This is a genomic window from Natronorubrum marinum (assembly GCF_052040125.1).
GTDB lineage: Archaea > Halobacteriota > Halobacteria > Halobacteriales > Natrialbaceae > Natronorubrum.
On the sequence record NZ_JBPPFV010000001.1, the window covers coordinates 1,681,614 to 1,793,527 of the forward strand.

Below are 111,914 nucleotides of genomic sequence, written 5' to 3' on the forward strand. Positions count from 1 at the left end.
CGGATCGACGCGCACCGGGGAGAACGGAAACGTGACGCCGCGGACGTTGAACCGGCCGGCGCGCCGAATGGCGCGTCGAAGTTTCCGCGGCGTCGGCTCCTCGCCAGGCCGGGGATCCGGCGGCAACAGCCGAACTGCGGCCACACAACTCAGGCCGGCACAGCCGGCACAGGCGAGCAGAAACCCCTGCTGGGCGGCGAGCGGATCGAAAACCAGTTCCGCGCCGGCCGTCCAGACGGCACCCGCGAGGAGGCCGAGCGCCCAGCCTACCCCCTGAAAAGTGTTGAGACGGGCGATCTGTGTACTCCACTGGGAGTCGGGGACGTCCGTAACCGCGAGGAGAGTCAGGATCGGTAACGCCGCCGCGGAAGCGAACCAGATGACGGCGTTCGCGCCGACGACGATCGGAATCGACCCCGTAAGTGGGACGAGAGCGGCCATCAGGGCGACGAGTCCGAGCGCCGCGACGACGAAGCCGCGGCGTTTTCCCGTGCGATCCGCTAGTCCGCCGAACGCCAGCGCACCGGGGACCCCGGCGAACGCGGCTGCTGCGGCGAGCACGCCGAGTGTGAACGGATCGCCGCCGAGCGAGACGACGTAGAGCGGAACGATCAACGAGACGCCACCGAACGCGACGGAGCCGAGCGCCCACGCGTACAGCCAACGGTCGGACATAGCGGTGACACTCGAGCGCCGCCTCATAAATGGTCGATTTCGGCCGGCGCGTTCGATAGTGATTCTCTCGCTCGAAGGCGATCACACTGTCAGTTGTAGGTCGACCCGTAATCCGTTCCGAAGCGGACCAGCAACACTTAGCACGGCTGGGACGGAATCGTGAGGTATGGCTGCGGACGACGACGGAGACGGAACCGCGACGGACGCGACGACCGGGCCAGGTGCCGACTCGAGCGGCGCGCCGACCTGTCCCCACTGCGGAGAACCGCTTTTTAAACGCCACTGCAAGTACGTCTGTCCGCAACACGGCCCTATTATCGATTGCTCGGACCCCTTCCGATAATCGCGACTCAGCACCCGACTCAGGGCGTGAGTTGCGCAGTACTGATACAAGGCGACGGCCTGTAGTCTCGAACAAGCGACCGATATGTCTACACAACCGACGATCCTCGTCGTCGACGACGAGCGCGAACTCGCCGACCTCTACGCGATGTGGGTCGACGGCGAGTACGAAGTGGTGACCACCTACGACGGCCGATCGGCGCTCGAGGCGATGAGTCCGGCGGTCGACGTCGTCCTGCTCGACCGCCACATGCCGGATCTCACCGGTGACGAAGTCCTGAACCGAATCCGGGCCGCGGGCCACGACTGCTGGGTCATCATGGTTACGGCGGTCGATCCCGGTCTCGACATCGTCGAGTTGGATATCGACGACTACGTGACCAAACCGGTGACGCGAACCCAGCTAACCCGAATCATCGAGAACCTCCGCGTGCAGGCCAAGTTCAGCAACGACGGTCGGCGCGAACTCGCCGCGCTCTCGAACAAGATGGAGACGCTCGAGGACGAGCAGTCGGTGGACGAGTTAGAAGAGACCGAGGCCTATCGACAACTCGAGTCCGATCTGAAGCAACTGAGCGACTCGCTAGTCGAGAAGTGAAGCGGGAAGCGATGGAGCGCGTTCGCGGACCGGTTTCGAGTTAGCGCTCCGCCGACCGGCCGGCAGTCTCCGTCCGTCTGTACGTTCGAACGAGGCGATACGCCGGGCCGGCGAGCAGGACCGACGCGGCGAGGAGGCAGGCGACCGTAAGCGTAATGCCGAGTTCGCCGAGCCCGTTCGCGGTGACGGTGGCGGCCGACGCGCCGACGACGACGCCGGCAACCGTCCACGGGAGTTCACCGACGACCGTCCCGAGGACGAACTGTCGGAGTCGCACGCCGCTGACCGCCGCCGCACTCGTCGAGACGTCCGAGGGGATCGGCGCTAATCGAGAGACGACGACGCCGCGCGTCGGTCCCGCCGTATCGTAATATCGGGCGACGACACTCCCCGCCCGCTCGAGGAGGGAGCCGAACGCGCCTTCGATCGACGCCGACGCGGAGTCGTCGCATGCATTACTCGAAGGGCTCGCGTCAGTGTCGGTGAACCAGCGAGCGACGAGGAAGACGGGGATCACGGTTACCACGACGCCGACGAGCGCGATCGGAATCCCGAGCGTGACGCCGTAACCGTAGCCGACGACGACGGCCAGCGGCGTCGTCGGAAGCACGAGCAGCGGCCGCACGAGATAGAGCCCGACGACGAGGAGGCCGAACAGGTAGGGATCGGCCGAGACCGATTCGACGGTCCCGAGGGCCGTCGACGGCGAGACGAGCACGCCCATCGCGACGATCGCACCGATCACGACCGTCCCAACGAGCGCGCGGCGGTCCGCCGACGACAGCGTCATCGACTCCAGTTTTTCATCGAGTGTTGAAACGTTTGTGTCTCGAGCGGGTGGGGATCATCGCCGTCGATGGGTGACGACGCAACGTTTATTCGCTCGCGGCCGACAGCACTCATCGATGGATCGCGATGAGACCGAACCCGACACGGCCGCCGACGTCAGCGACGACCGGGTCGCGCTCGGCCTGGCACTGCTCGAGCGACTCGAGCACGAGTCGCTTCCCCTGCCCGGGGTCGTCGACCGGATCGAGACGGTGACGACCGATCCGACGGTGACGCGGACGATCCTCGACGAGGCGGAACTCCGCGGCATCGTCGAGCGCGAGGACGGCATCATCCGCCCGAAGAGCCGTCAGTACGTCCGATTCGGGCAGGACGTGATCACGAAGGAGGGCGACTTCTCCTGCCAGCGCTGCGGGACCGGCGTCTCGACGGGCTACTTCATCGATCTCGACGCCGGCGAACTGGGACCCTTCGGCTCCTCGTGTATTCGAAAGGTGACCGGGCGAGAAGACTGAGTACGTTACCGGCTGAGAGAATTGCGTGTGCTCTTATCGCTGCTTGCGGAGTTCGGCGATCAGTTGTTCGATCGTTCCCTGCTGGCGTTCGATAACCTCGGTCTGTCGCTCGACGGCGACCTCGAGTGCCTCGACACGCTCGAGTAGTTCGTCGGTGAGGTCGTCGGGTTCGGGCCCGGTGTCGGTCCCGAGCAATGGCGTCGAGTCCGTGCTGGCTCCGCTGTCGTCCTGAGTCAGGATCGTATCGATCTCGGCAGGCTCCGTGTCGATTTCGGTCGGCTCGGTTCCCTCGAGATCGGAGTCGTGTTCGCTCACGCTGTCGGCCGACATTTCGAAGGTTTCGGCCTCGCTCGCCGCTGGGGCGGTCTCCTGTCCTTTGGCCGGATCGGTCTCGGCTGGCGCCTGCGTCGCCGACTTCGCCTCGGTCTGCTCTCGGTTCGTGGACGCCTGTGCGGTGTCCGGCTTGGCCTGTGGCTCACTCGTCGCCCTCGAGTCCGCCGCGGGCTGTGTCTCGTTCGCGTTCGAGCCAGCGGCCGGCGGCTCGTCCGTCAGCGGATCGGGAGTTGTTGCGGGTTCTTGGACGCTACCGGCCGTCTCGTCGACGGGTTCGTGATCGTCCAGCGACGGCGGGTCAGCGTCGAGAGGATCGACTCCCTCGCCGAAGTCGACCGACGCGCTCCGCTGGCGCTGCTCGGCCTCGTCGTCGCCGCCGACTTTCTCGTTGAGCTCCTCGAGCGAGCCGACGTCGTGGTACTCGAAGAGGGCTCGTTGGAGCCGTTCCCGGAGATCGTTCGCCTGCTCGTTGGGGGCTTTGATCCGCTGCGGGCGACCGTCGACGGTGAGCACGATCTGCGTGGCGACGCTGCCGTCCTCGAACGCGAGGCTCGTGACGTCCCCGAAATGGTACTCCTCGTAGTCGCCGTCCCAGACCGCCGCGCCGATGTGTTTGACGAGTCTGTCGCTGGTGATGATCAGCGTCAGTTCGCTGAAACGGTAGGTCTTGGCGACCGTCTCGCCGGGGTCGGTGATCCCATTGCCGTTCAGGACGCCGGCCAGCACCGGGTGCAAGACGTCGTCAGTTTTGCCGCCGGGGACGCTGAACGATTTCGTTCCCTCGAGGGGGTACTCGAGGGTGAACTTCGTCTTCCGCCGGCCTTCCGAGAGGGTGAGTCGGTCGGCCTCGTGAGGGTACTCGTCGATCGACTCGTCGCTCAGCAGGCCTTCGGAGCTGTAGACGAGCGTACTCGAGGGCGTGATGAAGAGTTCGTCTTCGCCGCCAAGAGAGACGCGCGCCGCGATTTCCTCGCCATTGAGAGTAGACTGGACGATTCCGGGAACGCTCATGCGCGGGTAGTTGGGAAGGCCGTGTGATAAATCCGTGGGTCGGCGTTGCACGCCGGACCCGAATGAGAAGGTTAAAGAAACAGACGGGGCTATCTGAGAGTGAGCCCGGGTGGCTTAGCTGGACATAGCGCCGCACTCATAGGGTTCAGAGATTCGGTGCGGTTTCGCCTTGGAAGCCTCCGTGTCCCCACGAGGACTCATGCCGAGCCTCGGACCTGGGACATGCGGAGATCGAGGGTTCGGAGCCCTCCCCGGGCACTGGCTTTCTACACGACGTCACGACCGTAGTGAGTGACGAGTCTGAAAGCCAGTGCCTGAACGGGGCGACGAACCCGTAGGTCCTCGAGAGTGAACGCAGTGAACGATCGAGGGCACGGAAGAGCGAAGCTCTTCCGGGGGTTCGGAGCCCTCCCCGGGCATGCTTCTCAACACATCACGAGTCGAATACGAGTGATAACACTGAAAAGCATGCCTGGTTCGCTCCGAATCCGGTGGTCTTCGCGAGTAAGTGAAACGAACGAGCGAAGGCTCGAGAGAGCTTTGCTCTCTCGTAGGTTCGGAGCCCTCCCTGGACATTTTTCCAAGAAGCCAGGAACGAAGTGAGCGTCGGGTCCGAGAAAATTCCCTCCCTCGAATCCGACTAGAAGTCGTCGTACGCTACCGGCTTCTCAGTGTCGCGCTGACTCCGATACGGCCTCAAGCTCGACTTCGATCTCGTTCGTTCGCATGAACGGCGGCGTCCACGGATCGTTGTACTGGAGGAGCGTCGGCTCGTCGCGTCTCTCGATAGCTCGCCGAGAGAGGCCCTCGAGCAGACGGGTTCGCTCTCGGTCGACGCGTTCGTCGGTCGCGTACCACGAAAAACGCCGTACCGCCACCGTACGCGGCGGATCGACGACGAGCCGAACGTCGGGATCGGTCGGTTCCGGGGCAGTTTCGGCCGTGTACGCCCGTGGAAGGGAGAAGGCCATCGTCACGTCATCGCCGTCTGACCCCGTTCGCACGGGAGCGGTCATCGGAATCGACGTCCCGCGGACTGTAACCGGTGCGGTCATCGCCATGTCCTCGCTTCGCGTGTTATCGCCCGAGATGTAGCGAAAGAGTCGCCTGAACGCCGTCGCCGCGTCCGGAGCCGTCGTCTCGGCACGGACCGTGCGCGGGTAGCGGCGGATCTCGATGTCGTCGAAGGTCTCCAGCGTTTCCGAGGGGACGCGTTCGGTCGTACGGGTGACGTACGCACCCCACCCGATCCACAACCCGACCAGTGCGGCGATCCCGAGTAGTAGCGTTCGTACGGATCGCATAGGTATCGAACGACTCGCATCCCAATAGATCCGAGGGGGTCCGCGGCCGTGCGTCGATCGGCGGATATGTTGGTTCGTCCGGCTCGCCGAGACAGTCGATCGGTGACAAGTTCCGCCACGATCCTGTCGAACATCGGGCACGGGTATTGCACGGAGGATATTTCGTTCCTAACACTACACCTCCACTGGTGCGCTGACGGTGAAGTTCTCGTCGACAAACGGGATAGTCCCCGTCTCGGACGATTCGAAACGAGCGGTGACGAAACTGCCCTCACGAGGACCGTTCGACGACCAGGACGGGAATATCGTCCATCCGTAGGACGCTCGAGGTCACGCTTCCGAGCAACTGTCGCGCAAGATTCGACCGGCCGAGTGACCCGATGATGATGGCGTCGACGTCGTGATCGGAGACGTGCTCGTGGGTGACAGCAGCGACGCCCGTTCGGCAGTTTGTGGACGCCTACCCGAGGAGGTTCTGAAGCACTAGAACGATGAAGAGGGCAATCACCGCCTCGGAGATGATCCACGAGTTGTCGTCCATCCAGTCGCGAAGTGTTGGGAGTGCGGCTTCTGCTCGCTCACCGAGCACGAACACGCTGAGTAATGGAATCGCCAATATGAAGAGCGTCAGTAGGACGAATCCTGCCGCGTGCGTGATCGGATCACCGTTGGCTGCGAGGTAGGTGCCGACGCTAATCGACGTGACGATGTCGGTCGGGAAGAATCCAAGCAGGAGAAATCCCAATCGAAACGAGAACCGCGGTGTCGCGGTGGTCAACTTCCCCATCCACTTCGGTGGCTCCGATACGTTCCGCTTTCGGTAGGTCTCCACCGCCGCATAGAGGAGGAGAACGAAAACGGCGCCGTAGAGGATTTGTTGTCCGGTCGGCCCCAACAGGCCGCCACCACCACCGCCAAATCTGTTTCCGAGCAGGTACGCGATGGCGACGACGAGACTGATAGCGAGAGCCGCACCGAAGACGTACGCGGTCGAGTTCGCTCGCCAGTTTTCGCTCGTGGCGAGAAAGATGGGCGCGAGTATCTGTGGCCCTGCGATCATCACGACGGCCAGTGGGAGAACCTCCACGAGGCTCATCGCTCAGACCCGCTGTGACTCGAGTTGTGGCACCGATCGAACCATCCACGTTGGGAACTGTTTACAACGAGTATCATAATCGTGGTTCTCTAGCTGAGAGTAGAGGCCGGCGACGGTAATTAGTATTATTACAATCACACAACGGAGTAATTCGTCGGTTCTGGCGGGTGCACCGTTCGTCTACGTCGTGTCGTCGAATAGTAACTCGAAAGAGATTAGAACGGAAGCGTCGAAAAGCCGGATTTCCCGATACAGCGTATCTACAGCGTCTCGAGCTATCGTCTAGATAGCCAGCAAGTCCGACCAGCCGTACTCTCCTCCCACCCTGAAAACGACGTTATTACCTCCGAGAGCGTACTACATCATTGATCATGAGTGTGAATTGGACAGCTGTAGTAATTGGGTTCGTCGTGGCGCTCGTCCTCGCGTTCATCAACGGGCTCGTGTACGCGGGAACGGATGCGACAGTTCTGGCGCTCTCGTGGGCGATGATCGGCGTACTCGGCGGTCTCACCGCCGGTCTCATCGCAGGCGGAACGGTGGAAAACGGCGCCCTCAACGGCGGCCTGGCGACCGTCTTCGGATCGCTCATCGTGCTGGTGGTCGTCTCGTTCACCACGCTGCTCTTCGGCGGACTTGTCGCGTCGTTCGGGATCCTCGGCATCGGCCTGCTCCTGCTGGCGTTCTACGCCATCCCCGGCGCGATCGGCGGCGCGATCGGATCGTGGGCCAAGGGGCGACGGGCCTCCCGGGAGATGGCCGGCACACGGGCGTGAGAGAGGGCAACACCGACACCGGGAAACGATTGTTTTTTGCCGTCCTATCTATCCGTTTCACTTTTACCAACACGCTTATCCGGCTCTTCGAGTGATCCGTGATCGATCATTTAGAGTAACCGACCCTCACCTCGCCAGCTAGCGTATTCGTGGTTTTGAACGCGGATCATCGGTGGACGGTTACGGTTCATCGGTGAACGATTCGTTGTGACTCCCAGCCGATCAGTCCGGAGCAGCGTCGATCGTCGATGACTGTGCCCGCTTCGCTCTGGTACTCCCGAACGATCGCGCGCCGATGAATCTCTTCAGCCTCGCGTACTCCTTTCTTCTCGTTTCGGGTATTGGTGATTTCCCAATGCACAAGTGCCAACGCATCGGAAAGCCGAACGACCGGGGTTCGATACTCGTGCCGTAGGTGCGCCACAGATGAGTACGCGATCCAAAAGATCCAGGACGTTCTTCGTCGTCGTCGGCGTTCTCGTCGGACTGCTCTCGTTACTGATCGTCCTCCCGTTTCTCAGTTGGATTCTCATTGCGGTGATCCTCGCCTACGTCCTCCGTCCGATCGACCAGCGGCTTTCGCGTCGACTCGGCTCGAGCCTCTCGGCCGTCCTGTCGATACTGGTCGGACTCGCGTTCGTCGTCTTCCCGATCGTCCTCATCCTCGCCGTCGCGGCGAACCAGGCCAGCCAGCTATTCGCACAATTTGACCCCCAGGACATCTCCCAGATCGACGACGTCGTCGCGGAGCGTTTTGGCGTCCAAGTCGATACGGCGGCCTTGCACGACGCGTTCACCGGCGCGGTGAAGACGGGAGCTCGGGGCCTCGCCGGCAACCTCTTCAGTATCATCGGTGGGCTCCCCGAACTCTTCATCGGGTTTACCGTCCTATTCTTCGTCCTGTTTTATCTACTCAAAGACGGCGATAGCGCGGTCGAATGGTTCCGAACGGTAGTTCCGCTCGAGCCGGACGTTCGGGAGGAACTGTTCGAAGAGACGGGTCTCCTCTTGCACAATTCGCTCGTCGGAACCGCCGCCGTCGCAGCGACACAGGCGGTCCTCATCGGCACGGCGTTCCTCGTCCTCGGGTTCTCGAATATCGTGTTTTGGGTCGTCACGACGTTCGTCGCGGCGATGATTCCGCTCGTCGGCGCAACTATCGTCTGGATCCCGGCGTCGGGGTATCTGCTTCTCACCGGCGACCTCGTTCCCGCCATCGCGTTGTTCGCCTTCGGTGCAGTAGTGATCAGTTCGGTCGACAACATTCTTCGGCCGCTCGTCATGCGACGCGGAGCAGAACTCAGTCCGGCACTCACGATCGTCGGTATTTTCGGCGGTATCGCGCTCTTCCGCTTCATCGGGCTTTTCGTCGGTCCAATAGTCCTTGGAATGATGGAGCTGATCATCGATATCTGGGTTCGAGAGTATTCCGAGTCAGCACCGACCTAGTAGGGTGAGCGGAGTAGTCGAGAGACGCAACTGCGCAATCGACTACCGAATATACGATCCACCAGCACTCGACTCATTCACTGAACTCTTCTTTCTCTTCTCGACCGATTATGTACAGTACGAGAACGAATAACACGAACGCGGCAAACAGTGCGAGGCCGACGTATCCCATTTCGTGCTCCCACGCGAACAACAATCCGAGACCGCTGAGACCGATCGCCGTGGCGAGTAGTACCCAAAAGAGTCGATCACGAGTGTGCAATTTTCGATCGCTCATTCGTCGGTATTCTCCTCGTTTGCAACGGTTGGAAGTCGATCCATGAGAACCACGATCTCCCCGCAGACGACCGGTACGCCGTCCTCGTCGTACTCGACCGCCTCGAGCCGAAATCGGTCGGGTCCGAGATAGATACCAAGTCCGGGAAGTTGTGCCGACGCGGCGTTAATGACGCTCGAGGCGAGTGCACCGTGAACGAGTCGGTGGCCGAACCGCGTTCGTTTCGCAAACTGGTCGTCCAGGTGTAACGGATTTTTGTCGCCGCTCACTTCGGCGAACAGCTCGATGTCGCTTTCGGTGATCGGTTTCGCGAACGTGACGATATCACCGACACTGACGCCCGGTTCGTCTTCGTCGTCGTACTCGTAGTTCCACTTGCGTTCTTCCCTCGTGATCGACTCGAGCGACGGCGTCGACACGCCATCGATCATCGTCGCGTTCGTCACGAAATGTGAGAGATCGATCACGGTAACGAGTCCGACGAGCCTCCCATCGCCCACAACCAGGAGCTGGTTGATCCGGTGCTCGTAGAGCACCGCCGCTGCGTCGTGAACGGACGTCGACGGTTCGATAGAGACGAGCGGCTCCGACATGAACTCGCGCGTCGTCTGCGCCATCGGCTCGTTCGACGCGATTAGCGACACGAAATCGGAGCGCGTAACCGTACCGATCGGATCGCCGTCGTCGACGATCACGATCGATTCGTGTCCGGACTCGGCAAAGCGTCTGGCGACCGCATCGGCAGTATCGTCCCGTGGTGCCGTCGCGACGGCACCCGTGACTTCTTCTACGGATACTGGAACGACCATGGGGTACTGACGACGTCGAGATTCATAACTACCTGACGCCACCCAAAGCGTCTTTTTCCTCAACGATGTCCGTTCCCTGCCCATGATCCCGAACGGGGACGTCGACGCGGAGTGGTTTCGGTCGAGAGGCTGGTGGTGGGCGTTCGCGTTTGCGCTCGCGATCGTATTGATCGCTGCCTTGAGCGACTACCTCGGCTGGATCGTCTTCGGGGTCTTCCTCTACTACGTCGCTCGGCCCGTTTCGAGGCGGCTCCATCAACGAGGTCTCTCTTCGGGAACGAGTGCGATCGTGACGCTCGTGCTCGTCGTCCTCCCGTTCGTCGGTGTTCTGTTCGTCGTCGCGTCGCTGGCGATCGTTCAGATCGCGACCCTGGAGCTAACCGATTTCGACGCCGTTCTCGAACGGCTCTTGCCGGACGGAGATACCGACGAACTCCCGACGACCGATACGGAACTGTATCCGGTCGCGGAGGACCTCGCGACTGACCCGCGACTCGCTACCGTCGGACAGTGGCTCAGCGGGCTCGTCGGCCGGTTTCTCACTGCGTCGTATTTGTTATTCGTCACGTTTCTGTTCGCGTTCTTCCTGGTCCGCGACGAACGCCGTCTCGGACGCTGGCTTCGAACCGAAATCGTCGGGGAGAGACCCAACGTAACGACGTATCTACGGAACGTTGACGCGGGATTACAGTCCGTCTTTTTCGGGTATACGCTGACGATTCTCGCGATCGTACTGTTAGCCGGCGTCGTATACGCAGGGCTCAACGCGATCGCACCGGCGGGGCTCGAGATACCACAGATCCTTTTGCTGGCGATCGTGACCGGGCTCGCGTCGGTGATTCCACTCGTCGGCCGAAATATCGTGTACGCGAGTATCGTCGGCTACCTCGCGCTGACAGCGATTCGAACGGACCCCACCGGCCTCTGGTTTCCCGTCGCGTTCTACGTCGTCATGGGCGTCTTTTTCGACGGTATCATCCGAACCTACGTGCGACCGACGCTTTCGGGACGAATGTTTTCGACTGGGCTGATCCTCTTTGCGTATATTCTGGGCCCGCCGGTCTTCGGCTGGTACGGAATTTTTCTCGGTCCGATCATCATGGTCGTTACGGTCGTGTTCGTTCAACGTCAACTACCGCGACTGCTCCACACAGGTCAACGTACGTCCGGGACCGGTGATAGGGATTAGCAACGCAATTCGTAGTTTTGTGTTATTTCTCTTCGGTAGCTGAGAGAGGATCTACCGAATACAAGCACGATTGCTACCGATGGCTGGTGTCGAGCGACCGTACACAACCGTTATACTTCGCTCGAATTAACCGGGGAGCGGTCCTCCTGCTCGTACCGTACCCCGTTTGGATAGAGGGTGCAACGTACTCAATTTCGAGATTTAGCACCGAAACCGGTCGCTCGAACGATTTCCCGCTCTCATCAGCGACCTCGTGGGCCGATCGGAGCGTACCCATTCGAGACGCACTCAGACGTCGTCAGCATCGCGGCCGAGCGCCGCGGCGGCGGCCGTTCTCGCGAGTGATGCCTTCGGGTCGATCGTCACGTCCGGGTCGAACTCCGCCACGTCCGCCGCATCTCCCGTCGTCGCCACTGCGACGATCGAGACGTCGGGGTCGGCTCGTCTCACTGCGACTACGGCGTACGGAACGGTTTGGGAGTCCACTGCGATCACCACAGCCGTCAGGTCCTCGAGAGCCAGTTCCTCGAGCGCCTCTTCGTCGGTCGGGTCGCCACTGCGGACGTCGATCCCTCGATCCGAGAGGCTGTGTTTCCAGTCTTCTTCAGCCGTCAGCACCGTCAAGGACACCCGCTCCGCTAAGCTTTCGACCACCGCTTCATCGAGACTCGAATCACCCAGCAGGACGACGCTGTCGCTCGTCGTGGGGTTCGACCGCCGGACACGAGCGTGCGTTCGTTCGAAGCGTGATTTGAGAAAGGGAGAGAAGAGGCTCCCGACGGCGGCGGCGACGGTAGCCGGGCCGAGAGTGACGAGTGAGATGGCGAACAACCGTCCGTTTTCGGTCGTCGGGTGAATATCTCCATAGCCGACGGTGCTTGCCGTGACGAGGGTGTAGTATAGCGCGTCGACGAGGGTATCTACTTGATCGAAATTAGTTCGGAGAACGTACGTACCGACGGTCCCGTACGCGACGAAAGCACCGATGGCGAACAGCGTTCCGGCCTGCGTCGGGGTGAGCGAAACCGACCGCGTAAACACCCGGCGTTGGCGGACGAGCAACGCGACTCCAGCGAGCGAGACGACGACCAGCGGAATCGAGACGAGTCGCGTTTGCACGACGCCGTGGACCGTCGAGAGAACGAGCAGTAGTGCGGCGGCGGCGTACCCGAGCCAGTAGTCACGGCGCATCCCCCACGCGGCGGCCAACAATCCGAAGCCGACGAGAACGCCGCTAAATCCAGACGCGATCTGCAGGGCAGCGAACACCCCGTCCGCTTCGAGCATCGGTTCGGTTACCATCGCCAGTAATCCCGTTGCAATCGAGAGGAGGCCGACCACGGTGATTAGTGTCGTCACAGACCAATCGGATCCGAATCGGGTGGTGAAACCGGGCATATCTGTCTCACCACGGTGACAGAGTTAAGACGAAGGGGGCGGGGGATCTCGAAGACAGGATCGGTACGGACCGGTTGCGAACTCGGCGCGAATCGATTGCTGTCTCGACTCAGGCTGGCCAACGCGACGACTCAACGCCTTCGCCAACTCCAGAACCCGAGCACGAGAAGCGTGAGCGCGGGAACAACGAGTAGCGCCCACTCACCAATCTCACCGACGGTCAGATTTTGAGAGGCGACGAGTTCGGTTTCCTCGAGCAAGAACAACACGAGCAGTAGGAGCCCGAACAACGACGTGGTCGCGACGCCAATCCCCTCCCGAATCGCCCGTTCGAAGGCCTCAGCGTCAGCCCGGGACGTTTCAGTCGCCTCTTCGGGCGGATTGCTCGTCGGCTCCGGCATCGGGTATGCGGTGTCCGCCCGGGACAGTCCGAGATACCCGATCCCGTACGAGAGCGTGATCCCCGCGATCATCACCACACCGAACGACAGCGCGGTCGCAGTTGCGGTCGACGGTGCGAGGAGGATCGTTACGACAGCTGCAGCAACGACGGATCCTCCGAGCACGAATCCTCTGGGTGGTGAGGCCATTGCGGTTCGTATTCCACACCGGATCATAACGCCAACACACGGTCCGTTGACAGTCACTTTGACGGACTGGATCGAGCGCGATCCTCCCACTGAGCTCCGACAGTACCCGATCGACGTTGGTAGTTCGACACGCGTCTATCACAGAAATATCTGATTCGTAACTGAACCCTAGCCATCGTACGAGCGATCGGACTCCCCACAGCACCACAATACGACGCTGATTTTACCGGCGCGGAGAGAGACACGTACCCATAGCCGTTCGAAAGACGCTGGCCGATAGCCAGCGTGATCGTACCCCATCCGCCGTGGTGTGTCAGTGGACAGGCCAATCTTCGATCGGCCGTCAGTCGTCTCGAGCGACGGCAAATCGATCTCAATCACTGGCGAGGTCCGGCCGTCTCGAGCGGCCGGATACCATCGGCAACGACAGTATTCCTCCCTTCGCCGGATGGATATTCGACCATCGTCGATTAAAGCTACTGGCCGCTCGACGTTGGATCCGATCGAGTCGCCATCGCAATACCGTCTACAACTGTCCGTTCCCCGCCGAGCACGCCGTTTTTCGACTGTTAGAGTGACTCGTAACCCGATTGAGACCCGCGCGCGGCAACTAATTCTTTCGCGAGTGCTTCGCTAGTTTTATGCGATACACCATAGCATGGCGTGGTATGGGGACGGGGGTCCCACCGAGCCACAAAGTACTGACGCAGGTTGCATCGTCCGAGGGCGTTTCACCGACGGACCTCGAGCCACCGCTTCACGACGTCGTCGATCCGGACGCGCTCGATCGGCTGGTCGAGTCGTGCGGATGCGCCGCGAGCGACCGCGTCGTGACGATCGAGTTTCCCTATCGAGGATACATGGTTCGGGTCGACAGCACGGGCGCCGTCGATTTGACCGTGGGAGATCAGCTCCCGGATTCGACCGGCGATTCGACGGAAGAGTCCCACGGCGACTGATATCGACGAGAGCTGCGCGCCAATTCGACCGTCGTGAGCCCCGCCGATCCGGCGAGCGATGCGTCGAACGCTGGCATACCGAGACGGCTGCTCGTGAGGACAGTTATAGCGACCGTATTTTCGACGCTCCGAAGGCTGACGCTCCTGACGATGGATCGGAGAAAAACCGACGGAACGGAAGTCGAGAGTAGAGACAGTTCGATTCCGGCCCGCGAGTCGAAGCGTCGTGATGTCGAACGCGCTACGCCGTTTCGACCCGAATTTCGCCGTCGGCATCGACCGTTACCTGACAGTCGTTGTACTCAAACGTTACCGAGCCGCCGGATCGGAGTCCGTCCGCCCGCGGTTCGAACAGCCGTTCGAGCGCGTCGGCGTTGATCGTATAGTGAAGCGGCTCGAGTTCGGTTACGTCGTCGTTGCAAAACGTCGCAACCGCATCGACGACGGCGACGCTCAGTGGTTCGTTGTCGAGTCTATCGTACTGCACAGCGTACTGTTCCTCCGTTGGAACGGACGGTGATTGTGAAGTCATCTCGGTCATATAGTTCTGCGCACCCCCAGTGCGGTCTGTGGGAAGACAACTTTCCGTTCACGAGTTGCACTGAAGAGCCTGACCGTTAACTGTGTAGCCCCACCGGCAAAAGAGGGGTTAAGCAATTAACCCTCCAACAGCGTCTCGTCGAAGAGGGTCCTGAAGAGCTTCCGCTCGACGGCTCTCACGTGCTTGTGGAAAGCCGGCGAGGAGATGTCGAGCGAGTCCGCGATCTCTTCGCCGTTCGTTTGTCGAGGCCACTCGAAGAACCCGCCGTGATACGCCGTCTGGACGACTTCCCGTTGCCGATCGGTGAGTTGTTCGAGCAGCGAGGTGCGCGCGCCGGCGTCGATCGTCGACCGATCGGCGGTCGTCTGTTCGCGGCGCGCGACCATCGTGACCGAAAAGCCGCGACGGTTGAGCCCCGACAGGAGGTCCCTGATTTCGATCGATTCCGGAACGTCGACGATGGCTCGGGTCGTCGACTCGTCGGTGACGAACGACCGGAGCGTTCCGCCGTGAGAGTCGACGACAGTGCCGAAAAACGGCTCCGAACACTGAAGTTGTAACAGCGTTTCGTCCTCGGTTTCGCCGATGACCGTGACGCCGTGGATCCCGTCGAGATCCGAGAGCTCGGCCGCCCGCTCGGGCGCGACCGGCGCGTCCGTCACGACGAAGACGGTCTGTGGTCCGTCCTCTCGTATCGTCGCGCCCTCGAACGCAACGCGGGTGCCCAGTCGGCCGGCAAGGCGGGAGAGCAGCGACTCGTCGGTGAGTTCGAGCTCGAGTTCGGCGGTCGCGACGTCGTCGTCGCGCAGGGCGGCCTTCCGCTTGACCGCGTCGATCGCGTATCCGATCGTTTCGCCGAGTTCGGCGAGCGTCTCGCGAAGGGATCCGTCGAACGCGTCGCGGTCGTCGCCGTAGATCGACAGCACGCCGTAGAGGAACCCGTCGTAGACGAGCGGCACGGCGTAGACCGACTGGTAGTTTCGCGAGAGGGCTTCGACCCGCCACGTTCCGTCGCGGATCGAGTCGGCAGCGTTTTCGACGTACGTCGGCTCCCGCGTCCGCGCCGACCGTCCCGTCGGCTCGGCCGCAGAATCGTCGACGGTCGTCACCGAGACGGCGTCGAGATACCCCCGTTCGCGTCCGGCGCGGGCCTGCGTCTCGAGTCGATTACCGCTCGGATCGGGCTCGCCGATCCAGGCGAACGAGCAGGCCTCGAGCGCCGCGAGGCGGTCACAGATTCCGCGTTCGATCTCGGTTCGAGAGTCGGCCATCAGGAGTAACTGCTCGATGTCCTGGCGGATTCGATTGGCGGCGTGCAACTGCTCGAGATGCGTGTTCTGACGCGTGAGTTCCCGCTCGCGTCCGTGGAGTCGACGCGTCCGGGAGATCCGGTCGAACGCAGCCTCGGCCGTCGTGGCGAACAGTTGGGCGAGTTCGAACGTGTCGTCGTCGTACTGCGCCGGTTCGGGATCGAGAGCGACGAGTGTCCCGTGTTCGCCGATCGGAACGTAGAGGCCACTGCAAGCGGTGACGGTCGCCTCACAGCATCGATCCGCTTCCGGCGTGTCGTGAAGGCGTGAAGGGGCTCCGTTAACGAACGTCTGCCAGACGGAACTCTGGTCGGGGCGGACGCGAGGTGGCCGGCCGAACGTCGATTCGAACGCCTGTGAGTAGGCCGCCGGGATCAGTTCGTTGTGCTGATCGTCGAATCGGTAGACGACGCTCTCGAGGTCGAGAACGTCCGCCGCGACGTCGACGATGTACTCGCAGGCGGCCTGTTTGGATTCGACGGTCAACAGGTGACTCGTCGCCTCGTGCAGGGCGTTCAGTGCCTCCTGATACTGGGCGCGCTCGGTAACGTCGGCAGCGATAGCGATGACGCGGTCGGTCGACCCATCGTCGACGATCGGCCGGTACCACGATTCGAAGACTCGATCCTTGACTCGGACCGAAGAGTGGGCTGTCTCCCCGTCCAACGCTGTCGTGGCGTCGGCGACAATTTGCGAGTGGCCCTCGAAGACATCGAACAGCGATTCGCCGACGATATCGTCCGACCGGCGATCGAATCGCTCGAGGGCACGGCCCTCTGCGAGTGTGATCGTCCCGTCGGCGTCGAGCACGAAGAGCACGACGGGAACGTTCTGGACGAGGGTTTCCAGTCGCTCCGTTCGCTCCCGAAGTTCACCCTCGCGTTCGATCCGGTCGGAAACGTCCGTGAAGTAGATCGAGATACCGGTCGGGGAGGGGAACAGTCGCACGTTGTACCAGCAGTCGGTAGGTTCGTAGTACCGTTCGAAGGAGACGGGTTCTTGCGTCTCTATCGCTTCGATCGCCGACGTCTGAAAGGCGGTATCTCGAAGTTCCGGGAACTGATGGTGTATCTTTCGTCCGAGAATCTCCCCCGGTTCGGTGTCGAGTAGGGTCGCTGCTCGATCGTTGACGTACGTAAATCGCCAGTCAGCGTCGAGCGCACAGAACGCATCGGTCACGCGCTCGAGCGCGTCGTCCAGTTCCCGTTCGACCTGCTGGTGCTCCGTAATGTCCCGGATCGAGGCGACGATCCCGCCGATATCGTCGTCCGCGAGCCGGTTTGTGAGATCGGCCTCGTGGACGTACCAGGAGCTGTCGGCGTGCTGGCACCGGTAGGTGATCGAGACCGACGCCCCGGGGCCCTGCTCCCGGAGTTCATCGAACGCGGTGCGGACCGTCGAGGTGTCCTCGGGGTGGACGGTCTCTGTCACGTGATTGCCGACCAACGACTCGGGATCGTAGCCGCCGACTGCTTCGACCGACGGGCCGACGTAGGTGATCGTCCCGTCGGCCTCGGTGACGACGACCAGGTCCGACGACTGCTCGAGCAACGCCCGACACCACGTTTCCTGCCGCGAGGCCGTTCGACGGACGGCGGCGAGTTCGGCCGCCTGCCGAAGCCGATGGCCGAGAACGGCAGGCTCGCACTCGGATTCGCCGGCCCGCCGTTTGACGACCACGTCGGTCGCACCGTCGGATCGAACCCGTTCGATCGACACGCACCCCGCCGAATCGATGGCGTAGACGACCGGGTGCGTCTCGCCGAGCGACGTGAGAACCGCGTCGTCGTCAGTGAGGACACAGTCCGCCGCGTCCAGTCGCGCTGCGTCGAGTTCGGACACGGCTTCGACCGGTCCGTCGACGGCGAGATCGCCGTCTTCCAGCCCGCTCGTCGCAGCTCGCAACCACGGCGACGAACCGACTGCAAGCACTCGAACCTGAGCCGTCTCGGGGACCTCGAGACCGCGAGTCATATCTCCGATGGGACCGGCGCGCGTAAAAAGGTCGTGTTACCCCTATGGGACCCGTTCGCGAGCGAACACTCGAGCGAGCGGTCGGGCGCGTCGACCGGCTCGAACGCGGTGATCGACTCGAGCGCACCACCCGACTCAGAAACCGATCGCGACGCCATCCTTTCGGGGCTCGGTCGCGCCGGAAAGCGTCCCGTCGCGGCGACGAACGAGCTGTGCGCCTCCGAACATGACCGGCGGCAGGACGCCGACGTCGTGGCCCTTCCGAGCCAGTTTGGCCGCGTTCGGGAGCCGCTCCTCGATCCCGAGCGAGCCGCTCTCCCGGTAGCGCCAGCGCGGCGCGTCGAGCGCGGCCTGCGGACTCATCCCGTAATCGACGAGGTTCGAGAGCACCTGGACGTGGCCCTGGGGTTGCATGTAGCCGCCCATGACGCCGAAGGCCAGCCAGTCGTCCTCGTCCAGTTTCGCGATCGCCGGAATCAGCGTGTGGAACGGCCGTTTACCCGGTTCGAGACGGTTCGGGTGATCGGAATCGAGCGAGAACGACGCGCCGCGGTTCTGCAGCGCGATGCCGGTGTCGCCCGCGACCAGCCCGCTGCCGAAGCCGGCGAAGCGGGAGTTGATGTACGAGACCAGGTTGCCCTCCTCGTCGCCGACGGTCAACAGGACGGTGTCGGCGTCCTCCGCGTTGGCGTTCGGGACGCCGACCGCGGGGTTCTGGATCGGACTGTCGCCGATCGCCGTCGCGCGTTCGCGCGCGTAGGATTTCGATGCGAGCGGCGGAACCGCCTCGAATTCGGGATCCGTAATGTAGTGGTGGCCGTCGACGAACGCGAGTTTCATCGCCTCGGTGAAAGCGTGGATCCGTTCCGGCGAGTCGTACGCGTGCTCCCCGGCACCGATCTCCTCGGCGACGTTCAGCGCCTCGAGTGCGACGAGCCCCTGATTGTTCGGCGGCAGTTCGTAGACCTCGGCCCCGTTGTAGGTCGTGCTGACGGGGTCGACGAACTCGGGTTCGAAGTCGGCGAGGTCCTCGTGAGTCATGAAACCGCCCGCGGACTGTATCTCGTCGACGATCGCGTCCGCGATCGATCCTTCGTAGACCTCGTCGGCCCCGTTCTCGGCGATCGCCCGCAGGGACTCGCCCAGCCGCGGCATGGTAACCGTCTGGCCGGGGTCCGGGCTCTCGCCGTCGAAGAGGTACGCCTCGCGCGCGTGCTCGTCCGTAAAGAGTCGCTCCGCCCCCTCCCAGTGGTGGGCGATGATCGGCGAGACGGGATACCCCTCCGTCGCGAAGTGGATCGCCGGCTCGAGGACCTCCGAGAGCGATCGTCGGCCCAGTTCCTGCACCGTCGTCTCCCAGCCGCGGGCCGTGCCGGGAACCGTGACGGCGTGGGGACCGAGGAACGGCATTTCCAACTCGTCGGCGCTCGCCCCGCTGTCGACGGCGTAGCCCCGCGACTCGGGGTAGTAGCTCTCGAGCGTCTCCTCGTCGGTCTCCTCGAGCGCGTTCGTCACGTTCTCGATCGTCGCGTCGGCCGGCGCGGGGCCACAGGATCGCATGGCTCCGACGTCGCCGTCGGCGGTTCGATAGAGCGCGAACACGTCGCCGCCCAGTCCGGTCGAGGTCGGTTCGACGACGTTGAGCGCGGCGGCCGTGGCGACGGCCGCGTCGAAGGCGTTCCCGCCGTCGCGAAGGATCGAGAGACCGGCCTCCGCGGCGAGCGGCTGGCTCGTCGCGACCATCCCCCGGTTTCCGTAGACGGTCGACCGTCTGGAGTCGAATCGGTCGAGATCGATAGCGTCGTTCACACCCGATCTACGCGGGCTACCACTAAATCACGACGGAAGCGGCGGACGCAGTCAAGAATCACGACGGCAACGGACAGAGGCTCGCCGTGAACACGACCGTCTCGTCGGTCTCGTTTCGCGCGCCGTGGACCGCGCCGCGCTCGTGGTGGACGACGCCGGGGGCGTCGATCGCCTCGCTCTCGTCGCCCCGGACGACCGTCACCGTCCCTTCGAGCACGTGAAAGACGTTCGTGCTGTCGGGATGGTCGTGAGCCTCGAGTTCCGCGTCAGGGCCGAGCGCGAACGCCTTGACCAGCACGTCGTCGGTGACGACCAGTTCGGTCGTTTCGATCTCGCCCTCGCTCGGCTCGAGGGCCGAAACTGCCGTCGCGTATTCGTCGAGCGTCATAGCCGCTCGTTCGGCCTCCGACGTAAAAAAGCGTGGCCGTTACCATCTACCGAGCGTCGTCACTGAGGCCCAGCGGCACGTGTTCGGCCCGATAGCCGTACTCGTCGTCGCCATCGTTGCCGTCGTCGCCCTCACCGTCGTCGGTATCGTCATCGAGCGCCTCGATCGCATCGACTTCGCGCAGTCGAATTCCTCGCTCCATCTTGGTCACGACCGGCGTGTCGTAGTGTTCGGCCTCGTACTCGAACCCCTTTCCGTCCTCGCGACGGCTCGCGACGAACTCGCGGTGGCGCTCGAGGCGCGTCCGCCCGATCGACCGAGACAGGGCCGGGATGTCGGGCACGCGGTCGTCGAACCGTTCGACGAAGGCCGCCTCGAGCTCTGAACCGAGTGAGTGGCGGCCGGCACACATGGCCGCGAACGTCGTGGTTCCAGTCCCCCAGAACGGATCGAGGACGGTGTCGCCGTAGGCCGAGTACATACAGATCAGACGATAGGGGATCTCGAGCGGGTAGGCGGCCGACCGATCGCGGAGATCCTCCACCCCGTCGCCGCCGTCGAGAGCCTGCAGTTCGCCCTGCACGTCGGTCCAGACGTCCGTGAACCAGCGGTTGCGCTCCTCCCAGAAGTAGGCGGCCTCGTAGCGCCGGTCGGCCCCCGGCTCGAAGCCGCGGCTCTCGCCGCCCTTCCGGAAGAGCAGCACGTACTCGTGTTCTAAGGTAACGTACGCGTTCGGCGGGATCATCCCGCTGCCCATGAACTTGGCCGCGCTGTTGGCCGGCTTGCGCCAGAGCACGTCCGGCAGGGGATCGAAGCCGCGGGACTCGAAGGCCTCGAGCACGCGGGCGTGGTTCGGATAGACGCGAAAGCTCCCGTCGATCGTCCGCGTCGCGTCGCCGACGTTGACACAGGCGATGCCGCCGTCGACGAGCACGCGCTCGAGTTCCGCCCAGACGCGGTCGAGCTGGGCGTGCATCGCGTCGAACGCCGCGCGGCCGTCGCCGGACTCGAGCGCGTCGCCGATCGCCGGATCGAGCGCCGTAAACAGCTCGTCCCACATCTCGATCATGGGGTACGGCGGGGACGTGACGACGAGTTCGACGGAGGCGTCGTCGATCGCGGCGAGATCCCGAGAGTCACCGACGAAGACGCGGTGGGTCGTCTCCATTGGGTTCACACTGTCGGCGTCGCCCTCTTAGCTCCTTCGTCAGCCGCCGGCCAGCCGCCACCCGCCGGATTTCGATCTCCGTGGCCGTTCTCCAGTGGCTGTCCTGCGGGTTGCAGTCGTCGTCGCGAAAACGAACGCATCGGTCGTCTGCCGCTCGAGGGCACTCGGCACCGAGTTCCGCGACTTACTCCTCTTCCTCTTCTTCCATCTCGTCCGACTCGTCGCCGTCGACGTCGGCTTCCAGTTCGTCCTCGTCGTCGAACTCCTCCGACTCGGCACTCGTCGCGGGTTCGAACTCCTCGATCGGCTCCCACTCGTCTTCCTCGTCGCCGGAGAGTCGACGGCGAATGAGCGCGACACCGGCGAGAAGACCGACGACGAGCAGCATCCGCGGCAGTCGACTCGAGCCGCTCTCGGCTTCCGTCTCCGCTCCGGAATCGTCGTCGCTCATCGTCTCCTCGGCGCTCGCTTTCGTCTCTTCGGCGGTCGACGTCGTCCCCTCGACCACGTCTTCGATGATCTCCGGCTCCTGCAGATCCTCGAGCGAAGTGTCCTCGAGTTCGGGAGATTGTCGACCCGCAAGAAAGCCGAGCGCAGCACCGGCACCGAAGAGGGCGCCCGCCAGCGGCAGACTCGTCTTCCCGCCCGTCGATCCGTCCGCCTCCTCGACGGCCTCGAGGATGGAATCGCGCAGCGGCGACTCCATTCCCATTCCGACTGCTTCTCTGACGACGGTCTCGGCCAGCGTCTTGTCCTGTTGCTCGGTTTCGGGCATAATTAGTGCCGACCACATCCCCCTAAATAGTTCTGTCCAACGTTTCGGCCGCGCGAATCGTTTTCCCGAACAGTACACGTCGACTACCGCAGCGCGTTCGTCCGAGTAACCGGCCCCTACTCGATCGAACGGTCGCTCGAGCGACTCTCAAGGCTCCTTCAAGCGACCAGTCGCCGACCGAGAGCGGCCGGGTGCAGGCGAGACTACAAGCAGTGGTCGGTCCATCGCTACTGTGCCGCGCGCTATCCTCCACACCGACTCGACGACGTCGAGCGCAGTCGTTCGCTCGCGCGGACACCGGCTCGCGCGACCTATTAGTAAAACGATCCGTTACCCTCGTATAAATTCGACACCGGCAACGACGCGATTACGCCCGCATTACCGTGCGATATAATGGCTCACATAACGAAAGGGGCGGACTGAGTGGAACGGGGTATGAGCGTCATCCGTCAGCCTGGCGTCCTCGGCCGAACGACCCGCCGGCGGGTCGTCGGGCTGACCGCGGCGCTTTCGGCGGCCACCGTGGAAGCGATCGCCGTCGGTTTCTGGTTCACCCTCGTCGTCGACTCGCGGACGACGTCGACTGCACTCGCTGGACTGGGAATCCTCTTCTGCGGCGCGCTCCTCAGAGCCGGCGTTTTCGGCGCGACCATCAGCGAACTGGGGGACCTCCTCGAGCCGATGCGACTCGCCGCCGCGTTGCTGTTGACCGGTGGCTGGGTTGGCTGGCTGTTCGTCGCCGAACAGATCGGCGGCGTCGGCGGGATTCTCGTCGCGACGGCACTGCTCGCCGGCGTGCTCGTCGGACAGTTCTCCCTCGAGCGACACGTCTTCCGCCATCGGTCGCCGTCCCGAACGGCGCGGACGCCGCTCGTCCCCGGCCTACTGCTCGCCGTCGGCGCGTCGTTGCTGCTCGCGTCGGCCTGGTTCACCGAGTGGGCGATCGCGACGCCGCCGCTGGCGCTCGAGATCACCACGATCGTCATTCGCATCGAGGCGCTGCAGGTCGGCGTGGTCGTCTTCGCGCTGTTCGCCTTCCTCGCCCACCAGCGGCGCTTCGAGCAGTTGCTCGAGCCCTGATTACTTCCCCTCCGCACCGACGTTCTGGTCGCCCTGGAACGAGTCCGGATCCGGCTCGATCGTGGCGTACTGTACGGCACGCCGCCCCAGCGTCGCGACCCGTTCCTCGAGTTTTTCCTCGACGAACTCGCCGTCCTCGAACGCTGAGTGGGAGTTCGCGATCGCGGCCTCGTGGGGGATCACCCAGGCGTTCAGCGCCCGACAGACCGAGCGCATGTGCTCTAAGGCCGTCACGGGAAACGCACCGCCAGAAACGGCGAGTAATCCGACGGTCTTCCCCCTGAACTCGTCGAAGCCGCAGTAGTCGAGGGCCGTCTTCAGCGGCGACGCGTACGATCCGTGATACATGGGCGAGCCGAGAACGATCGCGTCGGCCTCGCGCAAGCTGGCCGCGAGTTCCGCCGCGTCGCCCGCGTCCTTCCGATCCTGATCCGCGTCGAAAACGGGCAGTTCGTACTTCCGGAGATCGATTAGTTCCGTGCTCGCGCCGCCCGCTTCGGCCGCTCCGAGGACGCGCTCGAGGGCGATTCGGGTGGTACTCGCGTCGCGAAGGCTCCCACAGACTGCGGTGACGTGGACGTCTGCCATGGGTGGTTTTCGGGGACCCGGTTGAAATATGCGAGCCAAGCGACACGGCTTCGACCGGTCGCGTCGGTGAGTCCCGGCAACTGGGTCGATCCGACGGCCATATCTTTCGGCGATTCGAACGGATCGGCGTGGAGTCGCTCCTCTCCGTCCTGTTGACCGAAGCCCTCCCGCGGGTCCTGACGATTTCGGTGCTCATCGGTATCGGCGTCGGATTAGCGAACCTAGCCGTCGAGTACGGGATCGTCGACGTGATCGCCCGCGTGGGACGGTACCTGACGGAGCCGGCGAACCTCCCCGACGAGGTCGGGGCCGCCGTCCTGACGAACACGGTCTCGGTCACCGCCGGCTACGGGATGCTCGCGGAGTTTCGCGAGTCCGGGCTGCTCGACGACCGGGCCACGCTGATCGCCGTCGTCATCAACACCTTCTTCGGCTTCGTCCAGCACATCTTCACCTACTACGGACCCGTCCTGATTCCGATTCTCGGGCTCCACGCCGGTCTCATGTACGTCGGCGCGCGGGCCGGCATCTCGCTGGCCATCTCGATCGTCGGCCTCCTCGCCGGTGCGCTCTTGCTCCGGGGCTACGAGTACGACGGGAGTGTCGTCGACCCCGAGGTCCCCGAGGACGGCGAGGGTGACGGCGGGGGTCGAACGCACCGGGACAAACTCCGACAGGCCGGAGAGAAAACGCTCGAGCGGCTTCGATCGATCGTCCCGCGGCTGGCGCTCGTCTACTCGCTGGTCTTCGTGGCCCTCGAGTACAGCGAGCAACTCGTCGGCGCGCTCGCCTACGTCGGCATACAGGAGCCCGCTGCGGTCGTCGATCCGGTTGCCGGCGTCCTCGGGCTCCCGGCCGCGGCGGTGCCGGTGATCCTCGTCTCATTGGTCGATCCGACGACGGGGGCGATCACGGTCGCCCCCATGATCGGCGACGTACTCACGCCGACCGAGGCGGTGATCACGCTACTCGTCGGAAGTCTGTTCTCGCTGACCATCGGCACGGTCAAGCGATCGATCCCGTTTCAGTACGGCATCTGGGGCTCGGAGTTCGGCACGAAGGTGATCGTCGTCAACACGGGCCTGAAGGCCGTTTTCATTATCGTCGCGATTCTGGTCTTTCTCGTGATTTGATCGTCAATAGGGGGCTCGAGTTGGGAATTAGCGCTGCAGTCGCGCGACGAGTTCGGCGTCGGAGTCGCTCCGCTCGAGGTCGACCAGCCCGTCGGACTCGAGGTCCGAAAGCAGCCCCGTCAGCCACTCGCGGCCGTATTCGCCCTCCGGCACGTAGTCGACGCGGATTCGATGACCGAGCGTGTCCAACTCGAGTTCGTCGTACTCCCGTAAGGTCCCAATCACGCGCCCGCGGAACTGCCGACGGCTCCCCTCGAAGGAGGGCTGGGTGGGGACGTCGGGCGCGGTGAAGTCGCCGCTCGCGTAGGCATCACACCACTCGCGCCACGGACAGCCCACCTCGTCGCAGCGGGGGGTCTGCGTGCAGGCGACGCCGCCGAGTTCCATGATCGCGTTGTTCCAGACCCGCGACTCGCCCTCGGGCATGAGGTCGTTCGCGCCCGCCTCGAAGGCCGAATCGTCGTCCGGAATCGAGAAGGCGCGGTAGGTGACTCGCTTGACATTCGTGTCGACCACGGCGTCGCCGTTGTTGAACGCGAAACTCGCGACGGCGTTGGCGGTGTAGGGACCGACGCCCATCAGCTCCTGCAGTTCGTCGGGCGTTTCGGGGAAGGTGCCGTCGTACTCCGACTCGATCTGGCCGGCCGACTCGTGGAGGTACTTCGCCCGGTTGTTGTACCCGAGGCTGTGACTCGTCCAGAAGCCCACGACGTCAGCTCGATCCGCGGCGGCGAGATCGGCCGTCGTCGGCCACCGCTCGAGAAATTCCTCCCAGGCTTCGACCACGCGATCCAGCTGGGTCTGCTGGCTCATCACCTCGCTGACGAGGATCGCGTAGGGATCGTCCGTCCGCCGCCACGGAAAGTCGCGGTGGTCGCCCTCGTACCACTCGATCAGGGCCGCCTGAACGGCCTCGAGATCCTCGGGCAGCGACCAGTCGTTGACCCCGTCCGCGTCGCCGGCACCGTCGCGCTCGCTCATTGGTCGGGCTAGCGACCGGGCCGTCTTACTGGTGGCGGTTCTCGGTCGGTCGTATTGACTCGGGAAGGGACGTGTTTCTCCAGTCTAACTGAACCAGGCGCGGTGGCGCGCGCTGTGGCCGCGGTGAGCGGAAAGCGAACCGCGGCACAACTTCGTGCGAGGGATGAGTGAGTGACTGGAAGGAGCGAACGAATCGGTTGGGGAGGAAGTGGCACTCACCGCCGCCAGCGTCAGCAGAGTGCTCGTCTTCGTAGACGTCCGTTTCCAAATGTAATACCACAGCACACTGATCGTCACAGCCGCTGTGTTCTAACTCGGACACCCATAGCACGAAAGCCCTATCCCGTCGGCTCGAGTCTCCACCCGTATGAGCCTCGACGATCTCAACGACGACGTACAGGAGTCCTACACCGCCTTCGACGACGACCTCAGCGTCTCGCTCGACCGAGAAACGAAAAACGAACTCGCCCTGCTCGAGGCCGCCTTAGAACCCGACGAGACGGACGAACTCGTCCGGCGGGCGATCCACATGCTGTTCCAGTCGACCGTCGAAACGGGTAAACTCGACTTCCAGCTTCGGTCGGCCTACGACGTTACCTACGACGAGTACCTCTCGGGGATGACCTTCGAGGAGATGACCGGCGCGGACCAGTATCCGACGATGGACGACGAGCGACGGTACCAGTTCTAGTCGACGGAAGTTCGATCCGACGGACGGCCTCGAGCTATCGTCGAAACTGGATACTCGAGTGACCACTCACCAGCAAACACAGTCATATATACGCATTGTATTGTCACAGAATACTTCTACCTCGATAATAGGCGAGCTTATATGCATCGACTGCTCCGGTCCGGACATGGCAACCAGTCAGTCCGCAACTCACGACTACCGCTGTCCCGAATGTACCGGCTCCCTCCAGTCCCACCACGACTCCCTCGAGTGCGTCGACTGTGGCTACACGCCACGTCACGGGTCGGATTAAAACCGAGTCGACAACAACTCTCGCACGGAGTCACACCGCAGTCCTCGATTTAGCCACCACGATCCGGCGCGCCGCTGCACGAGATCCGCTCAGTTCCGAACGAAAACCGAATCCAGCCGTCGCTCCGTCTCAAAACGGATCGCAGACGAAGGTGAAACCGACCGATGGATAGGCGCTCAGTCGTCGATCGGCGCGGCGCTCGAGAGCGCTTCGTCGATCTCCGCGTCTTCCATCTTGTCGACTAAGGCGTCGATCACTTCTTCGCGTTTGCCCTTGACGAACTTGATCGAGCCGACGACGAGGTGGCCGCCGCCGGAGACGCCGCCGCCCGAAATTTCTTCCTCGAGTTCGGTGACCATGTTGGGGATGTCCAGTCGAACGCCGTCGGATCGAAGGACGGCGAAGTCGGGACCGTAGCCGACCGTGATCACGGGATCGCCGGTCTCCTCGATCTTGCGGTCGTGAATCTCGCCAGTGGTCTTCCCCGGCGCGGGGTACGTAAAGCGGTGGGCGTAGTTCTCGACGTCGATCCGGTAGAGGTGAGCGCCGTTGTCGAGGTCCTCGTGCTCGAGGTGGGGCATCGCCGCGTCGAGTTGGACGTCGACATCGTTGCGAGCGCGGTCCGCGAGGAAGGAAACGAGTTCGCGGTGGCGCTCCTCGTCGTTCGCGTCGATCTGGAGCAGGTCCTGAATCAGCTGATCGCCGGAGTTATAGCGCAGCCAGAAGGCCGCGTAGTCAAGCGCCTCGCTGAGATCCTGCAGCCGCTCCTCGTCGTAGCCCTCCGCAGCGGCGAGTTCGAGGTAGTCGCCCATCGCGTCGGCCTTCGAGCGATCCGAGAGGCCGGCGACGGCGGGGACGTGGCGAAGTTCGTCGGTAATCTCGGGGTCGATCATCCGCGCGAGTTCCACACAGAGCATCCCCGTCGTGATCCGGTAGTCCTCGTCGTGGAGGTAGGGATTGACGTGTGCGTCGAGGAGGTCCTCGACGGCCTCGGGGTCGGGGTGGTGGTGATCGACCGCGACGATCGGGATATCGTAGTGGGCCAGCGTCTCGTAGGCCGGGACGTCCTCGGCCGTCGAGCCGTTGTCGAGCATAAGCAACAGGGGCAGCTGCTGGCCGTGCTTTTCGCGGTCCTCGAGCGCGAAGTTCAGGTCCCGCGTGGCGTCTTCCATCTCGTAGAAGGGGGCCTTCGCGGGGAGGCGCTTGATCAGGTGTCGCGGCGCGTTCTCGTCTTCGTGGACCTCCGCGATGAATCGCTGGAGCGCGATCTGGACGGGCACGGCAGCGCACATCCCGTCGCCGTCGGCGTGGTGACGAACGCGGATCGGACGGCCCTCGAGAACGGTCCGGCGGAGCAGTTTCGCGACCTCCTGGAGGTTCGGTCGGAGCTTCTCGAACGCGGGCCAGTCGATCAGCGGCTCGACGTCGTGGGGTTCCGCGCGGACCTCGAGGGCCTCCGCGAGTCGATCGCGGGCGTCCTCGGCGTCTTCGCCCTCGAGTTTCGAGAGGCCGTCGACCTCGATCTGGACCGATCCCTCACGGTGTTCGGGGGTGCCGGTGACGCGGACGACGTCGCCGACTTCGACGGCGGGGAAGGCGCGGACGCCTGCCTCCTCGAAGGCCGCACACGGGACGACGCCGTACTCGTCTGCGACGTGGAAGATCGTCGGGCCGGCGGTCTGTTTGACCTGCACGACCTCGCCTTCGAGGTGAATCTGGTCGCCGATGGTGGCCTCGAGGCGGTCGGTGCCGGTGAGGCTGTAGTCGTGGGCGACGGCGTCGACCGCGTAGTCGTCGCCGACGTCGGCGGGCTCGAACGCCATATCGCCGTTGTCTCGGACGGCCTCGAGTTCGACGACGAGTTCGTCGCCGACGCCGTAGGTGCCCTCGAGGACGGATTCGTGGACGAGTCCGGAGACGGAGTCAGAGAGATCGACGAAGACGCCGTAGTCGACGATGCCGTTGATTTCGGCGAGGTAAGCCTGGCCGTGTTCGACGTCGTCTGCAGTACACTCGGCAGCGAGATCGTAGACGACGGAATCCCCGTCGTCTGCGCCGGGTTCCCCGGCGGACGCTCGTGTCATCTTGGCCCGTAGTTTGGGACGGTCGCGTATAACCCTTGTCAAGAAGAAGCGACGCTGTCGCCGGGGGCTGTCGGTGAAGACACAGTTCGGCCCGCGAGCGGTGCTGTCGTTCGCCGCAGGTCGTCACCACCGCTCGTCGTCACCGACCGTCTCGTGTCCTCGAGACCGACCGCGAGACCGGCGGGAGTGGCTCTGTCGAATCACTCATCACTGAGTATCTGTCCCGCACCCAGAACAAGAAGGACGGCAATCAACGGCCCCAACAACCGTCCGTGGAGAAGAGGATCAATATCAGCCGCTATAACGGCGATGTATGCTGGGGTAACAAGCATTGCAAGTACTATCAGAACGGCACCGGTCTTCGACGAATCACCCATTCATACACTCCCTAGTATCGATCAAGGGAGATAGAATCCTGAATGTTACGTTCACGTGGAACGAGCGTGCGTTTCACGCTAAATACCGCTGAAGAATGGGGCTCAACGGAGCCGTGAGAGCAGCTACTCGTCCTGCGCGTCGACGGTCGCGACGGCGGCCAGGTTCACGATATCCGTGACCTCGTCGTCGCGCTGGAGGACGTGAACCGGCTCGCCCATGCCGACGAGCATCGGCCCGATCGCCTCGGCGCCGCCGAGTCGCTGGAGCAGTTTGTAGCAGATGTTCCCCGCCTCGAGATTGGGGAGGACGAGCACGTTCGCGGGCTCGTCGAGGTCGGTGAACTCGTAGCTGCCCTCGAGCAGTTCCTCGACGACGGCGGTGTCGGCCTGCATCTCCCCGTCGACCGGGAAGTCGACGCTCGGATCCTCGCGAAGCCGCTCGGCGGCCTGTCGGGGCTTTCGCGTCCCCTCGTTGTCGACGCTGCCGAAGTCCGAATACGACAGCAACGCGGCACGCGGTTCGACGTTGAACCGTCGGGCGAGATCGGCGGTGTGGCGCGTGATCTCGGCCAGCACCTCCTCGTCGGGATCCTGATTGACGGTCGTATCCGCGAGGAAGACGACGCGGTTCTTGAACGTGAGCATGTAGACGCCGGCGGCGTAGTCGGTGTCGGGAGCCGTCCCGATCACCTGCAGCGGCGGTCGAAGCGCCGACGGATAGTGGTTCGTCAGTCCGGTCAGCATCGCGTCGGCGTCGCCCTGATCGACCATCACGGACGCGAAGTAGTTGCTGTCCCGGATCAGATCAACTGCCTCAGTGCGCGTCACGCCCTTTCGCTGTCGGCGCTCGTAGAGCGCGTCGGTGTATTCCCCGTAGTCGCCCGCGCTCGGATCGACGACCTCGGGCTGAAACTCGAGTCCCAGATTCGCGACGGTCGTCTTGATCTCGTCTTCGTCGCCGATCAGGACCGGCTGGGCGATCTCTCGCTCTTCGATCTGGGCCGCGGCCCGGATGATCTTCTCGTTGCCACCCTCGGCTAGCGCGAGGCGCTTCGGATCGCTCTTGGCCTTGTTGAACACGGTCCGCATCATCTCCCGGGACTTGCCGAGACGGGCCTCGAGGCGTTCGACGTACGCCTCGGGATCGAGCTCCGCTCGCGCGGCGCCGGACTCCATCGCGGCGCGAGCGACGGCGGGGGCTACCTCGAACAGCACCCGGGGATCGAGCGGTTTCGGGATGATGTACTCGGAACCGAACTGCAGCGGTTGCTCGCCGTAGGCCTTGCGGACGGCGTCGGGGACGTCCTTTTTCGCGAGGTCGGCGATGGCCTCCGCGGCCGCGACCTTCATCGCCTCGTTGATTTCGGCCGCGCGGACGTCGAGCGCCCCGCGGAAGATGAAGGGGAAGCCGAGGACGTTGTTGACCTGGTTCGGGTAGTCCGAGCGCCCGGTCGCCATGATGACGGTGTCGTCCCGGGCCGTTTTCGCCGTCTCGTAGTCGATCTCGGGGTTAGGGTTGGCCATCGCGAACAGGATCGGCTCCTCGGCCATCGACTGGACCATCTCCGCGCTCACGATGCCGCCGACGGAGAGCCCGACGAAGACGTCCGCGTCGACCATCGCGTCTTCCAACTCGCCGTCGGGGACGTCGCGAGCGAACTCGCGGCTGTAGGGGTCGAGATCGTCGGCCTCCGCTCGAGCGGTCGTCAAAATGCCGTCGATATCGACCATCGTGATGTTCTCCTTCCGGACCCCGAGCGAGACGAAGAATCGAGCGGTCGCGAGCGCCGCAGCGCCCGCGCCAGCGAAGGTGACGGAGAGCGTCTCGAGATCCTTTCCGGCGATTTCGGTGGCGTTCAGCAGTGCGGCCCCGGAGATGATCGCGGTTCCGTGCTGGTCGTCGTGAAAGACCGGAACGTCCATGCGCTCTCTGAGTCGTTCCTCGATCCGAAAGCAGTCGGGCGCGCCGATGTCCTCTAGGTTGACCCCGCCGAAGGTCGGCTCCATCGCCGCGACCGACTCGACGAAGGCGTCGACGTCGTCGTGGTCGAGTTCGATGTCGAAGACGTCGATATCCGCGAAGCGCTTGAACAGGACGCCCTTCCCCTCCATGACGGGTTTCGACGCCTGCGCGCCGATGTCGCCGAGACCAAGGACGGCAGAGCCGTTCGAGACGACGCCGACGAGGTTCCCCTTGGCCGTGTAGGTGTACGCCTCGTTCTCGTCCGCGTCGATCTCCAGACACGGCGCGGCGACGCCGGGCGAGTACGCAAGCGAGAGATCGCGCTGGGTGCTTGTCGATTTCGTCGTCCGAATTTCGATCTTCCCCGGTGGGTTCTCGCGATGATAGTCGAGTGAATCTTCGTCTAATGACATAACTCGTGGTACGAACACCCTCCAGAAAAACGCCCCGCTATTCCGCGTAAGAGTGTATCCACACCGGGTGACCGCCGATAATTATCACGGAAAATTCACATAGTTTTCGCGGACTGGACCGGCCTGACGCAGCGGCCAATCGAGGCGGAAACTCGAGTCGCGTACCTGATCGGAACGTTTAGCAACCGCAAGCACTCAGGTCGTCACATGGGGTTGTTCGACGCGCTGTTTCGCTCGAGTTCGATTCTCGGTATCGCCGAGGAGACGCTCGAGTTCGCCATCGAGTCCTCGGAGGCGTCCCACCCGAACGAGTACATGGGATTCCTCCGGGGGACCGAGGCGGATCGGCTGGGGCTCGACAGCGACGGACTCGTCATTACGGACATTCTCGTCGTCCCCGGCACCGAGTCGAACAGCGTCAGCGCGACCGTCAAGACGAGCCAGATTCCGAACGACGTGAAGGCACTCGGCAGCGTTCACTCCCACCCGAACGGGGTGATCAGCCCGAGCGCTGCGGACTTAGAGACGTTCGGTCGGGGCAGCGTCCACGTCATCATCGGCGCGCCGTACCGCCGTTCGGACTGGCAGGCCTTCGATTCGCAGGGCCAGCGGACCCAGTTGAACGTGATCGACGTGGAGCTTCCCGAAACCGAGGACTTCTTCGACTTTACGCAGGCGGATATCGACGACGAACTCAGACGTTAGTATGATTCTCGAGACGACGCCGACAACGACGACCGTGTTCACGACTACACCCGCGACGGGACGTTCGACCGCCCGACGGAGGCGGACATGACGCGGACGGTTATCGCCCAGGGAACGTTCGACATCATCCATCCGGGCCATGTCCACTACCTGAAGGAGGCCGCGGCGATGGGCGACGAACTGTACGTCATCGTCGCGCGCAAGGCGAACGTCGACCACAAGGAGAAGCCGATCTGCCCCGGGACGCAGCGCCGGGACGTCGTCGACGCGCTCGAGGCCGTCGACGAGGCGATCCTCGGCCACGAGGAGGACATCTTCGTTCCGATCGAGGAGATCGATCCCGACGTGATCGCGCTGGGCCACGACCAGCACCACGACGCCGCGGGCATCGAGAGCGAACTCGAGCGCCGCGGGATCGACTGCACCGTCGAGCGTGCGAGCGGGCGCGATCCCGCGGACGGCGAGGAGATCCTCTCGACGCGGCTGATCATCGAGCGAATCCTCGAGCGCCGGGGCTAACGGCGACGGCCGGTTTCAGCGAGACATTTCGGCAAAAACGAGACAGTGGAGCGATAGCCTCGAGCGAGCAGTTCCCTCAAGCGCGTCGATAGCCGACGCCCGCCGCGAGCGCGGCGAGGACTGCGACCGCAGCGACGATTCCGAAGCCGGAAAGCGGTTCGTCGCCCGTCCCGTCGTCTCCGCCCGCCGTTTCATCGTCCTCGATCGGCTCGGGCGGCGATGCGCCGACAACCTCGGCATCGTCGTCCACGGAAACGCTTCCGTTGTGGGTGAACGACTGGAGCGGCCAGTCGTTGGTCAACTCGGACTCGACGTCCGTGACGTTGACCGGCGAGGTTTCGCCGTGAGCGTCGTCCGCGACGGTGAACGTGAGCGTCGCCATCCGCGCCTGGCCCGTCGAGCCGCCGTCGGGCGGATCGCGGTACTGATCGATGAACGCGTACCCCTTCTCGTCGTCGATATCCGTTTCGGTGACGATCTCGGTCTCGTTATCCTGTTCGAACCAGGGACCGCGGGTGATCTTCTCGAGCGCCAGCACGTCGCTGTCGTACTCGACGCCGAAAGCGACCCGTTCGATGCCGACGCCGCCGTAACCGCCGTCACTGGTCATCACGATCGCAACGTGGATCGTCTCGCCCGGCGGTGCCTGGGCGTCCTCCGGTTCGACCTCGAAGATCGTCGCGCTGTCGCCCGCGCCGGCGGTCCCGGCGAACCCGGCGGCTCCCACGCTGGCGCAGAGCACCGCGACGAGAACGACCGCGAGGAAACGTCTCGCCCGACCCATCGTCAGCTGTTTCCCTTTTCCCATCGTCAGGCGTCCTCGATCTCGAGCGTCAGTTCGCCCGTCGACAGGAAGGCCGTCTCGTACCCCTGATGGCGGGAGACCTGCGGCGGGCTCTCGACCACGATGTGGAGTTCGTCACCCGCCTCGACGTCCTCGAGCGCCACCCCGTAATGGAAGTTCAGTTCGTGGTCGAGCGTCGGGGTCAGTTCGGGGTCGGCGACCGTCTCGCCGTCGCGCTCGAGTCGGATCGAGAGCGACTGCTGGGAGAGCACGCAGCGGTTGTACGGCGTCCTCGGCGAGACGGCGAGATAGCGCTCGTCATCGTCGACGAACCGAGACCCTGCGGACAGCACCGTCGTCGCGTAAACGCCGTCGTCGAGGGTTGGCTCGCCCAGGAGATCTCCCGGCAGGTCCTCGGCCGGCGGGAGCGACGAGTACGGCATCTCGTGGTCGTGGTGGCCGTGGCCGTGATCGTGGTCGCCGTCCCCGTCCTCATGGTCGTCACTGTCGCCGTGGTTGTCGTGTTCGTCGTCGCGATCGCCGTCACCGTGTTCGTCGTCGTGATCGCCATGCTCGTCGCTGCCCTGTCCCATCGGAGGAACCGCATCGCGGTCGCCCCAGCGGTCCTCGTCGAAGAATTCGATTCGATCGACCATATCGTGACGCGCCTCGTCGGTGATCTCGAACTCGAACGTGGCCGTTACGCCCTCGTCGAATCGGTCCGCCAACTCGCCGGTCAGTCGGATGTCGGAGATCGACTCGAGGGAGACGGTCGCGGTGTACGTGCCGTTGCCGTCGATCGGGACGTTGTCGCCGAGGTGGAACCCCATCCCCTGAGAGATCATCGTCCACGGGGAGCGTTCGGAGACGGACTCGCCGTCTTTCGTCAGTTCGATCGTCGAGCCGACGGCGACGGGGATAACGACCTCGGTGTCGGGATCCCAGACCGTGGCCATCAGGTGGACGGCGTCGTCTGCGGGCGGGTCGACTTCCGTCGGTCCCGGCATGGTCCAGAAGAAGTGCGGGATCGACAGCATCGGCGACAGCGCGAACTCTCCGGCGGTTACCGTCTCCAGTGCGATCATCCCGTCGCGGTGCGACGGCAGGTACGTCGCGTTTGGAGGGTCTTCGACCCGAGGTAACGCATCGAACCCATCGTCACCTCCGTCCTCGTCATCGTCCCCCTCATCGCCGCCGTCGTCGTCGCCGAAACAACCGGCTCCGACGGCGAGCGCGCCGGCTGCGACACCAGTGTACAGCACCCGTCGACGTTTCATCTTGGTCGAAGGTGAGGGGAGAACGGATTTATATCCCGTGATCGTCGCCGATACCACCGCAATCCCGGTCGTGTATCCTCGAGCGTCGTCGGCAGGTTCTCGCGACCCGCTCGAAGGGGACAACCGACGGTCTCGAGGCGGCGTCGCCGGCGCAATCGATGCAGTCTTCGAACAGCGGCCGCGACACCGAACCCGAGATTCGTCACCGGTATCGGCCAGTATTGACCACAATACTGGCAAGCGGAAATTGTTACCTGTATCTGTGAGGCGGCCGTATTCGGCGCTTTCACGGCCTCAGAACGAAGGTATTATACTTGGTAGTACCTAGGTGCTGAACATGACAGCACGGAAAACTCGACGCCGATTTCTGCAGACGAGTACTGTCGTTGGTGGGGTCGCACTCGCAGGCTGTCTGGGAGGCGACGACGACAACGGTGACGACGAGAACGGCGACGACGGTGGCGACGGAACCGAGGCGGCGTTCGCCAGCGCCAGTCCGGTCTGCCACGACTACACGCAGGACGGACAGTACGCCTACGTGACGCTCGGACCCGGCTACGGCGACGGCGGTCTCCTCGTGTTCGACTTCGAAACCTTCGAAATCGTCGAGGAGTTCCCGGATATTCCCGCAAACTGCGGGACGATCGCTCACCCCGAGGAAGCGAAGTTCTACGTCAACGCCGGCCGCGCCGACGTCGACGGCGCCGACCCAGCGGGCGAGTGGTGGGTCTTCGACACCGACGAACACCGCCCGATCAACCCGGAGACCGGTGAAGCCGACGAGGATTACGACCTCGAGGCGGTCACTCGAGACAGTAACGGCTACGACACTCACGGCGTCTGGTTTACGCCGGACAACGAGGAACTGTGGATGGTCAACCGGGACACCGACGACGGCTTCGTCGTCGACCCCGAAACCGACGAAGTCATCGACGAAATCGAGAACGCCGGCACCTCCCCGGACATTTTGACGGCCTCGCCGGACGGCGAGTACATGTTCGCGACGACCCGCGGTCCCGACCAGCAGTCCGGCCCTCACGCCATCGCCGGCGACGAGCCGGGCGTCGCCGTCCTCGACGTCGAGAGCCGCGAACTGGTCCAGGTCATCGAACCCGACCCGATCGACGACTACGCCGACGAGGATATCGAAGCCGACGACGTCGCGATTCCGGACTTCCACGGTATCGGCCTCGTCCCCGGCGACAGCGACGACGACTACGAACTGTGGGCCGTCGACCAGGGTACCGCGACGCTGTACGTCATCGAACCGGACGGTGACGACTTCACGGTCACCGACGAGATCGATCTCGGTGACGGTCTCGAAGAGACCCCCCACATGGTCGACTACGACTCCGAGTTCCGCTACGGCGTGATTCCGAGCACCAGCGGCGCAAAGACCCAAATCGTGCGCGTCGACGACTACGAGATCGTCGCGGAGCTCGACACCGGCGCCGGATCGCACTTTGCGGGCGTCAACCCCGACGACGAGTCGATTCTCGTCGACGTGATCGGCGACGAGAAGTTCGTCGAAATCGACGCCGACTTCGAGGGCGAGGCGTTCGAGATCAGCCAGGAACTCGTACTCTCGGAGCTCGAGCAGTTCCCCGGCGGCGAGTAACGAACCGATTGCCGACGGACGCGGTTGCTACCGATTTCTTCGGTCGGATTTACAATACTCGACTCGAGTCGGCTCTCCAGATTTGTCACAGATCGTCGACGAGTGTATACGAGGAGCGAGAGAACCCGTCCTATCGGCAAAAATATACGGCTGACTCAGTTTTCGATGACGACCGGCGGCGGGAGCCTGATCGAGTCGACGGCGTGTCCCGTCTCCACGAAGTGATCGATCGCGCGTTTCGAGACCTCCTCGGGCGTACATCCGTCCTCCGTATTTGCGTGCCAGTCACATTCGAGACAGTACTTGTGCATCTGTCGTTCTTACACACCAGTCGACGACAGAGGGTTGAAAGCGTCGTGCAGGAAAGCGACGGTCCATGCACTCGCCTGCGGAGGATAGTCACAGGTGGACATGAGTTACGATCTGTGAGGAATGTCCGGGTTACAACCGACGAAAATTGCGCGATCGAGCGGCGTTCGGTTCCCGTCGCGTGCCGGTGACCGTTGTCCGCAGAACGCGAGTACCCCCGACGATCACCCGAACTCGTTCGACTACAGTTCGACGGGACTGGTGTCCGTATCCGGGGCCTTTAAGCGCCGAGGAGGCATTTCCCCGGTATGAGTCAACAGCCCGAACAGCGATCGCCCGCGGAGGGCAAACCCGACGAGTTACCGAGCAAGGAGGTCACCGAGGGGACCGAACGGGCACCCCACCGGGCGATGTTCCGCGCGATGGGGTACGACGACGACGACCTCGCCTCGCCGATGATCGGCGTCGCGAACCCGGCCGCCGACATCACACCCTGTAACGTCCACTTAGACGACGTGGCCCAGTCTGCCTACGACGCCGTCGATGAAGCCGATGGGATGCCGATCGAGTTCGGGACGGTCACCATCTCCGACGCCATTTCGATGGGGACCGAGGGAATGAAGGCTTCCCTGATCTCTCGAGAAGTGATCGCCGACTCCGTCGAACTGGTCGCATTCGGCGAGCGCATGGACGGACTCGTCACCATCGGCGGCTGCGACAAGAACATGCCCGGGATGATGATGGCCGCTATCCGCACCGACCTGCCGAGCGTCTTCCTCTACGGCGGCTCCATCATGCCCGGCGAGCACGAGGGTCGCGAGATCACGGTCCAGAACGTCTTCGAGGGCGTCGGCTCCGTAGCCGACGGCGAGATGACCGAGGAGGAACTCGACGAGATGGAGCACAACGCCTGTCCCGGCGCCGGCTCCTGCGGCGGAATGTTCACCGCCAACACGATGGCCTCGATCTCCGAGACGATCGGCTTCGCCCCGCTCGGTTCCTCGTCGCCGCCCGCCGAGGACGACGAGCGCTACGAGGTCGCCCGCGAGAGCGGCGAACTCGCCGTCGAAGCCGTCCACGAGCAGCGAAAACCCTCGGACTTCCTCTCGCGAAAGTCCTTCGAGAACGCCATCGCGCTCCAGGTTGCCATCGGCGGCTCGACCAACGCCGTGCTCCACCTGCTGGCGATGGCCGCCGAGGCCGGCGTCGAGCTCGACATCGAGGACTTCAACGAGATCAGCGCCCGCACGCCGAAGATCGCCAAACTCCAGCCCAGCGGCGCGCGCGTGATGAACGACCTCCACGAGGTCGGCGGCGTCCCGGTCGTCCTGCGGGAGTTGCTGGAAGCGGACCTGCTCCACGGGGACGCGCTGACCGTCACCGGCGAGACGATGGCCGAGGCGCTCGAGCGCGTCGATCCACCGGCGATTTCGGAACTCGACGCCGACTTCCTCTACACCGTCGACGACCCGATCCACGAGCGCGGTGCCATCCGCATCCTCACGGGGAACCTCGCGCCCGACGGCGCGGTCATCAAGATCACGGGCGAGGACCACCTCCATCACGAGGGGCCGGTCCGCATCTTCGAGCAAGAGGAGACGGCGATGGCGTACGTCCAGGAGGGCAACGTCGAGACCGGCGACGTTATCGGCATCCGCAACGAGGGTCCCCAGGGCGGTCCCGGCATGCGCGAGATGCTCGGCGTCACCTCGGCTGTCGCCGGTCAGGGCCACGCCGAAGACGTCGCGCTCTTTACCGACGGCCGGTTCTCCGGCGCCACTCGAGGCTTCTCCATCGGCCACGTCGCGCCCGAGGCCGCCGCCGGCGGTCCGATCGCGGCGCTCGAGGACGGTGACACGATCACCATCGACATCGACGAACTCGAACTCTCCGTGGATCTCTCCGACGAAGAAATCGAGCGGCGACTCGAGGCCCGCGACCCGCCCGAGCCGAACTACACGAGCGGCGTGCTGGCGAAGTACGGCCAGACGTTCGACTCGGCAGCCAATGGTGCGGTGACGAACCCCGGCGCAAAGCAGGACTGAATCGGCGTCGTTTTTTCGAAGGGAGGATTTTCGCGCCGCCCCGCAGGGCTAGGACTGCTCGAGCCGCCGCGTCGCGTCCCGTCGCGCCGCCTGCGTGTCGATGCTGTCGAACGTTCGGTCGGAGACGCACTCGAGGTCGGCTTCGGCGACCGTCGCGAGGTCGAGTTCCTCGAGTGCAGCCATCACTCGGCCGTCCCCGGCCGAGAGTCGCTCCTCGCAAACGCGAGCCATCGTCTCGGTGCGGTAGACGGCCTGCATCGGCTGCAACCAGCCATCTGCGAGTCGAACGACGGCACCGTCGTGCCCGCGGGCGCGGTCGTGAAGCACCTCGAGCAGAACGGGATCGACGAAGGGCATGTCGCAGGCCACGACGACGGCGTACTCGCGGTCGAGCGCCTCGAGACCGATCTGCATCCCCGAAAGCGGGCCGCGGTCTGGAACCGGATCGGTCGCGTAGCGGGGGTCGACGCCGCTGCCCGAGAGCGCGTCTCGGATCGGCTCGAGTTGGTCCGTCCGACAGTTGACCACGCAGTCGTCAGCCACCCTCGCGAGGCGGTCGACGACGCGACGGATCATCGGCGTCCCGGCGAGGTCGGCGACGGCCTTGTCGCTCTCGCCGAAACGCGTGGAGTAACCGCCCGCGAGCACGACGCCGCCGAGTGAGCCGTTTCGCGTCACGTCCAGTCGGTACGGATCACGATCGTATAAAGACACAGCGACAATCCCGGTCGGCTGGAACTCCGAACGCGCCGTCGGGAACACTGCGTTGGAACCATCCGGCCGTCGATCGGCGCGAGCGGTGGCCCGAGTCCGCGACTGATTAGCGAAAATGCGCTCGAGACGGCGACCGGCCGGGAATCGCGTACTCGAGATACCCCCTGAAATATGCGAGAAAGAGGGGGAGATACCCCTCCTCGCGCTGGCGACGGGCCGAGGTCTCGACCGGGCAGGTGTGATCGTAGACGACCAGTCCCTCGTCGCGCAGTCGTAGCGAGAGGTCGGTGTCCTCGAGAAATGGCAGCGACTCGTCGAAGCCGCCGACCGCCTCGAACGCCGAGCGACGAACGCTGCAGTTACAGCCGGGTTGCTGGACGAAGCCGAGGGGCCAACTGAGGCGGTACCACCAGTCCGAGAGGAGCCGAAACAGCAGTCGGTGTCGAACCGCGCCGGTGATGGGACGAAGCGGCCCGCCGACGCCGACGACCGAAGGCGTCGCGTAGTGGCGTCGGTGGCATCGAACCCACGCCGGAGGAACGACCGTGTCGGCGTCGGTAAAGAGGAGGAGGTCACCGGTGGCCGCCTCAGCACCCTGGTTTCGAGCCGTTCCCGGCCCGTTTTCCCGTTCGTCGACGAGCACGCGGTCGGTAACCGAATGCTCGCGGGCGGCTGCCAGCGTCGCCGAGCCGCTGGCGACCACGACGACCTCGAGTTCGCCGTCGAAGACCTGCCCCACGAGCGAGTCGAGCGTTCGCTCGAGACGCGCGACCTCCTCGCGGGCGGGGACGACGACCGACGCGGTGTCCATCGACGGAGACTGTCGCCGCAAGCGGTATAGTCGCTACGTCTCCACAGTTTGTGAGCAGATGGCTCGACGATGTGTGGTCCGCCGCGTTCGAGACGTTCACAGTCGTTGCCAGCGTCGAAATCCCCTTCCCGGGGGCCTCCCTACCGCAGCGTATGACGACCGCGACCGTCACCGCAGGCGCGCGACTCCACGTCGGCTTTCAGAACCTCTCGCTCGCCCGGCGGCGACTCTACGGCGGCATCGGCGTCGGTCTCGAGGAGCCCAGCGTAACGGTCGTGGCCGAACCCGCCTCCGGCGTCGAGTGCGACGATCCGCTGGTCTCCGAGTACGCCGCTCGAGCCGTCGACGTTCTCGACGTTCCCGGCGTTGCGATTGCGCTCGAGGAACGGCTCCCGCGCCACGTCGGCCTCGGGAGCGGGACCCAGCTCGCCCTGTCAGTACTCGCCGCAACGGCACGGGCACACGGGCTCGAACCGGAGATCCGAGACCGGGCCCCTGCGATGGGACGCGGCGGTCGGAGCGGCGTCGGCGTCGGCACGTTCGAGGACGGCGGCTTCGTCGTCGACGCCGGCCACCCGACGAACCGGTTTACGACCGAGCCGCCGGCCGAGGGCGACTGGACGGTCCCGCCGGTCGTCGCCCGACACGAGATCCCCGACGAGTGGCGATTCCTCGTCGTCGTCCCCGAGGCCGAGCCCGGCCGCAGCGGCGACGACGAGGACGCGAGTATGCGTACCGTCGTCGAGCGCGCCGATCCCGCCGTCGCGGACGAAATCGCCGGCGTCGTCACCCGGAAACTGCTGCCCGCCGCCGCGGAGGGCCGACTCGAGCCCTTCGGCGAGGCGATCGCCGAAATCGGCCGCAAGAACGGCGCGTGGTACGCCGACGCGCAGGGTGGCGTCTTCCGACCGCCCGCGGGGACGCTCGTCGAAACGCTCGAGGCGTGTCCGGTCTGTACGGGCGTCGGCCAGTCGTCGTGGGGCCCCGTCGTCTACGGCGTGATGGACCGTACGCACGCCGACGAGGCCGAATCAGCGGCTCGAGACGCGCTGGCGGATAACGGACTCGAAGGGCGGGTTGTTTTGACGGAAGCGGCCTCGAGCGGGGCTCGAATTCGGATTGGCGGCAATTGATACTCTCACACCAGTGGCGCGCGGTGGGCTGTAGCGGTGACGCGTAGGCTGTGGTGAGCGAACAGCGAACCGCAGCCTGGAATTGCGCGAGGTCGTCGCAGATAATACGAGCGACTGCCTGGAAGACGCAAAGCGTCTTCCTGTGAATGAACGAGCGACTATCAGGAAGCGAGTGACTCGGTTGGGAAAATGTGGAAATCACCGGAGCCGGTGCGTGTTCACCAAATCGGTAGCAGCGACTCACGCCACCGTACCTGCCACAACAGGTAAGCGGACGCGAGCAAATCCCACCGTATGAAACGGCTTCCGTTCGGCGTCTCGCGGCTCGATCGGACGATCGGTGGTGGCGCCCCCGCCGGCAGCGTCGTCCTGCTCGCAGGCGAGGCGGGGGCCGGCGCGCGGGAGTTCTGTTACACAGCCACGGCGATGAACGGCCTCGCCGGGGCCGATCCCGACCAGTTCGAGCGCTACTACGGCGATCTCGAGTCCGAGGCCGTGTTGCCAGACGACGTGCACTACGTCTCGTTCACCGACGAACGCAGCGCGATCGTCGACGAGATGCGGTACGTCCTGGAGGATGACCTCGTCGACGCCGGCATGGCCGACGTCTCGGTCGTCGACCTCGGCGAGGCGTACTTTCAGGTGACACCCGTCCCGACGGCGTGGTACGCCGATCGGACGAGCGACATCACCGACCTTGGCGACCGAACCGGCCGACGCGACGTCCTAGAGACGTTCGGTGACTACCTGACCGAGCACGCCGCGGACAGTCTCGTCGTGATCGACTCCATCTCCGACCTCGTCGCGGCCGCGGACGAGCAGTTCGGCTGGGCGGACCTGACCGTCCTGCTCAAGGGGCTCAAGCGCGCGGCCCACCGCTGGGGCGGCGTCATCTTACTGGTAGTCAACACGGACGTCCTCGAGCCCACCGAGTACGGACGCCTGAAGGAAGCGACCGATGGCACGCTCTCCTTCGAGTGGGAGAGCGGCGGGTCCGAACGGGCCCGCACGCTCGTCGTCGAACAGTTCCGCGGGGTGCTCTCGCGACTCGAGGACGAGGACATCGTCCGCTTCGAGACCGAGATCCGCGACAGCGGATTCGACATCAGTAACGTTCGCAAGATTCGGTAGGTCGACCGCCAGGTACAGGGAGTCGGCTTCGATCCGCAGCGATCGATCTCGAGAACGCGTCAGAGACGCCCGCTCGGGCGCGTATCGAGCGGTGAGTCCGAACCAACCCTTATGCCCGTCTCGGTCCTGTATCACATATCATGTCGAGCGAGAACGACAGCCGCGTCTCATTCGGGGTCCCCGGCGAGGTGGACGACTGGCTCGCTCGAGAGGCCGACCGACGCGGACAGACGCGAGACGACGTCTGTCGCCAGTTGGTGGCCGCAGCGCACGCCATCGCGTCCGACGACGACTTCAGCCCACCCGATCTCGAGGACGTCACGGGCCTTCACTCCGAACTCGAAGCCCAACGCGAGGAGTTTCGTGAGCTTCTCGAGGACGTCCGCGCCCGCGTCGTCCAGGTCAAACGCGAGACCGACGCGAACGCGCCGGCCGACCACGAACACACTGAACACGCGACCGACGATGACCTCGCAGCCCTTCGGGCGGATCTCGAGACGCTCGAGTCGACCGTCGACGACGGCTTCGCGAACTTCGAGAGCGTCCTCGAGCACCTGTTCGCGGAAACCGAGACCCTCGAGGAGCACGCGACGCTGCTGGCGACCGCCGTCATCGATCTCCGAGAGCAACGCGACATCGCTGCACGGCGCACACGACGGCGAGCCGAGGCCGACCGACTCAAACGTGCGGCGAATCAGCTGGGTATCCGAACGGCCGTCTGTGACGCCTGCGACGAACGAGTCGACCTGGCGCTCCTGACCGAAGCCGCGTGCCCCCACTGTGCCAGCGGGATTACGGACCTCGTCGAAAACGCCTCGTTTTTCGGCTCGCACACGCTCGAGACGGGGGAGCCGCCGGCGCTCGAGGGGCAGGTCGCCCCTCCGACCACCTCGTCGGCGGCCGTCTTCGAGGCCGTCGAAGCGGATGTTGCGACGAACGACTCGACGGCGGACGACGAGCGCGACGGCTCGAGTCGGGAACCCGTCGCCGAGGCGAAGTCGGAGAGGGCGACTCGATGACCGACCATAGCGAGTCCGGAGGGCGAACCGCCGATACTCCCGAAACCGACGTCGACCCGGAGGCGCTCGCGCGAACCGGACCGCTCAGCGATTTGGCGACAGCGGCCGACGAGCGGCGATCGACGGACCGGCATCGAGAGCGGGACGTCGATGTGGAGCCTTCGTCGCTGTCCGATTCCGACTTCGACGACCTGTTCGATCGCGAGGACGTCACCGAGATCGACGCCGAACGGCTCTGGACCGCAATCGAGGCTGATCCCGACGCACCCACCACCTGCTCCGATGACCGGGAGATTCGTGACCTCGATAGCGGGAATTATTGCCACCAGTGTCCGCACTTCTCGGCGCCGCCGTCTGTCGCGTGTAGCCGCGAGGGGACCGACATCCTCGAGATGACCGCCCTCGAGACGTTCCGGGTTGCCGACTGTCCCGTGGTGCTCGAGGACGAGCGACTCGAGCGCGGCCATTGAGGTCGATGACGGCGGTCAGTATCCTTTTGCGTCTCGACCCGTTACGGGCGGCTATGCAGTTCTGCGATGACTGCGGTTCGATGATGAAAGCCGACGGCGACCACATGGTCTGTGCGAACGACGACTGTGGCGCCTCGAGCGAACGCGACCGCGATCGCGAAAGCGAGTTCGTCTCGACGGAGTCCCAGACGGACGATGAGGTGATCGAGTCCGACGAGAACGCCAACTTCGAGGGGAAGCCGAAGGCGACGGACGTCATCTGTGACGACTGCGGCAATCAGGAGGCGTGGTACACGCTCAAACAGACGGCCTCGGCCGACGAGCCGCCGACGCGATTCTTCAAGTGCACCGAGTGTGGGAAGCGCTGGCGCGGCTACAACTGAGTACGGTCTCTCGCGCGGCGTATCGTCGCCATCGGCAGGCGCTGCACGCCGGTCAGTCCGTGCCAACACGTCATCGGATGGCTCTATGATACTGTTTCGCATAGCAGAGCGTGGGTGAGCGATTCCATGGACGACGAAACACCACCGGAGGCGGACGAGATAACAACCATTCACCGAGCCGTCTCGGAGGACGGTACCGAGCTAGCCGGACGCGTGCACGGACGGGGGCCGCAGTGGTCCTCGTTCCGGGCGCGATGGGCGACGGCGAGTTCGTCTGGGACCCGCTGTTACCGTTTCTCACCGATCGGTTCACGTGCTACGCCATGAGCGTGCGAAGCAGGGGACTGAGCGACCACGGCACCGACGTCTCGACCGAGCGTCGGATACAGGACGTGACGGCGTTCGTCGAAAGCATCGGCGAGCCCGCGGGCCTGCTCGGGTGGTCCCAGGGCGGCCGGATGGCGCTCGGTGCAGCGGCGCGCACCGACGCGGTCTCCGCGCTCGTCACCTACGAGCCGGCCGTGTTGGACGTGATGAGCGAGGACGAGTTCGGACGCCTCACGGAGCGGGTTACGCGCATGAGCGAGTTGATCGCCGAGGACCGTCCGGTCGATGCAGTCCGAACCTTCCTCGAGTGGGTCGCGACCGAAGACGAGATGGCCGCCGCAGAGGGGGAGGACTTTCTGGACGGCTGTGCACCGAACGTCCCGGTTTTCCTGCAGGAGGTACGGGAGCTGGGGGAGGGCGACGGGACCAACCCGACCGATCCGTCGACGCTCGCCGAGATTTCGGCCCCCCTCTTGCTCCTGCACGGAACCCGATCGATTCCGGACCCCTGGTTTTCCGACGGCGTCAACTACATCGAGGAACACGCGGCGACCACCCAGGTTCGCGAGATCGACGGCACCGGACACATGGGCCCCGTTCACGAACCCGAAGCCGTCGCCGACGAGATCGTGCGGTTCTTTACGACGACGATGGAACCGGCTCGGTCGTAACGGACTCGAGGTGTGAAACGGTGCGGAATCGTCTCGACGCATTGGGGCGGCCGAATTCGGATCTCGCTCCGACAGCGTCGATACGACCACCTCCCCGCTTCGATCGCTACTGACGGATTCAGTCACGGGCGCCTGTCACAGTTCGTTTTTCACGTAGATGCCAAGCACCGCGCCGAGGATACTCAGACCGACGGTGTAGAACGCGCCGAATACCAGGAAAACGACGAATAGCGCACCGAACCCCAGCGCCGAGCCCCCGACGCCGAGGAACAACACCGAGGCGAGAAAGCCGAAGAAAACGAACGGAACGAGCATGACGAGTCCGGCGAGCGCGCCGACTCGCAGCCCGTCGGCCGGCTGGCCGCCCTCGAGGTAGCCGGCGACTCCGCCGCCGAGCAGCGTCGAGCCCGGAACGAACGAGAGCACGATGCCGGCGGCACCGCCGACTAACGCGTTGAAGATGGTGTTAGTGCCGTCGTTCGATTCGGTATCGTACGCGTCGACCGGCGGTGGCGTCCCGGCTGTATCGGAGACCATAGCGAATCCTTTCGCGGACGAAATAAAAAGTATTTGTAACGATTCGATTCGGCGATCCTCCGTCTCGAGCGCGATGCCGGATCGACCCCGCCGGCGGACACAACGTTCACAACGATTCGCGCGAACCGATCAGTAGACGAATGAGCGACGGGCCGCGACTACCGGGCATCGAGACTGACGACGATGAGGACCGAATCGTCTGTCACGTCGATGCGGACTGCTTCTACGCCTCCTGCGAGCGCCTTCGCGAGCCCGAACTCCGGGGCGAACCCGTCGTCGTCGGCATGGGCTACGAACCCGGCGACACCATCGGCGCCGTCGCCACCGCGAGCTACGAGGCCCGCGAGTTCGGCGTGGAGAGCGCCCAAGCGATCTCGAGCGCGCTCGAGCGGCTCCCTCGACGCGAAGCGCTCGACGAAGACGCCGACGATTACGACCCCGATCTGACGCCCGAGGAGACCGGCCACTACCGGCCCGTCGACATGGACTTCTACGAGTCGATCGCCGGGGAAGTCCGTGAGATTCTCCACGAGTGTTCCGATACCGTCCGAGAGGTGAGCATCGACGAGGCCTACCTCGACGTCACCGACCGCACGGCTTGGGAGGTTGCAGACGGTTTCGCCCGCCATATCACGGACCGCATCCGCCGGGAGGTCGGCGTCACCGTCAGCGTCGGCGTCGCGCCGACGATGAGCGCGGCCAAGATCGCCAGCGACTTCGACAAGCCCGACGGCCTAACCGTCGTCCGACCCGGCGAGGTGCGGGAGTTCCTCGCCCCGCTCGAGGTCGACCTGCTCCACGGCGTCGGTCCCGTGACCGCGCGGGCGCTCCGAGAGATGGGCCTCGAGACCGCGGGCGACGTTGCCGCGGCCGATCCGAAGCCGCTGGTCGAACGCTTCGGCGAGCGCGGTCGCGAACTGTATGATCGCGCACGCGGGGACGACGACCGCCGGGTCGAACCGAAAGGCGAGCCGAAGAGCTTCTCGCGGGAGTCCGCGTTCGCGGAGCCGGTCGAGGCCGCGGCACCGAAGTACGAGCAGATCGAGACGCTCGCCGCGGCCGTCGCCGACCGTGCCCAACGAGAGGGCGCGCTCTACCGAACCGTTGGTGTCAAGGCCGTCACGCCACCGTACGACGTCAACACGCGCGAGCGATCCCTGCCGGGTCCGATCGACGATCCGGAGCTCGTCGACCGTATCGCCCGCGACCTGTTCACCGAATTCGATGGCGAAGCCGTCCGCAAGGTCGGCGTTCGCGTCGCCAACCTCGAGTTCGCGGCGGCCGATCAGGCCAGCCTCGACGGCTGGGAGGGGCAGGCGAACGGGCAGCGGGCTGACGGTGACGACACGGCAGCGACTACCGCCGCAGACGGTGAACTGGCAGCCAGTAGCGACCCCGGAGTCGGCGACGAGACGGGTTCGACCGGCGATGAGACGAATTCGAGCGACGAAGGGACGAATTCGACCGGCGATGAGACGAATTCGAGCGACGAAGGGACGAATTCGACCGGCGATGAGGGCGATTCGGCGGCCGACGAAACGGCGTCAGCGACGGACGGCCGTGAATCGACGACCCACGCCGAGGGGCAGGCCTCGCTCGGTGATTTCTCGTGAGGTCGTTCGACCCCCCGTATCGAACCCGTCAACGGCCACAATAGTAAACTCACTCGAGCGATGAGTCGAAGCTACTGCACAGAACGGCGTAATTATATCCCCCCACTCACAACTCATAGCAGACACGCTTACTTTCACATGACTGAGGATTTCTACGACCTTCTCGAGATCCCGTCCGACGCCTCCCAGGACGAGATCAAAGACGCCTATCGCGAGCAGGTCCGCGTCTACCATCCCGACCACAACGACGACGAGCGGGCTCGTGCCCAGTTTACGGCGGTCAAAAAGGCCTACGACATCCTCGGCGACTCCGTCGAGCGACAGGCCTACGACCGCCTCGGCCACGAGGACTACGTCGCGAAGCGAACCAGCGGACTCCCCTCGCCGGACGTCTGGAAAAGCACCAGCGAGAAGTCGAGCAGTTCGACGGACGAGGACGCGACCGACGAGGAGTCGGGGAAGACGTTCACCTACTCCGACGACGCAAACGCCTCGAGCAACACCGGTTCCTCGAGATCGACATCGAAGACGAAAGCAACGGCGTCGTCCGCCGCCGGCGCAACGGCGACGGGAACGACGGCGGGGACGTCCTCCGCATCCACAACGGCTTCGTCCTCGAAGACAACGGCATCGAGCACTGCAACAGGTGGGGCAACCGGAACCGGATCCAGGTCCGGAGCCGGCACCAGCAGTTCGAACGGGGCGAACCGAACCGGCGGTTCGACCGACGGTGGGACGAGTCACGCGAGTACGGGGAGCCGAATTGGGGGCCGATCCGGCACTGAAACCAGCCGGTTCGGTGACAATGCAGCCGTCCGTTGGTGGCGTCGCCAAAACTTCTCGCTGCCGCTGATCTGGACCTCCCTGTTCGTCTACCTCGCGGGCGTCGCCGACTTCGCGCTCGCAAACGACTCGGCACTCGAGGGGCTTTCGGCCGAACTGAGCGCCGTCGGCGCCGATCCCGGTGCGCTCTGGGACGTCCTCTCGAGCGGCCGTCACGGCGTCGAGTCGACCGTCGGCTATCTCGCGGCGTTCGAACTCGTCGCGCCGCCGCTCGAGGGGCCGCTCTGGGAGGCCGCGTTAGCCGGCGTCGTCGCCCTGACGATGGTCGGCCTGCTCGGCACTCGAGCGGCCCGAGACGCCGAGACGTGGGGATCGATTTCGATCGACGAGACGATCGTCCTCGCACTCGCGGTGGCCGCGTCGACCGTCCTCGTCGGCGGGCCGCTGCTGGCCGGGGCGGTCTTGATGCCGATACTGTTCACGGTCATCGTCCGCCACACTCGTCGCGGGCCGGGCTGGAAGCCGTCGTATCTCTACGTCCTCCCTGTGTTGGCTCCGCTCGCCGGACTCGCGATCGGGGCCGCCGGCGAGGCGTCGCTCGCGATCGATCTCCTCGCGTTCGTCCTCTTGCCGATCGTCGGCGGCCTCGGATTGCCGCTGCGGGCGACGATCCGGAAACGCTTCGGCTGGTAGCGTATACGGTTCGCTGTAACAGTTACCGGCGCAACTGAGACCTGCACAGCAGTTGCTCCGGTACTGACTTACAGCAGACCGTCTCACCCGACCGTCGTCGCGACGCCTTTCGTCTGCCGGTAATCGCGTCCAAGGATCGCCTCGAGTCGCGCCACGATCGCTTCGCGTTCCGTATCCTCCCACGCCGTCGGCTCCCTGATCGGGACGACCAGGAAGCCGCGGCCGCGGATCTCGCGGGCGTGGAGTCGGGCCATATCGAGGTCGAGACGGTCCCGCTGGGTCGTGTACTCCCGGAGGACGTGGTCGGTCGCGCGCTCGCCCACCGGCAGCAGGATGTGGGCGTTGATCGCCCGCAGTTCGGCGTCGAAGTAGCGCTCGAGGTCGGCATAATCCTCTTCGCTCGGCGTCTCGCCGGCGGGGAGACAGCACAGGTGGATGTAGCTGCAAAACAGGTTCTCGAGGTCGGGACGGTCTTCGGGGCCGCTGGCGAAGCCGACCTCCCGAGCGACGTCCTGAATCGCGTCGCCGGACTCGGTTCCGGTGAACGGCACACCGGTTGACGCGCCGCCGTGAACGCCGGGGTAGTCGCCGATCAGGTAGAAGTCGGCGTTGGCGTCGCCGTAGCCGAAGACGGCGGTCCGTTCGTCGGGACCGGTGCGGTCGAACGGGGGTCGCAGTCCGAACGGGTTGCTCGTCCGCTCTGTAACGTTCTTCACGGCAGTGGAAAGGCCGTCAAGGAGCATAATCACCTCGATCACCGAACGGATCGTCGAAGACGGTCCCGCAGTCGAAGCGTTCGAGTGTGCTGTGCGAGCTACTGATCCGACTCGGGTTCGGTGTCGAACTCGTACTCGAGTCCGGTCGACGATCCGTCCCCGCCTTCCGACTGCTCTGCGAGGACCGTCGAGCCGATCAACGCCGCGAGCCCGCGCCGGAGGCGCTGTGAGACCGCGGAGTCTGAAACCTCGAGCTGTTCGCCCAGTTCGACGAGGGTCGTCCGTCGCGGCACGTCGAAGTAGCCCGCGCGATAGGCGGCGGCGATCAACTCCCGCTGGGCCGTCGTCAGCCCGAACTGACGAGTGGAGCCGGGACTCACCGTCTCGTGGAGTTGGACGAGTTCTATCGAGATTCCCTGCTCGACGCAGTTCGTGTAGAACGCGGAGAGATCCTCGTAGGACGGAAATCGAAGTCGAAACGTCCACTGCGTGTCGGTGCCGACGGCGCTCGTAACGATCGCGTCGCGCTCTCGAAGCGACTCGAGGACGCCGTTGACGCGACCGTTCCACGTCACCTTGATGAGGACGTGGTTGTTGGTCTCGTCGACGACCTCGGCGGTCGCAACGGCGGGTTCGTCCTCGATCGAGTCGACGATTGCATCCCCTGCGGACGCGGGCGCCCAAAAGTACGGGACGACCGATTCGCTCGTGGGAACCGTCGTCTCGACGGTCAGTGTGACGTCTTCGTCCAGATCGGCGAGGACGCCGAGTGGGAATTCGGCCGCCGGAATGGCGATCGTCGCCACGATGCTCATTCCGCGCGTACCCTCTCGAGCGATGTGTCGTGGGGACCGCGGCAATTCGGTCGCGAACGTCGGTTCGACTGTGTCGATCGAATCGTTGGTAATTGCCGACTGTCACAGGACATGGAGGAGTCGTTCGGTGGAACATCCACAGGTGCTTACAAGAATTGGCCGGTTGGATATCGAAGTAATTTAAGTACGGGTACGTATCTCGATACGGAACCTGAACCCGATTCCGTCGAACGGGAGCGGATTCGAGAGCTGTCTGGGCCTGTCGTTCGGCGACAAGGTCCCGTCTCCGTCCGAGAACGGGAACCGCTCAGACGTCATCGACCGTCGGTATCCTCGCTCGTGGCCGTCGAGTCTGCTCGCAACAGCGTCACCGAGACGCGACCGACGGCGTCGAAGTCCTTCAGATGGTAGACGAGCGAGCGGATACGTTCGGCCGACCCGTGACAGAAGACGGCCTCGAGACACCACTCGCCGTGGTGGACGTGACAGGTCGTGTCGATCTCGGACTGGAACTCGTGTTGGATCTCGTGGAGGTCCTCGATGATCGCCTCGTGGACGTAGTCGAAGACGACCGTCGCTGCCACCGTTCCGTGCGCCTGTTCCAGGCGGTGGTGAGACTCGACGTACTCCTGGATCGCCTCCCGGAGGGCGCGCGAGCGGGAGTCCAGACCCTCCGCCTGCCAGGTCCGGTCGAATTCGGCCAGCATCTCCTCGGGAACGTTGAGGCTGGTTCGCATACGCGGTCGTACGCGCGGCGGCGAAAAAGGTCCAGCGGTCGCCGATGTCCGACGGGACCAGTCGATCACGGTGTGTTTATTGCTCGGAAGCGACTCTCGTTGAACAATGTATCAGCTCGGCCACTACGGGGCCGCGTTGCTCGTCTACGCACCCCTCGGGACCGTCGCCGGTCTCGCGGGTCACGAGACGGCGGCGATCGTCGGCGCGCTCGCCTGCGTTGCCCTTTCGACGCTCCCCGACTGTGACCACCGAATTCCGTCGATCGAACACCGCGGCCCGACCCACTCGGTGGTGTTCGCGCTGTTCGTCGGAGTCGGGCTCGCCGCCGTTACCGCAGTGCTTGTCGACGCCGCCTCGCCGCTCGCCGACGTTGGCTTCGTCGCCTTCGCGTTCCTCGTCGGCTCCCTCTCGATCGTCTCGCACCTCCTCGCGGACGCGCTCACGCCGATGGGAATCCGTCCCTTTTGGCCCGTCTCGAGGCGACACTACACGCTCTCCGTAACCAAAGCGGCGAATCCGATCGCGAACTACGTTCTGCTGGGGCTCGGTGCCGGCGTGGGTGTCGTCGCGACGGGTATCGTTGCCACGCTCGGTTAAGCGAGAGGCTGATTTTCCACGACGGTCCAAAAACGAGTCGTTGAGGGGCTACTGCGTGTGTTCGTCGCGACTCTCGGCTGCCGCGGTCCGACTCAGATAGATCCCGACGACGAACGTCGCGAAGAGTACTCCAACGCCGGTGAGATAGAGGGAGTCGAACGCCGGGTTGACGGCCTCGCGACCGAGGAAGGCGACGACGAACGCGAGGGCCGTTGTGGCGCCCAGAACACCGGTCAGCCGCCCGTTCTGCAGGCGACGGCGGCCGACCATGAGGGCGACGATAACGGTCGCCAGCAACGCGAGCGTGACGGCGTACTGTGCCATCTGCATCGACGGGCCGTAGGACGTGATGTCTCCGAGGGCGAACGGGCTGAGGGCGACGTGGAACGGAAGCGACAGCGTCCCGAGCGCGAGCGCGCCGGTGACGTGGTTCGCCGTCAGTCGCGGCGCCCAGACGAGCACCGTCGCCACCACGAAGAGGACGAAGATGAGGACGGCCGTCCAGAAGTGCAACTGGAGGATGTCCATCGTGTACTGCGTGACGGTTTCGCGACCGAGGGCGACCTGAATCGGTGTCAGAACCGCGCCCGCAACCACGAGCACGGCGACGCGGCGGTCGACGTCGGGGAGTCGCCAGGCTGCGGCCGCGGTGCCGATAATCGCGAGACCAGCGAACATGGCGACGAACCGGTGGAACCACTCGTAGAAACTCGGCAGGTTCGCCGGGAACGCGTTGTACGGTCCGGCGTCACAGAGCGGCCAGTTCTGCTCGCAGGCCAGCCCCGAGCCGGTCGCCTTCGCGGCGACGCCGAGCAGGATCGTCGCGGCGACCAGCACGAGCGTCGTCGCGAGTAGCTGGGGAAAGCCGAACCGTTCGATCAGCGGGCGAACTATCGGACGGGACGTGTGGTTATCGGTCGACACGGGCGTTCAGACGGGGGTTAGGACCAACCGTACTTAGGTTGCCCGAGTCGTTCTTAGTTCGCTGGAATCGGCCGACTGGGCCGATCACGTCGACGGTTTCGTCACCTCCGTTCCGAACACGTGTCGGGATCGACGGCTTCGCGTTCGTCGCATTCAAACGTCGCCCGCACCAGCATCCGGTATGAACAAGCGAGCGCGACTCGAGCGCTACCTCGACTCGGCGGACCTCGACTCGGTCTGGTTCGCCCGACCGAACGCCTTCGCCTGGCTGACCGGCGGGAACAACGTCGTCGACCGCGAGACGGACGCCGGCGTCGCCGCCGTCGGCTATGACGGATCAGACGTCCGAATCGTGACGAACAATATCGAAGCGGATCGCATCCGGGCGGAGGAGATTCCCGATCTCGAGGCCGAAGCCGTCTCGTTCGAGCGGTTCCCTTGGTACGCCTCCTCGCTCGGCGAGGCCATCGCGGCCCGCACGGACGGCGAGCGGGCGGCCGTCGACATCGACGTGCCGGGGCTCGAGCGCGTCGATCCAACCGCGCTTCGACAGCCGTTGACTGAACAAGATATCGAGCGGTACCGTCAACTGAGCGGACAGACGGCGTCGGCCGTCGAGTCGGTCTGTCGGGAGCTCCGCGCCGAGGACAGCGAACACGAGGTTGCCTCGGCGCTGCGGGTCGCCCTCTCGGCGCGCGACATCGAAGCCCCCGTCGTCCTCGTCGGCGGGAGCGATCGCGCCCAGCAGTACCGCCACTACACGCCCACCGAGGCCGAGTTGGGTGACTACGCGTTAGTTTCGGTGACGACACAGCGGGCCGGCCTCCACGCGAGCTGTACCCGCACCGTCGCCTTCGACCCGCCGTCGTGGCTCGAGGACAGACACGGTATCGCGGCCCGCGTCGAGACGACCGCGCTCGCGGCGACGCAAGAAGCGGCGTTCGAGGGCGGAACCGCCGGAGACGTCTTCGAATCGATCCAGCACGCCTACGACGCGCTCGGCCACGACGGCGAGTGGGAGCGCCACCACCAGGGCGGTGCGGCCGGCTTCGCCGGCCGGGAGTGGATCGCGACGCCCGACCACGAGGCCGCGGTCACGACACCGATGGCGTACGCGTGGAATCCGACCGTCCAGGGCGCAAAGAGCGAGGGAACCGTCCTCGTCACCGAGGACGAGATCGAGCCGCTGACGTCGACGGCGCGCTGGCCGACGACGACCGCACGGGCCGTCGACGACGAGCTGAAACTCGAGCGGCCGGCGGTCTTGGGGCTCGACGACTGAGCGGCAGACTCGCGGTCGAAAAGGGAGTGTGGAGGTTGCGAGACGACAGAGAGCACGTTGTAGCGACGCGAGGCGCTCGCGTCTCGACTGCGGCGTTCGCCGTCCGGCTAGTCGTCGCCCGAACTCGACTCGTCGTCGTCCTCGAGGAGTTCGACGTCCGCCTCGTCCGCCGTCGACGGTTCGGCATCGTCGTCTTCGGCCTGAGTATCGCCCAGCGTGCCGATTTCGGGTGATTCGGTGTCGTCGACGGTGATCGTCACCGGTTCGGCGTCACCCTCGAAATCGGAGTCCGACGTTTCGCGCCGATCGAGGACGCGATCGAGGGTGAAGATGGTGTTCAGTTCCTGCTGGACTTGATCGACGACGCCGCCGACGAGTTCGCTCGGCTGGATCGCCGTGTACTCGTAGGGGTTGTTCCCTGCCCCCTCGCTCGCGCGTTTCTCTCGGGTCACGCGGTCTTCCTCGTGGAGTTCCGCCAGCGCCTCGCGAACCGTACTCGGATAGAGTCCGGTCCCCTGTGCGACCTCCTCGGAGGTGCTGCCGGGGTTTGCCAGCAGGTGGACGTAGATCTTCGCCCGCGTCTCCGTATCGAGGATCCACGAAAGCAGGTCGACGATCCGCTGGTCGACCTCCTCGACGGCCGCCGTCCGAACGCCGTCGCCATCGCTCTCGTCGTCCACGAAGACGTCTACGTCGGTCAGATCGTAGTCCTCGGTCTCGTCTCGATGCTGTTCGTCGCTCCCATCGTCTACCCGGTGCTCGTCAGTGTCGTCTGAAGCCATCTGTTGTCTCGTCACGGACAACGCTTCGCACGAAAGTAAACCTTTGCGGGGGTCGAACGTGTGTTACTCGGTACCGAGCAGAATCGACTCACAGAGGGCGTCAACTCCCGATTCCTCGCGTACTCGTCGCTGTCGCTGGGCGCCGCTCTCGCGGTCGTACACGCGTCCGATACCGTCGATTCCCAGCCGCTCGCACTCGCGGTCGACGAGTTCGCCGAGATCGATCGTTCCCTCGAGGTCGCGGCCGATGAGCGACGCCTCGTGGCCGTGGCGGATCGCGCGCCACTTGTTCTCGTCTAACAGTTCACGCCGGTGCTCGCGAGCGTAGCCCGACGCGCCGTCGTCGTACGCCGCCGCGAGGTCCTCGACGAGCGCGTGGGCGTACTCGACGAACGCGAGCACGATATCCGGGTCGGCCTGGCCGTCCGGCGTGCGCAGTTCGACCGTCCCGTGGGCCGTGTGCGGGCGGACGTCGTACCAGAGTTCGCCTCGGTCTTCGATCGAGTCGGTCTCGAGCATCCGGCGTTCGAACCGGTCGAACGCCTCGTAGTCCTCGAAGTAGGTCGGCATCCCGGTGTTCGGTAAGGCTTCGAAAATCTTCGCGCGCGCGGACTGCAGTCCGGTGTCGAACCCGTTCCAGTACGGCGAATTAGCGGAGAGCGCGAGCATGATCGGCACGTACCAGCGCAGTTCGTTCGCGATCCAGACCGCCTTATCCGCATCGTCGACGCCGACGTGGACGTGGACGCCCGCGGTCGTGTTCCGGTGCTGTGGGTACTGGATGCGATCGAGTTGGGAGCGATAGCGGGGCTTCTCGGCGTGCTCGAGTTCGCGCCACTTCGCTAGCGGGTGCAACCCCGCGGCGGCGATCTGGTAGCCGTGGTCGCCGGCGTGATCGACCAGCGCGCGTCGGATCTCGAGCAACGACTCCCGCGCGTCGCTCGGATTCTCGATCAGCGGCGTTTGCGTCTCGATCACGAACTTGAACAGTTCGTGGTCGAGTCGGCCCTCGAGGATTTCGGGTGGGTCGTGTTCGTAGACGAGTTCGTCAGTGCCGCTCGTGGGACGGCCCGTTTCGTCGACGACGAAACACTCCTCTTCGATCCCCAGCGTGCCCATGCGCGTAAACGATTCCCGGGACCCGCGTTCCATCGTCTCCCGTTTTCGCCCGCGGTGGTAAATACCGTTTGGACTCGGCAGGACGGAGTCATCAGTAAGGGAGCCGTGTTGCGGACGAACGCTGGGTTACTCGTCGTCGGACAGGTCGATCACGTTTTCGCGGCCGATCCGAAGCTTCTCGACCGTCCCGTCGTCGGCCATCGCCGAGAGCACTCTGGAAGTCTTCGATTTCGACCAGCCGAGGTCCTCGACGACCGCCGACTGTTTCATGCGCCCACCCTGCTCGCGGAGTGCCCGCAGAACCTGGTCTTCATCGGTTAGAAGCTGGGATTGCTCGGGATCGGAGTTGGACGTCGTCGTCGCGTCAGTTTCTTCTTCCGGGACGGTCCCTGCCAAACTGTTGTCGCCGCCGCCGTCGATCGGCAGTGCGAGCCGTCCAGTACGGAAGGCGTACAGAACCGCAAGGAGGAGTCCGAACGTGAACAGCCCGAAGACGAACAGGGTCCTCGCGTCGATTCCGTTCTCGTCGAACTCCCCATCCTGTTGCATTGCGGTGGTACTTTCGGACGGTCCGGCGAAAACACGCGGGTGGCCGTCGGCAAAGTCCTCTCGACCGTGCCACTCGAGGATGCTGTCGGAGACCTCATCGGGCGTCGGTTCGGCGTCGGCGACGACGAAGCCGTCCGGAGCGGCGACCTCCAACACGTCGTCTTCGCCGATGTAGAAGCCGCCCTCGAATACGTCGCCGGCGATGACGCGGTCGCCATCGATTGCCGCAAATCCGTCCCACGTGAACTGGAACGTGACGACCCCCCAGCGGCGAGGAATTTCCTGAATCGTCGTTCTCGTGGTGAATCCCGTCGCACGCATCTCGCGGGTGTGGCTCTCGTGTGCCCGATCGACGACGCCGGTCATCCGCGTTTCGAACGGCTCGAGATACTGGCTCGGATTCTCCCGAAACGACTCCTGAAACCGTTCGTACTCGGCCTGGTCATCCTCCGTCGCGAGTCGGGTTCGGAACGTGATCTCCCACGTGGCCGAGCCGTCCGCCGCGAGATCGATTCTGGTAATAGTGTTGTCCGGATCGGGCTGATCCTGTGCCAATCCGTGTTCGGTTGCCTGTGTCGCCTCGGGAGTGCCGCCAGCAGTTCCCACAACTGTGGCCGCTCCTACAGAGACCACGAGCGCGAGCAAAAGAAAGGTCGCAGGCCTCGGTTGCATTGGAGGGGCGTAGTTACCCGAGAGAAGTAAACACATAGGTTCGATCGAGTGAAATTCAGCGAAACAGTACACAACAGTCGCAATCGGCCCCAACAGACCACCACGGTCACACCGTTATATACTCCGCACCTCCGTGGTCGTGATCGATGAGACGGACACAGCTTTTGACCGTGCTCGTGGTGATCGGGCTCCTCGTTGGCTCGGTCCCCAGCGCAGCGCTCACAGCCGGGGCAGCCGGTGCCGGAACGAACGCGATCGTACAGGCGGATGAATCGAACCCGAACAGTTCGGAGGCAACGACAGGCCAGCAGCTCGCAACGGTGATCGAGGTCACCGACGACGAGGTGAACGATGATATCGAGACGGCATCACTGGAGTCGGCGCTGGCGGAGTCGAACGACTCGGAGCGCGCTGCGATCCTCGCTGATCGCGCGGCCTCGCTCCGTGAACGGGCGAACGAGACCGTCGCTACCCAGCAGGAGTCGACGACGGCGTATGAGGCCGGGGAACTCACGCAAACCGAGTACGCCCAGCGGCTTGCCGTCCACTCCTCGCGTGCGAACACGATCGACCGCGGCTTCGACCGACTCGACGAATACGCTGCGGACGGTTCCGCACTGGAACTGCGCGCTGCCGGCTACGACCGGAGCGCGAACGAGGCAGCGCGAGAACAGCTACAGAAGCTGACTAGAAGTGGTGCCAGCGCACTACTCGCACAGTACACGGGCGAACAGCGCGGCGAGTTCTCGCTCGAGACCACCGACGGACTGTCGATCGAGACCGAAAACGAAGACGGTGAGCGATCACGGGAACTCGAGCGCGAACAGCCGGGCGACGGGACGTTCCAACTATCCCAGAGCGAGGCGCTGACCGCGGCGACCGACCCACTCTCGACGGTCGACGAGGGTGAGTGGAGCCTTCGCTCCATCGACCGCGACGAGGACGACGGCTACTTCGAGTTCGAGTTCACGTTCTTCGGCCCCGACACGGTCGGCGAAGCCGAAGTGAACGTCGACGGCGAAACCGGCGACGTGTTCGAGTTCGAAGAGGAGTTAGAGACCCGTGACACGGACGACGATGACGAAACACCGCTTTCGATCTCGCTCGTCGAGGGCACCGCAGCGCCGACGGCGAGCGTCACGTTCGCGGTGACCGCGGCTGGCGATCCGGTCGAGGGCGCGGTCGTCGAAATTGACGATCAGCATGTCGGCGAGACGGACGCGTCTGGGCGGATCACCGTGACGCTCCCCGACGACGACGAGGCCGATGTCGAGGTCGAGGACGGCGACCGGGAGGGTGAACTCGAGTTGACCCTTCGTTCGAAGACGTCTACAACGGCTGCAGACGAGGAAATCAACGAAAAACTGTCGGTCACCGGCTCCGTCGACGACGGGACGGTGACGGTGGCTGTCGGATACGACGGTGAGGGCGTCTCCGGTGTCACGGTACTCGCCGACGAGGACCGTGTCGGCACGACTGGCGAGGACGGTACCCTCTCGTTCGACGCGGAAACCGACGACGAACTGGAGGTCACTATATTCAAAGGTGGGTTCGAGGCCGAACTGGAGTTCGAGATCGGCGCTGACGGCGCGCTCGAACTGGACGACGTCGATATCGACGAACACGATGAGGACGACGAGGACCTCGGCGTGACCGTCGTTTCGGGTGAACCCGCCCCAGGTGCCACGGTGACGCTCGAGGTGACCGACGCCGATGGTCCGGTCACCGGTGCTGTCGTCGAAGTCGAAGACGAGAACGCGGGGACCACCGATTCCGACGGGCGGATCACGGTGACGTTCCCCGACGATGATGACGAGGTCGAGATCGAAGTCGAGGACGGTGACCGAGAGGGCGAACTCGAACTCGAGTTCGACGAAGAGGACGCTGACGACGAACGAAAAGAATCGGAGGACGAGGAACTCGGCGTGACCGTCGTCTCGGGTGAACCCGCTCCAGGTGCTACGGTGACGCTCGAGGTGACCGACGCCGATGGTCCGGTCGCTGACGCCGTCATCGAAGTCGAAGACGAGAACGCTGGCACTACCGATTCCGACGGGCGGATCACGGTGACGCTCCCGGACGATGACGACGAGGTCGAGATCGAAGTCGAGGACGGCGACCGGGAGGGCGAACTCGAACTCGAGTTCGACGAGGACGACGGCGATACCGATCCTAAAGCGGGCGACGAAGAGAACGATAACGACGAAGATGAAGAGGCCGACGAAGAGAACGATAACGACGAAGATGAAGAGGCCGACGAAGAGAGCGACGACGAGGATGAAGAGGAGGACGACGAGTGATCCAGCGGCGGACGCACTCCCTCGTGCTCGTCACTGTAGTGCTGTTTCTCGTAGCGGGCGTCGTCCCGCCTGTGGCAGCTGCTGACGAGGCTGTCGCGGACGATCGATCCGCGTTCGTCGTTGAACTGGAGTCGAACGGCGATGCCACGGTCTCGCTCCTGTTGACGTACGACCTCGATGACGGGACGGACGAGAAAGCGTTCGAACAGCTCCGTGAGAACTCCACCGAAGTCGTCGAACGATTCGACGCGCGCGTATCACAAGTCGCCAACCGAACGGCGATCGAGACCGGTCGCGAAATGACCGTTTCGGGCGCCAACGCGGAGGTCAGGACAACGGACGGCGTCGGTGTTATCCAGCTCTCGGCGTCGTGGTCGAACCTCGCAGCCGTCGACGACGACCGGCTGGTCGTCAGCGAACCCTTCGCAAGCGAGTTCCAGACGGATCGGTCGTTCGTACTCGCCACACCGGACGGATACGTAATATCTGAGACTACTATCCCGGCGGACGGCGAAGAACCGTCGACCGCCGAATGGGACAGTGGAACGGATTTGTCGGGATTTTCGGCGACCGTCTCCCCGAGCGACGGGACTGCAGATACCGACACGGACGAAACCAGCGACGCGGTTCCGACACCACTGTGGCCGACACTCGCAGCCGTACTCGTTAGTCTCATCGGATACGGCGTCTGGCAGCGGCTGTAGTTTCGGTCCCAGCAGCGACACTCTTGTTCTGGAACTGGAGTACCACCTGCTACGGACTCGTATACGATTCTCGGCGCATCCACAGCTGTTCTGCGGGTGTGCCGGGAAATCAGTACAGCGAACTGTCTCGTACGGACTACTGTCGGTCATCGACGATGCACCGCAGGTTGGTCCGCGGTTGCACCGGTAACTCGGTACACCAGACCGTATCAGTCGTCGGCCGGTCGCGGCTCGGCCGCCGCCGTCGGGACGGGTTCGCCGAGCATCGCCGCCAGATCGGCCTCGGGTTCGTCGATCGGCTGGAGTCCGAACTCGGCGTTGAGCAACTCGACGATTTCGGGCGTGAGGAAGTCGGGGACTGTCGGACCGAGCCGGATATCCTCGACGCCGAGGCTGAGCAGTCCCAACAGGACGGCGATGGCTTTCTGTTCGAACCACGAGAGCACGACGGAAAGCGGGAGCTCGTTGACCTCACAGTTGAAGGCGTCGGCGAGTTCGGCCGCGATCTTCACCGTCGAGATCGAGTTGTTACACTGCCCGAGGTCGATGTACCGCGGGATGTCGGTTCCGGGGACGGTTCCCATCTCGAGGTCGTTGAACCGGAACTTGCCACAGGAGGTGGTGAGGACGACGCAGTCGTCGGGAACCAGTTTCACCAGTTCGCGGTAGTAGTCCCGACCCGGCGTCGGGCCGTCACAGCCCGCGACGACGAAGAACTGGCGGAGTTTGCCGGACTGGACGGCGTCGGCGATCTCGTCCACCCGATCGAGCACCGGTTCGTGGTGGTAGCCAGTCGTGACGGTCCCGTCTTGCTCCCAGTCCGCCTCGGGGAGCGACTTCGCCTTCTCGATCACCGGCTCGAAGTCGTAGCCGTCGATCGACTCGACACCCTCGAGACCCGCTAGCCCGGTCGTGAAAAAGCGATCGCGGTACGCCTCGCGCGGCGGCTGGACGCAGTTCGTGGTCCCGACGATCGCACCAGGGAAGTCGGCGAAGAGGATCCGCTGGTCGTGCCACGCGCCGCCGACGTTGCCTCCGAGGCTGTCGTACTTCGCGAGTTCGGGGTAGCCGTGGGCGGGCAGCATCTCCGAGTGCGTGTAGACGGAGATATCCTCGTCTTCGTCCTCGAGTTGCTCGAGCAGTTGTTTCAGCCCGTAGAGGTCGTGACCCGTGATCAGGATCGACTTCCCATCGACGTTGTTCTGGGCTACCTCGGTCGGTTCTGGAACGCCGAGTTCCCGGGTGTGGGCCTCGTCTAACAGCTCCATCACGTCGACGGCGGCGTCGCCGGCGCGCATCGCGAGGTCGACGTGATCGTCCATATCGAAGTTGACGTTCGTCAGCGTCGAGTACAGCGCCTCGTGGACGAAGCCGTCGACGCCGTCATCGCGATAGCCCATGTCTCGAGCGTGGGTCGCGTACGCCGAAATTCCCTTCAACCCGTAAATAACAAGCTCCTGAAGCCCGTTAAGATCCGGCTCCTTGCCACAGACACCGACCGTCGTACAGCCGCCCTCGGGGGTCTGCTCGCACTGGTTGCAGTTCATGTTTCGATGGCTCGCTCGAGGAACGATTAAGGGCCACAGCGATTCCCGCGGTCTCACAACGGGCGGGAAGACGTTCGGACGGCAGTATTTATAGGCGGCGTCGTGCTACTCGCACTCATGGCCCGAGACCGACGTCAACACCGAAATCCCGTCCGCCAGACGCGGCCGGCCACCAGCGCCACGCGCCGGACCTGGTACGGTCTCGGCAAACTCTCGCGGGCCGAGAAGAGCGGGTTCGGCCGGTTTCTGCACGACTGCAGTCACATCTTCGGCGATGTTTCGATTCTGGCGCTCCCGACGCTGTTCGCGATCGTCGCGGCGCCCGGGCCGGGGATCTACGACGCGACCGCCGCCGGACTGCTCGCGTGGATGGTGATGGTCCTCGTCGGGACGCTGATCCGCGGCGGTTGGATCAGACCGCTGGCAACCGAGACGCTCGGCTGGGTGGCGATCTCGCCGCTGTTGATCGTCCTACGGTTCGTCTACTACAACCTCGCGCTCGCCGTCGCCGTCTTCGGCAGCGTGTGGCTCGCCGGGGCCGTTGGGATTCCGGCGCTCTCGCTCGTCGCGGCGCTGGTCGTCGCGGTCGTTTCGATGCTGGCGTTCCCAAGGCTCGCGGAGTCGGTGTACGAGACGGTTCGAGAGCGGTAGGAAGCCGTCGGCGACGGTCAGGACGCGATCGTTTCGGCGTCGGGATCGACGTCCGCCTCGTCCTCCCGAAGTTTGAACTTCTGGATCTTCCCGCTGGGGTTCTTGGGGAGTTCGTCGACGAAGTAGTACGCCCGCGGGCGCTTGAAGTCCGCGAGGAGGTCGCTCTCGAGGACGAACGCGTCTAACTCCTCGGCGGAGACGCCGTCGGCGACGACGTATGCGACGACCAGTTCGCCCCACTCGTCGTCGGGTTCGCCGAGGACGGCCGCCTCCTCGACCGCGTCGTGGGAGAACAGGACGTCCTCGACCTCCGCCGGATAGATGTTCTCGCCGCCGGAGACGATCATGTCGTCTTTCCGGTCGACGACGTAGAGGTAGCCGTCGTCGTCGAACCGGCCCAGATCGCCGGTGTAGTACCACGTCGTCCCGTCGCGTTCGCGCAACGATCGCTCGGTCGCCTCGGGACGGTTCCAGTACTCGCGCATCGTACACGGGCTGGCAATCAGGATCTCGCCGATCTCACCGTTAGCGACCGTCTGGTCGGGGTCCCCGTCGGGTTCGATCACGCGCAGTTCGTGGTTCAACGCCGCGACGCCGGCGGAGCCCTGCTTCGAGAGCTGGTCCTCCGGCGGCTGGAAAACGCCGGCGGGACCGATTTCGGTCATCCCGTACGCCTGGAGGTAGTCCTCACAGAGGTGTTCCCGACAGTTCTCGAGCACCTGCTCCGGCATCGGTGCCGCGCCGTACAGTCCGAGTCGCAGCGACGAAACGTCGACGCCCAGTTCGGCCGCGGTCAGCGACAGCGCGTTCCAGGCCGTCGGCGCACAGAACAGGAGGCTCACGTCGTGTTCCTCGACCGCCTCGAGGGCGGCCTGGGGTTCGAACTCGTGGTGGATGACGCTCGCCGCGCCGCGGTGGATCCGCGGGAACAGGTTGCAGTGGAGTTCGGCGCAGTGGTACAGCGGCATCACCGACAGGCCGACGTCGTCGCGAGTCATCCGGCCCTCGGCGATACAGATGAGGTTGTGCTCGACCATGCTTCGGTGCTCGTGGACCACGCCCTTCGGACGGCCCGTCGTCCCCGAGGTGTAGATGAAGGCGTAGACGTCGTCCTCCGCGACGCGAACGGTGGGACGGTCGGCGGAACTCGACTCGAGTAGCTCGTAGAAGTCCGTCGCGTACTCCGGCACGTCGTCGTCGATGTAGACGTAGTCTTCGACGGTCTCGAGCGCCGGCCGAGCGCCCTCTACCGACTCCCTGGTCGCCGATTCGAACAGCAGCAGTTCGGCCGACGCGTCGTTGACGATGTACTCGATCTCGCCCGCCGGAAGCCGGAAGTTCAGCGGGGTGAAGACGGCCCCGATCTTCGCGCAGGCGTAGACGGTGAGTGCCATCTCCGAGCCGTTGTACAGCACCGTCGCGACGCGGTCGCCCGTCTCGATCCCCGCGTCGAGAAGCGCGTTCGCCAGCCGATTCACCCGTTCGTCGAACTCGGCGTATCTCCACCGTTGGTCCTTTCGCGGATAGATGATCGCGTCGCGGTCGGGATAGCGGTCGACGGTCTGCTCGAGCGTGTCTCCGATCGTGGGATGCTCCGACATGTCATGATAATATCCCACAAACGCCCTTATATTTGTTAGCGACGAGAAGTGGTGGGTTCCGGAGACCCGTTTTCGGCCGTTCTATCTCGGTTGTGCGACGATTCCGAGATGATCCGCGTGGTACTCCTCGAGCCGTCGCGTCTCGAGCACCTCGTACCCCGACTCGAGTTCCGCCCGAACGTCCTCGAAGACGTCGCCGGGGTCGCGAGTCACGTCCTCGCTCCGGGCCTTGACGGCCAGCAGCAGTCGGCCGTCATCGGCGAGAAACTGTGCGTTCTCGAGCGCCACTCTCGCTTGCCCCCGGGTCGCCACGTCCTGTACGATCACGTCGACGTCCGATTCGACGACATGAGCGTAGGTTTCGGGCTTCCGGGCGTCTTTGAGCAACGGAAACAGCCGCGGTCGCGACTCGGCGGCCTCGAGCAGATCCCGTGTCGGCCGCGCCGCGAACTCGACGGCGTAGGTCGGCCCGGCGAAGTCCGCGACGTGGCTCGCGGTCGTCCCGCTGGCCGCGCCGAGGTAGAGCACCGTCTCGCCGCCTTCGAGGCCGGTGTCCATCTCGAGGGCGAGCATCGCGCCGAGCTTCGAGCGGGTCGGGTTCCAGGCGCGCCACTCTCCATCAGTTGGTTCGCCGTAGACGGGGTCGCCACGGGTCGCGAGCCGTTCGGTGCCGTCGAACTGGCGGCGTTCGACGCCGTCGGGAAGGTCACTCATCGGACTCACCCGCGTCCTCGCTGTCGTCGGTACCGGCACCGCTCCCGTCGGCGCTCCGGGCCTGAATCGTCTCGATCCGCTCTGCGAGTTCGGCCTCGAGCTCCGGTTTCACGTCGCCGGAGTAGTGGTCGACACGGGCGGCGATGGCGAGTTTGCCGGCGACCGCACGCGCCGCCGAGCCGCGCTCGTCGGGGTGGGTTCCTCGAACTGCGTCGTGCGTGTAGATGATGCCGTGTTTGGGCGACGGCGCGTGGCCGCGCAGGTGTGCGAACAGGGCGTCTTCGGCGCCGAGGATCTGTACGGTTCCGCTGGGTTTCTTCGCGAGGGTCTCGAGCCCGCCGGCCAACGAGATCAGCCGCGCCCCGAGGACGGGGCCGGCGAGCGCCGAGAGGTTCGGCGCGACGGTGGGCGTCTGCCGTTCGACGTACTCTCGCAGTTCGTCCGCCTCATCGGCAAGCGCCGCGACGCGCTCGGCGAGCGAGACAAGTGGTTCCTGCCCGGGTTCCGGGTCGTGCTCTCGAGTCGCGAGTTCGCGGGCGTAATCGACGCCCGTCCCGGCGTCCGGATCGACGGTGCCGGCCCACTCGGCGAGCCGTTCGGCGAGTTCGTTCGCCGTCCGGGTGCAGTCGTCCATCGCGCGGACGGCGTGGACGAGCTGGCGGTCGTCGGCCTGTTCGCGCTTGGCGACTTCCCGGCGTGTCGCGTGCATCGTCGCCTCGTGGAGCTGATCGTAATACGCCCCTGCTGAATCGACGTACCCGGTTTCGACGGCGAGTTGTGGCCAGTCCTCGGAGTGGTCGGCAGCCCCTCCGATAATCGCGCTACTGGCGCCCTCGAGATCCCCCGGCGCCAGATCCGAAAACCAGCCCGCGTTTGCGGTGTCGGCTTCGTCAGTCATTATTGCTCGATAGACCCCGCGGTTGTAAATGCGTTCCCGAAACGATGAGCGGTCGATCGCTGCAACTCGAGGTGATAGCACGCCACCTTCGAGGCGAGTTTGACGACAGACGCCAGGAAATTGCGAACGTTCACCGTCGATCCGGATGGCTCTACAGACGTGGACAAAGTACGACGGCGAAATGCCGACTAGAAGTTGTTTCTGACTGTTATTTTAAGCACACACCTATTTCAGTCGTGCCTCCCTAGAGATGCCACGTCCAGCGCTGTATTTGTCTCGGCAATCTGAGATGACAGGAGTTCCGCTTCGGGCACAGTTTGGACAAGGAGAGAACATCTTATGAAACTAATTGTAAAACCGCTCGATCGAAAGAGTGCAGGGAAAGGTATCGCCGCGATTGACCGTGAGGCGATGAAAGAACTCGGCGTTTCCGATGGTGACTTCGTTGCCATCCAAAGCGAGGCTGGAACTGCGGTCGTCCGTGTTCGGTCGGGACGGTCAGGCGACCGACTCCGCGGTGTCGTCGGCATCGATGGCCAGACACGCAAAACCATCGGAACACGAATCGATCAGTTCGTCCAGGTCGAACAGGCCGACGTAGAGCCGGCAGACGAGCTATCGATCGCACTGCCAGACGGGCTTCAGATCAGTGGTAATCTCGCATCGTATCTGCGTGAGAAGCTTGCTAACCGCGCGGTTCAGGCGGGACAAACCGTCCCGCTCGCGCTCGGCTTCGGCTCGCTGATGGGTCGATCCAGTCGCCGGATCCCGATCCGGATCGTCGATACCGAGCCGGACGGTACCGTTGTCGTGACGCAGTCGACGAGCATCGACGTGGTCGAGCAGTCCGTCGAGGAAGTCGACATCGAACGCGGAGACGAAGCGACTGGCAGTTCAGAAGGCCCAGGAATCGCCTACGAGGATGTCGGTGGCCTCGACGACGAACTGGATCAGGTTCGCGAGATGATCGAGCTGCCGATGACCCATCCCGAACTCTTCCAAGCACTCGGCATCGAACCACCGCAAGGCGTCTTGCTTCACGGACCGCCCGGAACCGGAAAGACACTAATCGCAAAGGCGGTCGCCAACGAAATCGACGCCAACTTTTCGACGATCTCCGGCCCGGAGATCATGTCGAAGTATCACGGCGAAAGCGAGGAGCGACTGCGAGAGGTCTTCGAGGAGGCCGGTGAGAACGAGCCGGCGATCATCTTCATCGACGAAATCGACTCCATCGCCCCGAAGCGAGACGACACACAAGGGGACGTCGAACGCCGCGTCGTCGCACAGTTACTGTCGCTGATGGACGGCCTCGAGGACCGTGGGCAGGTAACGGTCATCGGGACGACGAACCGAGTCGACTCGATCGACTCCGCCCTCCGCCGCGGCGGTCGCTTCGACCGCGAGATCGAGATCGGCGCACCGGATACGAAGGGGCGAACGGAGATCCTCCAGATCCATACCCGCGAGATGCCGATCGCCGAGTCGGTCGATCTCGAACAGTACGCCGAGAACACGCACGGCTTCGTCGGCGCGGATCTCGAGAGTCTCGTTCGCGAAGCAGCGATGAACGCGCTCCGACGCGTCCGTCCCGACCTCGACCTCGACGGCGATGAGATCGACGCCGAGACGCTCGAAACGCTCGAGGTAACCGAGAAAGACATGCGGACGGCGCTCCGGGAAATCTCACCCAGCGCACTCCGCGAGGTCTTCATCGAGACGCCCGACGTCACCTGGGACGACGTCGGCGGTCTCAAAGAGACCAAAGCTCGGCTGCAGGAAGCCATCCAGTGGCCACTGGAGTATCCTGACGCGTACAAACAGGTGGATCTCCAGTCGCCGAAAGGGATCATGCTCCACGGGCCGCCCGGGACCGGGAAGACGCTGCTCGCGAAAGCCGTCGCGAACGAAGCCAACTCGAACTTCATCTCGATCAAGGGGCCCGAACTGTTCGACAAGTACGTCGGCGAGTCCGAGAAGGGCGTCCGCGAGATCTTCGAGAAGGCTCGGTCGAACGCACCGACCGTGATCTTCTTCGACGAGATCGACTCCATCGCGACGAAACGCGGGAGCGGCGGCAGCGATTCGAACGTCGGCGAACGCGTCGTCTCACAGCTGTTGACCGAACTCGACGGGTTAGAGGAACTCGAGGACGTGATCGTGATCGCGGCCACGAACCGTCCCGACCTCATCGACGACGCCCTGACGCGTGCGGGCCGTATCGAGCGCAAGATCGAGGTCGGCGAGCCGGACGAGGAGACCAGACGCGAAATTCTGAATATCCACACCCGGGACCGGCCGTTGGCCGACGACGTCGATATCGATCACCTCGCAGCTGAAACGGACGGCTTCGTGGGTGCCGATCTGGCAGCGCTGTGTCGTGAGGCGGCGACGACGGCCGTTCGTGAGCACGTCCAGTCTCAGTCCGGGGAGACGCCGACGGCTGTCGAGGACATCGTGCTTACGCAGGCACAGTTCGAGGCGGCACTCGAGGAACGCAGACAGGAATACGACGACTCCAGCGGCGGGGTGGACCAGCTGTAGTCGGTCGGTGTCAGTGAGAGACGGCTGACGCTGTGCTATTTTTCCCTCATCGAACACTTCTCGAGTACTATCATAACAATTGGAACCGTTCACCCACCGATCGCACAGTCCGCGGTTCTAACCCTGCGGGTTCCGAACCGCGCTCCCGTCGTGTGATTGGGTGTCCACTGACTTCCAGTGGCTACTGTAGCTAAGTAGCGAATCATCGGAGTTCCTGTTTGACAGATACTTCTGGACGTCCGATCTCGAGCACACGTGGGCCATCACCGGTCCTCGCCCGCACTAACGTAGAGCGCTTACAGGGACGAGACGACAGTCGGTCGGGCGTATTAAGGAGGTTCCAGCGTGAGAGGGGTGCATGTCAACTAACGAAACGAACGTTGCAATTGCTTGTCAGGGCGGTGGCAGCCACACGGCGTTCACGGCGGGCGTCCTTCGGGAACTACTCGGGAGCATCCCCGAAGAGTACACCATCGTCGGGTTCAGCGGAACGTCGGGCGGGGCGGCCTGCGCGTCGCTAGCGTGGTACGGCCACGTCCATCCCGACGAAGATCCCGGCGAACTGCTCTCGGAGTTCTGGACCGAGTTATCCGCGACCTCGCCGCTCCACCGAGCTGCGAACAACCTCCTTCGATGGAACATCCGACTTCAACGGGCCGGGATCCCGATGCCCGAGATCAGTCCGTCCTACTCGCCGGGATCGAAGTGGGGCGAAAACGAGTTTCGCGACCTCCTCGAGTCGACGATCGACTTCAACTCAGTACCAGCCCTGCTCGACGGCACCGAGCCCGGCCTGTTTATCAGTGCAATCGACGTCTGTGCTGGCACATTCGAAGTCTTTCGTGAGACCGACATCTCTTCCAGTGCGATTCTGGCATCGGCGGCCGAACCCCACCTGTTCGAAGCTGTCGAGATCGACGGGAACCACTACTGGGATGGACTGTTCTCCAAAAATCCGCCGATAAGCGATTTCATGGACGCGGCTGATATCGTCGATCCCGACGAAATCTGGCTGATCAAAATTAACCCACAGGAACGGCCCGACCCCCCGCGGACGATGGAGGGAATCAACAATCGACGGAACGAACTCTCGGGGAACCTCTCGCTGAACGCAGAGGTTCGGTTCGTCGAGCAGGTCAACGACTGGATCGAGCAGGGACACCTCCCGGATCGCTACACCCACACGGACATCAAGCGCATCCGATTTCCACGCAGCAGTACCCTCGACTGGCGAACCAAACTCGATCGCGATCCCGAGTTCATCCAGCGGCTGGTCCGCGACGGCGAGACACAGGCCCGGAAGTTCCTCGAGACGATCTGACGGACGAGGTGACGGCTGTATCGTAGCCACTGTGAAAGTCAGTGTGTGAAGAGTGTCGGTTGGTACTATACTGAGCCAGGAGCAGTGCTCGAGAAGATCCCGACGCTACACCCCCTGCGACCCCATCTCCGCCCCGTCGTCGATCGGACAGTCGGCGTAGGCGCCGCCGTTATCGCCGCCCATATCGGACTCGGACGGACTCGAGGCTGGCTCCGTACCGTTCGTCGCGTCTTCGAGGCCGGGACACTCCGAGTCACCAGCGCTGTGAAGGGCGGGCGAACCGGCGAGTGCGGCCAGCAGGAGGAGTCCGACGACCGCGGCGCCGACGAACACCCAGCGTGACATGGGTGACTGTTCGCTCGAGTCACGGAAAAACGTTCGCGAGCACCGTTCCGAGCGGCTACAGGATCGCGAGGAACAGCGTCAACCAGCCGCCGACGATGACGAAGCCGATGAGCATCGCCACGGTGGTATACCCGATGATGTCTCGAGCGCGGAGGTTCGCGATGGCCAGCAGCGGAATCGCCCAGAACGGCTGGATCATGTTGGTTAGCTGGTCGCCGAGCATCTCGATGATGATGGCGTCCTCGGGGGCCATCCCGAGGCCGACGGTGATCTCCATCATGATCGGCCCCATCGCGACCCACTGGCCGCCGCCCGAGGGAATGAAGACGTTGACGAACCCGGCGACGATCACGCCGATCACGGGCCACGTCATCGGCGTCGCGAACCCACCGACGGATTCGACGATGACCGTTGCCAGCCCCGTTCCGGTCAACAGGCCGGCAATCCCGGCGTAGAACGGGAACTGGAAGATGATGCCGGAAATGTTGGAGACGCTGTCTTTCATCTGGGCGACGATCGCGGTCGGGCGAACCCACAGCAAAATTGCGAGCATCAGGAAGAACGCGTTGATGCTGTTGAGCGTCAGGTTCGAAATTCCGCCGGGCTGGAGGACCCACGCGTTGAGGACGAAGTACGCCGGAAAGATGGCGATCGAGAGGCCGATGAGTCGCGAATCGTTGAGCCGATCCGCGAACCGTTCGCGGCCGCCGTCGGTGGCGACGGGGCCCCCGTCGGGCCCGAACGCTTCGGACACGACCTCATCGATCTCCTCGTACGTCGCTCGAGGGAGCTCTCGAATACCGTCTTTCGGATGGAGCAGCCCCATCACCACGGGGATCACGAGCAACAGTGTGCCGGTCGTCACGATGTTCGCGGTGCTTCCGACGGTCAGCGAGAGCGGGACCCCTTCGCGGGCGTAGTCCGGGAAGTTCGACGGGACGAGCGACGGATCGGCCATCATCAACCCGACCGACGAGGAGAGTCCGCCGTGAAAGACCATGAGACTCGTATACCCCGCCGCAGCCAGCAACGGGTAGTGGACGTCAATTCCCTTCTCCCGGCACTCGTAGGCGACGCGTTTGGCCATGATCGCCCCGACGATCAGTCCGATAGCCCACGAGACGATGGCCGCAGCCATCGCGACGAAGGAGGTGAACCAGACGGCGCTGAACCGAGAGTTGGGCAACCGCGCGAGTCGCTCGAGGCCGAGCGTGAACGTCGGCGACTTCGCGATAGCGTCCCCGGTCATCAACAGGATCGAGATGGCGGCCATAAATGGTAGCAGACTCCAGACGCCGGTCGTCCAGGCGTTCATCGTCTCCTGTGGTCCGGCACCGGTCCCGAGCGCAGCGGCGACCGCGACGAACGTCAGAACGATGGCGATAACGTAGGGGTCGGGAATGTATTCCTCGGAGAGATCGGAACAGCGTTCTCCGAGTCGACGCAAGAACGTGAGCATGTCTCCCACTCAGACGGGCCACACATCAAGATGTCGTCTGATCCACGTACTAACGGATAGCTGTCAAAAACCCGTGCCACGGCGGACGGCCCAGTCGTAGTCCGCTCGAGAGGGACGACGCCCTAATACGTTAGCGACATTCCGCCTTCGTGAGTCATGTCGCCACCGTTGAGGTGTGTACTGTGGGTCGAACAGCCAGTCACGAAGAGGTTGGCGACCTCGTATGGCTCCATCATCTCTTTGACACGGGTTCGCTCGAGCATCACCGTCTCGACGACTTCGTCGACGGTCATCCCGCGGCGGTCCGCAGTCGCCGGGAGCTGTTTGGCGACGAGCGCGGTCTTGACGTAGGCCGTACTGACGGAGAACGATCGGACGCGTCCGTCGCCCTCGGCGGCGATCGACTGCGTCAGTCCCCGGAGGCCGAACTTCGTCGTGTTGTAGGCGACTTTGTCGCGGGTGACGATGTGGCCGTGGACCGAACACATGTTCGCGACGACACCGCCGCCGTCCTCGTTGTCCCGGAAGTGTGGCAGACACGCCTTCGAAAGGACGAACGGCGCTCGCTGCATCACCGCCTGCATCGTGTCGTACTTTTCGAGGGGGAACGATTCGATCGGAGCGACGTGTTGGAGGCCGGCGATGTTCGCGAGATACCGAATCGAACCGTGATCGGCAGCCTCGTCGACGATCCGGTCGAGGTCCTCGTCGACTGTCAGGTCACCAACGATCGGGACGATCTCACCCGGTAGCGACAGTGTTTCGGCCGTCGACCGGACGGCCTCCAGGTCCGCTTCGTTCAGGTCCGTGCCGGCGACGGTGAGTCCGTTCGCGGCGAACGCAAGTGCTGTCGCCCGACCAATGCCCGATCCAGCACCAGTCACGAGAGCGACGTTTTCGGACGCGTAGTGGGGGTCGTCGAGTACGAGAAAATCGTCAGCAGTTGGCTCCGTCGGGCCGTACCGTTCCATCGCCTCGTCCACAGTCATGTCGGCCATACCCTCATGCGAGCGACGCTGCATAAAGGCCCATCGGCCAACACGCGGTACGGCGGTGATGACGATCCCAGAGCGTTACACTGACTTCCAGTGGCTACTCTCCCACTCTCGACCCACGTGACGAACTCGCGGCTCATCGGCTCCGACTGACCGAACGGACGACGATTCGTCAGGACACGGTTCCGTCGGTGTCGACGGTCTCGTACGCATCGTCCTCGAGAACCGCTTGGAGCCGCTCCGAAAACTCCCAGACGTCGACGAAACGGGTGTACAGCGGCGCCGGACTAACCCGGATGACGTTCGGCTGGCGGAAGTCGACGACGATCCCGCGGTCGCGGAGAGCCTGGCTGACCCGTTCCGCGTCGGGGTGTTCGATCGCCACGTGGCCACCCCGTTCTTCCGGTTCCCGGGGTGTCCCGACCGAACAGTCCAGCTCCGCGAGTTTGTCGTCGACGAGGTGGACGAGGTAGGAGGTCAACGCGAGCGACTTGGCGCGAATCGCGTCGATACCGGCCTCGTCGACGAGTTCGAGCGCTCCGGCGAGGGGCGCGGCGCTGAGCACCGGAATCGTCCCGATCTGCCACGCGCCGGCCGAATCGGCCGGCGTGAACCGCTCGCGCATCTCGAACTGCGTTTCCTTCTCGTGGCCCCACCAGCCCGCCAGGGCCGGGGTTGTACCGAGGTGGCGCTCGTTGACGTACAGCCCCGCGATCGCGCCCGGGCCGGCGTTGAGGTACTTGTAACTGCACCAGACCGCGAAGTCGACGCCGTGTGCCGAAAGCTCGTGGGGGACGACGCCGACCGAGTGGGCGAGGTCGAACCCGGCGAGGACGTTCCGCTCGTGGGCCGCGGCGGTGATGCGCTCGACATCGAGTCGCTGGCCGCTCCGGTAGAGCACCGACGGCAGGAACGCGATGCCCACCTCGCGTTCCTCCAGCGCCGCGACGATATCCGCCTCCGCGATCGTTCGGCCGTCCCGACTCTCGACGACGTGGAGGTGCTCGTCCGGGTCGTAGCCGCGCTGGCGCAACTGCGCGCGCAACGCGTAGTGGTCGGTCGGGAAGTCGAGTTCGTCGACCAGAATTCCCGGCGGCCGGTCGCCTCGAGCGTCTAGAAACGTGCCGACGAGCGTGTGGATGTTGACCGTCGTCGAGTTCGCGACGACCACCTCGTCCTCGTCGGCACCGACCAGCGGCGCGAGATCGTCGCCTAGCGACTCGCCGTACCAGAACCAGGGTCGTTCGGCGTCCGTCCAGCCGCTGATGCCCATGGTTCGCCACTCCTCGACCGCTCGATCGAGCGATCGCTCGGCCGCGTCCGAGATCGGGCCGAGCGAGTTCCCGTCTAAGTAGAGCTTGCCGGGAACGTCGAACCGATCCCGAAAGCTCGAGAGCGGGTCGTCGTCGTCCCGCTCGCGGGCGTACGCGACACCGTCGCCGTGGGTGCGGTCCTGATCGAAGCCGGAATCCATGCGTGACGGTTGGGTCGGTCTCACTGAAGTGTTTCGGCGCGCTGCCCGCGAGTATGGACCTGGAACCATCGTCTTTCGGGGACGTGGAACTTGTTTTCCATCGACCGTGACGGCTCGAGCGCCGGTACTGCTAACTTGGATTCGGTACTCGACGGCGTATGGACGACGTGGTAACCGACAAATTGGACCCGGAATTCGCCGACGTACTTCGTAAGGGCCGAGTAGCCGACCTCCCGCCGTGGCACAGCATGACCGTCGCCGAAGCGCGGCGCGTCGAAGACGAGGCGTTTTCGGCGGGCGACGGGCCGACCGTACACGAGGTTTCCGATCGGCGCATCGACGGCCCCGCCGGTGACGTGCCGGTGCGGCTCTACCGGCCCGAAACGCCATCCGAGGTGGCTGGCAGCCCCCTCCCGGCGCTGGTCTTCTGTCACGGCGGCGGCTGGGTTCTCGGAACGCTCGACTCCGCCGACGACCTCTGTCGGGCGTTCGCGACGCGCGTCGGCGCGGTGGTAATCTCGGTCGACTATCGACTGGCCCCCGAACACCCGTTCCCGGCGGCCGTCGAGGACGCGTGGGCCGCCCTCGAGTGGGCGCACGACGAGGCCGACACCCTCGGTATCGACCCCGATCGCATCGGAATCGCGGGGACCAGCGCCGGGGGCGGTCTCGCCGCCGCGGTCGCGCTCCGGGCCCGCGACCGAGACGTTTCCCCGGCCGTGCAGGTGCTCTGCTATCCGATTCTCGACCGCGACTTCGAGACGCCATCGTATCGCGAGCACGCCGACGCGCCGCTGCTCTCCCGCGCGGATATGGCGTGGTTCTGGGACCAGTATCTCGCCGATCCGACCGACGCCGACGACCCGCTCGCAGCCCCGTTACGAGCCGAGTCGCTCGCGGACGCTCCACCCGCCGTGATCGCGACGGCCGGCCACGACGTGCTCCGGTCGGAGGGGGTGGCGTACGCCGACCGACTGCGATCTGCCGGCGTCGAACTCCGACACTGTCACTATCCGTCGCTCGCACACGGCTTTCTGAGCCTCACGGGCGCTGTCGATCGCGCCGAGGCCGCGATGGACGACGTGACCAGTGCGATCTGCGGGGCCGAGACGTCGCTGTGATTTCGGTGGGCGTCGCCCGCTCACGGGCTGAGCGTCCGGCGTCGCCCTCGAGCGCTATCGACTCCGACTAACGGGGAATCCGACTCGATCCGGATGCTCGTTCATCCGCTCGAGGATCCGTTCGTAGAGGTCGTTACGGACGCGCTGGCCCTCTCGGGGGTGAACAAGGTATCGGAGTCGAAGGTCGACCCACGATTCGCCCTGGGCGACGTTGACCGACGGCCCGTCGCGGACCTCGAGTTCGACCGGCGTCTTCGCGAGTCGCTTCCGATACAGTTCGATCGCTCGCTGCATGTCGTCGCCCAGATAGTCGGTCGCCTCCTCGATCATCAGGCCGCGAGCGAACTCGAGATCGGTTTCGTAGGCCACCTGAACCGAAAGCTCGTTCCAGACGTGGGGGAACTCCTGGTAGGAATAGTTGTGGACGTGCGAGGAGAGGACGACGCTGTTGGGGAGGGTGATCACGCGCCCCGAGGGCTGGTGTGAGCTGACGAGTTCCCCGTTGATCTCCCACAGCGTCGTCACGAGAAAGTCGACTTCGACGACGTCGCCTTTCGAGCCCTCGATTGCGACGCGGTCGCCGACCCCGTAGGGCCGCTTGATCATGATGTAGAGCCAGCCGATCAGCGAGAAGAGCGGCTGTTGGAGGGCGAACGTAACGGCGAAGCCGACGATGCCGAGCGAGAAGAAGACGCCGACGTACTGTTGGGTGAGCACGCCGAGGACACCGACGATTCCGAGCATGATGAACGCCAATCGGATGATGTTGTTGAGGTCGTGTCGGCGCCGTTTGTCGGCCGTCTGCGTGAGGAGATAGCCGACGACCAGTACGTAGCCGCCGAACGCCGCGAAACCGACGGCCGCGACTAGCAGGGCCTGGGCGAACAGGCTCGTAACGGGAACACCACCGACCTCGCCCGGAGCCACTGCGACGTCGAACCGTCTGACGACACCAGCGGTCATACCCAGTCCGATAGCGACCAATAGGGAGACGTAGCCGAGACGGCGATTCACAGCCATCGGTTGGCTGCCGAATATAAAAATCTGGCTTCACGACCGGTACGACGGCGTGATACGCTGCGGCCGCGATCGGGATCCGATCCGACGAGACTCGATCCTACTCGGAGTCGTCGTACTCGACCCACTCCTCGCGCTCCCGTCGCGTCGCCGTTGCGTCTCGAGTCTGCCCGTCTCCGGGCACCCAGCTCACCGCCTCGCCAGCGGCTTCTCGAAGGGCGTCGTCGCCGGTTGCTACCCGTACTCCCGCCACGGCCTCGAGTTTTCGAAGCGACTCGGGCCGTCCGATTGCAAACAGTTGGTCACCAGCGTCGATCGACCGGTCACGCTTCGGGATCGTCTCCACCTCGCCGCCAGGGGACCGGACGGCGATGATCGTGACGTCGAGGGCGCCGAGCGGAGTACTCACAAGCGGACTCGCGTCGGTGATATCGACGAGGCTCATCGTCTCATCGGCACGGCGGAGCATCCCGGCGAACTCCCGGTCGGGGTGTGACTCCGCAGCGAGCGTCAGCAGTCGGTACGGCTCCGTTGGATCGACCGTCTTGGCGATCGAGTCGTCCGTGATGAGCGTCGCGACCGGGCCGACGCTGGCGCGGAGTTCGGCCGCCCCGAGTCGGGTTTCGCCGTCGGCGTTGACGCGCCACAACTGGACGGTATCGCCGGCAGACGCACTGAACGGCGGGTCCGCCCGGACAGCGACCGCCGCGGAGTTCGGCGGCAGGGTCGGCCCGATACCGGCAGCTCGCTGTCCGACGCCGAGATACTCGACGGTCCCGTCGTCGGCGAGCTCGACGTCGACGTAGCCGATGTCGTGTTCCTCTTTCAGGCGGGCGACGAGCTGTGACCGCAGGTCGGTGACGGTCAGTCCCCGCGGAAAATCCAGCGTTTGCCCGGCGAGCGCGGATTTCGTGTCGTCGTCGACGGGCTCGTAGCCCTCGATGTCCTCGATTTCGTCGGGAAGGGTGACGGTGATGAACCGGCCGGCAGCCCGAACGATCGGACTGAAATCCGGCTGCAGCCAGCCCCAGTCGATCCGTTCGGACGTGCCGGCCTGATCGCCGATCCGACGCCCGCCGTAGGAGGCGACGCCGGCCGCGACGAATACCGAGATGTTGACCACCGCCTCGGTGACGGTCAGCGGATCGCCGGCGTCTCCGATGAACTGGACGAACACCAGCCGCGTGTTGAGATAGAGCGCGACGGCGCCCAGCCCGAGAATGAGCGTCGCTCCCTCGGGGAACTGGGTCCGCGCCCTGACGCGGTAGACGAACGCAGCGATCGTCGTTACGATCCCGGCCAGCAGGGCCAACCCGACGATACGAAGTACTCCTTCTACCACTGGATGCCCGAACACCGACGCGAGGAGGCTCATTTCGCCACCTCCTCGAACGCGCGCAGGGGATCGCGTTTCCCGACGACGATCAACGCGTCGCCGGCCTGTAGTTCCATCGTTCCACGAGGGGCGATAATGCGTTCGGACAGGCGCCGAACGGCCAGGATCGCGACGTCGTGTGAATCCCGGACTCTCGCGCTTCCGAGCGTCGTCCCCGCGAGCGAACTGCCGGTTCCGACCGTGACCTTCCGGAACCGGTTCCCGTTCTGTTTGAGGACCCCGATCGCTTCGTACTCCCGCTGTTTCCCGCGGGAGTGGACGACGATCGGAGCGGTCTCGCTCCGAATGACGCGTCGCGCCTTTTCGGGGGACAGCGCGACCGTGACCTGTCCGTCCCCGCCGGTCGTCGTCGCCACCGTCTGCGCCGGAGGGGACGCGTCCGACTCATCGTCCGTCTCTGTTTCGTCCGCGCTCGGACTCTCGGCTGTCGCCGGCGTCTCGGCCCCAGTCGTGCGAGCGCTCACGACCGGGCCGGTGACGTCGCCATCGGGGAGCCGAACCGTCACGCTATCGCCCCGCGCCAACCCGGTCGGCAGGAGAGTCGAAATCGAGACGGCGCGTTTTCCGGCCGGCACGCGACGGGACAGCCCCGCTCCGCTCGAGGCCGCGGCGAGCTCGACGCGCCCCTTTCGATCGACGGTCACGCTCACCTCCGCCAGTTCGTGGTCGGTCAGCAACCGTTCCTCGAGTCGGTCCTCGAGTTCCGCGAGCGAGAGGTTCGCCGGAAATTTCCACGAGCCGCTCTCGAGTTGGGCGCGGAGGTCGTCGGAAAGCGGCGGGTAGCCCTCGATATCGTGGACGGTGCCGATCGGACGGAGCCGAATCTGCCCGTACGAATCGACGCGGTCGGCCAGATCGGTCGAGAGCTTGTGTTCGCGGAGCGTCTTGAGCGTGAGTTTTCGGGGGGTCGCGGTGCCGAGTTTGTCGCCCTGGCTGTGGGCCCACAGACAGGCCATCAGGATCACTAACACGGCGATAATGCCGGACCAGCTTTCGGCCAACTCGGGATCCATCAGCCCCATCAACCCGCCGGAAACCCCTGCGAGGGCGCCGCCGAGCACGACGACACCGAGCCCGGGAACGGTGACGTTGGTGAAGTACTTGAAGCCGAAGCCGACGGAAAAGGCGATCAACGACGGGAAAATTGCGGCGAGGAGACCGAGATAGATCCCCACGAGAATTTCCGCAAACGGTATCGGAGGCATAGCAGGGACCAGTCAGTCGATCAGTATAGAATTGTGGTTTCGTTCTCCGAGCCCCCTGCGAGCGAAACTGAGCCACACGACCGCGAGCGGATCGTCGTCCTACTCGATCCCGAAGAGGCTCTCTCTGACGGTTTCGGCGACGCCGGAGAGGTGGACCTGTCCGAAAGTCGCGACGAGGATCGCCCCGAGCGTATTGAACATCATATCGCGGACGGTATCGTCGAGACCGTGTTGCGCTAGCGGCATCGTGATTCCCGTGGCGTCTGCGGCGATATCCAGCCCGAACTCGAACAGCTCCCAGATGACGCCGAAGGACATCACGACGATCAAGATGAAGACGAACGCGAATCGGTGAGGGATGTGAATCTCGTCGCTGTGGAGGTCAACGGCGCGGACGGTCGTGTAGCCGATGCCGGCGACGAGCGACGCCGACATCGCGTGGGTGATGTGGTCCCACCAGCCGATTCTGGCGTAGAGGCCGGCCGAGCCCATCGTGTGCAAGAAGACGGCGAGCGTGATCCAGAGCCCCAGCCACGGATCCAGCGGGAGATCGTAGTTTTTCTCCAGTAGCGCCGGGGCGAACGTGATGAGTAACGCGATACCTCCGTTCATGATCGCCTTCGGCTGCCAGAAGAGGAAGCCGTAGCCGACGATTCCGATCAGCACCACCTGCATTCCGCGAGTGAGTCGGCGCTGGGTTCGCAGGGAGGGGCGCGGAAGGAGCGTCATCGCCGCACCACCTGCCGAAGTCGGCGGCGAAGGTACCGGCCACGGCGTTTGAAGTACGCATCGAAGAGGATTCCGGCGACCAGTCCGGCGAGGGTAACCCAGACGAACTCACCCATCAGTGTCGCGTTTGCGGTGTCCTGTGATATCCCCGGTTCGGTCAGGAACGAGGTGCCCAACTGCCGATCCATGTTCCACCGAACGATCGCCCACGCCGCGCCGGACGCCATCGTCGTCATGACGACCAGTACGACCGCCGCCCAGTGGGTCAGTCGAAGGTCGCTGACGGCAAACATGTGGAATTCGACGATGAGAAGCAATGCCAGCCCAGCGACCGAGAGATAGTATCCGAACGTCCCGAGTTCACCGCCGACCAGTCCGCGAATGAGAATCGGGAGCAGTGCCACCACGAGCAGTTCCCACGGCAGCATCATCCGCCAGTCCCAGTAGGCGACCGGCGGGGCGAGAACGATGGTCGCCGTTGCCGCGACGAACAGTATCCACAGCCTGTCAAAATCGAGTACGCTCTCGAGGAAGACCAGACAGAGGACGCCGACAAGCACCCACGAGAGGAGTGCGTTCGTCCGTCCGCTTCGGAACAGTCGCGCGAGAACGTCCTCCGGTTCGTCCGTCGCGGAAGTTGCAGTTTTAGTACCCTCACGTTGCATGGCGTGGTCAGTGTTACCCACACCTCTTAAACCCCATAGACGTCTTCGGAATCGTCTCGGCGAGCTGAACCGTTCACGCGTCGGTAAACGAACGAGATCGCGTTCGCCGTCGCTCACAGCACAGCCCTACGTTCGATATCGGTCCGGGACGTATCCCTCCAGCCGTTTAGGAACGTACCCGAACACGGTCGGTGCGAGGGTCGCTAATCGCCGGCGAAGTCCGACGTAGACGGCACCGATCGCCAGCGCGACGGCGACGGCGGCGCGAAACGGCCCCTCGAGGACGACGAGCAGTGGAACGGCGAGGGACACCAGCACCAACAGATCCTCCGGCGCGCCGTCGTAGCGGACCCACCGCTTCGGTCGCCGCCAGCGTCCGCGAACGTGATCGTAGACCGCGCGTTCGGAGGTTCCCTCCCACGGGCGGAGTTCGAGCCCGCCGCCGAACCGGTCTGCGTGGCAGTGTATGGCCGCCCCGACGACGACGGATGCCACACCGACGCTAACGGTCGTCGGAACGATCACTGCGACGAGAGCAAGCGGGAGCGCGAGGAGCGTGTAGATCGTCGGATAATGGAGCGTCCGGCGATGGCCGGCGTACAGATCCAGGTCCGGAACGAGACTCCCGGCGAGGACTCCCGTGAGCGCGGCTGGCGCGAGATCGGGTGAAAGAACCAGGAGTGGCGTCGCTACCGCCAATCCGATCACCGCGTGAGTTGGTAACATCATCGGTTCCGTGAGCCTCTCTGGGCGAACCGACGTAGCGGCTGCAGATGAGTTCTTCGGCACCCGAGATGCAGCGGCGCTATCGCGTGCAGTCGGGTTCGGGGTTCGACCGATGTCCACGGGCGCTCGGGTCCCGGTCGACGAGCAGGACCGTGAGCGGTCCGTCGTAACGCCTTTCGTCTCGCCACCAAAACATGCAGAGAAGATGTCCCTCTGGAGGATGGTCTACCAATGTACGTACTAATCGTCGGGGCGGGGCAGGTCGGACAGATGATCGCCTCGAACCTCGCCGACTCGCACGACGTCGCGGTGGTCGAACGCGATCCGGAGGTGTCAGAGGAGATCACCTACTCGTACGACGTGCTCTCGGTGCAGGGCGACGGGACCGAACTCGAGACCCTTCGGGAAGCCGGTCTCGAGCGAGCGGATCTGATCGTCGCGTGCACCGACAGTGACGAGACGAATATCGTCGTCTGTGGCACGGCCAAGAGCGTGAGCGATACGTTCACCATCGCTCGCGTCCGCCGTCGCACGCTGTTGAACACGTGGGAGGGGGCGGAGGGCGCCTTCGGCGTCGACTTCATGGTCTGTACCGACCTGCTGGTCGCCCAGACGATCTTCCGGATCTCCGGCTTCCCGCAGGCCCAGGACGTCGAAATGTTCGCCGGCGGGCTCGTCAGGATGGCCGAGTTCGATATCGGTTCCGACAGTCCGCTCGTCGGCCAGCGCGTCGAGGAGGCGGATCAGTACGATTCGATGACGTTCGCCGGCGTCTTCCGAGGCGACGAGATGATCGTCGCCCGCGGTGAAACCGTCTTCAGTGCCGGCGACCGGATCGTCGTCATCGGCAGCCCCAACTCGGTCAAGGAGTTCGCGATGGCGACCGTCACCGACACGACCTCGAGTGCGGACGACGTGGTCATCGTCGGCGGCAGCGAGATCGGCTTTCAGACCGCCCGCGAGTTCGAGGCCCACGGGTTCGAGCCGCGACTGGTCGAACGGGATCACGAGCGCGCCCGCGAAATCGCCGAAGCGCTTCCCAAGACGTTCGTCATGGAGAGCGACGCAACCGATACGGAGTTTCTCGCCCGCGAGCACATCGACGAGGCCGACATCGTGATCGCCGCGCTCGACAGCGACGAGAAGAACCTGCTCGTCTCGTTGCTCGCCCGCCGGGTCGGCGTCGATCGAACCGTCGCTGTTATCGAGAACACCGAGTACGGCGACCTCTTCGAGACAGTCGGGATCGACGTCGCGATCAACCCCCGCGAGGAGACGGCCGAAGAGATCGTCCGCTTCACCCGCACCGATCAGACCGAGAAGATCGCCATGCTCGAGCACGATCGCGCCGAGGTCATCGAAGTCGAACTCGGGCCGGAGAGCGCGTTGACGGGCCGTCAGATCGCGGATTCGATGGCCGATCTCCCCGAGTGCGTCGTCATCGGGGCGATCTCACGCGGCGGCGAACTCATCACCCCGCGCGGGACGACGGTTCCGCAGGCGGGCGATCACGTCGTGCTGTTCGTCGACGCGACGGTGCTCGACGAGGTTTCGGCGGTGCTGTGATCGCGTCGACCGTCGAACGGGGCGTCGCTACCGACGAGGACCGTCTCGATTCTGAGCCAGCGATACGCGAACAAAAGGGAGCATCCTTCAATCCCGTCGCCGTACGGGTCGCTATGAGTATCCGCCTCGACGAAGTGAACAGACGCATTATCCACGCGTTGATGGGAGACGCGCGAAACACGTCTGCGCCCATGATCGCAGACGAGGTCGGCGTCTCGCCGGCGACGATCCGGAACCGAATCACCCAACTCGAGGACGCCGGGATCATCCGTGGCTACCACGCGAACGTCGATTTCGACGCCGCCGCCGAGATGTTGCGCACGCTCTACGTGGGGACGGCCCCCATCGAGGAGCGAGCGCGAATCGCCCAACAGGCCAGAACGATCACGGGCGTCGTCAACGTCCGGGAGTTCGTGGCCGGACAGGAGAACCTCCACGTGCTCGCCGTCGGGGACGACGTCGAGGCAATGAACGACGTCGCTCGAGAACTCACCTCGATCGGGATCGCCATCGAGGACGAAAAGGTCGTGCGGACGGAGCAGTTTCAGGCCTATCACCCCTTCGGGCCGGCCGAAACGCACCAGCAGTTCTCCGACTACATCAGTCTCGCCGGCGGCAACAAAGTCGTCGAACTCACCGTCGACGACGACGCACCGATCGCCGGGATGACCTTAGAGCGCGCCGCACGCGAGGGTGTTCTCGAGGATGGCGTGCTCGTCGTCTCCATCGAGCGCGACGACGCCGTCCTGACGCCGCGGGGCGACAGCGAAATTCGACCTGGCGACATCCTGACGGTCCTCTCCCGGGGCGGCTTTACGGAGCAGATGTTCGAGATTTTCGAAGCCGGAGCGAACTAGCGTTCGGCTCGCGGAGAGCGGTCGACTCGAACGTCGTCGGTCAAAAACTCCACCGCTGAGTTGCCAGACGTTCGAACGCGTACCGAGCGAGCGCCGAGGGCGGGTCTCAATCGTTCCGTCGACCGAACAGTCGGTCCCACAGCGACCGTTTGGTCGGACGCTCGGCCAGCAGGACGGAACACTCGACCTCGTTGACGACGCCGTAGGCCAGCGACCCGCCGATGAGCCGCGAGAGCAGTCCGCGCTCGGTCGCGCCGATGATGACCATCGTGTGATCGCGTGCCGCCGTCGCGATCGCCCCCTCGACGTCGCCGGTGGTGTCGATACGGATCGCAGCGTCGTCGAGACCGCGGTCTTCCGCCCACTCGGTCAGGAACGCTTCCCCGTCGTCCTTCTCGCCCTGGTCGACGACGTTCAACAGCGTGATCTCGGAGCCGAGCTGGTCGCGCATGTAGCGGGCCATCTCGGCGCTGAGATCGGAGTCCGGACCGCCGGCGGTCGGCACGAGCACGCGGTCGGTCTCGAGACCGCGGTCGTTCAAGACGAGGAAGTCACACGGCAGATCGTGGGTCAACTCGTCGATCGGTCGCTCCGCCCGGCCGGCGGTCCACGGTCGGCCGGGACCCCAACCCATGACGACGGTGTCAGCCTGTTCGCGGCGGGCCACGTTGAACACCTCTTCGAACGAGCGGTGGGAGACGACCGTCCGGATATCGACGGGAACGTCGAGCGTTTCCGTACTCTCACGGACCCGGGTCATCAGTCGCTGCGATTCCTCGTCGATCCGCCGAATGTGCTCGGAGCCCTCCCGAAGCGGTGTCTGGTCGGGCACTTCGACGATGTGGACGGCCTGCACGACGCCGTCGTTCGCCTTGGCGACGACGCTCCCGAGCGAGAGCAGATGAGACTCCGTCCGCGGGTTCGATACCGGAACGACTACGGTGAAGTCGCGCTTCCCGGACGGCTTCGCCGCGGTCGCGGCCGAAACGGCCGCGTCCGGCATCTCCTCGGACCGCGAGAGGATGTAGTTACTGAGGACGCCCTCTCGGTCGGTCTCGTGGCGGGCGTAGACGCCGTACCAGAGCACGGCCCCGACGACGAACAGCAGACTCAGTGCGATCTCGATCATGTCCATGAAGCCGATCAACCCGAGCGAGAAGACGATGCCGAGGATCGGTGTGATCGGATAGAACGGAACGGTAAAGTCCGGATCGTACTCCGGTACGTCGGCCTCCCGGAAAACGATGAGCGCGGCGTTGATGAGCGCGTAGACGACGAGGTGCAACACGCTCGCCGCCTTCGACAGGATCTCGAGGTCGCCGCCGAGGACGACGATAAACAGCAGGATCATGCCGCCTGTGACGGCGATCGACCGGTACGGCGTCGCGAATTTGGGATGGATCTCGTTGAGCCAGTCGGTGACGATCTTGTCTCGGCCCATCGCGAAGTTGATCCGCGCCGAGGCGAGGATCGACGCGTTCGCACTTGAGGCCGTCGCGAGCAGGGCGGCCAGCGTGATCGAAGTGATACCAATTACGCCGAGATTGCCCTCGAAGATGACGCCCGCGACGTCGGACATCGGGGTGTCGACGTCGATCTGGTCGTAAGGGATGATACCGACCATGAGACCGACGAGAATCGAGTAGATGACCATGACGATGGCGACGCTACCGATGATCGCGATCGGGAGATTTCGACCGGGATTTTTGAGTTCCTCGCCGATCGTCGCGATCTTCGCGTAGCCGAGATAGGAGACGAAGACGAGCGCGGCGCCGGGTAGCATCTCGCCGTAGCCGAGCGGCGCGACGCCACCGTCGACGGTGACCGTTCCCCAGTCGAACGAGAAGAAGCCGACGATCGCGAAGATCGTCAGGATCCCGAGCAAGAGCGTGACGATGGCCGTCTGAATCCCGCCGGTCTCTTTCGCACCCGCGTAGTTGACGCCGACGAACGCGACGCCGGCGATCAACGCGCCGATCTGGATATCCGAGAGTACCAGCGGCCCGAGCACGATCGTCGGGAGGAGCGCGATCTCGCCCGCGACCGGGACCGAAAGCACGACGCCGTCGAGAAGCGTCGCGAGGTAACCGCCGAACCCGATGCAGTAGAAGGCGCTCGCGAAGGCGAGCCCCATCCAGTCGCCCATTCCGGAGATCGAACCGAACAGCGGACCGAGCGCGCGGTTGATGTAGTAGTACGCCCCGCCCGCTTTGGGCATCGCGGTCCCGAGTTCGCTCACCGAGAGCGCGTTGATCATGGCGATCGAACCGCCGATGAGAAACGAAAGAACGACGATCGGTCCCGCCTCTCGAGCAGCGATACCGGGCAGGACGAAGATGCCCGCACCGACCATCGTCCCGATCCCGATTGCGAGCGCCGAGACTAGGCCGAGGTCCTTTGCGAGTTCCTCGTCGCCACCGCTCATCGTCGGTGCCTCCGTCTCGAGTGACTGCCGAGTATCAGTACGAGTGACATGGATGAATTCGGAGCGTGCTCGACATTCCCGTTGTCCTGATTGATGAATTACCGGCCCTTAATATTTCGCTTTCCGGATTGTGGGGGCAGAATAGTATCGGAACCCGAAAGTGGATTGTAAGCGATTATTGGTTCCGCACTTTACCTCACTCGATGCCGTCGGTCGAATCCGGCGTTACCGCCTCCGGCGTGACACCGGTCTCGTCCGCCGTCTCGTCGCGACGGGTGCCGAAGATTCGCTCGTGAATCGTCCGTTTGTGACGTTTCTCGGCGAGCAACACCGAGCAGTCGACATCTTCGAGGACGTCGAGGATGAGCGACCCGCGGGCGAGTCGCGAGAGGACGCCCTTCTCCGTCGCCCCGATGATCAACAAGGATGCGTCCGACGCGGCCTCGGCGATGCGCGTCTGGACGTCTCCGGTCTCGACCGTACACGTCGCGTCCTCGAGCCCGCGTTCTGCGGCCCACTCTTCGAGGAACTGCCGGCCGCGTTCGCGGTCGTCGGCGACGTGCAACAGCGTGACCCTCGCGTCGAACTGGTCCTGCAGCGCGCGCGCGATGGCGGCCGCGAGATCCGAGTCGGGACCGCCGGCGGTCGGAAGCAGGATTCGAGACGGATCGAAGCCGCGGTCGCGGAAGACGAGAAAGTCACACGGCAGCGACCGCGCGAGTTCGTCGAACCTGGTTTCGACGCGACCCGGCGAGCCGTGCGAATCCGGCCCCCAGCCCATCACACAGCTGTCGACGCCGTACCGTTTCGCGGCGTCGAACACCTCCTCGATGCCCCGGTGGGAGAGCACCACGTGCGTTTCCACGTCGACGCCGTACGTCTCGGCGTTGGCTCGCGCCTGCTCGAGCAGGTGCGAGGCCGCTTCGTGGTCCTTCTGTTTTCGGGCGGCGCGCAGCGACGTCTGATCGGGCACCTGCTCGATGTTGACGGCGACGACCGTCCCGTCGTTCTGGGCGGCGATGGCCGAACCGAGCGTGATCAGATGCTTTTCGTGAGCCGGGTTCGCGAGCGGGACCATCACCCGGTAGTCGCCGCCTTCCGGCTGCACGGACGTCGTCGCGGAGACGGCCGCATGCGGGAGCTCTTCGGAGCGCTCGAGAACGTACCGGGCGAGCACTCCCGGCGACTCGATCTCCGAACGGGCGTAGCCGAGATACCAGAGGACGCCGAAGATCACGAATCCCAGCGAGAGCAGGATGACGATCGGCTCGATGAACGCGATCAGGGCGAAGGAGAAGACGGCGCCCAGAATCGGCGTGATAGGGTAGAGTGGAACGGTAAAGTCGGGATCGTAGCCCTCAGGCTCGGCCTCGCGGAAGACAATCAGCGCGAGGTTCAACAGTCCGTAGACGATGAGGTGGAGGACGCTACCCGCACTCGCCAGCAACTCGAGGTTCCCGAACGCGATGAATAGGAGAATGAACGCGCCAGTAATCGCAATCGCCCGGTACGGTGTCGCAAAACGCGGGTGGATCTCGTTGATCTTCGGCGAGATCAGTTTGTCCCGCCCCATCGCGAAGTTGATCCGGGACGAGGCAAGGATCGACGCGTTCGCCGAGGACGCGGTCGCGAGCAGTCCGCCGAGCAACAGCGCCACGGCGCCGACGGGACCGATCAACATCCGAGCGACGTCGACGACGGCGGTCTCGTTGTTGGCGACCACGTCGGTTTCGACGGCTGCGAGCACCGCCAGGAGAATTAGCGCGTACATCACGGTGACGATGACGACGCTGCCGATCACCGCCCGCGGGAGGTTCTTTCCGGGCTCCTGGATCTCTTCGGCGACGGACGTGATCTGGACGAAGCCGAGGTAGGAGACGAACACGAGCCCCGTCACCGGAAGCAGGGGCGCCCAGCCGAAGGGATCGATCGGTCGGAGCGTCTCCAGATCGGCGTTGAAGAGTCCGAATAGGGTGAAGACTGCCAGAATTCCCATGAGGATGATGACGATGACGTTCTGGAGCTTTCCCGTCTCCTTCGCGCCGACGTAGTTGACCCCGATGAAAAACGCCCCACCGACCAGTCCGATCAACTGGGCGGGCTCGAGGCCGACGGGGCCGAGCGTTAGCGACGAGATGCTCACGAACTGATTGACGTACTCGCCGAAGCCGTACATGTAGAACGCCGAAGCGAACGCGAGCCCCATCCAGTTTCCCCAGCCGGCGATCGAGCCGAACATCGGGCCGAGTCCCTGATTCACGTAGTAGTAGGCGCCGCCGGAAACGGGCATCGCCGTCCCGAGTTCGGACGCCGAGAGTGCCGTCAGCAGCGCGATGGCGCCGCCGATGACGAACGCCAGCGCCGCCAGCGGTCCGAGTTCCGCTACCGCCGGCCCGGGAAGGACGAAAATACCCGCACCGATCATGGTCCCGACACCGATCGTCAGCGCGGCGAGCGGGCCGAGGTCCTTGGCGAGTTCTTCGTCGCTCCCGCTCATCGTTCCCTCCTCGTCGCCAGTCCGTCGGAAATCGACAGTGTGTGGTGTATCATGCTGTGGTTACGACCGTCGGAACCGGATCGCCAGATATCCGTCGCGATACTGATTCGAGTGCGCTCGAGACGCTCTCGAGTCGAGAGTCTCGTCTGCGCGGAGAGCACCCCGGATATAGTGAGGCGAAGTAGGACTTTGCCCTTAATAGGTTCGTTTGCCGTCCGAAACCGACCGTCACTGGATAACTCGTCACCGTTACGGGTCGCGTCGTCGCGTCCGCTCCGACCCCCGGATCGATTCGTTAAGGATTCGGTTGATAGCCCACACGACCCAGATGAATATGAGTGCGATGAATGCGCCCATCTCGACGCGAACGAACGAGCCGTGCCAGATGGCGAGGACGGTCGCCACGAGCGCGATCGACACGGCAGTAACGGTAAACACGTCGAAAAATGTAGCGGGACGTCGAACGCTCGGCAATCGTACCATACCGGTTGCTCCCTCGTAGGAGACCGACACGTATAGACCACCGGTCAACTCGTATGGGGCGCTGACGCGGCGCGACGGGGCCAATCGGTCCGTACCGTCCGACGGCGATTCGAGTCCGCCCGTCGGATACGCTTTCAGCAGAATTATGTGCCGTCGAATTTTGGGATAGCGTGTCTCTGGTACTGCCGACACCAGATGTGAGAGTATGCATATACGTGTTGATTGGCGAGCCAGCGTTTCATTTACCGGAACCGTTCTCAAGTATATCGCCCTCGGGTTGGTCGTCCCGCTCGCCGTCGCCATCGTCTATCAGGAGGATATTCTCGTCTTCGCGGCGACGATTGCGATTACCGTCGCTATCGGATTCTCCCTCGAGCGACTCGATTCCGATCCGGAGTTACGGTCGCGGGAAGCGATACTGTTGGTCGCGCTGGCGTGGCTCGCGGTGGCGTTCGTCGGGGCGATTCCGTACATGCTCGCGGGCTACGGAACCGAATCTGCGCTCGCTCACCCGGTGAACGCACTGTTCGAATCGATGTCCGGGTTCACGACGACTGGCGCGACCGTAATGAGCGATATTTCGACCGACCACCACTCCCACGCGATCATGATGTGGCGCCAACTCACCCAGTGGCTCGGCGGCATGGGGATCATCGTCCTGATGATCGCTATCCTCCCGGAGCTCGCGGTCAACGGGGCGCAGCTGATCCGGTTCGAAGCGCCGGGGCCGGAGTTACAGAAGCTCACCCCGAAGATCGCCGAGACGGCCCGCATCCTCTGGCTCGTCTACTTCGGGTTCACGATCGTCCTCATCGGACTCCTCTACGGACTCCACCTCGTCGGGCTGGCTCCAAACATGCACTTCTACAACGCGGTCGCCCACGGGTTCTCAACCCTGCCGACCGGCGGGTTCTCGCCGGAGGCGAACAGCATCGCGGCCTTCTCCGCGGTCGTCCAGTGGGTCATCATCCCGTTCATGGTCGTCGCAGGAGTCAATTACGCGCTCTTCTGGTACGTGTTACACGGCGAGCCTCGCCGGTTCCTTCAGAACACCGAGTTCCGAGGGTATGCCGGCGCAATTGCCGTTCTCGCGGCGGTTCTCAGCGCACTGTTGTACGGCGGTGGGGCCCCCGCACTCGGCGCGTTGGGCGGCACGACCGAGGGTGTCGGCGAGAGCGCCCTGCGACACGGCCTGTTTCAAATCGTCTCCCTGATGAACTCGACGGGGTTCGCGACGAGCGACTTCGCGGAGTGGGACGGGACCGCTCAGATCGTCCTCCTGACGGCCATGTTCATCGGCGGCAGCGCCGGATCGACCGGCGGTGGCATCAAAATCATTCGCTGGCTGGTAATCTGGAAAGTCGCCCAACGCGAACTGCTCACGGCCGCCCACCCCGACGCCGTCAGACCGATCCGGCTCGGCGGCTACGTCGTCGACGAGGACGTGATCCGCGGCGTCCTCGGCTTTACGCTCCTCTACTTGCTCATCTTCGTCGTCGCGACGGTGTTCATCGCCGTCGACTCGACTCGAGGCGACATCTCGCTCAGCGCGATCGACGCGATCAGCGCGAGCATCGCGACCATCGGCAATATCGGACCGGGGTTCGGAGAGCTCGGTCCGTTCGGCGGGTATCGAGACTTCACGACGACGTCGAAACTCGTGATGATCTTTCTCATGTGGGTCGGCCGCCTCGAGATCATCCCCGTGCTCGTCCTGTTCACGGGAGCGTTCTGGAAGCGCTGAGCGATCGAGAGCGGAGCAGTCGGTATCCGACGTTCTCATTCTGATCGAGTTGCGAACCCGTTCGGAGACGGATGAGCCAGAGGCGCGCGTGTCCGAACCTATCGTCACGTTTCGTGAGCGACCGCCTCGTGAACGAAGTGAGCGAGGGCTCGGGAAACGACGTTACCCGGTATTTTTAGCCTAGATTTTCCCCATCGGGGGACGCAAAGCGTCCCTCGAGCCGTACGAGCGGGCCGTTGGCCCGCGAGCAAAGAGCGGGTCCGAATAGCGCAGGACCTCCGGTCTCCGAACCGTTCGCGCGGCATCGCCGCGCGAAGACGACGTGAGGAATCTCGAGGCGGGAAGGTACTTTTGCATCCGTAGTGAGCGCGCATCTCGAGTCAGATAATTGCAAAAATTGAACGATAGCGGCCCCAAGACCGCTCGATCCGGCGTTTAGACCCCAAACGTCGCCCGAAGCATGTCACGGGTGCCGGGCCCGAGACCGACGGCGACGACGGTGATCATCATCAGGATGGCAAACCGCGGACTCTCCTCGAAGATCTCCTCGTTGAAGATCCAGATGATGAAGACCGGCGCGGCGAGTTTCAGGAGTGCGAACGGCCAGGCTTCGCCGATGACCGCCGTGACGCCCGCCGGGACGACCGATCCGGTGTAGGTGACGATGGCTTCGTTGACCGGGTGTTTCGGGCTGTAGCCGAGCCCCCAGACGTGCGACCAGTCGAGCATCAACTGGTTCGCGAAGCCGTCGACGGCGTGGGCCCAGATGATGACGATACCCATGGTTCCGGTCCCCGCGTTCAACCCGGGGGCGAAGCGCTGAATTCCCCACCAGACGAGCGCGGTCGAGACGGTCGCAGCCGTGAGCACGATCGCCGCGATCGACGGATAAAACGATACGTACTCCGTCGTCGCGGCGAGATAGCCGAGCCAGCCGACGGTCGTAGCGAGTACCACTGCACCGACGCTGAACAGCGGGTACTCGTACCCCGAGACGTAGTCGTTCCGGTCGAGCCAGACGGAGCCGACGACCGCGACGAAGGCGATAAACGCCACCGTGAAGTAGATCAGCGGACTGATGATGAAGCCCGACCACGGGAGCTGAATCGCGAGTTCACCCGTCTCGCGGTAGGCGGCGACGTTCGCGTCCTCGACGGTTCGCAGCGCCCCGCCGAACAGCATGAACGGGAACAGCGCGAAAAATCCCGCCCGATAGCGGGTGATATCGAGGCGCCGAATCGCGAACAGGATTCCGACCGCCATCAGGATCAACGTCGGAATGTAGCCGGCGTAGGAAACGACGGTGTAGCCGGGCGAGGCGAACGGCCCGTCGTCGGGTCCGGCGTCGTTCGCGTTGATCTGTTCGCCGCCGGCCCAAGCGACCTCGCCCCAGCCGTGGGCGTCGGCGACCACCGGACCCCAGTAGTACTGCCAGATGAAGTCGACGTACACCCGCTGCGGGAAGAGGAGGGCAGCGATGGCGATACCGCCAAAGAGGAGGACGACGGCCGCGGCCCAGACGTTCTCGGCCCCGTACCGTTCGATATACTCGTCCATGGTCGATATCCGTGGGGGCGAGCGCTTACCGTTTCCGATTTCCTGCAGGGTCTGACAGTCGATCCTCGATGACCGTCACGTCGTCACACCGTCGATTTCGAGCGCTGCAGCGCGGAGTTCGTCGTGAATCTCCCCGTTCGAGGCTACCAGCCCCTGACTGTCGTGTCGCCAGCGGTTCCCCTCGAAGTCAGTGACGGTCCCGCCGGCCTCGCGAATCAGGTGGACGCCCGCGACGGTGTCCCACGAGTTGGCCCGTAGATTGGTCATGGTTCCCTCGAGCATTCCCGACGCGACCATCGCGAGCTCAAGCTGGGCGCAGCCGAACCGGCGCATGTCTCCGAATCGCTCGACGATCGCGCGGGTCGCCGCGGCGTACTGGTCGCGCTGGTCGTAGTCCCACCAGAACGTCGGACAAGCGGTCGCCGCCTCGGGATCGCTCACGTCGCTGACCGAGAGCGGCTCGTCGTTGCGAACCGCGTCGTCGGGACCGGATCGGTACGTATCGGACAGCGCGGGACAGACGACTGCGGCACCGACCGGCTCACCGTCGCGGACGGCGGCGACGGCCGTCGCGAACGCCCGGTTCTCGTTTACGTAGTTGTTCGTCCCGTCAATGGGGTCGACGATCCAGGCCGGGCCGTCTTCGGGGACCGCTTTCAGCGCGTCCTCCTCCTCGCCGACGACTGGGTCCGTCGGGAACGCGTCCTCGAGAACCTCGATTACCCGCCGCTGGGCGTCTCGGTCGACCTGCGTGACGACGTCGATCTTCCCGTCCTTGCGTTCGATCTCGAGATCGGTCCGAAACGACGCCGCGGCGACGTCCGCGCCGGCGGCGGCCGCGCGGTGTGCGACGCTCGCTCGATGGGCGTCCTGTTCGCGTTCGCTCATTATCCCTCGTCCGTCGGGCGGACTGAAAAGGGATAGCAATGCGGCACTGCAGACACGGACCAACGCGACGAGTAGCGTCGTTCGTTCGGGGTCTTCGGCAGACGGGGAACGAGACGCTCACCCCGGCTTCTCGACACCTTCGTTTCGAAACAGTCTTTTCACGGCTTCCGAAACGTCCGCCGTGAACGAGGATCGTCTGCAGTTCTGGTCGCTCTATCTCACCCGATTCTCCGAGGGGTTCGGCTTCATCACGCTGATCACGCTATTGCCGTACTACATCAACGCGCTCAATCCGTCCGGGACGACGGTCCTCGGGCTGACGATCGGCGCGGGACTCGTCGTCGGACTGTACACCACCGGCTTCACCTTCGCACAGACGGTCACCGTCGTCCCGCTCGCCTGGGCCGGCGATCGGTTCGACAAACGCCTCGTCCTGCTCGTCGTCCTCGGGATTGGCATCGTCGTCTACGGCCTGTTTCCGATCGTCGACTCGAGCGCGTCGTTCATCGCCATTCGAGCGCTGCAGGGAGTCGCTGTCACCGGGGCCGGCCTGATGACGCTCTCGCTCGTCGGCCAACTCGCGGACGGCGGTGCGCGAGCGAACTACATCGGGAAGGCGAACGCGGCCAACTTCGCTGCGTCGATCGTCGGCAGCCTCAGCGCGGGGACACTCTACGAGGCGTTCGGTTTCGGCCCTATTTTCGCGATCATCGTCTGTATCATGTTCGTCGCGTGGCTCGGCACGTTTCGGTACCTCGAAACGGACGAGACCCGCGTTCACGGCTTTCCGTTCACCGACCTCGCGCTCAACCGGAAGCTCATCACGCTCTCGACGTTCCGGGTCCAGTACGCGTTTTCGGTTACCCTCGTTCGGACCTGGGTTCCGATCTACGCCGGCGTCGCGGCCGCACAGGGCGGGCTGGCCTACGGCGGACTCGCCGTTTCGCTCACCGTCGTCGCCGAGAAGTTCACCAACATGTGCTGTCAGCCCTTTACCGGACGGCTCTCGGACGGCTACGGCCGAGCGCTGTTCGTCTTCGCCGGCGGCGCGGCGTACGGGCTGGTCGCGTTGCTCGTGCCCTTCTCGCCGGCGATCGGTTCGGCGCTCGGACTGTCCGCCGAAATCGTCGTCGGCGTTCCGGCGATCCTCGCCGGCGCGACGCTTCCCGCAATCCTTCCGCTCGAGTCGATCCCCGCGCAACTCACGCTGTTCAGCGGCGTTTCCGCGGCGTTTCTTCCGCTGGTCGCCATCGCCGGCCTGTTGGGCATCGCCGACAGCTTCCGCGAACCCGCGAGCATGGCGTTGTTTGCAGACGAGGGCACCGACGAGGGCGGCGTCGCCTCGAGTTTCGGCATCCGAGAACTCGTCTGGCGGCCGGGCAGCGTCATCGCGCCGTTGCTGGGCGGCTGGCTCATGTACGAAGTGAGCATGGCGTCGGTCTTCTACGTCGGCGGCGCGTTCGCGCTGACCGGCGTCGCGACGTTCCTCGTGATCCTCGTCTGGGCCCACGGCCGACGGGCGCTGCTCGAGTGGTGATCGTGCACCCGTAATCGTGGCCGCCTTCCCTACGGGAACCGAACGTCGAGGACGGAGCTAGTATCGAAAGCGATCGCTCGAGAACGTCGTGTGTCCGCAGAAGCTTTGCGAGGGAAGATCGCTTCGTGCTGATCTTCCGCATCTGTATCGGTGCTTTCACACCGAATGCGATGCGAGGGGAGGGAATCGAACCCACGAACGTCTACACGAGCGGATCTTGAGTCCGCCGCCGTTGGCCGCTTGGCTACCCTCGCACGTACTCTCCGATTTCGCCCTCAGGTGGTTAAATCGTCCGATTCGCGTTCGAGTGGGTGGTCGCTCGAGCCGACCGATCACCCGATGCAACCTGAAAACGCTTAGGGGGCCGCACCCGAACGCTCGAGTGTGAGCGAAAATCGCGTCGTTCAGGGACGAATGGTCACGGGCAAGAAACTCGCGGAACTGATCGAGGACGACTCGGTGATGGAGGCCGAACCGATCGAGGACGCCGATCGAGAGTGTCCCGACTGCGGCGGAGACGTCCTGCAAGTCGGCTACATGCCGTCGGTGACGGAGTTCATCACCGGCTGGAAGTGCCAGGACTGCGACTGGAGCGAGACGGATCGGGACTGACTGGCTCGAATTCACGAGAGCGTCCCAATCGCTATTTCCCTGTCCGTGGTAGGTACCGGTATGACCGACGTCGTGCTCGTGAAACACCGCGTCGAACCTGGCAAGACCGATCGACTCCGCGAGTGGATGGCGGAGCTCCGGTCGCGCCGAGCGGAAGCCGTCGAAACCCTCCGGCACGAAGGAGTGTACACGGAGGCCAGCTTCGTCGAATCGAGGGCGGACGGAACGTTTCTCCTGACGTTTTTGGAGGCCGAAGATATCGACCGTGCGTTCGAGGCATACGAATCGTCCACCCACGAACTCGATCGAGAGCACCGGGAGGTACTGGACGACGTGCTCGCGGACAACCAGCCGGAACAGACTATCGAACTGCTGTACCAGGTGGCAAATCCCGAGCGACCGTAATCCCTCGTCACTGACTCGGAGCCGACTGCTAGAGCACCGTCTGCACTGTCCGATTGAACGCTACCTGCGTCTTTTGCCGATCGCGAGACGGTATCGATTAGTACGCCGTCATCGTCCGCTACGGCACGAGCGATGGACGCCGACGACTATCGTGGCTACCTCCGGAATCGAGTCCTGTTACTCGCCTGTCTCGCCGTCGCGATCGGCGCAGCCAGATGGACCGGGCTGCTCGCGCCGTCTTCGTTCTCCGGGATGGAAGGTCGGGCGTTCGTCCTCCAGATCATCGCACTCGTGATAGCCGTCGGCTGGGTCGCCATCGCCGTGATCGGACTGATCGGGCTGGTGAGATGGGTACGAGCGGAGTGACGAGGGGCCACCGACTCAGAGCGCGCCGAGCCACTCGACGAGCAGGACGACCGCGGCGAGAAACACGTGCTCGCCGTCGACAACGAAGCCGTAGTACAACGGGCCGCGCTCGGGCGTGGCGAACGGGATGTAGCCCGCGACGTAGCCGTTCATCGCGAGCAGCGAGAGGAACTCGAGCGAGACTCCGGTCCCGAACACCAGGCCGACAACGGCGGCGGCGACGGCGACGTTCGCGGCCTGGGAGTATCGCCGAGTCGCCGCGGTGCCGAGCGTGTTCGGAACGGTAGCGATCCCCTCCTCGCGGTCGCCGAGGATGTCCTTGACGTCGAAGATCACCGCCGCGATGGTGATCATCGCGATCACGTAGCCCGCGACCGCGAGGATCTCGAGCGTCCAAAGCTGTTCGTAGTAGTAGCCGACGCCGAGCGGAATCAGTCCCCAGGCGAATCCGACGAAGACGTTCTTTACGAGGAAGACCCGCTTGATCCCGCCGACCGAGTAGAGGAGGGCGACGACCAGCGGAAGCAGCAGGTAGATCGCACCCGGCAACCCCTCCAGCACGGCGATTGCGATAGCGATGACGTAACAGCCGACGCCGAGGGCGAGGAGAAGTCGTCCGTAGCGTTTCGTAAACGAGGCGCGGTCCGGTACGTTCGCTTCGTCCTCCTCGAGGTCGGTGAACCGGTTGACCGTGTAGACGAACAGCGTGGCCGCGAAGACGATGAAGAGGGGCAACGCCTCGAGCGGAAGATCCGCGAGGAGGACCGTGGTGACGACGACGCTCATCGTGGCCAGCGAGATGAACAGGTTGCTGTGGACCAACAGCCGGAGTGTCCGCTGGAGCGACGCGACCCACCGCCGTCCGCCGCGGGACGCAGTCGGGGCGGTCACGTCAGTTCGGCCTCCAGCGTGCGGTGGCGGTGACGAGCATAGGTTCGATCGAGCGCCGTCCGGCCGCCGATCAGTTCGCGTCGATCCCTGGTCGTGCCCCGGCCGGTCCCTGTAGGGGTCAGTTGCGGCCGACCGGAGACAAACGCTTCGGTCGCCTCGAGTGCGGTCGTCGCGTCCCTCTCGTAAGCTGGGCGTGACGAGAGAGGTTGACAATCCCACACCGATGGCGTCGAAAACGGCTCGAGTTCGAACGTGCGAACGGATTTTACCCCACCATAGTTGAAAATACACATAACGTTCGGAGATGAGAGAACGATGCAAACGCAGTGTCACGATGAAGTTGATGCCCGTCGATAGATTCCGGTCGCGAGTGGAAACTAACAGGATTTAAGCAAGGTCGGAACGGCCGTTCGAATGGCTATGAAACTACACGAGTATCAGGCGAAGCAGGTCTTCGCCGACGCTGGGATTCCGACGCCAGCGTCTCAACTCGCCTCCGACGTCGACGGCGCTGTTGCCGCGGCCGAGGAGATCGGGTATCCAGTCGCGATCAAAGCACAGGTACAGGTCGGTGGCCGCGGGAAGGCCGGCGGGATCAAACTCGTCGACGACGAGGACGAAGCGCGGCAGGCGGCCGACGAGATTCTGGGGATGGATCTCAAGGGCTACCACGTCGGCAGCGTCCTCGTCGAGGAGGCGGTCGATTTCACCAACGAACTCTACGTGGGGATCACGATGGACCGCGGCGAGGGCAAACCCGTCGCGATGGTCTCGACGAAGGGCGGCGTCGACATCGAGCAGGTCGCTGAGGACGACCCCGACGCCATCGCGCGCGAACACATCGACCCCGCCTTCGGGATGCACCCCTATCAGGCCCGCAAGGCAGTGTACGACGCCGGCGTCGATCAGGCAATCGCCCGCGACGTCTCGAGCGTCCTCACCACGCTCTACCAGCTCTGGGACGACCGCGACGGCGCCGACGCCGAGATCAACCCGCTGATGGTCACCGCGGACGACGAGGTCATCGCGGCCGACGCCGTGATGAACATCGACGAAGACGCGCTCTTCCGCCAGCCCGAACTCGCCGAGATGGAGGCGGAAGCCGCGAGCACCGGCGACGAACTCGAGCAGAAGGCCGACGAGTACGGCTTCGACTACGTCCGTCTCGATGGCAACGTCGGGATCATCGGCAACGGTGCCGGCCTCGTCATGACCACCCTCGACCTCGTCGACCACTACGGCGGCGAGCCGGCGAACTTCCTGGACGTCGGCGGTGGTGCGAAGGCGGCCCGAATTGCGAACGCGCTCGACATGGTGTTCTCCGACGACAACGTCGACAGCGTCGTCTTCAATATCTTCGGCGGGATCACCCGCGGCGACGAGGTTGCCAAGGGGATCAACGAAGCGTTAGAGCAGTTCGACGAGATTCCCAAGCCGGTGGTCGTCCGCCTCGCCGGTACCAACTGGGAAGAAGGGATGGAGATTCTAAACGAGGACCTCGTGACGGTCGAACAGACCCTCGAGGATGCGGTCCAGCGTGCTGTCCAGTACGCTGCGGAGGTGAACGACCAATGAGTGTACTAGTCGACGAGGACACGCGCGTCGTGGTACAGGGCATCACCGGCGGGGAGGGCAAGTTCCACGCCGAACAGATGATGGAGTACGGCACGAACGTCGTCGCCGGCGCAGTTCCCGGCAAGGGCGGTCAGGAGGCCGCCGGCGTCCCCGTCTACGACACGGTCCACGAGGCCGTCGAGGAGGAAGACGCCGACACCTCGGTCATCTTCGTCCCGCCGGCGTTTGCCGGCGACGCCGTCTTCGAGTCGCTCGATTCGGATCTCGACCTCGCGGTCGCGATCACCGAGGGCATCCCGACCCAGGACATGGCTCGGGTCAACAAGCGACTCTCCGAGACGGACACCCGTCTCATCGGGCCGAACTGTCCCGGTCTCATCACGCCCGGCGAGGCCAAACTCGGCATTCTCCCCGGCAACATCTTCTCGGAGGGGAACGTCGGTCTCGTCTCCCGCTCGGGAACGCTGACCTACCAGGTCGTCGACAACCTGACCAACCGCGGCATCGGCCAGACCACCGCGATCGGTATCGGCGGCGACCCGATCATCGGCACGGACTTCGTCGACGCCCTCGAACTGTTCGAGGACGACCCCGAGACCGAGGCCATCGTCATGTGCGGTGAGATCGGTGGCGAGGACGAGGAGGAGGCCGCCGCGTTCATCGACGACTACGTCGATACGCCGGTCGCCGGCTTCATCGCCGGCCGTACCGCGCCGCCGGGCAAGCGCATGGGCCACGCCGGTGCAATCGTCTCGGGCTCCGGGACGGGTACCGCCGAGAGCAAGATCAACGCCCTCAACGACGCGGGCGTCCCCGTCGGAGACACCCCCGAAGAGGTCGCCGACCACATCGAAGGCTTCCTCGGATAGCCTCGAGTCGGGACACCCGCCGCTCTCGTTTTCGTGGCAGTCGAGTCGGTTTCGGTACGAAAGTTCAGGTGCAAAACGGGCCCGTCTATTCGCGATAATCGTGCGAACGTTTGTTATGCTCTACGGGTACTAGTCAAGTATGTCCGAACCCGACGACGACGATGCTTCGACAGCCGAAGCCTCCGACGGCGTCGATGCGAACGACGGGCTCGTCCCGGCGACCGTCGAGGACGCAAGCGGCTACGGACTATCGCTTACGCTGGTCGGTGGCGTGTTGCTCGCGCTGGCGTACTACGGCTATCTCGCAGTAACCGGCCCACAGACGCTCGGGCAGGCGGTTCCCGAACCGTTCTATCTGCTCGTCTTCGCGCTCCTGTTCGTCCTCGAGTTGTTCCAGAGCCGCGAACGCGGGGCGATGGCGGTGGTTCGAGCGATCGCCCTGGCGCTTTTTTACGGCGCGCTCACCGCGTTCGCAATCGAAGGCGGTCTCTACCTCTGGAACACTCCCGAAGCGGCGCTTGACGGCTTCGCCGGCGTCACCGTGCTGGCGGTGTCGCTGATCGTCGCCGCGCTGACGTACTTCTGTTATCTCACCGTGCTCGAATCGAGTACGACGGATCGCTGACGCCGTCCTCGGTCCCGTCATCGGCCGGCCGTTGCCCGCACCGTAGGGATGATCGCTCGAACCGTCGGTCTCGACATGGTCCACATCGAGTGTACGTCCTGCGGGTTCGAGCACACGATTCCGGAGCGCGAAGACGATCCGGGCGGCGGCACGCGGTGTCCAAGCTGCGGCGAAAGACCGTTCTCGGTTCGTCGAGACGGCCTCGAGTGGCATCCCGAGCCGTGAGTGCTCGGGAGACGTACTGAAATGAGTAAAACGGGACTGTAAAGCGAGCGTTCAACCGCCGTCTCGCAGGGTTAGAACAAACCGCCGAGCTTCGACCGCAGCCAGCCGAGGACGCCGCCGGATCCGCCGTCGTCTTCCACCGTCGCCGGCACGTCGCCCTCGTCTTTGGCGACGAGCGCCGTTTCGTCCGACTCCGATGCGTCGGTGGGTTCATCGGGCGTCTCGGCACTCTCGGGTGTCTCGGTGTCCTCGAGTTCGAGGTCACCGGCTTCCGGATCCGACGACTCGAGAGCGCTCCCCTCGTCGGTAGCCGGTTCCGTCTCCGCGACGGAGGCACTCGTGTCGTCGCCCTCGAAGATGGTGTCGGTCTCGTCTTTGGGCTCGGCAACACCGTCGGGCTCGCTTTCTGCCGTTTCGCCCTCGGAATCGACCTCGCCCTCAGCGTCGATCTCGGTCTCGGGAGACGCTCCGGACTCCACCCAGAGGAACTCCTTTTCTTTCGTTCGGCCAGTGAGCAACAGATCCGCGAGTTCGTCGTCGTCGACGCGGAGGTCGTCGTCGATCTCGGGCTCCGGGTCAGGGTCGTCCGCGCTCGCGATGATGTCCTCGGGACTCTCGTCCGCGAGCACTTCGTCGGCGTCGTTCTCGGCGTTGGCCCGGAGCTGCCCGAAGACGTCCGCAGCCGTCTGATCCTCGACGCCGTCGGCACTGGTATCGTCCCCATCCCCCGTCGTCGACTCGGCTGTCGACTCCTCGTCCGCCCCCTCGAGCGACTCGTCCGCGAACTCCCCGAACAGTTCGTCGGCGCTCGCCCCCACGTCGAACGCGTCGTCACCCGAGCTCGTATCTGTCGTACTATCTACCATGAACTTCTTCCGAGTATATACATAATAGCACGACTTTAACTTTTGGAATTTTTTCACCAGCAACGGACAGAACTGATGGTGTATTAGTGTGTCGGCCGTTTTCGATCGGACCAACAATCGATAGTTGACAATACCGTAGTTTTCTCGATTTCGAAGAACGTTTGTGTGATTTGTCGTCGTCATCGATGTGAAGCAGTCGGCCACACGCCCTCCACAGAAGGTTACCTGTGATCATGGAGCTGGTTACCGAGACCCATCGATCCTCGCGTTACGACGGGGACGCGGTCGCAGTCTCACACTTTGAGTGGTCACGACGTTATTACCGCGCCTGCTTCCCGACGGTATCGGTATTCGGTCATCGAGTGCAGAATCGTCGACCGGCCGGACGACGAGCAGAAACTGCCTGACGGTTCGTTCGACGAACGACTGATTACCGATCGCCGACGGTGCAGTACGCGGGCGGTCGTCGTCTCGGCTGAGTGCCGATCCGACAGATATCGAACGTCTCAGTCGGCATTCCGTTACCGAGATAGCCGGAAATTCAATTCCACGTTAGATTCGCCCGTTCACTGGAAATGCGCGCAGCGGCCCAGAACAATCTACCTCGTTTATGCGGGAATCCGACTATCAGTAATCGCAGTCCGACAGTCGCATCGGAGACGATTTTCGGAGGCAGTGAGGAGACCATGAGAGACAACAATCAGCGAACGCACGGGGACCGGGCGTACGACATCGGTCTGTCGCGTCGCACGCTTCTGGCGGGAACGAGCGCAGTCCTCGCCGCCGGCACAGTGGTACCGGCGACGGCGTTCGCACAAGAGGACGGAGCCGCCGAAGCCGGCATCGACGAGGGAATTGAACGCCTCGAGGACGAGGGCATCGAAGTCACGGACGAACAGCGAGAGGCGGCGGTCGATGCGGCGAACGACGCCGCCGATGAGCACCCGGACGCGGACGACGACCAAATCTTCGGAGCCGCGAGCGGGGCGGTGTTCGGAGCGCTCGAGGTGGAACCGGAGGAAGAACCGGAGACGGATCCGGAGGAGTTCGAGAGTCCGGACGAGGACGACGACGAACTCAAGTTGCTGGCGCTCCAGCAGTCACAGACCCAGCAGATCGACGCCTCACAGGTTCAGGCGCTCGTGGGAGGTGGGATGAACGGCGCGCTCGCACAGTACCAGCGCGTCACCGCAACCCAAATCCAGCACGCGGCGAGGGGAGCGTGCCGCGGCGCGGCGTATCAGGCACAGGTCGTGACCGTCGAACAGCTCCAGATCGCCGCACTCGGCGGCGCGACGGGGTCGCTCGTGCAGGCGCAGTCGGTGTCCGTAACGCAGATTCAGGCGGCCGCCTGGGGCGGGGCCTCGGGCGCGCTCAGCGGAGTGACACAGCACCAGAGCGTCTCGATCACCCAGTTACAAGCCGCTGCACAGGGTGCCGCGGAAGGCGCCGTTCGCGGAGCGGCCCAGCGACAAGACGTCGGCGTCACCCAGATGATGGCGGCCGCCTACGGCTGTGCGCAAGGGGCGTCGATACAGACGCAGGTCACGAGCGTGACGCAGATCCAGGCGCTCGCCATCGGGGCGGCGCGCGGTATCGTCGTCACGTTCGTGCAGGTGACGATTATACAGATTCTACTCGTGGCGAGGCAGGCGGTCGCCGCGATCAGCATCGTGATCGTCCAGATCACGCTCGTCAGTATCACGCAGATCCAACAGTACGCCGAGGAATCCGCAGCGAACACGATGGAACGAGTCGAATCGGAGGGACTCGAGAGCGAAGACGAAATCGAAGAAGCTGCGTCTGACGAGGCAACGACGACTGCCGAAGAGGAAGGCTACGAAGAGAACGGCGGCGAAGACGCCGACGACCAGAACGGTGATGAAGACGCCGACGACCAGAACGGTGATGAAGACGCCGACGATGAAACTGGCAACGGTGAGAACGGCGACGAAGCTGATGGAAACGGCGACACTGACGACGTGAACGGCGATGAAGACGGTACAAACGGCAACGGTGAAGCAGGTGACGGCGCGAACGGCGAGGGAGAGGGCGAAAGCAGTGAAAACGGTAACGACGTTGGCGACGGCGGGAACGGCAGCGGTAACGGCGATACGGGCAACGGTGTCGCAAACGGCAACGGTGGAGGTAACGGCGACGCTGGCAACGATGCGACCAACAACGGTGCCAACGGCGGCGATACACCGATAACGAGATTCTGAAGCGCCACCCGGAACGGAGCCGGAGCCGCTCCGGCTCGCAGACGTTTCGTGACGCAAAGCCCAACGGAACCGACCCGACTCGCTCGAAGTCGCCGTCGAACGCCCCTGTGTTCGGTTTGTTTCGATCCGGTACGACGGCCGGGAGGGGCGATTCAGCTCTCGAGTCGATCCGGTATCCCGTTCGTCGCAATAACAGGACGTTTCCCAAACACTTTATTCTCGTCAACCCATGTACGATCCGTGGTTTACGAGACGGACAACCAGACGGTCGACGACGCACTCGAGCGCGTGCTCGCCGGCGAGCGACTCGATCGAACCGACGGGCTCGCGCTAATGGCCCAGCCAGTAGAGCCGCTTGCCGAGGCCGGCGCCGCCGTGCGCGATCAGTACGGTGACGGCACGGTCGACGCCTGCTCGATCGTCAACGCGAAGGCGGGCAACTGCGCGGAGGACTGCGGGTTCTGTGCGCAGTCGGTCCACTTCGACACGGGCATCGACACCTACGGCTTCCTCGGGCCCGAGAAGATTCTCGAGGCGGCCATGCGTGCCGAGCGCGACGGGGCCCAGCGCTTCGGCATCGTCGTCGCGGAGAAGGGCGTCTCGAAGGCAAATCGCCCCGAAGAGTGGAAGGAGGTTCTCGAGTCCATCCGACTCGTCCGCGACGAGTGCGATCTCGAGGTCGACGCCTCCCTCGGCATCCTCACCGAAGAGGAGGCCGCGATCCTCGCCGCGGAGGGGATCAACCACTACAATCACAACATCGAGACCTCGCCGCGATACTTCCCCGAAATCGTCGGCACCCACAGCTTCGAGGACCGCGTAAAAACGCTCGAGGTCGCCAAGGAGGCCGGCATGGACCTCTGTGCCGGCGTCATCCTCGGGATGGGGGAGACGCCGACCGACCGCGTCGACGCCGCCATCGCGTTGCAGGAGATCGGTATCTCCTCGCTCCCGGTGAACGTCCTCAACCCGGTCGCGGGGACGCCGTTAGCCGAGCAGGGCGTCAAAATCAGTACCGAGGAGATCGTCAAAACTGTCGCGGTGTACAAACTGCTCCACCCCGAGTCCCGCGTTCGGCTGACGGGCGGTCGTGAGGTCAACCTCTCGCCCGACGAGCAGCATCTGCCGCTCGAGGCGGGTGCCGACGGCCTGCTCACGGGCGACTATCTCACGACGGAGGGGCAGTCCCCCGGAGAGGACCTCGAAATCGTCGAACGCGCTGGCCTCGAGCCCAATACGGAGACCAACCAGTTCGATCCGGAGGCGGTCAAGGCTCGCGGCGCGGAGGACGCGGAGTCGTCGACCGAGACGACGGCGAGTACGGGCCCGGAACCGAGCGATGACTGACGACTAACGGATATTCGAAACACGACAATGGACGACATCACGTTTGCAGTACTCGGAACGGGAGGAATCGGCCGACGAGCACTCGAGGTGAGCCAGCACAAGGACCATCTGACGCCCGTCGTAGCCTGTGACCGCCACGGTACCGCGATCGATTTCGACGGACTGGACGTCGACGAGTTGTTGGCCGCAACCGAGGGCAACATCGACAACGAAGTGGCGGCCGACGGCGGAACGGGCGCCACACCGGCAGACGGCGAGGGCGGCGTCAAACAACACGGCGAGGACAGGGGCGTCGTCGCCTCGAGTCAGGCCCGCCTCAGCGAGGATCCCATTCAGGACGTCATCGACCGCGGCGACGAGATCGACGCCGTCCTGCTGGCGCTGCCGAACTACGAACACGACTTCATCCCGCGGGTCGCAGACCGGTTCCTCGAGGGCGGCTACTCAGGCGTCATGATCGACGTGCTCAAACGCTCGCGCGTGATCGGCATGTTAGACGAGCGCAGCGACGCGTTCGAAGATGCGGGTATCACGTTCATTTGTGGCGTCGGCGCGACACCCGGCCTGCTCACCGGTGCAGCAGCGCTGGCCGCCCAGTCGTTCGTCGAGGTCACCGACGTCGAGATCTGGTGGGGCGTCGGTCTCAAATCCGGCTACCAGGACAACCGCGGCACCGTCCGCGAGGACATCGCACACCTCCCCGAGTACGACATCGAGACGGCTCGCGACCTCTCGGACGCGGAGATAGAGCACATTATCGACGATCACGACGGCGTCATCGAGTTCGAGGACATGGAACACGCCGACGACGTGCTCCTCGAGCGCGCGGGCGTCTGCGACGCCGAGAACGTGACCGTCGGCGGCATCCTCGACGTCGAAAGCGACGAGAAGCCGACGACGACCACCGTTAGCGTGACGGGGACGACCTTCGACGGAGAGACGGCGACGAACACCTTCCAACTAGGCGACGAGACCAGCATGGAGGCGAACGTCAACGGGCCGGCGCTCGGCTACCTGAAGACCGGCGTCCGGCGAAATCGCGCCGGCGAGTACGGCGTCTTCGGGCCCGTCGAACTGATGCCCGGATTCTGAACCGAGTCGCCGGGCCGGACGAGTTTTCCGCGTCGCCTTCGACTCGTGTCCTCCGTCGACCGAAACGGCCCCACAGACGCGGATACGACGATGCGAACGGTCACGAGCACTGACGTAATGCGTGCAACACAGAACCGTGAGAGTCAAACCATGGCACTGACACCGTACACCCGAATGGAAGACCGCGGGTTCGACCTCGAGGATCGACTCGACACCCTCGAGGAATCCGATCTGAAACGAGCGCTCTCGCCCGTCGACCGGGTCGCCGAACGGGGCTACTTCGCACCGCCCTGTGGCGGCGAGCTACCGGTTCTCGACTCGGCCGAAGCGCTGGTGTTCGCCTCGAACAACTATCTGGGGCTGACCGACGACCAGCGAATTCAGGACGCGGCCCGGCAGGCCGCGGCGACCGTCGGCACGGGTGCCGGTGCCAGTCGGCTCGTCACCGGCGACACGATGGTTCACCAGGACCTCGAACGCGTACTCGCCGAGACGAAGGGGACCGAACGCGCACTCGCGTTCGCCTCGGGGTACGCCGCGAACGTCGGGACGATCACGGCCCTCGAGCCGGACGCGATCTTCTCCGACGAGTACAACCACGCGAGTATCATCGACGGCTGTCGTCTCACGGACGCCGACTCGATCGTCTACAGCCACTGCGATCCGACGAGCCTGCGGACGAAACTGGAGGAGCGAGCCAGATCAGCCGGCGACGCGGACGAGTCGTGGCTGATCGTCACCGACTCCGTGTTCAGCATGGATGGTACCGTCGCACCGATCACGGAGCTCTGTGCCCTCGCCGAGGAGTTCGGCGCGTGGATGATGGTCGACGAGGCCCACGCGACGGGACTCTACGCGAACGGCGGCGGCGTCGTCCAGTCGGAGGGACTCGAGGATCGCGTCCACGTCCAGATGGGGACGCTCTCGAAGGCGCTGGCGAGCCAGGGCGGCTACGTTGCGGGGAGCGACGAGTTGATCGAATGTCTCTGCAACGACGCCCGGTCGTTCGTCTTCTCGACGGGACTCGCACCGCCGGCAGCGGCGGCCGCGAGCGAGGCGCTCCACGTCGCCCGCCACAGCGACGTCCGAGAACGGCTCTGGGAGAACGTAGCCCACCTCCGCGACGGGCTCGAGTCGATGGGCTTCGAAGTTATCGGCGACTCGCAGATCCTCCCCGTCCTCGTCGGCGACCGACGGGATGCGCTCGCGCTGGCGGACGGACTCCGCTCGCGGGAGATCGTCGCACCCGCGATCCGTCCGCCGACGGTGCCCGAGGGAACGAGTCGAATCCGCGTCGCTCCAATGGCGACCCACGAACAGCGCGACATCGTCGCCTGCCTCGAGGCGTTCCGGGCGGCGGGCGAAGACGTCGGGATTCTCTGAGGGTCGAACGATGAGCGAGACTCCCACTACGATCGCGATCGTCGGAACCGGTACCGGTATCGGAAAGACCGTCGTGACCGCTGGAGTCACCCGTTGGCTCCGTGAGGAAGGGATCGACGCTCGAGCGATTAAACCCGCCCAGACCGGCTACCCGCCGGACGACGACGCTGGCTTCGTCGCCGAGGCGTGTAGAGAGGACGAGGCCGCGACCTGTCCGCGCTATCTCGAGCCCGCGCTCGCGCCGCGAGTAGCCGCAGCGGAAGCTGACGAGGAACTGACGTACGACTCGATTCTGACGGCCTGTGAGGATGCCATCGCGGAGACCGCGCTCCCGATCGTCGAAGGAATCGGCGGCCTTCGGGTCCCCCTCGCCGAAGACCGCGAGGTGATCGACCTCGTTGCGGATCTGGATGCGACTGCGGTGGTCGTCACCCGGTCGGGACTCGGAACGCTCAATCACACCGCGCTTTCGATCGAAGCCCTCGAGCGCCGCGGCGTCGATATCGCCGGTATCGTCTGTAACGAGTACGCGGGCGCAACGGTTGCCGAACGGACCAACCCCGCCGAACTCGAGCGAATGACCGGCTACGACGTCGAGACGGTGCCGCCGCTCGAGGGAGAGACGCCTCGAGAGCTAGCTGTCGGTGTCGAAACCGAACTTTCGTCGAGGTTTCTGGAGCGGTTTCTGACTACGGACGGCTGACGGGATCAGAAAGCGATCAGTCGGCCGACGGGGCCGGCCGTTTCTCGTCGGCGACGGTCGGCTCGTCCTCGAGACCAGTGTCGGTGGCGGTATCGGACAGTTCGACGATCTTCGTGACGAGTTCCGACTTTCGGTGCTCGACCTCAAGGTGGACGCGGAGGTCCGTCCGGTCGTCGTACGATTCTGTACAGAGGGGACAGCGTAGGTTGTCAGTCATTCGCCCGCTCACCGGTGTCTACTGTCGACGGTCTCCAAAGTAATAGTGTCGATCGTTCTACACGCGGATATTTCAACGGCGGCGGACAGTCCATCGATCGCGCAGTTACATGAAGTCGCTCAGTCCGGACTGGTCGTCGTCGGCCGGTTCGGGATCCGCCGCTGGCGAGTCGGTATCGGACTCGTCGTCTTCGTCCCCCGAATCGGCGACGACAGTCAGCGTCTCCTGATCGTTTCCGGCTTCGGGGGCGTCTATGTCGTTCTCCGTGATGGGGTCGGTATCGGTCGTCTCGTCGTCGCTCGAGTCTCCGGTATCGAAGAACGCGCTGCCGGAGTGTTCGACGGTCTCCTCGGCGAGCAGTTCCTCGGCGTCCTCGACGACCGACTGAACCTTGTTGGTGTCCTTCCCGCTGCCGGTGATAAACGACACCTCCGACTCGTCGAGGTCGTAGGTCGCGGCCATCCGAACGGTGAGGTCGCGGTTCGTGCAGTGGTGAGTCATCGCCGAGAGGAACGGGAGGATCTCCCGTCGTGCAGTGGCGACGCTCGTTCCCTCGCGCTCGGCGATGCGTTCCGCGATGGAATCTCGTGTGTTCCGGGTCCCTTTCGTTCGGCCGAGTTTTGACCAATAACTCGGCGGGCCGTAGCGGGTCCAGCCACCTTTGTCGCCGCGACGGGAGGCGGCGACGCCGGCGGTCATGTTGTCCGTCGCGTAGCGCCAGTAGGAGTAGTTCTGGGTGGCTCGAACGCGACCGAGCCACCGATCCGCGTTCGCGAGGTAGCCGTAGGCGTCGGCCAGCTCCGCCCCCTCGTAATCCTTCGGCATGTTGTCCTCGATCCAGTTCAGCATCTCGTCGGGGTTCTCGTCGACGTCGTAGGATGCCCGCAGTGCCTCCTCAGCCGTCGCCTCCTTGATGACCGTATCGAGGAAGTCGAAGATGCCCTCGGTGCGGTCGCGCTGGCTCGTGACGACGTCGTCGACAGTCAGCCGATCGGCTTCCTCGGCGACCGCCTGGAGGTCGTTGACGGCCGACCGCAGGTCGCCGCTCGTCGACTCGGCGATCTTTTCGAGGGCTTCCTCCTCGAACTCGACGTCCTCGCGCCGGCAGATGTCCCGGAGGACGGGCACGATGGAGCGCTTCGAGACGTCCCGAAACTCGATCGTCTCGCAGCTATTGCGCAGCGACTGGCTCATGTCGTAAAACTCGTTGGCCACGAGGATCACCGGCTGGTTGGCCTCCTTGACGACGCGGGTGACCTCGGCAGACCCTCCGTAGTCGGCGTTGCCGTGGAAGTTGTCCGCCTCGTCCATGATCACGAGTCGTCGACCGGCGCCGCCCGCCGTGAGCGTCCCGCTCTTGGATGCCTCGCCCGCAACTCGTTCGATGACGTCCGCCCCGCGGCTGTCGCTGGCGTTGAGTTCCATCACGGGCCAGCCCATATCGTTGGCCAGCGCGTGGGCCGCCGAGGTCTTCCCGATGCCCGGACTGCCGTGGACGATCACCGACTTCCGGTGGTCGTCCCACGTCTCCGCCCACTCCTCGAGACTGTCGCGGGCCTTATTGTTTCCGCGTACCTCCGACAGCGTGGTCGGGCGGTACTTCTCGGTCCAGTCGCTCATTGTGATGTGATTGGGGTGAGCCGCGTTTAGTGGTTGCGGAGCGTTACTCGTCGTCGACGGACTTCAGGTCAAGGCGGGACGTCACGTCCTCGTACGTGTCGTCACTCGAGACGATCGTCTTCCCGTCCGATTCGACGAGGTGGAGCGCGTCGAACGGCGTGAATCCGTGGTCTTCTACGTATGTCGCCGCCGTAACGACCGTCTCCACAGCACCGCGTACCTCGACCAGACTGGCGGCGTTCGAAACGACGCGTTCGGTATCACGTTCCTCGCGGTAGGCGACCATCAGGAGTTCGATAAGCGTGAACTGCGACGTCCACAACTCGTCGCGATGCTTTCGGTACACCGACTCGGCGGCATCTCCGAGCCAGTCGTCGTCCGTGATGAGCGCGAGCAGAAAGTCGGTTTCCGCGTACATTTATCGCCCGGCTTCGTCGAGGGCCGCCTCTCGTGCGTCTTCACGAAGTTCGTCGGCCGACTTATCGACGGCCGGCGACGGAAATGACTGCTCCGTCCGGTGAACGACACCCGCAAGCGAGAGGTGATGATGTCGGCGAAATACGTACACAAATACTGATATTTCTTCGTACGCGAACATTAGTGATTCTGCTATACATCGATCTGAACAGGTCAGATAACCATTGATGAAAATAATCAGATATGGCAGATTAGACATGGTTTGATGTGTGGGGACCACGATACGTCGGCTATGGAACGACGCACGTTTATTGCGACCACGGGAACCGGGATCGGAGTCGGGGTCGGGGTAGCTGGCTGTCTGGATGCAGGGAGCGCCGCTGACGAGGGGGACGAGACGACGGCGATCAACGATGGCGAGGAGCCCCAGGAATCGACGGTCCCCGCGACGTTCGAAGTGGCGTCGATGTCCACGAACTCCCCCGTCGGCGGCGGGGAGGTGCTCGTCGTCGATGCGACGATCGAGAACGTCGGCGACGAGGAGGGAACGACCGACGTCGATCTCGTCGTCGGCCACAGCCCCGTTATCGAAGATAGCGAAATCCTGACGCTCGGACCTGACGAGACTGCCGACCTTACGCTCGAGTTTCAGGCCGGCCAGCCGGCGGGCGACACCGAGGAGTTCCCCGTCTGCGTCGACACGGGAGCCCACGAGGCCTGCCAGACGGTCGTCGTCGGGGAGACGGAGAAGGGTAACGGCGAACCGGATCCCGGACAGGACGTCGCGTTCGAATCCTGCGAGCGAGCGACCGTGAGCGGGTCGTTCGAGGAGGGCGATATCGCCTACGCGAGTACGGGATTCTACACGGAGTCGGGCTTCGGCAACACGATCATCGAAGACGGGATCACCGTCGGCGAGGACGTCGCGCCGTTTACCGGAACGATCACCTTCGAAATCGCAGACGAGCAGGCCGTCTCCGAGGGGGTCGACGGCGTTACCGTCACCGTCCCCAACTACGGGGAGTACGGCACGGCGATCACCGGCCTGACGACCGATCCGGACGACTACGCTATCGCCGGCATCACCCACTCGAACCCGCACGCGCAGGAGTGTCTCGCGGAGTTCGAATCCGAGTGGGAAGACGAGACCGGCCAGAACGGAGAGCCGACGCCCGCGACCTTCGAAGTGGCGTCGATGTCCACGAACTCTCCCGTCGGTGGCGGGGAGTTGCTCCTTGTGAACGCGACGATCGAGAACGTCGGCGACGAGGAAGGAACGACCGACGTCGACCTCGTCGTCGGTCACGATCCCGCCATCGAGGACAGCCAGCTGCTGACGCTCGAGGCCGGCGAGACGGCCGACCTCGCACTCGAGTTTCAGGCCGGCTATCCGGCGGGCGACAGCGAGTCATTCCCCGTCTGCGTCGATACGGGCGCACACGAACGCTGCCGGACGGTGACGGTCGAGTGATTCGGGAGTGGCAGCGAGTACTCCGGCGCGCGGCCGATTCGCAGGCGCGGAGAGCGCAGGCGCTAACTGTCGTGGGGCCGAACGACTCGCATGAACGTCGCGATCGTCACGGTCGGTGACGAGTTGCTCGCCGGGACGACGACGAACACGAACGCCGCCTGGTTGGCGACCCAGATCACCGAGCGCGGGAGCACCGTCGAACGGATCCTGACGATTCCCGACGACCGAGCGCTCATCGCCGACTACGTCGCTCGCTGGGCCGACGCGTTCGACGCCGTCGTCGTCACCGGCGGGATCGGCGGGACACCGGACGACGTCACCGTCGAAGCCGTCGCGGACGGACTGGGCCGCGAACTCGTCGTCCGCGAGCGAATTAGGGATCAACTGCTCGAGAAGGCGGCCGCGTTTCGCGACGAGAACCCGGACCTGGTCGACGAGTACGACCTGAACCTCGATCTCGACGCCGCGGCGTCGATCCCCGAAGGTGCGACGCCGCTCGTCACCGACGCGGGGTGGGCACCGGGCTGTGTCGTCGAGAACGTCTACGTGCTCGCGGGTATCCCCGACGAAATGAAGGCCACGTTCGCCGAAGTCGCCGACGAGTTCCGGGGCAACGGCGTCGCTCGGAC

At 64.3% G+C, this 111,914-nt stretch carries 105 protein-coding genes, 2 tRNA genes and 1 pseudogene (2 of these 108 cut by a window edge); 50 read left to right on the forward strand and 58 right to left on the reverse strand.

Features of this window, described 5'->3' with window-relative positions:
- A protein-coding gene (locus tag ACSFC5_RS08290) for an MFS transporter (protein WP_440764741.1) crosses the window boundary here: on the reverse strand, window positions 1-675 show its 5' portion. It extends 633 nt beyond the left edge of the window; the window shows 675 of its 1,308 coding nt (coding positions 1-675); it begins with the start codon at window positions 673-675; its stop codon lies off the left edge, out of view.
- Between the two features lie 166 nt (window positions 676-841).
- Here ACSFC5_RS08290 and ACSFC5_RS08295 point away from each other — a divergent pair, with 166 nt between their 5' ends.
- Together ACSFC5_RS08295 and ACSFC5_RS08300 are read left to right on the forward strand one after the other, a co-directional pair.
- Complete coding sequence (locus tag ACSFC5_RS08295) at window positions 842-1,018, forward strand: HVO_2523 family zinc finger protein (RefSeq protein ID WP_440764742.1); 177 nt, start codon at window positions 842-844, stop codon at window positions 1,016-1,018.
- A gap of 84 nt (window positions 1,019-1,102) precedes the next feature.
- Window positions 1,103-1,615: a response regulator gene (locus ACSFC5_RS08300; protein WP_440764743.1), complete on the forward strand. Its 513-nt coding sequence runs from the start codon at window positions 1,103-1,105 to the stop codon at window positions 1,613-1,615.
- A gap of 40 nt (window positions 1,616-1,655) precedes the next feature.
- Here ACSFC5_RS08300 and ACSFC5_RS08305 read toward each other — a convergent pair whose 3' ends face one another.
- Window positions 1,656-2,405 (reverse strand): TVP38/TMEM64 family protein, encoded by a 750-nt coding sequence (locus tag ACSFC5_RS08305; RefSeq protein ID WP_440764744.1) that lies wholly within the window; start codon window positions 2,403-2,405, stop codon window positions 1,656-1,658.
- Window positions 2,406-2,520: 115 nt separating this feature from the next.
- On the opposite strand from ACSFC5_RS08305, the gene ACSFC5_RS08310 reads away from it, so the two are divergent.
- Window positions 2,521-2,919 (forward strand): DUF5830 family protein, encoded by a 399-nt coding sequence (locus tag ACSFC5_RS08310; protein ID WP_440764745.1) that lies wholly within the window; start codon window positions 2,521-2,523, stop codon window positions 2,917-2,919.
- Between the two features lie 33 nt (window positions 2,920-2,952).
- On the opposite strand, the gene ACSFC5_RS08315 is transcribed toward ACSFC5_RS08310, so the two are convergent.
- Window positions 2,953-4,263: a DUF7115 domain-containing protein gene (locus ACSFC5_RS08315; RefSeq protein ID WP_440764746.1), complete on the reverse strand. Its 1,311-nt coding sequence runs from the start codon at window positions 4,261-4,263 to the stop codon at window positions 2,953-2,955.
- Window positions 4,264-4,366: 103 nt separating this feature from the next.
- Between ACSFC5_RS08315 and ACSFC5_RS08320 the strand changes: the two genes are divergently transcribed.
- Window positions 4,367-4,521 (forward strand) — tRNA-Met (locus ACSFC5_RS08320).
- Window positions 4,522-4,931: 410 nt separating this feature from the next.
- Here ACSFC5_RS08320 and ACSFC5_RS08325 read toward each other — a convergent pair.
- The 3 genes and pseudogenes from ACSFC5_RS08325 to ACSFC5_RS08335 all read right to left on the reverse strand — a co-directional run bounded on the left by ACSFC5_RS08325 (window position 4,932) and on the right by ACSFC5_RS08335 (window position 6,663).
- Window positions 4,932-5,567, reverse strand: coding sequence for an SOUL family heme-binding protein (locus ACSFC5_RS08325; protein WP_440764747.1), 636 nt, complete (start codon window positions 5,565-5,567; stop codon window positions 4,932-4,934).
- A gap of 271 nt (window positions 5,568-5,838) precedes the next feature.
- A pseudogene (locus ACSFC5_RS08330) lies at window positions 5,839-5,988 on the reverse strand (universal stress protein); the annotation flags it as partial.
- Window positions 5,989-6,027: 39 nt separating this feature from the next.
- Entirely contained in the window at window positions 6,028-6,663 is a 636-nt protein-coding gene (locus tag ACSFC5_RS08335; protein WP_440764748.1) for a GAP family protein, read from the reverse strand.
- 371 nt (window positions 6,664-7,034) lie between these two features.
- Between ACSFC5_RS08335 and ACSFC5_RS08340 the strand changes: the two genes are divergently transcribed.
- Window positions 7,035-7,439, forward strand: coding sequence for a DUF5518 domain-containing protein (locus ACSFC5_RS08340; protein WP_440764749.1), 405 nt, complete (start codon window positions 7,035-7,037; stop codon window positions 7,437-7,439).
- A 426-nt stretch (window positions 7,440-7,865) separates the two neighbouring features.
- Window positions 7,866-8,888 (forward strand): AI-2E family transporter, encoded by a 1,023-nt coding sequence (locus ACSFC5_RS08345; RefSeq protein ID WP_440764750.1) that lies wholly within the window; start codon window positions 7,866-7,868, stop codon window positions 8,886-8,888.
- A 273-nt stretch (window positions 8,889-9,161) separates the two neighbouring features.
- Here the strand turns inward: ACSFC5_RS08345 and ACSFC5_RS08350 are convergent, their stop codons facing one another.
- Complete coding sequence (locus ACSFC5_RS08350; RefSeq protein WP_440764751.1) at window positions 9,162-9,974, reverse strand: CBS domain-containing protein; 813 nt, start codon at window positions 9,972-9,974, stop codon at window positions 9,162-9,164.
- 82 nt (window positions 9,975-10,056) lie between these two features.
- Between ACSFC5_RS08350 and ACSFC5_RS08355 the strand changes: the two genes are divergently transcribed.
- The gene (locus tag ACSFC5_RS08355) at window positions 10,057-11,163 is read left to right on the forward strand and encodes an AI-2E family transporter (RefSeq protein ID WP_440764752.1); all 1,107 of its coding nucleotides are present in this window, start codon (window positions 10,057-10,059) and stop codon (window positions 11,161-11,163) included.
- Window positions 11,164-11,451: 288 nt separating this feature from the next.
- Here ACSFC5_RS08355 and ACSFC5_RS08360 read toward each other — a convergent pair whose 3' ends face one another.
- A complete protein-coding gene (locus ACSFC5_RS08360) occupies window positions 11,452-12,522 on the reverse strand; it encodes an ion channel (RefSeq protein WP_440764753.1) in 1,071 nt (356 codons plus the stop codon).
- A 170-nt stretch (window positions 12,523-12,692) separates the two neighbouring features.
- Entirely contained in the window at window positions 12,693-13,151 is a 459-nt protein-coding gene (locus ACSFC5_RS08365; RefSeq protein ID WP_440764754.1) for a hypothetical protein, read from the reverse strand.
- Window positions 13,152-13,819: 668 nt separating this feature from the next.
- Between ACSFC5_RS08365 and ACSFC5_RS08370 the strand changes: the two genes are divergently transcribed.
- Window positions 13,820-14,110 carry a HalOD1 output domain-containing protein gene (locus tag ACSFC5_RS08370; protein WP_440764755.1) on the forward strand — a complete coding sequence of 97 codons (291 nt, stop codon included), beginning with the start codon at window positions 13,820-13,822 and terminating at the stop codon, window positions 14,108-14,110.
- Window positions 14,111-14,351: 241 nt separating this feature from the next.
- Here the strand turns inward: ACSFC5_RS08370 and ddfA are convergent, their stop codons facing one another.
- The 6 genes from ddfA to ACSFC5_RS08400 all read right to left on the reverse strand — a co-directional run bounded on the left by ddfA (window position 14,352) and on the right by ACSFC5_RS08400 (window position 22,075).
- Window positions 14,352-14,651, reverse strand: coding sequence for a DdfA family disk-determining factor (gene ddfA, locus ACSFC5_RS08375; RefSeq protein WP_440764756.1), 300 nt, complete (start codon window positions 14,649-14,651; stop codon window positions 14,352-14,354).
- A 116-nt stretch (window positions 14,652-14,767) separates the two neighbouring features.
- Complete coding sequence (locus ACSFC5_RS08380) at window positions 14,768-17,935, reverse strand: PAS domain S-box protein (protein WP_440764757.1); 3,168 nt, start codon at window positions 17,933-17,935, stop codon at window positions 14,768-14,770.
- Window positions 17,936-18,070: 135 nt separating this feature from the next.
- A complete protein-coding gene (locus ACSFC5_RS08385; protein ID WP_440764758.1) occupies window positions 18,071-19,744 on the reverse strand; it encodes a gamma-glutamyltransferase family protein in 1,674 nt (557 codons plus the stop codon).
- A gap of 58 nt (window positions 19,745-19,802) precedes the next feature.
- Window positions 19,803-20,132: a cupin domain-containing protein gene (locus ACSFC5_RS08390; RefSeq protein ID WP_440764759.1), complete on the reverse strand. Its 330-nt coding sequence runs from the start codon at window positions 20,130-20,132 to the stop codon at window positions 19,803-19,805.
- A gap of 46 nt (window positions 20,133-20,178) precedes the next feature.
- On the reverse strand, window positions 20,179-21,300 hold the full coding sequence (locus ACSFC5_RS08395; protein ID WP_440764760.1) for a DNA-methyltransferase: 1,122 nt from the start codon (window positions 21,298-21,300) through the stop codon (window positions 20,179-20,181).
- A 184-nt stretch (window positions 21,301-21,484) separates the two neighbouring features.
- A complete protein-coding gene (locus ACSFC5_RS08400; RefSeq protein WP_440764761.1) occupies window positions 21,485-22,075 on the reverse strand; it encodes a hypothetical protein in 591 nt (196 codons plus the stop codon).
- Window positions 22,076-22,510: 435 nt separating this feature from the next.
- Here ACSFC5_RS08400 and ACSFC5_RS08405 point away from each other — a divergent pair, with 435 nt between their 5' ends.
- On the forward strand, window positions 22,511-23,155 hold the full coding sequence (locus ACSFC5_RS08405) for a hypothetical protein (RefSeq protein WP_440764762.1): 645 nt from the start codon (window positions 22,511-22,513) through the stop codon (window positions 23,153-23,155).
- On the opposite strand, the gene ACSFC5_RS08410 is transcribed toward ACSFC5_RS08405, so the two are convergent.
- Window positions 23,156-23,743, reverse strand: coding sequence for an NADPH-dependent FMN reductase (locus tag ACSFC5_RS08410; RefSeq protein ID WP_440764763.1), 588 nt, complete (start codon window positions 23,741-23,743; stop codon window positions 23,156-23,158).
- A 128-nt stretch (window positions 23,744-23,871) separates the two neighbouring features.
- On the opposite strand from ACSFC5_RS08410, the gene ACSFC5_RS08415 reads away from it, so the two are divergent.
- Complete coding sequence (locus tag ACSFC5_RS08415; protein WP_440764764.1) at window positions 23,872-24,876, forward strand: nucleoside recognition protein; 1,005 nt, start codon at window positions 23,872-23,874, stop codon at window positions 24,874-24,876.
- A 27-nt stretch (window positions 24,877-24,903) separates the two neighbouring features.
- Here ACSFC5_RS08415 and ACSFC5_RS08420 read toward each other — a convergent pair whose 3' ends face one another.
- Window positions 24,904-25,857: an HhH-GPD family protein gene (locus ACSFC5_RS08420; RefSeq protein ID WP_440764765.1), complete on the reverse strand. Its 954-nt coding sequence runs from the start codon at window positions 25,855-25,857 to the stop codon at window positions 24,904-24,906.
- A 367-nt stretch (window positions 25,858-26,224) separates the two neighbouring features.
- Here ACSFC5_RS08420 and ACSFC5_RS08425 point away from each other — a divergent pair, with 367 nt between their 5' ends.
- Complete coding sequence (locus ACSFC5_RS08425) at window positions 26,225-26,548, forward strand: ribbon-helix-helix protein (RefSeq protein ID WP_440764766.1); 324 nt, start codon at window positions 26,225-26,227, stop codon at window positions 26,546-26,548.
- Window positions 26,549-26,714: 166 nt separating this feature from the next.
- A complete protein-coding gene (locus tag ACSFC5_RS08430; RefSeq protein WP_440764767.1) occupies window positions 26,715-26,840 on the forward strand; it encodes a hypothetical protein in 126 nt (41 codons plus the stop codon).
- Between the two features lie 176 nt (window positions 26,841-27,016).
- Here ACSFC5_RS08430 and han read toward each other — a convergent pair whose 3' ends face one another.
- From han to ACSFC5_RS08445, 3 genes are all read right to left on the reverse strand, one after another.
- Window positions 27,017-28,924, reverse strand: a complete 1,908-nt coding sequence (gene han / locus ACSFC5_RS08435; protein ID WP_440764768.1) for a Hef-associated nuclease — start codon at window positions 28,922-28,924, stop codon at window positions 27,017-27,019.
- Between the two features lie 200 nt (window positions 28,925-29,124).
- Window positions 29,125-29,301, reverse strand: a complete 177-nt coding sequence (locus tag ACSFC5_RS08440) for a hypothetical protein (RefSeq protein ID WP_440764769.1) — start codon at window positions 29,299-29,301, stop codon at window positions 29,125-29,127.
- Between the two features lie 123 nt (window positions 29,302-29,424).
- Window positions 29,425-31,677 carry an NADP-dependent malic enzyme gene (locus ACSFC5_RS08445; RefSeq protein WP_440764770.1) on the reverse strand — a complete coding sequence of 751 codons (2,253 nt, stop codon included), beginning with the start codon at window positions 31,675-31,677 and terminating at the stop codon, window positions 29,425-29,427.
- 207 nt (window positions 31,678-31,884) lie between these two features.
- Between ACSFC5_RS08445 and ACSFC5_RS08450 the strand changes: the two genes are divergently transcribed.
- Both ACSFC5_RS08450 and ACSFC5_RS08455 read left to right on the forward strand, forming a co-directional pair.
- Window positions 31,885-32,382, forward strand: a complete 498-nt coding sequence (locus ACSFC5_RS08450) for a Mov34/MPN/PAD-1 family protein (protein ID WP_440764771.1) — start codon at window positions 31,885-31,887, stop codon at window positions 32,380-32,382.
- A gap of 87 nt (window positions 32,383-32,469) precedes the next feature.
- Window positions 32,470-32,901: an FAD synthase family protein gene (locus tag ACSFC5_RS08455; RefSeq protein ID WP_440764772.1), complete on the forward strand. Its 432-nt coding sequence runs from the start codon at window positions 32,470-32,472 to the stop codon at window positions 32,899-32,901.
- A 76-nt stretch (window positions 32,902-32,977) separates the two neighbouring features.
- Here the strand turns inward: ACSFC5_RS08455 and ACSFC5_RS08460 are convergent, their stop codons facing one another.
- Entirely contained in the window at window positions 32,978-33,709 is a 732-nt protein-coding gene (locus ACSFC5_RS08460) for a cohesin domain-containing protein (protein ID WP_440764773.1), read from the reverse strand.
- A gap of 2 nt (window positions 33,710-33,711) precedes the next feature.
- Window positions 33,712-34,962, reverse strand: a complete 1,251-nt coding sequence (locus tag ACSFC5_RS08465) for a DUF7350 domain-containing protein (RefSeq protein WP_440764774.1) — start codon at window positions 34,960-34,962, stop codon at window positions 33,712-33,714.
- A gap of 337 nt (window positions 34,963-35,299) precedes the next feature.
- On the opposite strand from ACSFC5_RS08465, the gene ACSFC5_RS08470 reads away from it, so the two are divergent.
- Window positions 35,300-36,580: a YncE family protein gene (locus tag ACSFC5_RS08470; protein ID WP_440764775.1), complete on the forward strand. Its 1,281-nt coding sequence runs from the start codon at window positions 35,300-35,302 to the stop codon at window positions 36,578-36,580.
- Between the two features lie 155 nt (window positions 36,581-36,735).
- On the opposite strand, the gene ACSFC5_RS08475 is transcribed toward ACSFC5_RS08470, so the two are convergent.
- On the reverse strand, window positions 36,736-36,891 hold the full coding sequence (locus tag ACSFC5_RS08475) for a hypothetical protein (protein WP_440764776.1): 156 nt from the start codon (window positions 36,889-36,891) through the stop codon (window positions 36,736-36,738).
- 306 nt (window positions 36,892-37,197) lie between these two features.
- On the opposite strand from ACSFC5_RS08475, the gene ilvD reads away from it, so the two are divergent.
- A complete protein-coding gene (gene ilvD, locus ACSFC5_RS08480; RefSeq protein WP_440764777.1) occupies window positions 37,198-38,934 on the forward strand; it encodes a dihydroxy-acid dehydratase in 1,737 nt (578 codons plus the stop codon).
- Between the two features lie 48 nt (window positions 38,935-38,982).
- Here ilvD and mobA read toward each other — a convergent pair whose 3' ends face one another.
- Window positions 38,983-39,612 carry a molybdenum cofactor guanylyltransferase gene (mobA, locus tag ACSFC5_RS08485; protein ID WP_440764778.1) on the reverse strand — a complete coding sequence of 210 codons (630 nt, stop codon included), beginning with the start codon at window positions 39,610-39,612 and terminating at the stop codon, window positions 38,983-38,985.
- Between the two features lie 142 nt (window positions 39,613-39,754).
- Window positions 39,755-40,459: a glycosyltransferase gene (locus tag ACSFC5_RS08490; RefSeq protein ID WP_440764779.1), complete on the reverse strand. Its 705-nt coding sequence runs from the start codon at window positions 40,457-40,459 to the stop codon at window positions 39,755-39,757.
- A gap of 152 nt (window positions 40,460-40,611) precedes the next feature.
- Here ACSFC5_RS08490 and ACSFC5_RS08495 point away from each other — a divergent pair, with 152 nt between their 5' ends.
- The 6 genes from ACSFC5_RS08495 to ACSFC5_RS08520 all read left to right on the forward strand — a co-directional run bounded on the left by ACSFC5_RS08495 (window position 40,612) and on the right by ACSFC5_RS08520 (window position 45,593).
- Window positions 40,612-41,592, forward strand: a complete 981-nt coding sequence (locus ACSFC5_RS08495; protein WP_440764780.1) for a beta-ribofuranosylaminobenzene 5'-phosphate synthase family protein — start codon at window positions 40,612-40,614, stop codon at window positions 41,590-41,592.
- A gap of 294 nt (window positions 41,593-41,886) precedes the next feature.
- Window positions 41,887-42,723 carry an RAD55 family ATPase gene (locus ACSFC5_RS08500; RefSeq protein ID WP_440764781.1) on the forward strand — a complete coding sequence of 279 codons (837 nt, stop codon included), beginning with the start codon at window positions 41,887-41,889 and terminating at the stop codon, window positions 42,721-42,723.
- A gap of 140 nt (window positions 42,724-42,863) precedes the next feature.
- The gene (locus ACSFC5_RS08505; RefSeq protein ID WP_440764782.1) at window positions 42,864-43,742 is read left to right on the forward strand and encodes a hypothetical protein; all 879 of its coding nucleotides are present in this window, start codon (window positions 42,864-42,866) and stop codon (window positions 43,740-43,742) included.
- Window positions 43,739-44,212, forward strand: a complete 474-nt coding sequence (locus tag ACSFC5_RS08510) for a DUF8135 domain-containing protein (RefSeq protein ID WP_440764783.1) — start codon at window positions 43,739-43,741, stop codon at window positions 44,210-44,212. Before ACSFC5_RS08505 ends, ACSFC5_RS08510 begins: the two co-directional genes overlap by 4 nt.
- A gap of 53 nt (window positions 44,213-44,265) precedes the next feature.
- Window positions 44,266-44,595 (forward strand): transcription factor S, encoded by a 330-nt coding sequence (locus ACSFC5_RS08515; RefSeq protein WP_440764784.1) that lies wholly within the window; start codon window positions 44,266-44,268, stop codon window positions 44,593-44,595.
- 233 nt (window positions 44,596-44,828) lie between these two features.
- Entirely contained in the window at window positions 44,829-45,593 is a 765-nt protein-coding gene (locus ACSFC5_RS08520) for an alpha/beta fold hydrolase (protein ID WP_440764785.1), read from the forward strand.
- A 135-nt stretch (window positions 45,594-45,728) separates the two neighbouring features.
- Here the strand turns inward: ACSFC5_RS08520 and ACSFC5_RS08525 are convergent, their stop codons facing one another.
- Window positions 45,729-46,130, reverse strand: a complete 402-nt coding sequence (locus tag ACSFC5_RS08525) for a DUF5518 domain-containing protein (RefSeq protein WP_440764786.1) — start codon at window positions 46,128-46,130, stop codon at window positions 45,729-45,731.
- A gap of 140 nt (window positions 46,131-46,270) precedes the next feature.
- On the opposite strand from ACSFC5_RS08525, the gene ACSFC5_RS08530 reads away from it, so the two are divergent.
- Both ACSFC5_RS08530 and ACSFC5_RS08535 read left to right on the forward strand, forming a co-directional pair.
- A complete protein-coding gene (locus ACSFC5_RS08530) occupies window positions 46,271-47,743 on the forward strand; it encodes a DNA polymerase Y family protein (RefSeq protein WP_440764787.1) in 1,473 nt (490 codons plus the stop codon).
- Between the two features lie 138 nt (window positions 47,744-47,881).
- Window positions 47,882-49,219 carry a J domain-containing protein gene (locus ACSFC5_RS08535; RefSeq protein WP_440764788.1) on the forward strand — a complete coding sequence of 446 codons (1,338 nt, stop codon included), beginning with the start codon at window positions 47,882-47,884 and terminating at the stop codon, window positions 49,217-49,219.
- Window positions 49,220-49,302: 83 nt separating this feature from the next.
- On the opposite strand, the gene ACSFC5_RS08540 is transcribed toward ACSFC5_RS08535, so the two are convergent.
- The 3 genes from ACSFC5_RS08540 to ACSFC5_RS08550 form a co-directional block, all read right to left on the reverse strand.
- Complete coding sequence (locus tag ACSFC5_RS08540; RefSeq protein WP_440764789.1) at window positions 49,303-49,935, reverse strand: uracil-DNA glycosylase family protein; 633 nt, start codon at window positions 49,933-49,935, stop codon at window positions 49,303-49,305.
- Window positions 49,936-50,033: 98 nt separating this feature from the next.
- Window positions 50,034-50,750 carry a helix-turn-helix domain-containing protein gene (locus ACSFC5_RS08545; RefSeq protein ID WP_440764790.1) on the reverse strand — a complete coding sequence of 239 codons (717 nt, stop codon included), beginning with the start codon at window positions 50,748-50,750 and terminating at the stop codon, window positions 50,034-50,036.
- Window positions 50,751-51,064: 314 nt separating this feature from the next.
- Window positions 51,065-51,487 (reverse strand): CopG family ribbon-helix-helix protein, encoded by a 423-nt coding sequence (locus ACSFC5_RS08550; RefSeq protein ID WP_440764791.1) that lies wholly within the window; start codon window positions 51,485-51,487, stop codon window positions 51,065-51,067.
- A gap of 106 nt (window positions 51,488-51,593) precedes the next feature.
- Between ACSFC5_RS08550 and ACSFC5_RS08555 the strand changes: the two genes are divergently transcribed.
- Window positions 51,594-52,085 carry a metal-dependent hydrolase gene (locus tag ACSFC5_RS08555; protein ID WP_440764792.1) on the forward strand — a complete coding sequence of 164 codons (492 nt, stop codon included), beginning with the start codon at window positions 51,594-51,596 and terminating at the stop codon, window positions 52,083-52,085.
- 48 nt (window positions 52,086-52,133) lie between these two features.
- Here the strand turns inward: ACSFC5_RS08555 and ACSFC5_RS08560 are convergent, their stop codons facing one another.
- The gene (locus ACSFC5_RS08560; protein ID WP_440764793.1) at window positions 52,134-53,009 is read right to left on the reverse strand and encodes a COX15/CtaA family protein; all 876 of its coding nucleotides are present in this window, start codon (window positions 53,007-53,009) and stop codon (window positions 52,134-52,136) included.
- Between the two features lie 181 nt (window positions 53,010-53,190).
- On the opposite strand from ACSFC5_RS08560, the gene ACSFC5_RS08565 reads away from it, so the two are divergent.
- Window positions 53,191-54,291 (forward strand): M24 family metallopeptidase, encoded by a 1,101-nt coding sequence (locus ACSFC5_RS08565; protein ID WP_440764794.1) that lies wholly within the window; start codon window positions 53,191-53,193, stop codon window positions 54,289-54,291.
- Between the two features lie 107 nt (window positions 54,292-54,398).
- On the opposite strand, the gene ACSFC5_RS08570 is transcribed toward ACSFC5_RS08565, so the two are convergent.
- The 3 genes from ACSFC5_RS08570 to ACSFC5_RS08580 all read right to left on the reverse strand — a co-directional run bounded on the left by ACSFC5_RS08570 (window position 54,399) and on the right by ACSFC5_RS08580 (window position 57,347).
- On the reverse strand, window positions 54,399-55,073 hold the full coding sequence (locus ACSFC5_RS08570) for a helix-turn-helix domain-containing protein (RefSeq protein ID WP_440764795.1): 675 nt from the start codon (window positions 55,071-55,073) through the stop codon (window positions 54,399-54,401).
- 63 nt (window positions 55,074-55,136) lie between these two features.
- Window positions 55,137-56,225 carry a glutamate--cysteine ligase gene (locus tag ACSFC5_RS08575; RefSeq protein WP_440764796.1) on the reverse strand — a complete coding sequence of 363 codons (1,089 nt, stop codon included), beginning with the start codon at window positions 56,223-56,225 and terminating at the stop codon, window positions 55,137-55,139.
- Window positions 56,226-56,318: 93 nt separating this feature from the next.
- Window positions 56,319-57,347, reverse strand: a complete 1,029-nt coding sequence (locus ACSFC5_RS08580) for a helix-turn-helix transcriptional regulator (protein ID WP_440764797.1) — start codon at window positions 57,345-57,347, stop codon at window positions 56,319-56,321.
- A 212-nt stretch (window positions 57,348-57,559) separates the two neighbouring features.
- On the opposite strand from ACSFC5_RS08580, the gene ACSFC5_RS08585 reads away from it, so the two are divergent.
- Together ACSFC5_RS08585 and ACSFC5_RS08590 are read left to right on the forward strand one after the other, a co-directional pair.
- Window positions 57,560-59,713 carry a DUF7096 domain-containing protein gene (locus ACSFC5_RS08585; RefSeq protein WP_440764798.1) on the forward strand — a complete coding sequence of 718 codons (2,154 nt, stop codon included), beginning with the start codon at window positions 57,560-57,562 and terminating at the stop codon, window positions 59,711-59,713.
- On the forward strand, window positions 59,710-60,417 hold the full coding sequence (locus ACSFC5_RS08590; RefSeq protein WP_440764799.1) for a DUF7345 domain-containing protein: 708 nt from the start codon (window positions 59,710-59,712) through the stop codon (window positions 60,415-60,417). Before ACSFC5_RS08585 ends, ACSFC5_RS08590 begins: the two co-directional genes overlap by 4 nt.
- A gap of 209 nt (window positions 60,418-60,626) precedes the next feature.
- Here ACSFC5_RS08590 and hcp read toward each other — a convergent pair whose 3' ends face one another.
- Entirely contained in the window at window positions 60,627-61,964 is a 1,338-nt protein-coding gene (gene hcp / locus ACSFC5_RS08595) for a hydroxylamine reductase (RefSeq protein ID WP_440764800.1), read from the reverse strand.
- A gap of 117 nt (window positions 61,965-62,081) precedes the next feature.
- On the opposite strand from hcp, the gene ACSFC5_RS08600 reads away from it, so the two are divergent.
- Window positions 62,082-62,615: a DUF8215 family protein gene (locus ACSFC5_RS08600; protein WP_440764801.1), complete on the forward strand. Its 534-nt coding sequence runs from the start codon at window positions 62,082-62,084 to the stop codon at window positions 62,613-62,615.
- 17 nt (window positions 62,616-62,632) lie between these two features.
- Here the strand turns inward: ACSFC5_RS08600 and ACSFC5_RS08605 are convergent, their stop codons facing one another.
- The 3 genes from ACSFC5_RS08605 to ACSFC5_RS08615 form a co-directional block, all read right to left on the reverse strand.
- Window positions 62,633-64,216: a fatty acid--CoA ligase gene (locus ACSFC5_RS08605; RefSeq protein WP_440764802.1), complete on the reverse strand. Its 1,584-nt coding sequence runs from the start codon at window positions 64,214-64,216 to the stop codon at window positions 62,633-62,635.
- Between the two features lie 81 nt (window positions 64,217-64,297).
- The gene (locus ACSFC5_RS08610) at window positions 64,298-64,930 is read right to left on the reverse strand and encodes a fibrillarin-like rRNA/tRNA 2'-O-methyltransferase (protein WP_440764803.1); all 633 of its coding nucleotides are present in this window, start codon (window positions 64,928-64,930) and stop codon (window positions 64,298-64,300) included.
- A complete protein-coding gene (locus tag ACSFC5_RS08615) occupies window positions 64,923-65,828 on the reverse strand; it encodes an NOP5/NOP56 family protein (protein WP_440764804.1) in 906 nt (301 codons plus the stop codon). The genes ACSFC5_RS08610 and ACSFC5_RS08615 overlap by 8 nt, the downstream gene beginning before the upstream one ends.
- A gap of 339 nt (window positions 65,829-66,167) precedes the next feature.
- Here ACSFC5_RS08615 and ACSFC5_RS08620 point away from each other — a divergent pair, with 339 nt between their 5' ends.
- Window positions 66,168-68,372, forward strand: coding sequence for a CDC48 family AAA ATPase (locus tag ACSFC5_RS08620; protein ID WP_440764805.1), 2,205 nt, complete (start codon window positions 66,168-66,170; stop codon window positions 68,370-68,372).
- 358 nt (window positions 68,373-68,730) lie between these two features.
- On the forward strand, window positions 68,731-69,693 hold the full coding sequence (locus ACSFC5_RS08625) for a patatin-like phospholipase family protein (RefSeq protein WP_440764806.1): 963 nt from the start codon (window positions 68,731-68,733) through the stop codon (window positions 69,691-69,693).
- Between the two features lie 105 nt (window positions 69,694-69,798).
- On the opposite strand, the gene ACSFC5_RS08630 is transcribed toward ACSFC5_RS08625, so the two are convergent.
- The 4 genes from ACSFC5_RS08630 to kynU form a co-directional block, all read right to left on the reverse strand.
- Window positions 69,799-70,038, reverse strand: a complete 240-nt coding sequence (locus ACSFC5_RS08630; RefSeq protein WP_440764807.1) for a hypothetical protein — start codon at window positions 70,036-70,038, stop codon at window positions 69,799-69,801.
- Window positions 70,039-70,093: 55 nt separating this feature from the next.
- Complete coding sequence (locus tag ACSFC5_RS08635; RefSeq protein ID WP_440764808.1) at window positions 70,094-71,497, reverse strand: TIGR00366 family protein; 1,404 nt, start codon at window positions 71,495-71,497, stop codon at window positions 70,094-70,096.
- 122 nt (window positions 71,498-71,619) lie between these two features.
- Window positions 71,620-72,486 carry an SDR family NAD(P)-dependent oxidoreductase gene (locus ACSFC5_RS08640; protein ID WP_440765034.1) on the reverse strand — a complete coding sequence of 289 codons (867 nt, stop codon included), beginning with the start codon at window positions 72,484-72,486 and terminating at the stop codon, window positions 71,620-71,622.
- 178 nt (window positions 72,487-72,664) lie between these two features.
- Complete coding sequence (kynU, locus tag ACSFC5_RS08645; protein ID WP_440764809.1) at window positions 72,665-73,966, reverse strand: kynureninase; 1,302 nt, start codon at window positions 73,964-73,966, stop codon at window positions 72,665-72,667.
- 158 nt (window positions 73,967-74,124) lie between these two features.
- On the opposite strand from kynU, the gene lipP1 reads away from it, so the two are divergent.
- Window positions 74,125-75,087 carry a LipP1 family hormone-sensitive lipase gene (lipP1, locus tag ACSFC5_RS08650; RefSeq protein ID WP_440764810.1) on the forward strand — a complete coding sequence of 321 codons (963 nt, stop codon included), beginning with the start codon at window positions 74,125-74,127 and terminating at the stop codon, window positions 75,085-75,087.
- 54 nt (window positions 75,088-75,141) lie between these two features.
- Here lipP1 and ACSFC5_RS08655 read toward each other — a convergent pair whose 3' ends face one another.
- The 6 genes from ACSFC5_RS08655 to ACSFC5_RS08680 all read right to left on the reverse strand — a co-directional run bounded on the left by ACSFC5_RS08655 (window position 75,142) and on the right by ACSFC5_RS08680 (window position 80,828).
- Window positions 75,142-76,101, reverse strand: a complete 960-nt coding sequence (locus tag ACSFC5_RS08655; RefSeq protein ID WP_440764811.1) for a mechanosensitive ion channel family protein — start codon at window positions 76,099-76,101, stop codon at window positions 75,142-75,144.
- 103 nt (window positions 76,102-76,204) lie between these two features.
- Window positions 76,205-77,479 carry a DUF8167 domain-containing protein gene (locus tag ACSFC5_RS08660; protein WP_440764812.1) on the reverse strand — a complete coding sequence of 425 codons (1,275 nt, stop codon included), beginning with the start codon at window positions 77,477-77,479 and terminating at the stop codon, window positions 76,205-76,207.
- The gene (locus tag ACSFC5_RS08665) at window positions 77,476-78,705 is read right to left on the reverse strand and encodes a DUF8167 domain-containing protein (protein ID WP_440764813.1); all 1,230 of its coding nucleotides are present in this window, start codon (window positions 78,703-78,705) and stop codon (window positions 77,476-77,478) included. Before ACSFC5_RS08665 ends, ACSFC5_RS08660 begins: the two co-directional genes overlap by 4 nt.
- Before the next feature lie 99 nt (window positions 78,706-78,804).
- Window positions 78,805-79,434 (reverse strand): DUF2238 domain-containing protein, encoded by a 630-nt coding sequence (locus tag ACSFC5_RS08670; protein ID WP_440764814.1) that lies wholly within the window; start codon window positions 79,432-79,434, stop codon window positions 78,805-78,807.
- On the reverse strand, window positions 79,431-80,099 hold the full coding sequence (locus tag ACSFC5_RS08675) for a hypothetical protein (RefSeq protein ID WP_440764815.1): 669 nt from the start codon (window positions 80,097-80,099) through the stop codon (window positions 79,431-79,433). The genes ACSFC5_RS08670 and ACSFC5_RS08675 overlap by 4 nt, the downstream gene beginning before the upstream one ends.
- Before the next feature lie 126 nt (window positions 80,100-80,225).
- Window positions 80,226-80,828, reverse strand: a complete 603-nt coding sequence (locus ACSFC5_RS08680) for a metal-dependent hydrolase (RefSeq protein ID WP_440764816.1) — start codon at window positions 80,826-80,828, stop codon at window positions 80,226-80,228.
- A 228-nt stretch (window positions 80,829-81,056) separates the two neighbouring features.
- On the opposite strand from ACSFC5_RS08680, the gene trkA reads away from it, so the two are divergent.
- Both trkA and ACSFC5_RS08690 read left to right on the forward strand, forming a co-directional pair.
- Complete coding sequence (gene trkA, locus ACSFC5_RS08685; protein WP_440764817.1) at window positions 81,057-82,391, forward strand: Trk system potassium transporter TrkA; 1,335 nt, start codon at window positions 81,057-81,059, stop codon at window positions 82,389-82,391.
- Between the two features lie 113 nt (window positions 82,392-82,504).
- Window positions 82,505-83,248: an Lrp/AsnC family transcriptional regulator gene (locus ACSFC5_RS08690; RefSeq protein WP_440764818.1), complete on the forward strand. Its 744-nt coding sequence runs from the start codon at window positions 82,505-82,507 to the stop codon at window positions 83,246-83,248.
- A 106-nt stretch (window positions 83,249-83,354) separates the two neighbouring features.
- On the opposite strand, the gene ACSFC5_RS08695 is transcribed toward ACSFC5_RS08690, so the two are convergent.
- The 3 genes from ACSFC5_RS08695 to ACSFC5_RS08705 form a co-directional block, all read right to left on the reverse strand.
- A complete protein-coding gene (locus ACSFC5_RS08695; RefSeq protein WP_440764819.1) occupies window positions 83,355-85,673 on the reverse strand; it encodes an amino acid permease in 2,319 nt (772 codons plus the stop codon).
- Window positions 85,674-85,869: 196 nt separating this feature from the next.
- Window positions 85,870-88,170 carry an amino acid permease gene (locus ACSFC5_RS08700; RefSeq protein ID WP_440764820.1) on the reverse strand — a complete coding sequence of 767 codons (2,301 nt, stop codon included), beginning with the start codon at window positions 88,168-88,170 and terminating at the stop codon, window positions 85,870-85,872.
- Window positions 88,171-88,419: 249 nt separating this feature from the next.
- Window positions 88,420-88,590, reverse strand: a complete 171-nt coding sequence (locus ACSFC5_RS08705; protein WP_440764821.1) for a hypothetical protein — start codon at window positions 88,588-88,590, stop codon at window positions 88,420-88,422.
- Window positions 88,591-88,858: 268 nt separating this feature from the next.
- Here ACSFC5_RS08705 and ACSFC5_RS08710 point away from each other — a divergent pair, with 268 nt between their 5' ends.
- The gene (locus ACSFC5_RS08710) at window positions 88,859-90,397 is read left to right on the forward strand and encodes a TrkH family potassium uptake protein (protein ID WP_440764822.1); all 1,539 of its coding nucleotides are present in this window, start codon (window positions 88,859-88,861) and stop codon (window positions 90,395-90,397) included.
- A gap of 435 nt (window positions 90,398-90,832) precedes the next feature.
- Here the strand turns inward: ACSFC5_RS08710 and ACSFC5_RS08715 are convergent, their stop codons facing one another.
- Together ACSFC5_RS08715 and ACSFC5_RS08720 are read right to left on the reverse strand one after the other, a co-directional pair.
- Window positions 90,833-91,954 carry a DUF63 family protein gene (locus tag ACSFC5_RS08715; RefSeq protein WP_440764823.1) on the reverse strand — a complete coding sequence of 374 codons (1,122 nt, stop codon included), beginning with the start codon at window positions 91,952-91,954 and terminating at the stop codon, window positions 90,833-90,835.
- A 75-nt stretch (window positions 91,955-92,029) separates the two neighbouring features.
- Window positions 92,030-92,842: an inositol monophosphatase family protein gene (locus ACSFC5_RS08720; RefSeq protein ID WP_440764824.1), complete on the reverse strand. Its 813-nt coding sequence runs from the start codon at window positions 92,840-92,842 to the stop codon at window positions 92,030-92,032.
- A 181-nt stretch (window positions 92,843-93,023) separates the two neighbouring features.
- On the opposite strand from ACSFC5_RS08720, the gene ACSFC5_RS08725 reads away from it, so the two are divergent.
- Window positions 93,024-94,379 (forward strand): MFS transporter, encoded by a 1,356-nt coding sequence (locus ACSFC5_RS08725; protein WP_440764825.1) that lies wholly within the window; start codon window positions 93,024-93,026, stop codon window positions 94,377-94,379.
- Between the two features lie 171 nt (window positions 94,380-94,550).
- Here the strand turns inward: ACSFC5_RS08725 and ACSFC5_RS08730 are convergent.
- A tRNA-Leu gene (locus ACSFC5_RS08730) sits at window positions 94,551-94,633 on the reverse strand.
- A 130-nt stretch (window positions 94,634-94,763) separates the two neighbouring features.
- On the opposite strand from ACSFC5_RS08730, the gene ACSFC5_RS08735 reads away from it, so the two are divergent.
- The 3 genes from ACSFC5_RS08735 (at window position 94,764) to ACSFC5_RS08745 (ending at window position 95,762) form a co-directional block, all read left to right on the forward strand.
- Window positions 94,764-94,991: a DUF5795 family protein gene (locus ACSFC5_RS08735; protein WP_440764826.1), complete on the forward strand. Its 228-nt coding sequence runs from the start codon at window positions 94,764-94,766 to the stop codon at window positions 94,989-94,991.
- Between the two features lie 60 nt (window positions 94,992-95,051).
- Window positions 95,052-95,396, forward strand: a complete 345-nt coding sequence (locus ACSFC5_RS08740) for a DUF6176 family protein (RefSeq protein ID WP_440764827.1) — start codon at window positions 95,052-95,054, stop codon at window positions 95,394-95,396.
- Between the two features lie 132 nt (window positions 95,397-95,528).
- On the forward strand, window positions 95,529-95,762 hold the full coding sequence (locus ACSFC5_RS08745) for a hypothetical protein (protein ID WP_440764828.1): 234 nt from the start codon (window positions 95,529-95,531) through the stop codon (window positions 95,760-95,762).
- 15 nt (window positions 95,763-95,777) lie between these two features.
- Here the strand turns inward: ACSFC5_RS08745 and ACSFC5_RS08750 are convergent, their stop codons facing one another.
- Window positions 95,778-96,653, reverse strand: a complete 876-nt coding sequence (locus ACSFC5_RS08750) for a UbiA family prenyltransferase (protein WP_440764829.1) — start codon at window positions 96,651-96,653, stop codon at window positions 95,778-95,780.
- Between the two features lie 420 nt (window positions 96,654-97,073).
- On the opposite strand from ACSFC5_RS08750, the gene sucC reads away from it, so the two are divergent.
- The 4 genes from sucC (at window position 97,074) to ACSFC5_RS08770 (ending at window position 99,947) form a co-directional block, all read left to right on the forward strand.
- Window positions 97,074-98,228, forward strand: coding sequence for an ADP-forming succinate--CoA ligase subunit beta (sucC, locus tag ACSFC5_RS08755; protein WP_440764830.1), 1,155 nt, complete (start codon window positions 97,074-97,076; stop codon window positions 98,226-98,228).
- The gene (gene sucD / locus ACSFC5_RS08760; RefSeq protein WP_440764831.1) at window positions 98,225-99,097 is read left to right on the forward strand and encodes a succinate--CoA ligase subunit alpha; all 873 of its coding nucleotides are present in this window, start codon (window positions 98,225-98,227) and stop codon (window positions 99,095-99,097) included. The genes sucC and sucD overlap by 4 nt, the downstream gene beginning before the upstream one ends.
- Window positions 99,098-99,236: 139 nt before the next feature.
- Entirely contained in the window at window positions 99,237-99,722 is a 486-nt protein-coding gene (locus tag ACSFC5_RS08765) for a hypothetical protein (protein WP_440764832.1), read from the forward strand.
- A 48-nt stretch (window positions 99,723-99,770) separates the two neighbouring features.
- Window positions 99,771-99,947, forward strand: a complete 177-nt coding sequence (locus ACSFC5_RS08770; RefSeq protein WP_440764833.1) for a hypothetical protein — start codon at window positions 99,771-99,773, stop codon at window positions 99,945-99,947.
- Window positions 99,948-100,018: 71 nt separating this feature from the next.
- On the opposite strand, the gene ACSFC5_RS08775 is transcribed toward ACSFC5_RS08770, so the two are convergent.
- Entirely contained in the window at window positions 100,019-100,813 is a 795-nt protein-coding gene (locus tag ACSFC5_RS08775; RefSeq protein WP_440764834.1) for a hypothetical protein, read from the reverse strand.
- 686 nt (window positions 100,814-101,499) lie between these two features.
- Between ACSFC5_RS08775 and ACSFC5_RS08780 the strand changes: the two genes are divergently transcribed.
- The 5 genes from ACSFC5_RS08780 (at window position 101,500) to bioD (ending at window position 107,560) form a co-directional block, all read left to right on the forward strand.
- Complete coding sequence (locus ACSFC5_RS08780; protein ID WP_440764835.1) at window positions 101,500-103,035, forward strand: ICP22 family protein; 1,536 nt, start codon at window positions 101,500-101,502, stop codon at window positions 103,033-103,035.
- A 240-nt stretch (window positions 103,036-103,275) separates the two neighbouring features.
- A complete protein-coding gene (gene bioB, locus ACSFC5_RS08785) occupies window positions 103,276-104,382 on the forward strand; it encodes a biotin synthase BioB (protein WP_440764836.1) in 1,107 nt (368 codons plus the stop codon).
- 27 nt (window positions 104,383-104,409) lie between these two features.
- On the forward strand, window positions 104,410-105,474 hold the full coding sequence (bioU, locus tag ACSFC5_RS08790; protein ID WP_440764837.1) for a (S)-8-amino-7-oxononanoate synthase BioU: 1,065 nt from the start codon (window positions 104,410-104,412) through the stop codon (window positions 105,472-105,474).
- A gap of 174 nt (window positions 105,475-105,648) precedes the next feature.
- On the forward strand, window positions 105,649-106,857 hold the full coding sequence (locus ACSFC5_RS08795; RefSeq protein ID WP_440765035.1) for an aminotransferase class I/II-fold pyridoxal phosphate-dependent enzyme: 1,209 nt from the start codon (window positions 105,649-105,651) through the stop codon (window positions 106,855-106,857).
- A gap of 10 nt (window positions 106,858-106,867) precedes the next feature.
- Window positions 106,868-107,560 (forward strand): dethiobiotin synthase, encoded by a 693-nt coding sequence (bioD, locus tag ACSFC5_RS08800; protein ID WP_440764838.1) that lies wholly within the window; start codon window positions 106,868-106,870, stop codon window positions 107,558-107,560.
- A gap of 16 nt (window positions 107,561-107,576) precedes the next feature.
- Here bioD and ACSFC5_RS08805 read toward each other — a convergent pair whose 3' ends face one another.
- The 3 genes from ACSFC5_RS08805 to ACSFC5_RS08815 form a co-directional block, all read right to left on the reverse strand.
- Window positions 107,577-107,777 (reverse strand): hypothetical protein, encoded by a 201-nt coding sequence (locus ACSFC5_RS08805; protein ID WP_440764839.1) that lies wholly within the window; start codon window positions 107,775-107,777, stop codon window positions 107,577-107,579.
- 105 nt (window positions 107,778-107,882) lie between these two features.
- Window positions 107,883-109,397 (reverse strand): replication factor C large subunit, encoded by a 1,515-nt coding sequence (locus ACSFC5_RS08810; RefSeq protein ID WP_440764840.1) that lies wholly within the window; start codon window positions 109,395-109,397, stop codon window positions 107,883-107,885.
- Between the two features lie 43 nt (window positions 109,398-109,440).
- Window positions 109,441-109,815: a PIN domain-containing protein gene (locus ACSFC5_RS08815; protein WP_440764841.1), complete on the reverse strand. Its 375-nt coding sequence runs from the start codon at window positions 109,813-109,815 to the stop codon at window positions 109,441-109,443.
- A gap of 291 nt (window positions 109,816-110,106) precedes the next feature.
- On the opposite strand from ACSFC5_RS08815, the gene ACSFC5_RS08820 reads away from it, so the two are divergent.
- Window positions 110,107-111,285, forward strand: coding sequence for a prolipoprotein diacylglyceryl transferase (locus tag ACSFC5_RS08820; protein WP_440764842.1), 1,179 nt, complete (start codon window positions 110,107-110,109; stop codon window positions 111,283-111,285).
- A 90-nt stretch (window positions 111,286-111,375) separates the two neighbouring features.
- On the forward strand, window positions 111,376-111,914 hold the 5' portion of the coding sequence (locus tag ACSFC5_RS08825) for a competence/damage-inducible protein A (protein WP_440764843.1). The gene runs 247 nt beyond the window's last position; only the first 539 of its 786 coding nucleotides appear in the window; the start codon lies at window positions 111,376-111,378; its stop codon lies off the right edge, out of view.

What these genes read in the sequence shown, in the direction of transcription:
- ACSFC5_RS08680 (WP_440764816.1), bottom strand. Translation starts at nt 80,828, where the DNA reads ATGATGTTACCAACTCACGCGGTGATCGGATTGGCGGTAGCGACGCCA.
- ACSFC5_RS08720 (WP_440764824.1), bottom strand. Translation starts at nt 92,842, where the DNA reads ATGAGCGAACGCGAACAGGACGCCCATCGAGCGAGCGTCGCACACCGC.
- ACSFC5_RS08445 (WP_440764770.1), bottom strand. Translation starts at nt 31,677, where the DNA reads ATGTCATTAGACGAAGATTCACTCGACTATCATCGCGAGAACCCACCG.
- ACSFC5_RS08395 (WP_440764760.1), bottom strand. Translation starts at nt 21,300, where the DNA reads ATGGAGACGACCCACCGCGTCTTCGTCGGTGACTCTCGGGATCTCGCC.
- ACSFC5_RS08500 (WP_440764781.1), top strand. Translation starts at nt 41,887, where the DNA reads ATGAAACGGCTTCCGTTCGGCGTCTCGCGGCTCGATCGGACGATCGGT.
- lipP1 (WP_440764810.1), top strand. Translation starts at nt 74,125, where the DNA reads ATGGACGACGTGGTAACCGACAAATTGGACCCGGAATTCGCCGACGTA.
- ACSFC5_RS08315 (WP_440764746.1), bottom strand. Translation starts at nt 4,263, where the DNA reads ATGAGCGTTCCCGGAATCGTCCAGTCTACTCTCAATGGCGAGGAAATC.
- ACSFC5_RS08635 (WP_440764808.1), bottom strand. Translation starts at nt 71,497, where the DNA reads ATGCTCACGTTCTTGCGTCGACTCGGAGAACGCTGTTCCGATCTCTCC.
- ACSFC5_RS08340 (WP_440764749.1), top strand. Translation starts at nt 7,035, where the DNA reads ATGAGTGTGAATTGGACAGCTGTAGTAATTGGGTTCGTCGTGGCGCTC.
- ACSFC5_RS08625 (WP_440764806.1), top strand. Translation starts at nt 68,731, where the DNA reads ATGTCAACTAACGAAACGAACGTTGCAATTGCTTGTCAGGGCGGTGGC.
- ACSFC5_RS08300 (WP_440764743.1), top strand. Translation starts at nt 1,103, where the DNA reads ATGTCTACACAACCGACGATCCTCGTCGTCGACGACGAGCGCGAACTC.
- han (WP_440764768.1), bottom strand. Translation starts at nt 28,924, where the DNA reads ATGACACGAGCGTCCGCCGGGGAACCCGGCGCAGACGACGGGGATTCC.
- ACSFC5_RS08740 (WP_440764827.1), top strand. Translation starts at nt 95,052, where the DNA reads ATGACCGACGTCGTGCTCGTGAAACACCGCGTCGAACCTGGCAAGACC.
- ACSFC5_RS08585 (WP_440764798.1), top strand. Translation starts at nt 57,560, where the DNA reads ATGAGACGGACACAGCTTTTGACCGTGCTCGTGGTGATCGGGCTCCTC.
- kynU (WP_440764809.1), bottom strand. Translation starts at nt 73,966, where the DNA reads ATGGATTCCGGCTTCGATCAGGACCGCACCCACGGCGACGGTGTCGCG.
- ACSFC5_RS08455 (WP_440764772.1), top strand. Translation starts at nt 32,470, where the DNA reads ATGACGCGGACGGTTATCGCCCAGGGAACGTTCGACATCATCCATCCG.
- ACSFC5_RS08775 (WP_440764834.1), bottom strand. Translation starts at nt 100,813, where the DNA reads ATGGTAGATAGTACGACAGATACGAGCTCGGGTGACGACGCGTTCGAC.
- ACSFC5_RS08350 (WP_440764751.1), bottom strand. Translation starts at nt 9,974, where the DNA reads ATGGTCGTTCCAGTATCCGTAGAAGAAGTCACGGGTGCCGTCGCGACG.
- ACSFC5_RS08710 (WP_440764822.1), top strand. Translation starts at nt 88,859, where the DNA reads ATGCATATACGTGTTGATTGGCGAGCCAGCGTTTCATTTACCGGAACC.
- ACSFC5_RS08610 (WP_440764803.1), bottom strand. Translation starts at nt 64,930, where the DNA reads ATGAGTGACCTTCCCGACGGCGTCGAACGCCGCCAGTTCGACGGCACC.
- ACSFC5_RS08765 (WP_440764832.1), top strand. Translation starts at nt 99,237, where the DNA reads ATGTCCGAACCCGACGACGACGATGCTTCGACAGCCGAAGCCTCCGAC.
- ACSFC5_RS08670 (WP_440764814.1), bottom strand. Translation starts at nt 79,434, where the DNA reads ATGACGCTCCTTCCGCGCCCCTCCCTGCGAACCCAGCGCCGACTCACT.
- ACSFC5_RS08335 (WP_440764748.1), bottom strand. Translation starts at nt 6,663, where the DNA reads ATGAGCCTCGTGGAGGTTCTCCCACTGGCCGTCGTGATGATCGCAGGG.
- ACSFC5_RS08660 (WP_440764812.1), bottom strand. Translation starts at nt 77,479, where the DNA reads ATGAGCCTCCTCGCGTCGGTGTTCGGGCATCCAGTGGTAGAAGGAGTA.
- ACSFC5_RS08530 (WP_440764787.1), top strand. Translation starts at nt 46,271, where the DNA reads ATGAGCGACGGGCCGCGACTACCGGGCATCGAGACTGACGACGATGAG.
- ACSFC5_RS08470 (WP_440764775.1), top strand. Translation starts at nt 35,300, where the DNA reads ATGACAGCACGGAAAACTCGACGCCGATTTCTGCAGACGAGTACTGTC.
- ACSFC5_RS08600 (WP_440764801.1), top strand. Translation starts at nt 62,082, where the DNA reads ATGGCCCGAGACCGACGTCAACACCGAAATCCCGTCCGCCAGACGCGG.
- sucC (WP_440764830.1), top strand. Translation starts at nt 97,074, where the DNA reads ATGAAACTACACGAGTATCAGGCGAAGCAGGTCTTCGCCGACGCTGGG.
- ACSFC5_RS08495 (WP_440764780.1), top strand. Translation starts at nt 40,612, where the DNA reads ATGACGACCGCGACCGTCACCGCAGGCGCGCGACTCCACGTCGGCTTT.
- ACSFC5_RS08640 (WP_440765034.1), bottom strand. Translation starts at nt 72,486, where the DNA reads ATGACTGTGGACGAGGCGATGGAACGGTACGGCCCGACGGAGCCAACT.
- ACSFC5_RS08405 (WP_440764762.1), top strand. Translation starts at nt 22,511, where the DNA reads ATGAGCGTCATCCGTCAGCCTGGCGTCCTCGGCCGAACGACCCGCCGG.
- ACSFC5_RS08390 (WP_440764759.1), bottom strand. Translation starts at nt 20,132, where the DNA reads ATGACGCTCGACGAATACGCGACGGCAGTTTCGGCCCTCGAGCCGAGC.
- ACSFC5_RS08430 (WP_440764767.1), top strand. Translation starts at nt 26,715, where the DNA reads ATGGCAACCAGTCAGTCCGCAACTCACGACTACCGCTGTCCCGAATGT.
- ilvD (WP_440764777.1), top strand. Translation starts at nt 37,198, where the DNA reads ATGAGTCAACAGCCCGAACAGCGATCGCCCGCGGAGGGCAAACCCGAC.
- ACSFC5_RS08605 (WP_440764802.1), bottom strand. Translation starts at nt 64,216, where the DNA reads ATGTCGGAGCATCCCACGATCGGAGACACGCTCGAGCAGACCGTCGAC.
- ACSFC5_RS08695 (WP_440764819.1), bottom strand. Translation starts at nt 85,673, where the DNA reads ATGAGCGGTGGCGACGAGGAACTCGCAAAGGACCTCGGCCTAGTCTCG.
- ACSFC5_RS08815 (WP_440764841.1), bottom strand. Translation starts at nt 109,815, where the DNA reads ATGTACGCGGAAACCGACTTTCTGCTCGCGCTCATCACGGACGACGAC.
- ACSFC5_RS08700 (WP_440764820.1), bottom strand. Translation starts at nt 88,170, where the DNA reads ATGAGCGGGAGCGACGAAGAACTCGCCAAGGACCTCGGCCCGCTCGCC.
- ACSFC5_RS08795 (WP_440765035.1), top strand. Translation starts at nt 105,649, where the DNA reads ATGGAAGACCGCGGGTTCGACCTCGAGGATCGACTCGACACCCTCGAG.
- bioD (WP_440764838.1), top strand. Translation starts at nt 106,868, where the DNA reads ATGAGCGAGACTCCCACTACGATCGCGATCGTCGGAACCGGTACCGGT.
- bioU (WP_440764837.1), top strand. Translation starts at nt 104,410, where the DNA reads ATGGACGACATCACGTTTGCAGTACTCGGAACGGGAGGAATCGGCCGA.
- ACSFC5_RS08380 (WP_440764757.1), bottom strand. Translation starts at nt 17,935, where the DNA reads ATGACTCGCGGTCTCGAGGTCCCCGAGACGGCTCAGGTTCGAGTGCTT.
- ddfA (WP_440764756.1), bottom strand. Translation starts at nt 14,651, where the DNA reads ATGACCGAGATGACTTCACAATCACCGTCCGTTCCAACGGAGGAACAG.
- ACSFC5_RS08475 (WP_440764776.1), bottom strand. Translation starts at nt 36,891, where the DNA reads ATGCACAAGTACTGTCTCGAATGTGACTGGCACGCAAATACGGAGGAC.
- ACSFC5_RS08400 (WP_440764761.1), bottom strand. Translation starts at nt 22,075, where the DNA reads ATGCCCGAAACCGAGCAACAGGACAAGACGCTGGCCGAGACCGTCGTC.
- ACSFC5_RS08440 (WP_440764769.1), bottom strand. Translation starts at nt 29,301, where the DNA reads ATGGGTGATTCGTCGAAGACCGGTGCCGTTCTGATAGTACTTGCAATG.
- ACSFC5_RS08355 (WP_440764752.1), top strand. Translation starts at nt 10,057, where the DNA reads ATGATCCCGAACGGGGACGTCGACGCGGAGTGGTTTCGGTCGAGAGGC.
- ACSFC5_RS08565 (WP_440764794.1), top strand. Translation starts at nt 53,191, where the DNA reads ATGAACAAGCGAGCGCGACTCGAGCGCTACCTCGACTCGGCGGACCTC.
- ACSFC5_RS08410 (WP_440764763.1), bottom strand. Translation starts at nt 23,743, where the DNA reads ATGGCAGACGTCCACGTCACCGCAGTCTGTGGGAGCCTTCGCGACGCG.
- ACSFC5_RS08615 (WP_440764804.1), bottom strand. Translation starts at nt 65,828, where the DNA reads ATGACTGACGAAGCCGACACCGCAAACGCGGGCTGGTTTTCGGATCTG.
- ACSFC5_RS08305 (WP_440764744.1), bottom strand. Translation starts at nt 2,405, where the DNA reads ATGACGCTGTCGTCGGCGGACCGCCGCGCGCTCGTTGGGACGGTCGTG.
- ACSFC5_RS08370 (WP_440764755.1), top strand. Translation starts at nt 13,820, where the DNA reads ATGGGGACGGGGGTCCCACCGAGCCACAAAGTACTGACGCAGGTTGCA.
- ACSFC5_RS08690 (WP_440764818.1), top strand. Translation starts at nt 82,505, where the DNA reads ATGAGTATCCGCCTCGACGAAGTGAACAGACGCATTATCCACGCGTTG.
- ACSFC5_RS08545 (WP_440764790.1), bottom strand. Translation starts at nt 50,750, where the DNA reads ATGAGCATCGTGGCGACGATCGCCATTCCGGCGGCCGAATTCCCACTC.
- ACSFC5_RS08295 (WP_440764742.1), top strand. Translation starts at nt 842, where the DNA reads ATGGCTGCGGACGACGACGGAGACGGAACCGCGACGGACGCGACGACC.
- ACSFC5_RS08525 (WP_440764786.1), bottom strand. Translation starts at nt 46,130, where the DNA reads ATGGTCTCCGATACAGCCGGGACGCCACCGCCGGTCGACGCGTACGAT.
- ACSFC5_RS08450 (WP_440764771.1), top strand. Translation starts at nt 31,885, where the DNA reads ATGGGGTTGTTCGACGCGCTGTTTCGCTCGAGTTCGATTCTCGGTATC.
- ACSFC5_RS08630 (WP_440764807.1), bottom strand. Translation starts at nt 70,038, where the DNA reads ATGTCACGCTGGGTGTTCGTCGGCGCCGCGGTCGTCGGACTCCTCCTG.
- hcp (WP_440764800.1), bottom strand. Translation starts at nt 61,964, where the DNA reads ATGAACTGCAACCAGTGCGAGCAGACCCCCGAGGGCGGCTGTACGACG.
- ACSFC5_RS08535 (WP_440764788.1), top strand. Translation starts at nt 47,882, where the DNA reads ATGACTGAGGATTTCTACGACCTTCTCGAGATCCCGTCCGACGCCTCC.
- ACSFC5_RS08810 (WP_440764840.1), bottom strand. Translation starts at nt 109,397, where the DNA reads ATGAGCGACTGGACCGAGAAGTACCGCCCGACCACGCTGTCGGAGGTA.
- ACSFC5_RS08505 (WP_440764782.1), top strand. Translation starts at nt 42,864, where the DNA reads ATGTCGAGCGAGAACGACAGCCGCGTCTCATTCGGGGTCCCCGGCGAG.
- ACSFC5_RS08715 (WP_440764823.1), bottom strand. Translation starts at nt 91,954, where the DNA reads ATGGACGAGTATATCGAACGGTACGGGGCCGAGAACGTCTGGGCCGCG.
- ACSFC5_RS08570 (WP_440764795.1), bottom strand. Translation starts at nt 55,073, where the DNA reads ATGGCTTCAGACGACACTGACGAGCACCGGGTAGACGATGGGAGCGAC.
- sucD (WP_440764831.1), top strand. Translation starts at nt 98,225, where the DNA reads ATGAGTGTACTAGTCGACGAGGACACGCGCGTCGTGGTACAGGGCATC.
- ACSFC5_RS08575 (WP_440764796.1), bottom strand. Translation starts at nt 56,225, where the DNA reads ATGGAACGCGGGTCCCGGGAATCGTTTACGCGCATGGGCACGCTGGGG.
- ACSFC5_RS08665 (WP_440764813.1), bottom strand. Translation starts at nt 78,705, where the DNA reads ATGCCTCCGATACCGTTTGCGGAAATTCTCGTGGGGATCTATCTCGGT.
- ACSFC5_RS08555 (WP_440764792.1), top strand. Translation starts at nt 51,594, where the DNA reads ATGTATCAGCTCGGCCACTACGGGGCCGCGTTGCTCGTCTACGCACCC.
- ACSFC5_RS08770 (WP_440764833.1), top strand. Translation starts at nt 99,771, where the DNA reads ATGATCGCTCGAACCGTCGGTCTCGACATGGTCCACATCGAGTGTACG.
- ACSFC5_RS08620 (WP_440764805.1), top strand. Translation starts at nt 66,168, where the DNA reads ATGAAACTAATTGTAAAACCGCTCGATCGAAAGAGTGCAGGGAAAGGT.
- ACSFC5_RS08365 (WP_440764754.1), bottom strand. Translation starts at nt 13,151, where the DNA reads ATGGCCTCACCACCCAGAGGATTCGTGCTCGGAGGATCCGTCGTTGCT.
- ACSFC5_RS08460 (WP_440764773.1), bottom strand. Translation starts at nt 33,709, where the DNA reads ATGGGAAAAGGGAAACAGCTGACGATGGGTCGGGCGAGACGTTTCCTC.
- ACSFC5_RS08490 (WP_440764779.1), bottom strand. Translation starts at nt 40,459, where the DNA reads ATGGACACCGCGTCGGTCGTCGTCCCCGCCCGCGAGGAGGTCGCGCGT.
- ACSFC5_RS08465 (WP_440764774.1), bottom strand. Translation starts at nt 34,962, where the DNA reads ATGAAACGTCGACGGGTGCTGTACACTGGTGTCGCAGCCGGCGCGCTC.
- ACSFC5_RS08420 (WP_440764765.1), bottom strand. Translation starts at nt 25,857, where the DNA reads ATGAGCGAGCGCGACGGTGCCGGCGACGCGGACGGGGTCAACGACTGG.
- trkA (WP_440764817.1), top strand. Translation starts at nt 81,057, where the DNA reads ATGTACGTACTAATCGTCGGGGCGGGGCAGGTCGGACAGATGATCGCC.
- ACSFC5_RS08805 (WP_440764839.1), bottom strand. Translation starts at nt 107,777, where the DNA reads ATGACTGACAACCTACGCTGTCCCCTCTGTACAGAATCGTACGACGAC.
- ACSFC5_RS08780 (WP_440764835.1), top strand. Translation starts at nt 101,500, where the DNA reads ATGAGAGACAACAATCAGCGAACGCACGGGGACCGGGCGTACGACATC.
- ACSFC5_RS08675 (WP_440764815.1), bottom strand. Translation starts at nt 80,099, where the DNA reads ATGCAACGTGAGGGTACTAAAACTGCAACTTCCGCGACGGACGAACCG.
- ACSFC5_RS08510 (WP_440764783.1), top strand. Translation starts at nt 43,739, where the DNA reads ATGACCGACCATAGCGAGTCCGGAGGGCGAACCGCCGATACTCCCGAA.
- ACSFC5_RS08310 (WP_440764745.1), top strand. Translation starts at nt 2,521, where the DNA reads ATGGATCGCGATGAGACCGAACCCGACACGGCCGCCGACGTCAGCGAC.
- ACSFC5_RS08325 (WP_440764747.1), bottom strand. Translation starts at nt 5,567, where the DNA reads ATGCGATCCGTACGAACGCTACTACTCGGGATCGCCGCACTGGTCGGG.
- ACSFC5_RS08345 (WP_440764750.1), top strand. Translation starts at nt 7,866, where the DNA reads ATGAGTACGCGATCCAAAAGATCCAGGACGTTCTTCGTCGTCGTCGGC.
- ACSFC5_RS08820 (WP_440764842.1), top strand. Translation starts at nt 110,107, where the DNA reads ATGGAACGACGCACGTTTATTGCGACCACGGGAACCGGGATCGGAGTC.
- ACSFC5_RS08550 (WP_440764791.1), bottom strand. Translation starts at nt 51,487, where the DNA reads ATGCGAACCAGCCTCAACGTTCCCGAGGAGATGCTGGCCGAATTCGAC.
- ACSFC5_RS08515 (WP_440764784.1), top strand. Translation starts at nt 44,266, where the DNA reads ATGCAGTTCTGCGATGACTGCGGTTCGATGATGAAAGCCGACGGCGAC.
- ACSFC5_RS08745 (WP_440764828.1), top strand. Translation starts at nt 95,529, where the DNA reads ATGGACGCCGACGACTATCGTGGCTACCTCCGGAATCGAGTCCTGTTA.
- ACSFC5_RS08425 (WP_440764766.1), top strand. Translation starts at nt 26,225, where the DNA reads ATGAGCCTCGACGATCTCAACGACGACGTACAGGAGTCCTACACCGCC.